At 69.4% G+C, this 115,343-nt stretch carries 84 protein-coding genes and 17 pseudogenes (1 of these 101 running past the window's edge); 61 read left to right on the top strand and 40 right to left on the bottom strand.

Annotated features, from left to right (window positions below):
• The 3 genes from ACZ418_RS36075 to ACZ418_RS36065 form a co-directional block, all read left to right on the top strand.
• Positions 1-2,635 carry the 3' portion of a M48 family metalloprotease gene (locus tag ACZ418_RS36075; protein ID WP_468371410.1) on the top strand. It extends 20 nt beyond the left edge of the window, so 2,635 of the gene's 2,655 nt are visible here — the last part of the coding sequence; its start codon lies beyond the left edge, outside the window; its stop codon occupies positions 2,633-2,635.
• 112 nt (positions 2,636-2,747) lie between these two features.
• Positions 2,748-3,605 carry a hypothetical protein gene (locus tag ACZ418_RS36070; RefSeq protein ID WP_468371408.1) on the top strand — a complete coding sequence of 286 codons (858 nt, stop codon included), beginning with the start codon at positions 2,748-2,750 and terminating at the stop codon, positions 3,603-3,605.
• A gap of 210 nt (positions 3,606-3,815) precedes the next feature.
• Complete coding sequence (locus ACZ418_RS36065; RefSeq protein ID WP_468371406.1) at positions 3,816-4,118, top strand: recombinase family protein; 303 nt, start codon at positions 3,816-3,818, stop codon at positions 4,116-4,118.
• On the opposite strand, the gene ACZ418_RS36060 is transcribed toward ACZ418_RS36065, so the two are convergent.
• Positions 4,093-4,809, bottom strand: coding sequence for a TetR/AcrR family transcriptional regulator C-terminal domain-containing protein (locus tag ACZ418_RS36060; protein WP_468371405.1), 717 nt, complete (start codon positions 4,807-4,809; stop codon positions 4,093-4,095). The two genes, ACZ418_RS36065 and ACZ418_RS36060, sit on opposite strands and share 26 nt — an antisense overlap.
• Positions 4,810-4,901: 92 nt before the next feature.
• Between ACZ418_RS36060 and ACZ418_RS36055 the strand changes: the two genes are divergently transcribed.
• Positions 4,902-6,611 carry a CocE/NonD family hydrolase gene (locus ACZ418_RS36055; protein ID WP_468371404.1) on the top strand — a complete coding sequence of 570 codons (1,710 nt, stop codon included), beginning with the start codon at positions 4,902-4,904 and terminating at the stop codon, positions 6,609-6,611.
• A gap of 208 nt (positions 6,612-6,819) precedes the next feature.
• On the opposite strand, the gene ACZ418_RS36050 is transcribed toward ACZ418_RS36055, so the two are convergent.
• Positions 6,820-7,611: a FadR/GntR family transcriptional regulator gene (locus ACZ418_RS36050; RefSeq protein ID WP_468371402.1), complete on the bottom strand. Its 792-nt coding sequence runs from the start codon at positions 7,609-7,611 to the stop codon at positions 6,820-6,822.
• 178 nt (positions 7,612-7,789) lie between these two features.
• On the opposite strand from ACZ418_RS36050, the gene ACZ418_RS36045 reads away from it, so the two are divergent.
• From ACZ418_RS36045 to ACZ418_RS36010, 8 genes are all read left to right on the top strand, one after another.
• Positions 7,790-9,505, top strand: a complete 1,716-nt coding sequence (locus tag ACZ418_RS36045) for an L-lactate permease (protein WP_468371401.1) — start codon at positions 7,790-7,792, stop codon at positions 9,503-9,505.
• A 20-nt stretch (positions 9,506-9,525) separates the two neighbouring features.
• Complete coding sequence (locus ACZ418_RS36040) at positions 9,526-10,299, top strand: (Fe-S)-binding protein (RefSeq protein ID WP_468371506.1); 774 nt, start codon at positions 9,526-9,528, stop codon at positions 10,297-10,299.
• Positions 10,300-10,319: 20 nt separating this feature from the next.
• Positions 10,320-11,753, top strand: coding sequence for a LutB/LldF family L-lactate oxidation iron-sulfur protein (locus tag ACZ418_RS36035; RefSeq protein WP_468371504.1), 1,434 nt, complete (start codon positions 10,320-10,322; stop codon positions 11,751-11,753).
• Complete coding sequence (locus ACZ418_RS36030) at positions 11,750-12,472, top strand: LutC/YkgG family protein (RefSeq protein ID WP_468371400.1); 723 nt, start codon at positions 11,750-11,752, stop codon at positions 12,470-12,472. The genes ACZ418_RS36035 and ACZ418_RS36030 overlap by 4 nt, the downstream gene beginning before the upstream one ends.
• 158 nt (positions 12,473-12,630) lie before the next feature.
• A complete protein-coding gene (locus tag ACZ418_RS36025; protein ID WP_468371399.1) occupies positions 12,631-13,014 on the top strand; it encodes an ATP-binding protein in 384 nt (127 codons plus the stop codon).
• 68 nt (positions 13,015-13,082) lie between these two features.
• On the top strand, positions 13,083-13,709 hold the full coding sequence (locus ACZ418_RS36020) for a helix-turn-helix domain-containing protein (protein WP_468371397.1): 627 nt from the start codon (positions 13,083-13,085) through the stop codon (positions 13,707-13,709).
• A gap of 376 nt (positions 13,710-14,085) precedes the next feature.
• On the top strand, positions 14,086-15,315 hold the full coding sequence (locus tag ACZ418_RS36015; protein ID WP_468371395.1) for a hypothetical protein: 1,230 nt from the start codon (positions 14,086-14,088) through the stop codon (positions 15,313-15,315).
• A complete protein-coding gene (locus ACZ418_RS36010; protein WP_468371393.1) occupies positions 15,299-16,069 on the top strand; it encodes an alpha-ketoglutarate-dependent dioxygenase AlkB in 771 nt (256 codons plus the stop codon). Before ACZ418_RS36015 ends, ACZ418_RS36010 begins: the two co-directional genes overlap by 17 nt.
• A gap of 272 nt (positions 16,070-16,341) precedes the next feature.
• On the opposite strand, the pseudogene ACZ418_RS36005 reads toward ACZ418_RS36010, so the two are convergent.
• A pseudogene (locus ACZ418_RS36005) lies at positions 16,342-17,142 on the bottom strand (IS5 family transposase).
• Between the two features lie 111 nt (positions 17,143-17,253).
• Here ACZ418_RS36005 and ACZ418_RS36000 point away from each other — a divergent pair.
• A complete protein-coding gene (locus ACZ418_RS36000) occupies positions 17,254-17,622 on the top strand; it encodes a VOC family protein (protein ID WP_468371392.1) in 369 nt (122 codons plus the stop codon).
• 475 nt (positions 17,623-18,097) lie between these two features.
• Here ACZ418_RS36000 and ACZ418_RS35995 read toward each other — a convergent pair whose 3' ends face one another.
• Both ACZ418_RS35995 and ACZ418_RS35990 read right to left on the bottom strand, forming a co-directional pair.
• The gene (locus tag ACZ418_RS35995; RefSeq protein WP_468371391.1) at positions 18,098-21,394 is read right to left on the bottom strand and encodes a WD40 repeat domain-containing protein; all 3,297 of its coding nucleotides are present in this window, start codon (positions 21,392-21,394) and stop codon (positions 18,098-18,100) included.
• A complete protein-coding gene (locus tag ACZ418_RS35990; protein WP_468371389.1) occupies positions 21,340-21,909 on the bottom strand; it encodes a helix-turn-helix domain-containing protein in 570 nt (189 codons plus the stop codon). Before ACZ418_RS35990 ends, ACZ418_RS35995 begins: the two co-directional genes overlap by 55 nt.
• A gap of 731 nt (positions 21,910-22,640) precedes the next feature.
• Here ACZ418_RS35990 and ACZ418_RS35985 point away from each other — a divergent pair.
• The 4 genes from ACZ418_RS35985 to ACZ418_RS35970 all read left to right on the top strand — a co-directional run bounded on the left by ACZ418_RS35985 (position 22,641) and on the right by ACZ418_RS35970 (position 25,074).
• On the top strand, positions 22,641-23,021 hold the full coding sequence (locus tag ACZ418_RS35985; protein ID WP_468371388.1) for a hypothetical protein: 381 nt from the start codon (positions 22,641-22,643) through the stop codon (positions 23,019-23,021).
• A gap of 189 nt (positions 23,022-23,210) precedes the next feature.
• Positions 23,211-23,774, top strand: coding sequence for a SigE family RNA polymerase sigma factor (locus ACZ418_RS35980; RefSeq protein ID WP_468371387.1), 564 nt, complete (start codon positions 23,211-23,213; stop codon positions 23,772-23,774).
• Positions 23,775-23,840: 66 nt separating this feature from the next.
• Positions 23,841-24,599, top strand: coding sequence for a hypothetical protein (locus ACZ418_RS35975; RefSeq protein WP_468371385.1), 759 nt, complete (start codon positions 23,841-23,843; stop codon positions 24,597-24,599).
• A gap of 16 nt (positions 24,600-24,615) precedes the next feature.
• A complete protein-coding gene (locus ACZ418_RS35970) occupies positions 24,616-25,074 on the top strand; it encodes a hypothetical protein (RefSeq protein WP_468371384.1) in 459 nt (152 codons plus the stop codon).
• A 379-nt stretch (positions 25,075-25,453) separates the two neighbouring features.
• Here ACZ418_RS35970 and ACZ418_RS35965 read toward each other — a convergent pair whose 3' ends face one another.
• Complete coding sequence (locus ACZ418_RS35965; RefSeq protein WP_468371383.1) at positions 25,454-26,017, bottom strand: hypothetical protein; 564 nt, start codon at positions 26,015-26,017, stop codon at positions 25,454-25,456.
• Positions 26,018-26,323: 306 nt separating this feature from the next.
• Complete coding sequence (locus ACZ418_RS35960; RefSeq protein WP_468371382.1) at positions 26,324-26,932, bottom strand: DUF6461 domain-containing protein; 609 nt, start codon at positions 26,930-26,932, stop codon at positions 26,324-26,326.
• A gap of 197 nt (positions 26,933-27,129) precedes the next feature.
• Between ACZ418_RS35960 and ACZ418_RS35955 the strand changes: the two genes are divergently transcribed.
• Entirely contained in the window at positions 27,130-28,368 is a 1,239-nt protein-coding gene (locus ACZ418_RS35955) for an IS701 family transposase (RefSeq protein ID WP_468371380.1), read from the top strand.
• A 478-nt stretch (positions 28,369-28,846) separates the two neighbouring features.
• Here ACZ418_RS35955 and ACZ418_RS35950 read toward each other — a convergent pair whose 3' ends face one another.
• From ACZ418_RS35950 to ACZ418_RS35915, 8 genes and pseudogenes are all read right to left on the bottom strand, one after another.
• Entirely contained in the window at positions 28,847-29,452 is a 606-nt protein-coding gene (locus ACZ418_RS35950) for a DinB family protein (RefSeq protein ID WP_468371378.1), read from the bottom strand.
• 89 nt (positions 29,453-29,541) lie between these two features.
• Positions 29,542-30,448, bottom strand: a pseudogene (locus ACZ418_RS35945) (IS701 family transposase); the annotation flags it as partial.
• 105 nt (positions 30,449-30,553) lie between these two features.
• A complete protein-coding gene (locus ACZ418_RS35940) occupies positions 30,554-31,006 on the bottom strand; it encodes a hypothetical protein (RefSeq protein WP_468371377.1) in 453 nt (150 codons plus the stop codon).
• 161 nt (positions 31,007-31,167) lie between these two features.
• The gene (locus ACZ418_RS35935) at positions 31,168-31,680 is read right to left on the bottom strand and encodes a hypothetical protein (protein ID WP_468371375.1); all 513 of its coding nucleotides are present in this window, start codon (positions 31,678-31,680) and stop codon (positions 31,168-31,170) included.
• Between the two features lie 354 nt (positions 31,681-32,034).
• Positions 32,035-34,341 carry a Hint domain-containing protein gene (locus tag ACZ418_RS35930; RefSeq protein ID WP_468371374.1) on the bottom strand — a complete coding sequence of 769 codons (2,307 nt, stop codon included), beginning with the start codon at positions 34,339-34,341 and terminating at the stop codon, positions 32,035-32,037.
• A 71-nt stretch (positions 34,342-34,412) separates the two neighbouring features.
• Positions 34,413-36,809 carry a phage tail family protein gene (locus tag ACZ418_RS35925; RefSeq protein ID WP_468371373.1) on the bottom strand — a complete coding sequence of 799 codons (2,397 nt, stop codon included), beginning with the start codon at positions 36,807-36,809 and terminating at the stop codon, positions 34,413-34,415.
• A 210-nt stretch (positions 36,810-37,019) separates the two neighbouring features.
• Positions 37,020-37,172 carry a hypothetical protein gene (locus tag ACZ418_RS35920; RefSeq protein WP_468371372.1) on the bottom strand — a complete coding sequence of 51 codons (153 nt, stop codon included), beginning with the start codon at positions 37,170-37,172 and terminating at the stop codon, positions 37,020-37,022.
• A gap of 275 nt (positions 37,173-37,447) precedes the next feature.
• Positions 37,448-38,047, bottom strand: a complete 600-nt coding sequence (locus ACZ418_RS35915) for a hypothetical protein (protein ID WP_468371371.1) — start codon at positions 38,045-38,047, stop codon at positions 37,448-37,450.
• A gap of 231 nt (positions 38,048-38,278) precedes the next feature.
• On the opposite strand from ACZ418_RS35915, the gene ACZ418_RS35910 reads away from it, so the two are divergent.
• The 4 genes and pseudogenes from ACZ418_RS35910 to ACZ418_RS35895 form a co-directional block, all read left to right on the top strand.
• A complete protein-coding gene (locus ACZ418_RS35910) occupies positions 38,279-38,527 on the top strand; it encodes an antitoxin MazE7 (protein WP_468371369.1) in 249 nt (82 codons plus the stop codon).
• A 15-nt stretch (positions 38,528-38,542) separates the two neighbouring features.
• Positions 38,543-38,914 carry a toxin Doc gene (locus ACZ418_RS35905; RefSeq protein ID WP_468371368.1) on the top strand — a complete coding sequence of 124 codons (372 nt, stop codon included), beginning with the start codon at positions 38,543-38,545 and terminating at the stop codon, positions 38,912-38,914.
• A gap of 411 nt (positions 38,915-39,325) precedes the next feature.
• A pseudogene (locus ACZ418_RS35900) lies at positions 39,326-39,541 on the top strand (glycerophosphodiester phosphodiesterase); the annotation flags it as partial.
• Between the two features lie 160 nt (positions 39,542-39,701).
• Positions 39,702-39,806 (top strand): annotated as a pseudogene (locus tag ACZ418_RS35895) (NADP-dependent oxidoreductase); the annotation flags it as partial.
• Positions 39,807-39,813: 7 nt separating this feature from the next.
• Here the strand turns inward: ACZ418_RS35895 and ACZ418_RS35890 are convergent.
• Positions 39,814-40,048: pseudogene (locus tag ACZ418_RS35890) on the bottom strand (transposase); the annotation flags it as partial.
• A 546-nt stretch (positions 40,049-40,594) separates the two neighbouring features.
• Here ACZ418_RS35890 and ACZ418_RS35885 point away from each other — a divergent pair.
• The 5 genes and pseudogenes from ACZ418_RS35885 to ACZ418_RS35865 all read left to right on the top strand — a co-directional run bounded on the left by ACZ418_RS35885 (position 40,595) and on the right by ACZ418_RS35865 (position 46,386).
• Positions 40,595-41,011: a hypothetical protein gene (locus ACZ418_RS35885; protein WP_468371366.1), complete on the top strand. Its 417-nt coding sequence runs from the start codon at positions 40,595-40,597 to the stop codon at positions 41,009-41,011.
• Between the two features lie 170 nt (positions 41,012-41,181).
• Positions 41,182-42,000, top strand: coding sequence for an alpha/beta hydrolase family protein (locus tag ACZ418_RS35880; protein WP_468371364.1), 819 nt, complete (start codon positions 41,182-41,184; stop codon positions 41,998-42,000).
• A gap of 124 nt (positions 42,001-42,124) precedes the next feature.
• Positions 42,125-42,445: pseudogene (locus ACZ418_RS35875) on the top strand (methyltransferase domain-containing protein); the annotation flags it as partial.
• 2,064 nt (positions 42,446-44,509) lie between these two features.
• Positions 44,510-44,992 (top strand): hypothetical protein, encoded by a 483-nt coding sequence (locus ACZ418_RS35870; RefSeq protein WP_468371362.1) that lies wholly within the window; start codon positions 44,510-44,512, stop codon positions 44,990-44,992.
• An 83-nt stretch (positions 44,993-45,075) separates the two neighbouring features.
• The gene (locus ACZ418_RS35865; protein ID WP_468371361.1) at positions 45,076-46,386 is read left to right on the top strand and encodes a hypothetical protein; all 1,311 of its coding nucleotides are present in this window, start codon (positions 45,076-45,078) and stop codon (positions 46,384-46,386) included.
• Here the strand turns inward: ACZ418_RS35865 and ACZ418_RS35860 are convergent.
• From ACZ418_RS35860 to ACZ418_RS35845, 4 genes are all read right to left on the bottom strand, one after another.
• Entirely contained in the window at positions 46,383-47,054 is a 672-nt protein-coding gene (locus tag ACZ418_RS35860; protein WP_468371360.1) for a v-SNARE N-terminal domain-containing protein, read from the bottom strand. The two genes, ACZ418_RS35865 and ACZ418_RS35860, sit on opposite strands and share 4 nt — an antisense overlap.
• Before the next feature lie 296 nt (positions 47,055-47,350).
• Positions 47,351-48,259, bottom strand: coding sequence for an IS5 family transposase (locus ACZ418_RS35855; protein ID WP_468371358.1), 909 nt, complete (start codon positions 48,257-48,259; stop codon positions 47,351-47,353).
• A 31-nt stretch (positions 48,260-48,290) separates the two neighbouring features.
• Positions 48,291-48,731, bottom strand: a complete 441-nt coding sequence (locus ACZ418_RS35850; RefSeq protein WP_468371357.1) for a RacP protein — start codon at positions 48,729-48,731, stop codon at positions 48,291-48,293.
• 2 nt (positions 48,732-48,733) lie between these two features.
• Positions 48,734-49,021, bottom strand: a complete 288-nt coding sequence (locus ACZ418_RS35845) for a DUF6192 family protein (RefSeq protein ID WP_468371355.1) — start codon at positions 49,019-49,021, stop codon at positions 48,734-48,736.
• 483 nt (positions 49,022-49,504) lie between these two features.
• Between ACZ418_RS35845 and ACZ418_RS35840 the strand changes: the two genes are divergently transcribed.
• The 7 genes from ACZ418_RS35840 (at position 49,505) to ACZ418_RS35810 (ending at position 70,216) form a co-directional block, all read left to right on the top strand.
• The gene (locus ACZ418_RS35840) at positions 49,505-51,076 is read left to right on the top strand and encodes a S53 family peptidase (protein WP_468371354.1); all 1,572 of its coding nucleotides are present in this window, start codon (positions 49,505-49,507) and stop codon (positions 51,074-51,076) included.
• Positions 51,077-51,586: 510 nt separating this feature from the next.
• Entirely contained in the window at positions 51,587-53,668 is a 2,082-nt protein-coding gene (locus ACZ418_RS35835) for a hypothetical protein (RefSeq protein WP_468371352.1), read from the top strand.
• A gap of 3 nt (positions 53,669-53,671) precedes the next feature.
• Entirely contained in the window at positions 53,672-54,163 is a 492-nt protein-coding gene (locus tag ACZ418_RS35830) for a hypothetical protein (RefSeq protein ID WP_468371351.1), read from the top strand.
• A complete protein-coding gene (locus tag ACZ418_RS35825) occupies positions 54,160-63,792 on the top strand; it encodes a DUF6603 domain-containing protein (RefSeq protein ID WP_468371349.1) in 9,633 nt (3,210 codons plus the stop codon). The genes ACZ418_RS35830 and ACZ418_RS35825 overlap by 4 nt, the downstream gene beginning before the upstream one ends.
• Positions 63,789-65,357, top strand: coding sequence for a hypothetical protein (locus ACZ418_RS35820; RefSeq protein WP_468371347.1), 1,569 nt, complete (start codon positions 63,789-63,791; stop codon positions 65,355-65,357). Before ACZ418_RS35825 ends, ACZ418_RS35820 begins: the two co-directional genes overlap by 4 nt.
• A complete protein-coding gene (locus ACZ418_RS35815; protein ID WP_468371346.1) occupies positions 65,354-66,487 on the top strand; it encodes a hypothetical protein in 1,134 nt (377 codons plus the stop codon). Before ACZ418_RS35820 ends, ACZ418_RS35815 begins: the two co-directional genes overlap by 4 nt.
• Positions 66,488-66,589: 102 nt before the next feature.
• Entirely contained in the window at positions 66,590-70,216 is a 3,627-nt protein-coding gene (locus ACZ418_RS35810; protein ID WP_468371344.1) for a DUF3892 domain-containing protein, read from the top strand.
• Between the two features lie 153 nt (positions 70,217-70,369).
• On the opposite strand, the pseudogene ACZ418_RS35805 reads toward ACZ418_RS35810, so the two are convergent.
• Positions 70,370-70,754: pseudogene (locus tag ACZ418_RS35805) on the bottom strand (transposase); the annotation flags it as partial.
• Positions 70,755-70,921: 167 nt separating this feature from the next.
• Positions 70,922-71,095 carry a hypothetical protein gene (locus ACZ418_RS35800; RefSeq protein WP_468371342.1) on the bottom strand — a complete coding sequence of 58 codons (174 nt, stop codon included), beginning with the start codon at positions 71,093-71,095 and terminating at the stop codon, positions 70,922-70,924.
• A 216-nt stretch (positions 71,096-71,311) separates the two neighbouring features.
• Between ACZ418_RS35800 and ACZ418_RS35795 the strand changes: the two genes are divergently transcribed.
• Together ACZ418_RS35795 and ACZ418_RS35790 are read left to right on the top strand one after the other, a co-directional pair.
• The gene (locus tag ACZ418_RS35795) at positions 71,312-71,509 is read left to right on the top strand and encodes a hypothetical protein (RefSeq protein WP_468371340.1); all 198 of its coding nucleotides are present in this window, start codon (positions 71,312-71,314) and stop codon (positions 71,507-71,509) included.
• Between the two features lie 532 nt (positions 71,510-72,041).
• Positions 72,042-72,998, top strand: a complete 957-nt coding sequence (locus tag ACZ418_RS35790; RefSeq protein WP_468371502.1) for an alpha/beta fold hydrolase — start codon at positions 72,042-72,044, stop codon at positions 72,996-72,998.
• A 97-nt stretch (positions 72,999-73,095) separates the two neighbouring features.
• On the opposite strand, the gene ACZ418_RS35785 is transcribed toward ACZ418_RS35790, so the two are convergent.
• Both ACZ418_RS35785 and ACZ418_RS35780 read right to left on the bottom strand, forming a co-directional pair.
• A complete protein-coding gene (locus tag ACZ418_RS35785) occupies positions 73,096-73,878 on the bottom strand; it encodes a class I SAM-dependent methyltransferase (protein WP_468371339.1) in 783 nt (260 codons plus the stop codon).
• 42 nt (positions 73,879-73,920) lie between these two features.
• A pseudogene (locus ACZ418_RS35780) lies at positions 73,921-74,609 on the bottom strand (transposase); the annotation flags it as partial.
• Between ACZ418_RS35780 and ACZ418_RS35775 the strand changes: the two are divergent.
• A complete protein-coding gene (locus tag ACZ418_RS35775; RefSeq protein WP_468371338.1) occupies positions 74,570-74,812 on the top strand; it encodes a hypothetical protein in 243 nt (80 codons plus the stop codon). The pseudogene ACZ418_RS35780 and the gene ACZ418_RS35775 overlap by 40 nt on opposite strands.
• Positions 74,813-75,065: 253 nt before the next feature.
• On the opposite strand, the gene ACZ418_RS35770 is transcribed toward ACZ418_RS35775, so the two are convergent.
• The 3 genes and pseudogenes from ACZ418_RS35770 to ACZ418_RS35760 form a co-directional block, all read right to left on the bottom strand.
• Positions 75,066-75,470 (bottom strand): DUF2690 domain-containing protein, encoded by a 405-nt coding sequence (locus tag ACZ418_RS35770; RefSeq protein WP_468371336.1) that lies wholly within the window; start codon positions 75,468-75,470, stop codon positions 75,066-75,068.
• Positions 75,471-75,504: 34 nt separating this feature from the next.
• Positions 75,505-76,012 (bottom strand): annotated as a pseudogene (locus tag ACZ418_RS35765) (hypothetical protein).
• Between the two features lie 97 nt (positions 76,013-76,109).
• Positions 76,110-77,159 (bottom strand): GH25 family lysozyme, encoded by a 1,050-nt coding sequence (locus ACZ418_RS35760; protein ID WP_468371335.1) that lies wholly within the window; start codon positions 77,157-77,159, stop codon positions 76,110-76,112.
• 474 nt (positions 77,160-77,633) lie between these two features.
• On the opposite strand from ACZ418_RS35760, the gene ACZ418_RS35755 reads away from it, so the two are divergent.
• From ACZ418_RS35755 to ACZ418_RS35735, 5 genes and pseudogenes are all read left to right on the top strand, one after another.
• Positions 77,634-81,416, top strand: coding sequence for an nSTAND1 domain-containing NTPase (locus tag ACZ418_RS35755; protein ID WP_468371334.1), 3,783 nt, complete (start codon positions 77,634-77,636; stop codon positions 81,414-81,416).
• 332 nt (positions 81,417-81,748) lie between these two features.
• On the top strand, positions 81,749-82,165 hold the full coding sequence (locus tag ACZ418_RS35750; RefSeq protein WP_468371332.1) for a hypothetical protein: 417 nt from the start codon (positions 81,749-81,751) through the stop codon (positions 82,163-82,165).
• Positions 82,166-82,224: 59 nt separating this feature from the next.
• Complete coding sequence (locus ACZ418_RS35745; RefSeq protein ID WP_468371331.1) at positions 82,225-82,575, top strand: peptidoglycan-binding domain-containing protein; 351 nt, start codon at positions 82,225-82,227, stop codon at positions 82,573-82,575.
• Positions 82,576-82,702: 127 nt separating this feature from the next.
• Positions 82,703-83,335, top strand: a pseudogene (locus tag ACZ418_RS35740) (helix-hairpin-helix domain-containing protein); the annotation flags it as partial.
• Between the two features lie 115 nt (positions 83,336-83,450).
• Positions 83,451-83,822, top strand: coding sequence for a hypothetical protein (locus tag ACZ418_RS35735; protein ID WP_468371517.1), 372 nt, complete (start codon positions 83,451-83,453; stop codon positions 83,820-83,822).
• Here the strand turns inward: ACZ418_RS35735 and ACZ418_RS35730 are convergent, their stop codons facing one another.
• Entirely contained in the window at positions 83,823-83,945 is a 123-nt protein-coding gene (locus ACZ418_RS35730; RefSeq protein ID WP_468371516.1) for a hypothetical protein, read from the bottom strand.
• A 273-nt stretch (positions 83,946-84,218) separates the two neighbouring features.
• On the opposite strand from ACZ418_RS35730, the gene ACZ418_RS35725 reads away from it, so the two are divergent.
• On the top strand, positions 84,219-84,530 hold the full coding sequence (locus ACZ418_RS35725; protein WP_468371329.1) for an EthD family reductase: 312 nt from the start codon (positions 84,219-84,221) through the stop codon (positions 84,528-84,530).
• 110 nt (positions 84,531-84,640) lie between these two features.
• Positions 84,641-85,522, top strand: a complete 882-nt coding sequence (locus ACZ418_RS35720) for a PhzF family phenazine biosynthesis protein (protein ID WP_468371328.1) — start codon at positions 84,641-84,643, stop codon at positions 85,520-85,522.
• 75 nt (positions 85,523-85,597) lie between these two features.
• Here ACZ418_RS35720 and ACZ418_RS35715 read toward each other — a convergent pair whose 3' ends face one another.
• From ACZ418_RS35715 to ACZ418_RS35705, 3 genes and pseudogenes are all read right to left on the bottom strand, one after another.
• Positions 85,598-85,990 carry a recombinase family protein gene (locus tag ACZ418_RS35715; RefSeq protein ID WP_468371326.1) on the bottom strand — a complete coding sequence of 131 codons (393 nt, stop codon included), beginning with the start codon at positions 85,988-85,990 and terminating at the stop codon, positions 85,598-85,600.
• 969 nt (positions 85,991-86,959) lie between these two features.
• Positions 86,960-89,110: a SpoIIE family protein phosphatase gene (locus ACZ418_RS35710; protein WP_468371324.1), complete on the bottom strand. Its 2,151-nt coding sequence runs from the start codon at positions 89,108-89,110 to the stop codon at positions 86,960-86,962.
• Positions 89,111-89,687: 577 nt separating this feature from the next.
• Positions 89,688-90,136: pseudogene (locus ACZ418_RS35705) on the bottom strand (carboxymuconolactone decarboxylase family protein).
• 84 nt (positions 90,137-90,220) lie between these two features.
• Here ACZ418_RS35705 and ACZ418_RS35700 point away from each other — a divergent pair.
• Positions 90,221-91,128, top strand: a pseudogene (locus ACZ418_RS35700) (sigma-70 family RNA polymerase sigma factor).
• 6 nt (positions 91,129-91,134) lie between these two features.
• On the opposite strand, the pseudogene ACZ418_RS35695 reads toward ACZ418_RS35700, so the two are convergent.
• A pseudogene (locus ACZ418_RS35695) lies at positions 91,135-91,431 on the bottom strand (transposase); the annotation flags it as partial.
• A gap of 211 nt (positions 91,432-91,642) precedes the next feature.
• Between ACZ418_RS35695 and ACZ418_RS35690 the strand changes: the two are divergent.
• The gene (locus ACZ418_RS35690; RefSeq protein ID WP_468371322.1) at positions 91,643-92,008 is read left to right on the top strand and encodes a hypothetical protein; all 366 of its coding nucleotides are present in this window, start codon (positions 91,643-91,645) and stop codon (positions 92,006-92,008) included.
• Positions 92,009-92,233: 225 nt separating this feature from the next.
• Here the strand turns inward: ACZ418_RS35690 and ACZ418_RS35685 are convergent, their stop codons facing one another.
• Entirely contained in the window at positions 92,234-92,731 is a 498-nt protein-coding gene (locus ACZ418_RS35685; RefSeq protein WP_468371320.1) for a DinB family protein, read from the bottom strand.
• Between the two features lie 711 nt (positions 92,732-93,442).
• On the opposite strand from ACZ418_RS35685, the gene ACZ418_RS35680 reads away from it, so the two are divergent.
• Positions 93,443-96,283, top strand: a complete 2,841-nt coding sequence (locus tag ACZ418_RS35680; protein ID WP_468371318.1) for an NACHT domain-containing protein — start codon at positions 93,443-93,445, stop codon at positions 96,281-96,283.
• 9 nt (positions 96,284-96,292) lie between these two features.
• Here the strand turns inward: ACZ418_RS35680 and ACZ418_RS35675 are convergent.
• A pseudogene (locus ACZ418_RS35675) lies at positions 96,293-97,085 on the bottom strand (IS5 family transposase).
• A gap of 153 nt (positions 97,086-97,238) precedes the next feature.
• Here ACZ418_RS35675 and ACZ418_RS35670 point away from each other — a divergent pair.
• From ACZ418_RS35670 to ACZ418_RS35655, 4 genes and pseudogenes are all read left to right on the top strand, one after another.
• Positions 97,239-97,574 carry a hypothetical protein gene (locus ACZ418_RS35670; protein ID WP_468371316.1) on the top strand — a complete coding sequence of 112 codons (336 nt, stop codon included), beginning with the start codon at positions 97,239-97,241 and terminating at the stop codon, positions 97,572-97,574.
• 43 nt (positions 97,575-97,617) lie between these two features.
• Positions 97,618-97,749 (top strand): annotated as a pseudogene (locus tag ACZ418_RS35665) (IS5/IS1182 family transposase); the annotation flags it as partial.
• A gap of 1,192 nt (positions 97,750-98,941) precedes the next feature.
• Entirely contained in the window at positions 98,942-99,460 is a 519-nt protein-coding gene (locus tag ACZ418_RS35660) for an allene oxide cyclase barrel-like domain-containing protein (protein WP_468371315.1), read from the top strand.
• Between the two features lie 277 nt (positions 99,461-99,737).
• The gene (locus ACZ418_RS35655; protein ID WP_468371314.1) at positions 99,738-100,136 is read left to right on the top strand and encodes a hypothetical protein; all 399 of its coding nucleotides are present in this window, start codon (positions 99,738-99,740) and stop codon (positions 100,134-100,136) included.
• Positions 100,137-100,407: 271 nt separating this feature from the next.
• Here ACZ418_RS35655 and ACZ418_RS35650 read toward each other — a convergent pair whose 3' ends face one another.
• Complete coding sequence (locus tag ACZ418_RS35650) at positions 100,408-100,977, bottom strand: TetR/AcrR family transcriptional regulator (protein ID WP_468371313.1); 570 nt, start codon at positions 100,975-100,977, stop codon at positions 100,408-100,410.
• A 280-nt stretch (positions 100,978-101,257) separates the two neighbouring features.
• Here ACZ418_RS35650 and ACZ418_RS35645 point away from each other — a divergent pair, with 280 nt between their 5' ends.
• From ACZ418_RS35645 to ACZ418_RS35615, 7 genes and pseudogenes are all read left to right on the top strand, one after another.
• Positions 101,258-101,839, top strand: a complete 582-nt coding sequence (locus tag ACZ418_RS35645; protein WP_351811287.1) for a (2Fe-2S)-binding protein — start codon at positions 101,258-101,260, stop codon at positions 101,837-101,839.
• Positions 101,836-102,825, top strand: a complete 990-nt coding sequence (locus tag ACZ418_RS35640; RefSeq protein WP_468371312.1) for an FAD binding domain-containing protein — start codon at positions 101,836-101,838, stop codon at positions 102,823-102,825. The genes ACZ418_RS35645 and ACZ418_RS35640 overlap by 4 nt, the downstream gene beginning before the upstream one ends.
• On the top strand, positions 102,822-104,960 hold the full coding sequence (locus tag ACZ418_RS35635) for a xanthine dehydrogenase family protein molybdopterin-binding subunit (protein WP_468371310.1): 2,139 nt from the start codon (positions 102,822-102,824) through the stop codon (positions 104,958-104,960). The genes ACZ418_RS35640 and ACZ418_RS35635 overlap by 4 nt, the downstream gene beginning before the upstream one ends.
• Positions 104,953-106,113, top strand: a complete 1,161-nt coding sequence (locus tag ACZ418_RS35630; protein ID WP_468371309.1) for an XdhC family protein — start codon at positions 104,953-104,955, stop codon at positions 106,111-106,113. The genes ACZ418_RS35635 and ACZ418_RS35630 overlap by 8 nt, the downstream gene beginning before the upstream one ends.
• Positions 106,114-106,298: 185 nt before the next feature.
• Positions 106,299-106,736 (top strand): annotated as a pseudogene (locus ACZ418_RS35625) (RNA-guided endonuclease TnpB family protein); the annotation flags it as partial.
• Between the two features lie 683 nt (positions 106,737-107,419).
• The gene (locus ACZ418_RS35620) at positions 107,420-108,502 is read left to right on the top strand and encodes a S1 family peptidase (RefSeq protein ID WP_468371308.1); all 1,083 of its coding nucleotides are present in this window, start codon (positions 107,420-107,422) and stop codon (positions 108,500-108,502) included.
• Between the two features lie 620 nt (positions 108,503-109,122).
• Positions 109,123-109,632, top strand: coding sequence for an NUDIX domain-containing protein (locus tag ACZ418_RS35615; RefSeq protein ID WP_468371501.1), 510 nt, complete (start codon positions 109,123-109,125; stop codon positions 109,630-109,632).
• On the opposite strand, the gene ACZ418_RS35610 is transcribed toward ACZ418_RS35615, so the two are convergent.
• The 5 genes and pseudogenes from ACZ418_RS35610 to ACZ418_RS35590 form a co-directional block, all read right to left on the bottom strand.
• Positions 109,550-109,930 (bottom strand): hypothetical protein, encoded by a 381-nt coding sequence (locus ACZ418_RS35610; protein ID WP_468371514.1) that lies wholly within the window; start codon positions 109,928-109,930, stop codon positions 109,550-109,552. The two genes, ACZ418_RS35615 and ACZ418_RS35610, sit on opposite strands and share 83 nt — an antisense overlap.
• A 227-nt stretch (positions 109,931-110,157) precedes the next feature.
• Positions 110,158-110,688, bottom strand: a complete 531-nt coding sequence (locus ACZ418_RS35605; protein ID WP_468371307.1) for a hypothetical protein — start codon at positions 110,686-110,688, stop codon at positions 110,158-110,160.
• A gap of 276 nt (positions 110,689-110,964) precedes the next feature.
• A complete protein-coding gene (locus ACZ418_RS35600; RefSeq protein WP_468371306.1) occupies positions 110,965-111,291 on the bottom strand; it encodes a hypothetical protein in 327 nt (108 codons plus the stop codon).
• Positions 111,292-111,392: 101 nt separating this feature from the next.
• Complete coding sequence (locus ACZ418_RS35595; protein ID WP_468371305.1) at positions 111,393-112,097, bottom strand: nucleotidyltransferase domain-containing protein; 705 nt, start codon at positions 112,095-112,097, stop codon at positions 111,393-111,395.
• A gap of 348 nt (positions 112,098-112,445) precedes the next feature.
• A pseudogene (locus ACZ418_RS35590) lies at positions 112,446-112,553 on the bottom strand (IMP dehydrogenase); the annotation flags it as partial.
• 162 nt (positions 112,554-112,715) lie between these two features.
• On the opposite strand from ACZ418_RS35590, the gene ACZ418_RS35585 reads away from it, so the two are divergent.
• From ACZ418_RS35585 to ACZ418_RS35575, 3 genes are all read left to right on the top strand, one after another.
• Complete coding sequence (locus ACZ418_RS35585; RefSeq protein WP_468371304.1) at positions 112,716-113,417, top strand: DUF6461 domain-containing protein; 702 nt, start codon at positions 112,716-112,718, stop codon at positions 113,415-113,417.
• Between the two features lie 89 nt (positions 113,418-113,506).
• Entirely contained in the window at positions 113,507-114,061 is a 555-nt protein-coding gene (locus tag ACZ418_RS35580) for a hypothetical protein (RefSeq protein WP_468371302.1), read from the top strand.
• Between the two features lie 1,137 nt (positions 114,062-115,198).
• Positions 115,199-115,343 (top strand): helix-turn-helix domain-containing protein (locus ACZ418_RS35575; protein ID WP_468371499.1); only part of this gene is annotated, 145 nt, incomplete at its 3' end.

Below are 115,343 nucleotides of genomic sequence, written 5' to 3'. Positions count from 1 at the left end.
TCCGACCGCGACCACGGGTCGCTTCCTGGTGATGGCCGTCGCTTCCCTGGGCAGTGCGTCCTTCGCTTATCAGGTGATTCTGACGGACAGTGACATCCCGCCTGCCCTGACGGGGCTGGTGGGAATGGCTCTGCTGCTCACGCCAACCGTCCTGATCTACCTTGTGCTACCGGCCTGGACCCGACGTAACCTTCACGAGCCTAACCTGGCCATCGACGAATCTCGCCGCGTTGTGGCACGAGTGGGCGAACTCGCCGCTGCCTCCGGACTGCACCGGCACCCAAGCGTCATGTTCATGTACAGCGACACCGCGCCCTACGCACAGGCCTTCGGCCGGTATCCGCGCTACTGCGTGTGGATCAACGAAAAGCGCCGGCAAAAGGACCCGGCGTTGTTCGATGGCGTGGTGCGCCATGAGCTCACGCACATCCGGCTGCGCGACGTCGACATCTGCCGTGTGGCTGTCGGCATGGCCTGGGCATTCGTCCCAGTGGTGGTGGTGCCTTACACCATCGTGGTGGGAGCCGACGACATCGGGCGATACCTGCGCGAGGACCTATGGCGCCTCCTCTCCCTCGGCGCCCTGGTCTACCTCATGTTCTGCTCCGTCAATCGGACACGTGAGCTTCACGCCGACGCCCATGCGCTGCCGCCCGAAACCGCCTGGGATTCCCACTCAGCCAAGAGGTTCTCGTGGCTCCGGTTCCACCCGAGTCCCGACCAGCGCAGGGATGCCGCGGCCAACCCGGCCCTGCTGGACCGGCTCAATCCCTGGCTGGGTGCGGCGACGGGCGTGGCGGCCGGGATCGCGGTCCTGCCCGTCGACCGCGCCATCGAGCTGATGCTGGCCGACCGTGCGAACACCGCAGTGGGAGCGGCCGTCGAAGGTCTCGTCATCGGTGCTGTCATTGCATCCGTCATCGGCCCGGCCATGTGGCGGCGCGCCGCGCACGGCGACCGTATCCGGGCAAGTCTCTGGCTCGAAGGCTTGACCGTCGGCGGCGGTGTCCTGGCCGGATCCCAGTTGTCAGTGCAAAGCCCGATGGCCCTGGAGGCCTTGGTGGGGGATCGCCTCTGGCTGACGGAGGCCGGCGTTGTCGCGCTCCTGGCTGGGCTGCAGGCACTGCTATGCCGATGGATCGCGGCCACCTCACCGGTGTGGCAGACCAGTGCACGTGCCGAGGCGAGTGCCCCCGGGAATCCAAAGAATCCCGGTATGCAGGCCCGGCCAGTACCTGTCCCGGATCTCCATCAGCAGGCATGCCGTCATCCCGCCTTCCAGGCCGTCATCGCCCCGCGCTTCCGCAGCAGGCTGCACCTTCTCGGCGCCCTGATCACGGTGGTGTTGCCCACTGCCGCGGTGTGGGTGTTTTTCCTGTGGTCCTATCGCATGCTCACCGGCTTCCCTCTCTTCTTCAACGACGTGATGCTGGGGCTGTTCGGGCATCAGGCGTCGTCCCCGCCGAGCCTGTTCGACCAGTTCGCGCTGTTCGGCGTCGCCGTCTACGACGCTTTGGTGACCGAGCCGATGAGGCTGTCCCCCATCTATGTCGTCGGCGTGGTGTGCATCTGCGTGCCGCTGGCTGTGGCCCCGCTGCGTGACGTGAACCTGTGGCGTCGCACCGTTGCAGCCATCGTCGTCGGAGCGGCGACTTTCCTGATCGCGCTCCCGTTCCTGGCCCGGCTCTTGGCCAGCGCTGTCTCCCGCAACACCCACCAAGGAACCAGGATGGCTGAGATCACGTGGCCTGTCCTCACCCTTTTGCAACTACCCATCGCGGTCGTCGGCATCGGGACCGCCGTGGCTGCCGCCGTCCTGGCGACACGGGTAGGACACTCCAGACCGGCGCTGTATGCCATGGCCGCGGCGGTCGTTTGCGGAGTGATCACGACTGTGGCCTCGACTGTGTACTGGTGGCCGATGCCGAGCGCGTTCACCAACGGGGTGGTCGCCGCAGCGCTGATCATCGCGCCGTTGCTCAGTCTCGCTGTCACCGGACGGCTGGGCCGCCTCCTCCACAGCCCGGCTGAAGCTCACCAGCGGCCACCCGTCCGGCTGCGGACCCGATGGCGCCTGATCACAGGAATCAGCATGGCAGGCGCCCTGGCGATCGTCGCGAGCTTCCTCGCGGCACCCTCCCTTGTGAAGGTCGCTGCCCCGCTTTCTGCCGACGAACAGACGGCTCGGTGCGTAACAGGGCGGTGGCAGGTGGAATCAGACGTCCAGACCATCTCCATTATGGGCAAGAAGGCTCCGGCCTCCGGTGGAGAGGGCATCACCTGGACCTTCCTCACCGACGGCCGCTACCGGAAGCAAAGCCGCTCCGCGGAGTTCGAGGTGCTCTGGCGTTCGCGGACCTGGCGCATGGTGTACGACGGCACCACGGAAGGCGCCTGGCGCATCGAGGACGGCAAGCTCGTGCTGGTCGACGTGACCCGGACCAACGAGATCCGCACGCTGTACTTCTCTCCCAACGAGCCGATGGGCGGCGCGCCGATGCGTCTCACCACCACCTCCCGGCCCGAGCGCCTCTCAGCAGCCTGCGCGAGCCCGCTCATGACCCTTGAACGCGACGGCCACCAAGAGGCGCTGAGCAAGATGCTCTCAGGAACCCGTAGCAGCGGACACGAGTGACCTGATCGACGAAGTCTCAACGTGCTTTGCGGAGCATCTGCACCAGTTTCTGGGCTGGGCACGCGATTCCAAGCCGTGCACCCGAGAGTCACGTCAATCCGAACGGAGTGCTATGGATCCCGAAGAACTGCACCGAAGCCTCAGCCACAGCCTCGTCAATCAATTGAGGGGGCGGGAGATGCGTGGGGTGGTCAGTGCGGCAATGGCGTTGGTGGGCGTGCTTGTCTCAGCCGGATGTCACGCTGCTTCCAGCGGCTCGGGCGGTGGCTCCGGCGGCGGTGGAGGGTTGATCACCGGTGGCCCGTCGGGCGGGACGTCCAGGAGCTCCGCCTCGACGGGCGGCTCCGGCACACCCGGCGGCTCCGGATCGCTTCCGACTGCCATGCTGGGCAACTGGCAGTCTTCAGACACGCGGTGGAAGTTCCAGGACGACGGCTCGTTCGAGGCGTCCACCACCTCCGACACCGGGGCGAGCGCCTGCACCGGCGAGGCGCGGGTGCGGGGAACCGAGCTGACCATGGTGTCCACCTGTGATTTCGATTTAACTGGCGTCTCCGGCACCTCCGGCCCGCAAGCTCACGTATACACCTGGCGCCTCGGTAGGGACCAGGTCGGCCAGCGAACGCTGACGTTGAGCAGTGCGGGCGGAAGCCCAACAGAGGTGCTCGTGGCCCAGAACTCACCGGACTCCGTCGTGGCGGAATGGGGCTCTCAGTCAGCTCAGGAGCCTGCCACGCTCCGCATCGAGACCGACGCCAGCTTCTCGCTGTACTTCAACAGCGACGATGCCCAGTGCCTGGAAATTCAGGGCACAGCCCGGCTGAACGGGAGCCAGGTCGTACTGACCCCGACGACCACCGGACCCGGCTGCAAACCCGTCGACCAAACCGGGCCCTTCGTCCTGACCCTGTCCCAAGACCGCTCCGCTCTACTGGACCGCGGAGGGGAGACCTTTCGGCGTCAGTCGTAAACGCGGGACGGCCTCGCCCCAGCCCTGCGGGTGCAACGCAGTTCGCGTTGCACCCGAGTCACAAGCACATTCCGAGCTTGTCGAGTACTGGTACGGCCGAAAGGGACAGTGGAGCCTCCCGGGAGCCGTTCGTAAGGGGATCCCCCAACGAACAGAAGTGATCTTGTCTGGCCAGAGTGGTCGACCAGGGCGGACGGCGTCTCATTCAGGGTGTCCGATGATCTGTACGGTCAGCCGGGGGATATCCGTACACTCCTCGGCTGTGACCGGACTCCTCACGGCTACGCCCGCTGCTCGACCGACGCCCAAGACCTCACTGCCCAGCGGGAGATCCTAGTCGGCCTCGGCGTCCCCGAAGACCGGATCTACCTCGACCGCGGACTGACCGGCACCCACCGCAACCGGCCCGGCCTGAACCAGGCCCTCGCCGCCGTCCGCGCCGGCGACACGGTTTGTGGGAACGGGCACGGTGGAAGGCGGCGTGGGATCAGCCGGTGTCGAGGCCGTCGATGAGGCGGTTGAGGAACCGGGTGAAGGTGGCTTCGGGGGTGACGGGGCGCCCGGGGGCGCAGAGGGCTTCGGCGAGTTCCGGGTGGTGGCCGTCCGCGGCGACGGCGGCGAGGTAGCGGGCTTCAGCTGCGGCTCGGTCGGGTGACTGCGAGGCCGCGGCCTGCGCAATCTCGTGGGCGACGTGTCCGGCTACGAATGCGGTGAGTTGGGCGAAGATCTCCAGCTTCGCCCTACCGTCCAGTCCGGTGGGCCGCAGTGCGGCGAGCGCGTGTTCCAGGAAGGCCAGGGTGTTGGGTCCGGGGATGCGGCGGGTGGCGAGCGCGGCGGGCAGCCAGGGGTGTCGCAGCATGAGGGCCCGCTGGAGGTGTGCGATGGCCTTCAGGTCGGCGCGCCAGTCGCCGCTGAGCGTGTTTGCGGTCGGCAGTTCGCCGCTGACGTGGTCGACCATCAGGTTCAGCAGCGTCTCCTTGTCGGGGGCGTAGCTGTAGAGCGACATGACACCGGCTCCGACCCGTGCGGCGACTTTCCGCATGGTGACCGCTTCGAGACCCTCTGTGTCCGCCAGGGCGACGGCCGCCGCAGTGATCGCCTCTCGGCTGTAGGCAGGCTTGCGACCTCGGCGGGGCTGGTCAGAGCTCAGCCAGAGCTGCTGAGGGTCGACGCCTGGGGCGCCGGCCGCTGCGTCACGGGGCACGGTCCGCGCTCCTTCCTTGATCGGCGGTCCTTGCGGGCCTCAGTCAAGCATGCTCTATTCTCGTACATCGTACGAAAATCAAGGAGGGGACGATGACGTCACGCACGCACGGTTCTGTGCCGAGGCCGGCCTGGGCACCGCCTTCCGGGAAACCGCCCCTTGCCTCACGGATGATGAGGGCGACGTGGCGCCGTCTCCCGGCCAAACGGCACGATGTCGGGTGGGAGCCGCGCCTGGTGGTGCCGGCCGCGGATGGCAGCCCGCTGATCACGGACCACTATTTCCCGCGCACCGAGGGCGACTTCCCCACCCTGCTGGTGCGCTCGCCGTACGGCAGGGGCCTGCCGTGGTCCCCCATGTACGGCTTGCTCTTCGCTGAACAGGGCTTTCACGTGGTCCTGCAGAGCTGCCGCGGCACCGGCGGTTCGGGGGGTACGTTCGATTTGTGGCGCAACGAGGTCGCCGACGGCCAGGCCACGGTGTCCTGGCTGCGCGAGCAACCCTGGTTCAGCGGAACACTCGGGACCGTCGGCCCCAGTTATCTCGGCTACGTGCAATGGGCCCTCGCCATGGACCCACCGCCGGAACTGAAGGCAATGGTGGTGCAGGTGGGCCTGCACGATCCCTACGCCCTGTTTCACGCGCACGGTGCGCTGCGTCTGGAGAACGCCCTCGCCGTCGGCGTGGGTATGACCTACCAGCACCAGGGCATGGCACCGTTCCTGAGGGCGACACTGCGCCTACAACGCCGTCTGCGGGGTGTCACCACCGCGCAGCCACTGCGCGGTGCCTGCGCGTCGGCCCTCGGGGGCGAAGTGCCCTGGCTGGACGACGTGATGACACACCAGGACGCCAAGGACACGTACTGGCGCGGCGCGTCGCTGGCAAAGGCGGCGGAACGGCTCAGCGTGCCCACGAACCTGATCACCGGATGGCACGACGCGCTGGTCGACCAGACCTTCGAGCAGTACGACCGGCTGCGTCAGGCTGGATGCGAGACCGCCCTGCTCGTCGGCCCCTGGACCCACACCTCCGCCCTGCAACAGGGATGGCCCGAGGTGTTCGCCGAGAGCCTCGCCTGGCTGCGCGCCCACCTGTACGCCGACCCCTCCGGACTGCGTCCCACAAGAGTGCGCGTGCACATCGGCGGCGAAAACGCCTGGCGGAACCTCGACGACTGGCCGCCGGCCACGGCCGTCAGCCCGTGGTTTCCCACCGCACAGGGGTATCTGACCCGACAGGCCCCCACGGACTCCGCACCACTGAGGTCCTTCCGCTACGACCCGGGCGACCCCACCCCGTCCCTTGGCGGCCCTCTGCTCTCCCGCACCGCCGGTCCACGCGACAACAGCAGCCTGGAGGCCCGGGAAGACGTACTGACGTTCACCGGCCCCCCGCTGACCGAACCCGTGGACATCGTCGGGCCGGTCTCCGCGCGGTTGAGCATCTCCACGGACACCGGTCACACCGACGTCTTCACCCGCCTGTGCGACGTGGACACACAAGGCCGCTCCGTCAACATCTGCGACGGGCTGGGCCGACTGCGGACGGACGGGCAGGAGCCGTCGCAGATCACCGTTGCGATGAGCTCAACCGCCCACCGCTTCGCCATCGGTCACCGCATTCGCTGGCAGATCAGCGCAGGCGCCCATCCGCGCTACGCTCGCAATCCCGGCAACGGGGAGTCGCCGGTGGACGCCACCACCTTCACACCTGTGCGCATCACGCTTCACACGGACTCGGTGCTGATGCTTTCGATGCAGGCCGACAGTTCGGGGTTCAGCCCTGTGGTGAATGGTTGACCGGCCGGACCCGACTTGTCCGGCTCACTCCTCGCCGCCGTCTTCTCGTCCAAGCCGACCGCCTCCGGGAACCGGCGGTGAGCGGTCGACTTCGAGATACCGAAACACGGCGGCAAGGCCCGCCATGACCACCGAACTCAGGGGGAGCAGTCAAAGTCCCCACCGGGACGCTGACCGTCGATGGTGCTGCTGACCCACGCGTTGTGGCTCATCGCTGCCGTGGGGGGCTGTCCCAGACCGCCGACTGGTCCAAGGCGCCTTCGGAGGACTGAAGGACCGTTCGCACCACGTCGTGGTGGAAGCGACGGATGTGGAACTCGACCAGGTCGCCGGCGCGTTCGGCGTCCCCGACCGCGATGGCGTCGTGGATGGCGTGGTGTTCCGCGCGCAGGCGGTCTCGTTCGTCCTCCCAGTCCTCCATCCGGTGGAAGGCCGTCAAGAGGGTGTGCCGCACCGCGTTGCGCACCGCGACGGTCAGATCGGTGACCAGGCGGTTGCCCCCGGCCTCGGCAATGGCGACATGGAAGCGGGTGTCGTGGTCGTTGAACTCCTCGCGGGAGACGTCGGGGGCGTCCATGTGCGCCAGGCATTCGGCCATTCGGGCCAGGTCCGCCTCGGTGGCCTGGTCGGCGGCGAGGCGGGCGCTCGACCGCTCCAGCGCGGCGCGGGCCTCCACGACGTCCTTGACGGGGAAGTTCGCCAGCGCGATGTGCAGCCGCAGCAGCTGGGTCAGGCCCGCGCTGGGCATGGCGGCGATGACGCTGCCGGAGTCGGGACCGGTGCCCACCCGGGCCCGCAGCACCCCCTGGGCCTCCAGTACTCGCAACGCCTCGCGGATCGCGGCGCGGCTGACCCCGAGCAGCTCGACGAGTTCGCGTTCGGGCGGCAACCGATCCCCGACGCGCAGCTTGCCGGCCAGGATCTGCTCCTCGATCCGCGCGAGGACCAGCTCGTAGGTGCGCGAGCGCGGCACAGGTTCCCAGATCGTCGGCTCAGCCATGAAAGCCCTTCTCGTCAAGGTGGGGGTTCGCCCGCCAGCTCGATAATAGCCCGATGTGTGCCCATTGCTTGGTCAGACCAAACAAGAAATTCGCGTCACGCTCTAGACCGGAGCCGATGGCGGACCTAACTTTGGAGTCGTCCAGGCTATGGTCTGACCAAGCTAATGAGGGTCCGCTATGTACCAGCCTCACCTCTCCCCGGTCGCAGGCAGCCTCGCGTTGTCCGCTCTCGTGGCCGCTCTTCCCTTGCTCACCTTGTTCGTGCTGCTCGGCGGCGCGCGGCTGCGCGCCCACTGGGCCGGGCTCGCCTCCCTCGCCGTGGCGGTCGTCGTCGCGGTCGCGGGCTACCACATGCCCGCCCGACTCGCGCTCCTGTCCGCCGGCGAGGGCGCCGCGTTCGGCCTCTTCCCGATTGTGTGGATCCTGGTCACCGCTATCTGGCTGTACCAGCTGACCGTCGTCACCGGGCGCTTCGAGGATCTGCGCCAGGCATTTCACCTGATCAGCGATGATCCTCGGGTCCAGGCGGTGATCATCGCCTTCTGCTTCGGCGGCCTGCTGGAGGCGCTCGCCGGGTTCGGCGCCCCGGTGGCGATCACCGGCGTGATGCTCATGGCCGTCGGCTTGGCGCCGTTCCGCGCCGCGGTCACCGTCCTGGTGGCCAACACCGCCCCCGTCGCCTTCGGCGCCATCGGCATACCGATCATCACCGCCGGCGGTCTGACGAAGATCCCCTACACCGAGATCGGCGCGTACGTGGGACGGCAGACACCGCTGCTCGCGCTTTTCGTGCCGCTGCTGCTGGTCGCGCTGGTCGACGGCCGGCGCGGCGTCCGCCAGACCTGGCCGGTGGCCCTGGTGTGCGGGGCGGTCTTCGCGCTGGCCCAGTTCACCAGCTCCAACTTCCTCTCGGTCGAACTCACCGACATCATCGCCTCACTCGCCGCCCTGGCCGCCGTCGTCGTCTTCCTGCGTCTGTGGCAGCCGCGCGGCGGCGAGCAGGCCCGCGCCGAACTGAGCGCCGCCCACCCGCAGGCTCCGGACGGTCCGGCAGGCTCCGCCCCAGCCCCCGGCCCCGCCGCCGCGGTGGGCACCCGGACCCGGCCGGCGGCGTCCAGCACCACGCAGGCGCCGCGCGAGGCGATCGCCGGCCCCCGCCTGTTCATGGCGTTCCTGCCGTACCTGGTGGTGATCGCCGTCTTCTCGGTCGCCAACCTGGTCAAGCCGGTGCAGCAGGCGCTGGCCGCAACGACCGCCGACATCCCTTGGCCCGGTCTCGACGGGCAGGTCCTCACGGTGGCCGGCAAGGTCAGCTCGACCACCGTCTACCACCTTTCCTGGCTGTCCTCCCCGGGCACCCTGCTGCTCCTGTCCGGCCTGCTCGTCACCGCCGCCTACCGCATCAGCCCGGCCACGGCCGCCCGCGAGTTCGGCGCCACGCTCGTCAAACTGCGCTGGGCCGTACTCACCATCGCCGCGGTGCTCGCCCTGGCCTACGTGATGAACCTCTCCGGCCAGACCATCACCATCGGATCCTGGATCGCCGGCACCGGCGCCGCCTTCGCGTTCTTCTCCCCGGTACTGGGCTGGCTGGGCACCGCCGTCACTGGGTCGGACACCTCCGCCAACGCGCTCTTCGCCACCCTGCAGCAGACTGCCGCAGCCAAGGCCGGCCTGTCGCCCACGCTATTGGTCGCCGCCAACACCTCCGGGGGCGTCCTCGGCAAGATGATCAGCCCGCAGAACCTCACCATCGCGGCCACCGCCGTGGGCCTGGCCGGCCGTGAGTCGGACCTGCTGCGCGGAGCGGTCAGATGGAGCCTGGGCCTGCTGCTGGCGCTGTGCACGCTGGTCTACCTGCAGTCCGGCGTCCTGGCGGGGATGCTCCCGTGAACTTCCGTACTGGAGAGACCATGCGCACCGCGTTGTTCGTCACCTGCTTCAACGACACCCTCTTCCCCGACACCGGCCGGGCGATGGTCAGGCTGCTGGAACGGCTGGGCTGCACCGTGGACTTCCCGCTGGGGCAGACCTGCTGCGGCCAGATGCACTTCAACACCGGCTACCAGCGCGAGTGCGTGCCGCTGGTCCGCCGCTTCACGGAGGTCTTCGACGGCTACGACGCCGTCGTGACCCCCTCCGGCTCGTGCGCCGCCATGGTCCGCGAGTACCACGGGCGGGTGGCCGAGGTGGCCGGCGACACCCGGCTGGCGGCTGCGGTGCGCCACACCCCACCGGTCTACGAGCTTTCTGAGTTCCTGGTCGACGTTCTCGGCGTGGTGGACGTCGGGGCTTACTTCCCTCACCGGGTCACCTACCACCCCACTTGCCACACGCTGCGGATGCTCAAGGCGGTCCGCCAACCTCTGGCGCTGCTGCGGGCCGTACGCGGCATCGACCTGGTGGAGCTGCCGTCGGCCACGGAGTGCTGCGGCTTCGGCGGCACCTTCGCGCTGAAGAATGCCGACACCTCGGTGGCCATGTGCGCGGACAAGGTCCGGCACGTCCTTGGCACCGGAGCCGAGGTGCTGTGCGCCACGGACAACTCCTGCCTGATGCACATCGGCGGCGCCCTGACCCGGCTGCGCACCGGTGTGCGCACCCTCCACCTCGCCGAGATCCTGGCGTCCACCGAGGACGAGCCGGCGTCCGCGCCCCGTACCGCAGAAGGGGTGGCCCACCGGTGAACGGCACGACGTTCCTCGGCATGCCGGCGTTCCCCCGGGCGGCGCGGGACGCCCTCGGCGACGCACAACTGCGCCACAACCTCGCCGAGGCGACCCGCACCATCCGCGACAAGCGCGACGAGGCGGTCGGCGAGCTGCCTGACTGGGAGGAGCTGCGCGAGGCCGGACGCGCACTCAAGGAGCACACCCTGCTCCACCTGGACCGCTACCTCCTGCAGTTCGAAGAGCAGGTCACCGCCGCGGGCGGCACGGTGCACTGGGCCCGCGACTCGGCGGAGGCCAACCGCATCGTGGCGGACCTGGTAAAGCGGACCGGCCGGAACGAGGTGGTCAAGGTCAAGTCGATGGCCACCCAGGAGACCGGCCTCAACACCGCGCTGGAGCAGGCCGGCATCCGGGCGTACGAGACGGACCTGGCCGAACTGATCGTGCAGCTCGGCCAGGACCGGCCCTCGCACATCCTGGTGCCCGCCATCCACCGCAACCGCGCGGAGATCCGGGAGATCTTCCGCCGCGAGATGGGCACGCACGCAGCCGGCGACGACCTTGGCGATGCCGGCATACTCGGCGACGACCCGCAGGAGCTCGCCGAGGCGGCCCGGCGGCATCTGCGGGAGAAATTCCTGCGCGCCGAGGTGGGCATCTGCGGCGCCAACTTCCTGGTCGCCGAGACCGGGACGGTCGTCGTGGCCGAGTCGGAGGGCAACGGGCGCATGTGCCTGAGCCTCCCGCAGACCCTGATCTGCCTGGCCGGCATCGAGAAGGTCGTTCCGCGCTGGCAGGACCTGGAGGTCTTCCTCCAGCTGCTGCCCCGCTCCTCCACGGGCGAGCGGATGAACCCCTACACCTCGACCTGGACCGGGACGGCCGACCAAGACGGGCCCCGGGAGTTCCACGTCGTCCTCCTCGACGGCGGGCGCACCGCAACCCTGGCCGACCCGATCGGCCGGCAGGCGCTCAACTGCATCCGCTGCTCGGCCTGCCTCAACGTCTGTCCGGTCTATGAGCGGGTGGGCGGTCACGCCTACGGGTCTGTCTACCCCGGCCCGATCGGCGCGATCCTCGGCCCCCAGCTGCGCGGCACCGCCTCCCCGGTGGACCGCTCGCTGCCCTACGCCTCGACGCTGTGCGGTGCCTGCTACGAGGTCTGCCCCGTCAAGATCAACATTCCCGAGGTCCTGGTCCACCTGCGCGCCCGCGTGGTGGACGGCCAGCGTCGGCGCCGGCTCCCGGGACCGGAACGGCTGGCGATGGCGGCGGCACGCTGGACGCTGTCCTCCCCCCGACGGCTGGCCGGGGCGCAGCGCATGGCGGCCGCCGCGGCCCGGCTGGTGCGCCACAACGGGCGGATCCGCCGACTGCCCGGGCCCCTCGCGGGGTGGACCGACGCGCGCGACCTGCCGGCTCCCGCCTCGGAGAGCTTTCGTACCTGGTGGAGGAGGACGCACCCGTGACGGCTTCATTTCCTTCGGCCGCGCGCGAGGAGGTACTGGCCCGCATCCAGCGCGCGGTAGGCGACTCGTCCGCGGTCGAGCAGAGGTACGCGCAGGTGCCGCGGGGCTACCGCAACGCGGGCGGCGCGCAACGCCCGGGGGAGGCCGGCTCCCCACAGACGGTCGCGCTCTTCCTGGAACGCCTCGCCGACTACGGCGCGTCGGCACGCCTGGTTGACGCAACCGCCGCGCCCTCCGCGATCGCCGAGGCGCTCACCGGGCGGGGCGCCGGCACGGTGGTGGTCCCGCACGGGTTCCCCGAGCCCTGGCGCGCCGGCCTGGCCGGGGTTCGGGTGCTCGGCGACGACCCGCCCGTCGACCTGGACGCGCTGGACGCCGTCGACGGTGTGCTCACCACCGCGGCCACCGGCGTCGCGGCCACCGGCACGTTTGTCCTCGACGGCGGCCCGGGCCAGGGACGCCGGGCGCTGACCCTGGTGCCCGACTACCACCTGTGCGTGATCCCGGCCGACCGGATCGTGCGCTCGGTGCCCGAGGCCATGGCCCTCCTCGATCCGGTCCGGCCGCTGACCTTCGTCTCCGGCCCGTCGGCCACCAGCGACATCGAGATGAAGCGGGTGGAGGGCGTACACGGCCCGCGCACCCTCGAGGTCCTGGTCGTCGCCACCGAACCGCCGCCCGCAGACCACCGGCCGATCGACGACCCTGCGGAGTCGTGATGTCCATCCGTCATCCTGTGCGTCACCTCGGACCGGTTGTGGCCCGGCCCGAGCCGATCTCACGAGCCGAGCCGGCCTCCCGGCCGGACCGGCCATCGCCCAGACAGCGACGCAGGTTCCGCGGCGATCCGCCCCCGGGCTGCGTGGCAGTGTGCGCGATGCGGGCCGAGTGCCGCGCGGCCGCGCTGGCCCGGTCGTTCACCACCGCCCAGCTCAGCCGGTGGCACGTGGGGGACGAGGTGGCCGACGCCGCCCGCATCGTGGTCTCCGAACTCGTCACCAACGCTGTGCTGCACAGCGGCGCGACCGGGGTGACCCTACGCCTGGACTGTACCGCGGAGAAGATCGTGATCCGTGTCCAGGACGACGGGATCTGGCGGGAGCGGACCACCGCATACCACTACGACCCGGCCGGGCAACTCGCCGAGAGCGGCCGAGGTCTGCACCTGGTGCATGCGCACGCCACCGACTGCGGCGTGCAGCGCACCCCAGTGGGCTCCTGCGCCTGGGCATGCCTGCCCCGGCCGGGGAGGGAGCGATGACCCCGCAGATGCCTGGCAGGCCCCCTTTCAACCCCGGCGCAGCGCACCGGGCGCGCTTACTGCTGCGCATGCATCCCGCACAGGTGGCAGCCGTGATGGGAGCCGCCTACGGCCTGCACGTGTCGCCGCTGACCGTGACGCGCTGGGAATCAGGCCGGGAGGCGCCGACCGAGGAGGAACTGACCGCCCTGGCAGGGGCACTGTGGTGTTCGATCGGCGATCTGATGGCCGCGCCACGCACCGCACGCGAGCACCGGCTGGCCGCCGGGAACCCAGCCGCTGACGTCGCGCTGCGGCTCGGCATCACGCCGGCGGCCTACGAGGAGATGGAACGAAGCGAGCGCTGGCAACTGACTCGGTCTCAGGCCGCCTTGCTCACCGAGATGCTGGCGCTGCCGCTTGCGGCCCACCTCGAAGTGACCGGTCAGGCCGGACGACTGGCCGAGCTGCTGCGCCGTGCGGTCACCACCCGCTGGCAGGGCTACGTGCGCCCGGTCCACCGCCTGGTGCCCCGCCCGCGCCCCCGCATCGAAGGCGCCCTTCACCACCTGCACGCCGACTACCAGTCCCTCACCGGCACCCTCGACTGGGGCGCCGGCACGATCACACTGAACCCCGGCGAGGAGGCCCGGGCCTTCTTGGAGGGGATCGTCGAGGTGTTCTGTCGAAGACTGGAGGCCCGGGGGACGGCGTAGGCGCCGTGGCAGAGCGGTCCACTGCCCTGCATCAATACCTTGGCCAGCCGCGGGGACGTTGGCGGAGGTCTTATAAGTAGCACGGTGGTTCCTGCTGGCGGGGTCAGAGCTCTGCGGAACTCGGCGGTGCGGCTGGGTAGTACCAGTGGCTGCCCGGCTGGTGGTGCCTCGTTGATGGCATGCAGCGCCTCGCCCGGACGACCTCGGGCCCACAATAAAGGTCGTTGCCCGCTGTCGAGGCCCGTGAGAGCATCAAGGTTCAATGGTCTGCCTGCTTTCTTTTGCGTTTCGCGACGTGAACGAAAGAGGGCGGGCCGTTGCCATGTCCACGGTGTTGAGCCATCCATCAAGGTCTGCGAATGACGGGTACCATTTGATGTACACAACAGAGCTGAGGGAAGCCTGTGTCGAGGATGCGAGCAGCGTTTTGGTGGCGTCTTTGGCGTTGCAGGACGATGACTTGGTCCGGGACTTCTTCGGATCGGTGATCACGCCGGAGGATCTTGCTTCTGGCGCGCTCGACCTGACACAGAAGACCGTCTATCTGTGTGGCGACATATCCGGGATCAGTAGCCGTCAACTGAACGAAGCTGCCCGGGTGTTCGTCGTCCGGGAGCTATCACACGACTATCACGAGGATGCTGGCCAGCCCTGGAATCCCGTCGATCTCGGCCGAGTTCCCGTCCGCGTGCACGGCGTCGGCGTGTACTACCGCCGCTTTTTCGAGATGGGTGCCGATCATTTCGGACGGATCCGTGCGGAGCACGCGTTCCAGTCCCTGACGGAGTCCACCAAGCCCGGAACGGCCCATCGCAGAGGGATCTACCTGACGCCCGTCACGCGGGAGGGTGACGAACTGCATTTCCGTCTGCTCAGGTGCTCCACGAATCTCTCTGGGCCGACCGAGAGCTTTGGGCCGACCGACACGCACATCGTCGAGGAGCTGAACCGCGAGGCCGATGCCGTTTTCCGGGATCAGGCACCGCTGAATCACGTTCTTGCCCAGATCTACCACAACACCCGTGCCACAGCCGAGCGCAAGCAGTCCAAGGCCAAGATCTCGGCCCATGCCGACAAGACCAAGGACATGCCTGTCAATGGCGTCATGGCCTTCTGCACCTTCTATGACCGGCTCGACGGTCTGCAGCCCCTGGCCGAAGACGCTTTCGACTACGGTGTGAGGGAGGTCAGCGGGCTGACCAGACTTCACTTCCGCCTCAAGGAGGCGACCGAAGAACGCGACGGGATGGTGCTTCCCCCGCAGTTCACCCTGACGCTCTATCCCGGCTCCGTGTTCTTCATGCCGTTGTCCACCAACCGCCTGTACACCCACGAGATCCGGCCCTCGGCGCTGGACGCCGACCTGCTCCCGACCCGCCTGGGGTACGTGGTGCGCTGTTCGAGCACCGAGGCCGTTCACAAGAACGGACACACGTTCCTCAAAGTGGCCGGAGACGTGGTGCGGCTGGAGCCGCCCACCCAGGCCGGCATGGACGAGCTGCGCAGGCTGTACGCCGAGGAGAACAGGACCTCGTCTTTCATAGATTACGGCGACGAATTCCTCTTCAGCATGAACACGGGAGACTACCTTGCCCCCCGAGCCTAGAATCCCGGACGAGATCCTTTCGTACGCTTTTCCGGCCGAGGAGAACTTCTTCGCCGAGCTGTCCGCTTCAGTTCGTTGGGAGGACGTAGGAAAAGGCCGCCGAGGCGCCGTGCTCACCAAGGTCGACGAGGCGGGTGGGGTGCCTCTCGTACGCACCACCACGCGATACGGCAGTCCGACACAGCGTTTCCGGACGGTGCACGAACGGCTGGCGCGGCAGATCCAAGAACACGTGGGGGTTTCGGTCGGCTTCAACAACGCCCTCATCGAGAGCTACACGAATGCCTACACCACCATGGGGAGCCATTCTGACCAGGCTCTCGATCTCGCCGATGAGTCGTTCATCGCCGTCTTCTCCTGCTATCAGCATCCCGAGGCGGGCCTGCCACGACAGCTGATCTTCGAATCAAAGGAGGGTGGTGGCGAGAAGTTCGAGATTCCCCTCGCCCATAACAGTGTCGTCGCGTTCTCCGTCGACTCGAACCGGCGGTTCAGACATAAGATCGTATTGGACGTGTCCGCCCGGGCGGCAGACAATCAATGGCTTGGTGTAACTTTTCGGACGTCGAAGACCTTGGTCCGTTTCCGCGACGGGCATGCACACCTCCCGCAGGGTGCGCGCCTCATGGCGGCCGACGAGGAGCAGAGACACGAGTTCTACCGGCTACGACGCCGTGAGAACGATGAGACGGACTTCGTCTACCCCCTGCTGACGTACACCATCAGCGAGAGCGATCTGATGCCGCCCGTCTGAGCTTGAGGTCATTCGAACGGCTCTCCAGGGTGCTTGAGTCGATGCAGACCACCAGAACGGATCCAATTTGGACCGTGTCCTACGTGGTGAGGCAGACGATTCGTTTGTAGCAGCACATGGCTGCAGTGAGCCCGAGAATGGCCAGACACCTCATGATGCTAAGAGTCAAGCTGCGGCGGCGAGTGGGACTGGGAAGGCCGTCTGCTCATCGAATAGTTTGTGCTGCTGCAGGCAGCGGTAGAGCTGGCCAATCATGCGGTTAAGACGTCGTCTCATTTGGCGAGTCTGCAGTAGCAGATGAGGCTGCAGGCGATGGCGGTGAAGGCGAGGTAGTGCTCGGTCTTGCGCTCGTAGCGGCGGTGCAGGCGGCGGCAGCCGGCGAGCCAGGATATCGTGCGCTCGATCGTCCAGCGGTGTCGGCCCAGTCGGGTGGAGGACTCGATGCCTCTGCGGGCGATGCGGTGCCGGATGCCTCACCTGCGGAGCCATCGACGCAGGTCGTCGTAGTCGTACCCCTTGTCGGCGTGCAGCTTGGCGGGCCGTCGTCTGCGCGGCCCGCGGCGCGAGCGGATCGGCGGGATGCCCCTGACGAGTGGCTTGAGTGCCTGGCTGTCGTGCAGGTTCGCGCCAGAGATGCCGATGGAAAGGGGTAAACCGGTTCGCTCGGTGATCAAGTGGATCTTTGAGCCCTTCTTGCCCCGGTCGGCAGGATTCGGACCTGTCAGTTCCCCCCTTTCAGGGCCCGCATGTTCACCGAGTCGATCGCGCAGCGCGACCAGTCCAGGTCCCCGCGTGACCCTGGTTCGTCGAGGATGACGCGGTGCAGCTTCGCCCAGACCCGGGCGGCGGTCCACTCGGTGAAGCGCCGGTGCGCGGTCGGCCCCGATGGACCGAAGACCGGCGGCAACTGCCGCCAGGTGCAGCCCGTTGTGGCCACAAAGATGATCGCCGCGCGGACCTCACGGTCACCGTACCGGCGTCGACCGACCCCCACCCTGCGGTCGAGACGGAGCGGGCGGCACAACCCGCTGGAACGGGTCGTACAGCTCGTCCGGCACCAAGCGTTCCACGATCAGCACGAGCCCAGACTACCGACGAGGCGAAATGAGACGACGTCTTAAGCGATGAGTTCACCGTCCTCGAACGGTCTACCCAGCGACACGACCGTTCTCGACAGGAGTGCCATGTCCACCATCCAGCCAGTGATCGTGACTGCCGACCTGGACGTTCTGCTCGACTTCTATACGAGGTTGTTCGGCGCTGAGGAGATCTTCCGGGTACCAGCGGAAGGCCCGGTCTTCTACCTCGGCTTGCGCATCGGCGACACCGACCTCGGGCTGGTGGCCAAGGCGAACCCGGGGACTGGGCAGGGGGCGCGGATCCTGCTCAGCATCGGTGTCGACGACGTCGACGAGACGCTCGGCCAGGTGGCGGCGCTGGGCGGCTCGGTCCGCGGTGGCCCCAACGACATGCCGTGGGGACAGCGCGTCGCGCACATCCAGGACCCCGACGGCAACCCGGTGAACCTCACTCAGCCGTTCCCGGCCCGGTGACGCTGTTCCGCGGTGCTTGTGCTGGTCGTGGGCTACCTGCGGTAGCGATCAATTGCCGGTAGTGGCCTCGATGTCCGTCAGCGAGCAGCGCGCGAAACAGGTGGGTGGCGCGGCGGGGTCCGTACGGAGGGCGTGTGAGCTGGGGTTGTGGCTTCTGTACTGAGAGGGGCCGGGCTCGTTTGAAGGTAGCTTCAGCACCCAATCGCCTGGTGTGTTTTTGCGCTGGTCAAGGCTGTTTGTGCTGCTGGGTGGGGTGGGTTGGCGGGTTCGTGTGCCGGGGGGGCGGTGGGTTTCGGCGAGGTGGTCGAGGCGGATGGCTTCGAGTGATGCCTTGCTGACTTTTTCGGTGCCGTCGCAGATGGCGGCTTTGAACGCCGCTTTGAGGCCCGGCTCAGGTAGTTGACCGACAGCGTCGGTGTCCGATCGTGGCCTACTGGTCCTCGCGGGCCCACTCCACTCCTACCGATCCTCCCGTTCAGCAGGAGGCGGTGTACGGCACGTTGCGCACGTAGGTCCGCCATTCGGACAGTGACAGGCCGGTGCCTGTCCGCCGACAGACCTCGAATGCCACCCGGTCGGGAGCGATCTCGTAGCGTTCCAGGGGTACATGTTGGCTCGAGACGTACAAGGTACGGTCGTCCTTGTGGAATGCCAGCGCCATGACGGGGCCTCCTGAGCTGTAGAGAGCCGCGCCGATCGCCAGTCTAGTCGTGACGTCCCACAGCTGAACGCGGCCGTCAGCCGTTCCCACGGCCAGAGTCCTGCCGTCATGGGAGAAGGCCATCGCTGAGATCCCCTCGGAGCCGTCGCCGTCCGACGACACAGCGGAGCCGATGGGCAACTCACCCAGTCGCCGCCAGGTACGGCGGTCCCAGAGTGTGACCCAGCCGGAATCGTCACCGGCTGCCAACCGCTCGCCGTCGTGGCTGAGGGCCACCGCTGTGGGTTCTCCTTGAGTAAGGCTGCGATGCGTGGCCTTGCCCGATGTGAAGTCGATGACTTTCCCGTCCGGGGTCACCAGCAGCCGACCGTCATCGGGCGTGGCGAGGGATTCCCCGTAGACGTGTGGCCATCGGCCCGTTCTGACATGACGGCGTATGTCCCATCTCTCGATCCGATCACTGGACAGTGACAGCAGCGCGGTCCGCCTGTCACCCAATGCCAGCGCGTCGATGTCCGCCACTGCGCCGGTTGGTGCCGGGACGCGGAAAGTGGTCCGCGCTGTGGGATGGCGGGTGTCGACGACATGCAGCGTCAGTTCGTCGTCGTCTTCCTCCCAGGCGCCGGAGAAGTAGACGAGGGCCCGGCCGTCGGGAGAGAACGCCGTCCTGTCCGTGCAGCCCGGCTCCTCTTGGTCTTCAAGGGGGCAAGCCGCCGTGGGTAGATGATCGGCGAGCACCGTGTCGTGTACGACGTCAATCAGCCGCAGGCGATGCTGGCCGCCCGACTGCCGTGCAACGGCAAGCAGCCCCCCGTCCGGGCTGAAGGCGGCGCTCGTCGTCACGTCCTCGCGGTAGCCCGGCCGCAGGGCGTGGCCGAGCGAAAGCGACCACACTGTGGTGCTCGCGCCACTCGACACGTACCGGATCAGACCGTCGCGCCGGTCGAGCTGCAGTTCTGTGGAGACCGGAGCCGTCACAGCGGCCCGGAACAAGGGCGTCTGCGGTGCGTCGAGCCTCCACAGGGCCATCTCCCTGTTGTCGGAGGCGATGGCCAGCCGGCCGTCCGACGTGTACGCCGCCGTCTGAAGACCGCGGTGTTCGATGCGGGTGCGCGCTTTTCCCGAAGGCACGTCCCAGATGCGGATGCCACTGTCGGTGGCGATCGCCAGTTCGTCGCCGCCCGGAACGAAACGGATGCCCGCGGATGGGCACTGATCGCTGTGCAGCGCCGTCCATGGGCCCGGCGACCGACGGTGCGTCTCGACGTTCCAGACCTCGATTCTGTTGTCGGAGCAGAGTGCGAGGAATCGGTCGTCGGCACTGACGTCCGCGTCGCCGGGGAGCATGGCGGCCACGGCGACGGCTTCGTCGCTGCCGCCGGCGGGGTCGTTCAGCCCTCCTGCGCTGGGCGCCTTGCCAGCCTGGAACAGCAACTTGTGGCGGCGTACGTCCCACAGTCGCGCCACGGAGGCAGTCCCGGTTCCGGTGGCGGACAGCAGCAGGGTGCGCCCGCTGGGGCCGAAGGAGGGCGATGCCACTTCGACGTCCGGCAGCCGCCCGGTGCGTCGGCCCGTGCGCACGTCGTACAGGTTCACGTACCGACCGGTGGCAGCCGCCAGGGTCCGTCTGTCCGGTGAAAGAGCGCTCCTCATGGGGGTCGGCCCGTCAGCCACCGGGATGGGGAAGGAAGAGAGCCGGCGATGTGCGCGCACGTCCCATCGCGTGACTTGGCCGCTCCGGACGGACACGGCGAAGCGTCCGCCATCACTGAGGTAGGTCGCGTCGGTGTCGGAAGACCCCGGTATCCGGAAGGCGTCCTCGTTTCCCTGGGCCATGGATGCCAACAGTGCCGAACGAGTCTCCGGAAGGTTGGCTATTTTCCAGGCCGCGAGGCTGAGCCGCATTGCGATGGTGGGCTCGGACGAACGCAGGCTTTCCGCGACGGCCGCGACCCGGCGGGCTTCGTCCTGGACGCGTTGGCGCTGACCGGCTTGGTTCTGCTGCCAGGCAACCAGGCTGGCTGTCAGCGCCAGGACGACCAAGCACGACAGGGTCACGACGAACGTACGCAGCCGCCTGGTGGAACGTGCTGCCGACTGTTTCTCCTGGTCGCGAGCCGCGAAACCGGCGGACAGGAATGACTGTTCCAGTGGGGTGAGGTGAGCGTGCCGCTCTGGTGCCGCGAACGCCTCCTGGGCGATGGCCAGCCGAGTACCTCGGTAGAGGGCGCCCGGGTCGCGGTCGAGGTCCTGCCAGGCTCGTGCGGCCTCGGTCAGCTGGCGGTGGGTTCGTATGCGGTCGCGTTCGGCGTCGATCCATCCGCTCAGCCTGGGCCACGCGCTGATCAGGGTCTCGTGGGCGAGGTCCACCGTTTCGTCGTCCAGGATGATCAGCCTGGCGTGGGCCCATCGTTCCAGGACCACATCGGCATCGGCTTGTGCGCCGTTCGGTGCGCTGCTGACGAGCTCGCCGCGATCGGTGGGCCGTCGGGTGTCGGGCGTGCCGTCTCCAGGGGTGATCAGCCGCAGCAGCATGTGCCGGGCAAGGTCGGCCTGCGCGGGGGTGAGCTTGCCGAAAGTGTCTTCGGCGGTGCGGGCGATGGCGCCTTGCAGGCCGCCGGCCGCTTCATACGCCGCTTCGGTGAGGGCACGGCCATTGCGGCGGTACCAAGTCTCCAGGAGGGCGTGGGACAACAGCGGGAGCGCACCGGGTTCGCCGGAGACCTCTTCGATCAGCCGCGCTGTCAAAGAGCGTTCGACGATCATCCCCGCGGCCTGGGCGGGTTTGGTGATGGCCTCGCGTAACTCGTCGCGGCTCATGGGGCCGGCCAGCACGGTCGCGTCCTGTAACGCGGCGGTCAGGGCGGGGTGTTCGGCGCAGCGGCCAAGGAAGTCGGCCCGGACGGCGATGACGACGCGTAGTCTGCTCCCGGGATCGATGGCGTTCAGGAGGCGGTCGATGAACTGGTCGCGCTCGGCGGGGTCGCGGCAGAGGGTGTAGAGCTCTTCGAACTGGTCCACGATCAGCCACGTGTCCCCGTCGCCGTCCTTCGGGGTCAGCCGCTGTTCATGGGTGCGCAGGGGGTGCTCGCCAGGAGTGAGGACGCGCAACGCGGCCGGCTGTGGGCCGGCCGGGTCGGGGCACGGAGGCGGGGGATGAGGCCGGCACGCAGCAGAGAGGACTTGCCGCTGCCCGACGGACCGAACACCGCAGTGAACCGACGGGAACGCGTCAGCTCGACGAGACGGCCGGTGAGTTCGTCGCGGCCGAAGAACAGATTGGCGTCGCCCGGCTCGAAGCGGGCCAGTCCTCGATACGGTGGCGCAGCATCCTCATTCTCGGTACGCGGCTCGGCCGCCGCCTCCGCAGCCGCCTCACGCCACCGCGCCTCCCAATCTTCCGGGTTCCCACCGCAGGCCTGGACGTAGGCGAGGACTACCGGGAAGGTCGGCAACCGTTCGCCGCCAGCAGCCTGGGACAAAGTGCTGGCGCCCTGGCCCGTGCGCTTCGCCATCGACCGGTACGTCGGGCTGCCGGCTTCCGCCCGCAGCTTGCGTAACTCGGCAGCGAACCGTTCAACCGGCCCAGCGCTTGGGTCCAACGGGCTTTCCGGACGTCCCGCCATGGACAACTCACCTCCCGCGTCCCGCTTCCCCCGTGGACGCGGCACGACCGCTCGCACGCTACGCACGCCCGCGACGGAAGTGCAAACGTGATGCGCCTTCTTTGGTCAGCGCTACAGCCATGCCCGTGACCTGCGACGCGGCCATTGATCAGGGTGGCTGAACCGGCTGCCCATTCAATTCCTGGGCCGCTGAACTCGGTGGTGCAAGCCGACGGCATGGGCTACCGCTCACCGCCTTCATCGACCGCACAGGAGCGGAACATCCACCTCATGAACGCTCGCCCAGCGCATTGTTCTCGCCGTCTCCACGGCCGTCCTCGGAAGCGGGCTCGCATTCGGCGGTGCCAGCGGCGCTGCCGCAGTCCCGCACGCGGCTGCGGGGACCGCCGCTCAGCCGCACCAGGGCAAGGCCAACACGGCCGCTACTGCCAGGTGTGGTTCTAGGAGGACTGACACCGCAATGACCGCTTCTACCCGCTGAACCGCAACACCGGCTGGAAGTACATCAGCTCCAGGCACCTGCCGACCATGAGTTCGGCCAAGTGGTGCTGATCACTCTCCGAGTGCGCGGCAATGGCCCGACCTCCCACGGGGGAGAGGCCGGACCAGCATCACACCCCGCCCACACACAGCACCCGTTGTCGCGTTCGACACCGGCACAAACGACAAGCGAAACCTGAACGGCACAGCTCATCCACGCGCTGTCCCCACGCCTCGTTGGGAGAGGTGGCATGTCCTTGCGTACCTTCTATCGCGCCGCTGTCGCAGTGACGGCAGTGAGTGTCCTGTCGCTGTGCGAGATCGGCACCGCGTCCGCAACCGGCAAGGCATCGGCCTGGTACATGGGCGCTGAAGCTGGGCGGGTGAACTACTGGAGCAGCACGGACGACTTCCGGCTCTCCGACACACTGTGCGATGGCCACTCCGTATACGCGCAGTACCAGAGGGCGGGGGCCAGTACGCGGACCCTGCGCAACGACAAGGGCTGTCACACCCATGTCGACTTCAACCGCAGCTTCACCAACGGGCAGACGATCAAGTACCGGGTCTGTGTGAACGTCCCCTTCGAACGCGACAACTGCAGCAACTGGAAGTGGGACACCACCGGCTAAAACGGATTCACTGCCGGACAGGCCGGCTGAGCCGCCGGCCAAGCCCTGAGAGCGCCAGGCGCTCATGCGACATCCCATTCCCCGGCGCCCGGCGTCAACTCGAACTGGCGATGCTGTGCCCGTGCGGTCCGCCGCAGGGGCGCACAGCCCGTCCCAGCCCCGCACGCCCATGGACAAAGGAATCCAGACATGAACCCATACAAGCGCCCTGATGAGATGCTGGAATTCGACGAATACGTCCGCACGCGGCACGACGCTCTGCTGCGCAGCGCCCAACGCCTTGTTGCCGACCCCCTAGACGCCCAGGACCTGCTGCAGACCGCCCTCTTACGCACGTACCTCCGGTGGCAGGGCATAGCGGACAAGCAGCTCGCGGACGCCTACCTGCGCCGCGTCATGATCAACACACGCACCGAGTGGTGGCGCTCCCGCAGGCTCAAGGAGCTCCCCACCGAACACCTCCCGGACACATCCATCACCGACTGCGCCGAGCAGCACGCGGACCGCGTCGAGCTAATGGACGCCCTCAAGGTGCTCACGCCTGTGCAGCGCAGCGTCGTCGTACTGCGGCATTGGGAGCAGATGTCCACCGACGAGACGGCCACCGCCCTCGGCATGGCGCCCGGAACGGTCAAGAGCACTCTGCACCGGGCACTCGCCCGGCTCCGTCAGGAGCTTCAGCGCCGCGACCCCGACTCTGCTGCGGCGACCGCTGGCCGTGGATGCCCGCCGGCCAATCGCCGGGCTCGATGATGCGCGGGATGCACCGCATCCCCGGCGCCAACGATGTCAGGCGTTTGGCGTGGTCAGCCGCCGTTGTTGGCGCGATGGCCTCATGGAGAAATACGAGGACAGCGAAACGACGTCTGCACGCTGCACGTCCCGGTCCTGGCCATCATCGACAGCGATCACCCCGCGCTCCTCGGTCTCCTCGACGCCTACGTCCTGGTCACACTCGCACCGACGCAGGACCCCTCCAAGGTCCAGGTGACCGTAGCGGAGCGCGACTTCGGCGCGATCGGCTCGGCATACCTGCGGCCCGACCTGCTGCACGCCCGCTTCCTCGACGCCGGAGCCGCACCCCTCGACCACACCCACAGCCCGACGCCCTCGCCGGCCACCGGCGGCACGGCCGCTCTGGAACTGGCCGAAGCCGCTCTTCCCTACACGTCCGGCGGACACCAGGGGATTCCCGCCGCCCTCACCCACGAACTGGCGGCATGGCGCACCGCAGTCGCGGGCGGCGACCAGGAAGCCCTGAAGGTGATTTTGCCGTCGTTGCTCCAGGCTGCCGCGGCGGTCTCCCGGATGCCGGACACCGCTGAGGGACACCGCCTAGCCGCCGCGCTGCAGGCCTACAGCACACCCGTGTCCGTCGACACCGCCGCAAGTGCTGCTGGGCAGGCAGCTGCTGCCGGTGCCGCAGTCCACGCCCCGGCAGACCGCGGGCAGGTCGAGGACGACGTGGCGGAGGACGAGGAAGACGGCCAGAACAACCTGGCGCCGGGGGACGAGGAGGACGAGCCCAAGGACCACGTCTTCCCCGCACTGAGGATCCTCAAGCCGCGGGGCCCGTGAGGTGGCGGCGGCACTCATGCTCCTTCGCGCGAAGGAGTACCTGGCGGAGGGCGAGGTCCCGGCGGCCCGCGAGGTGCTCGAACAGGCGATGACGCAGCTCCGCGCCCTCGCCGACGACGCCCCGGATTCCAACGAGCCCAGACTGTTGGAGGCCCTCTACTACGCCTCGCTCACCGCGGCGAAGCAACAGGACACAGGGCCGGCCCTGGCGTACAGCGCGGAGGCGACCGCGATCGCACGACGACTCACCCGGGCCGACCCGGACAGCCTGCCGGGCCTGGCCCATGTCCTCCTCGCAAACGCCGCCGTCCGAACTGAGGTCGAGGCCGAGCCAGCCATCGCAGTCGAGTCGGCCCGAGAGGCGCTGGCCATCTTCCAACAGCTCGCGAAGCGCTCCCCGGTCTCCTACGGGGAGGACGTGGAAACCGCGTCCCAGATCCTCAGCGACGTGCTGCGCACTCTAGGCGATCGCTGAACGGCAGGTAGAGTACCGGGGCCGGGAGCTACTGATACGAGCGGGATGCGGCGACCTGGAACGACGAGACCGACCAGTGTGCAGCTGACGCTGGCGACTATTCGCCAAACCCCTCATGGTGACCTGCGGGCGTGGCCCCGACGCGATGAGGCCCTCGCCCCTTCTCCTTCCCGACCATGCCCGGTCAACGCTGATACAGCGTCCAGGATGTGCTCGGACCGTCCAACGTCTCTCTGAACTTCCAAATTCACTATCCACTGGGAGCTCGAACCGTCGCATTGAGTAACCGACTTCGACGGCATTCAGCGTGTGGGAATATTGCTCGCCGTCAGCACCCTGGGCGCTCCGAGCCGCAGGCGGTAATTCGGCCGCCCAATACTTAGCTAGCTTTCGCTCGACTCTTAGCGTGCTTTTGCGTGAACCGATCTTCTGTAGCCTTCGCCCATCCGCGGAATGCAAGACTGATTGCGCTTCCTACCGCGAGGTAGATAATGACGTCGGAGTACGAGAGCGCATCCGGTCCATTTTTGGATTTGACGATGTCCACGACTTCAATGATTATTGTTAGGTTGAGTGAGAACAGGTATAGCCAGAAGAGCAGGCGGGCGAACCGTGCCATGCGTGACTTTAGCGGATCCAGCAAGAGGAACCGGTGCAGATACATGGCCTTTTTTCGTTGAGCGGCGATCATCTGCCGTTCGGCTGATTTAAGGCATTTATCCAGCCAGTCAAGGGCTCCTTGGGTGTCGCTCGGCTGTCCAAGAATCTGTCGGGTCTTCACCCAGTCATTGATAAATTGCACCTGTGCTGCGGCGTGCCGCAGTTGCTGATCGGCGCTCTTAGCATTCCGGGAGTCCTTGATTGCGAGGCTAATACCGCCGACCATCGCTGAGCCGACTGGTACCGCAAGTGCTGAGAGGAGGATTTCCCACCACTTGGTCATCAGGTTGACTCTCCTTCGCGGTGAACATCGACGGCGCCCTATGCAGACAATATCCACGTCAGCCATGTCGCCACTATGACGGATGTCGAGAGGACACGCGGCTGTGACACTGCGTGGCGATCGGGGGACGTTGCGGGGAGGCCGTCGGTCACCGCGATCCCGGGGTCGCTGTGCTCGGTCATGAACGGCTCGATCTCCGGGAGGGTGTCGGGTGTGAAGTCCGCCTGGTAGCCGGAGCTGTTCAGGGCGCGGGCGATCCAGGCCGCGCTCGTGGGCACGTCGTGCGGAAGCGAGGCCACCGCTGGGTCACCTGATCTTTGTGCTGCCGCAGGTGAAGGTCGTTTCTTGAAGGAGTTCTGGTGTGATGCGCACGCTGGTCAGAAGCTCGGCCAGCGCGAACGCTGCTGGTGCGGATAGGTTCTCCGCGGTGTCGGAGGTCTCCTCCCAGAACTGGAAGCCGATGTCGTGCATGGCCTTCAGCAGTTCGTCGGGGGTCGTTCCCCATCGGCTGTCGGGGAATCCGGGCTCGAAGGCCAGGCGGTTCGTCGTGTCCTCGGCCCAGAGAAACGAGTCGACGCCGTTGACGGTGACGAAGTGCGAGACCCAACTGTTGCCGGCGGATGCCGGCAGGGCTTTCTCTTCGGTGACGCCGAGATAGCCATTGGGCTCGATCAGCAGCGTCCAGTCTTCGATGGTCGTCATGGCGATCAGCTGCCGGGTGTCGTCGGATTTGAGGAGGTTGAAGGCCGCCTCTACTATCTGCTCTGCCCCGGTCTGCGGAGGCTCCTCACGCCCCTGGAGGCGGCGGAGAACCTCTGAAGGCGGCAGGCTGTGCACCAGCGTGAAGCAATATGCCTCTGCGAGCTCGGGGAAGCGCTCCTCGAACCACACGTAGTCGGCAGCAGTCGAAGTCATGCCCGATATCCTCGCTGATGCCACTGACATCGGTGGCTAATACTCCAGCTGGAGGTAGTGATCTTGCTGGTCGGGGCCGGTGCGGAGACGGGTGCGACCACCGTTGATCATCGTGAGTTGTGTGGACTAACGACGAGACGGTGGCCGCGGGTCACAGCATAGATCCCGCCCGTTGGCGGGAGGCGTTCGAGGTGGCCATGGGCCAGATCGCGGGCCGGTTCGCCCGAGTCGAACCACGGCTGCGGGCCAGACGGTTGGTTTTGGGCTTGCTGTCGGACTTGCCTCGCAAGAACTGCTGGACGATCGCGGAGTGGGCCGGGGAGGGCAGCCCGCACGGCATGCAGCATCTGCTGTGCCGTGCCGTCTGGGATGCCGATGCCGTCCGCGACGATGTGCGCGAATACGTCGTTGAGTACCTCTACGACGAGGCCGCGGTGCTGGTCGTCGACGAGACCGGCGATGTGAAGAAGGGCACTCACACCGTTGCCGTCCAGCGCCAGTACTCCGGCACGGCCGGGCGGGTCGAGAACTCGCAGGTCGCGGTCCACCTTGTCTACACGGGAGCCCGGGGCCACACGGCGGTCGACCGGGAGCTGTACATCCCGCGCTCCTGGACGTGCGACTCGGATCGCTGCCAAGCGGCAAGACTGGGCAAGGACACCGTCTTCGCGACCAAGCCGGACCTGGCCCGCACGATGATCGAGCGGTTCCTTGACGCCGGACACCGCGTCGACTGGGTGACCGGAGACGAGGTCTACGGCGGCGACCCGAAACGGCGGACGGCGCTGGAGGAACGCGGCATCGGCTGTGTCCTCGGCGTGGCCTGCTCGGCCGAAATGACCACCGGTGCAGGCGCGTTCCGCGCCGACGTCCTGGCCCAGAAGGTGCCGAAGAGTGCCTGGCGGAAGCTCTCGGCCGGACGCGGCGCAAAGGGGCAGCGCTTCTACGACTGGGCCGTCATCGACCTCGTCGAGCCGGCCCCGGGCCGACGTCAGTCGCTGATCCGCCGCAACCGCACCACCGGCGAACTCGCCTGCTACCGCTGCCATTCCACCGAGCCCACACCCCTGGCTGTCTTGGTCAAGGTCGCAGGCTCCCGGTGGCGTGTGGAAGAGACCTTCCAGGCCGGCAAGGGGCTGGTGGGGCTCGACGAGCACCAGGTCCGCCGCTATCCCTCCTGGACCCGCTGGGTCGCCCTCGCGATGCTCGCCCACGCCTTCCTCGCGGTCCTCCGCGCCGAGGAGCACGCACGCAACCCTGCTCCGGAGGTCCTGGTCCCGCTGTCCTGCAACGAGATCCAGCGCCTGTTCATCACGGTCACCGTCCGGCCCGTCCACGACGTGGCCCACCGGCTCGGCTGGTCTGACTGGCGGCGCCGCCACCAGCAGCGATCACGGGCCAGCCATTACCGGCGACAAGCCGCATCCCGGACATGAAGATCACAACAGTATTGGACGGCGAAAACCCGAACGGCTACGGCGGGGCTGGGCGGAACGGGGGAGCAAGCTAAATGAACCTCTCGGGGCGAACTGGGGAGCGTCGCGCCCAACTGGCATCGCGCCGGTCGAAGACTGATCGGCGCGCGCTACCCTCTCGGCCATGTCAGAGACCAGGCGGAGACTGGTGCGGGCCTTTTGGGCCGTGGACCGCCTCCTTGGCGGTGAGCGCCCACCAACACGCACACAGAAGTTCGCGGCCCGGCATCCGGTCGTCATGTCACTTCTGACGGGAGCAGTGTGGGCTACCTACTTCCTGTTGCTCCCAGACGTGCAGCCGTCGGACTACGTCATCGCGCCAATCGGCAGCCTTCTGCTCGGCGGGATCTTCGGGCTCACGGCGCTGTACGAGAGGCGTCGGCAGCGTCGTCTGCGACGGCTGGGGCTGTGGGACGGCTCATGAGAGAGCCATCCAAGGTCACGATCTACAGCTGGAGTACCAAGCCTTTATTGGTGCGGCCGACCTGGCGGCCTGCTCGATCTTTGCGCAGTAGGCTGCACGGGCTTCCTCGTCGATCTGCTTCTCGTGTTCGGGGCGCATCCCGGTCCGGCCGTCGAGGCCCTCGCGCAGGATATCGGCGTGCCCGGCATGCCGGTTGGACTCGCCCAGGACATGGACCATGACGGCGAACAGGTTCGTGTTGGGATAAGGCTCCGGCCACCACGGCACGTGGCCGGGGGCGTCGAGGGGAAGCTCATTGATCGTCGCGTCCGAGTGTTCCCACGTGTGCCGGTAGAACCCGATGATCTGATCGCGGGTCTCGTCCTCGGTCGCCCACAGATCGCTGCCGTTGTAGTCCTGCCACCGGGGCAGCGGTTCCGGGGAAGGGCGGTCGAAGACCTCGCCGAAGTACCTGGCCTCGACGGTGGCCACGTGTTTGATCAGGCCGAGGAGGTTGGTCCCGGTCGCTGTCAAAGGTCGGCGGGCGTCGTATTCCGACAAGCGGTCGAGTTTCCAGAGCAGCGCCTTGCGGTCCCGCCGCAGTCTCCCGTGCAGGTTGTCTTTCGCGAATTCATCGATCATGCGGCATGAGCCTGCCATGGGCTGCTTGTGGTCTCAAGATCCCGTACGTGGTCCTCAACGACCGGCAGAGCCGAGGCCTGGCCATGGCCGCCGCCCTGATCTGCTAGCTCGGACAGCGGCACCGGACGGGGGGGGGAGAAGCAGCGGTAGAAGGCGAGTTCGCCGCTTCGCCGGTTGCGGCGGATGAGCAGCCACCAGTGTCCAGGCCGTCCCTCGGGTCCGGTGATGTCGAGTTGGGCCCAGTCGTAGTACCGCTCACCTTTGGCGCCTGCTCCGGCCGACATTCGCTGCCAAGCCTGCCGAGGGATCCGCGGAACCAGGGTTCTGGCCTGGAACTTTCCTGCGCGCCTGGTGACTTGGTGAGTGCTGGAGACGGCCAGCACGTAGCCGATCGGTCAAGCTTCCAGAGCTGAGCGAAGATGCGGGTTGTCGCCGTAGACCTCGTCGCCCGCGACCCACCGGGCGGGCAGTTCCCGCGTCCAACGCCCGCAGGATCATTTTGGCGGCGAGCTGGGGTTTGGTCGTGAAGGAGAGGTCGGTCGGGGATGCCTGCGGCCCGGCAGCGATCAGGGTCGTCGGTCCACGAGTTTGGAACGTAAAGGGCCCGGTCTACAGCGGCGTGACCGTATGCTGCTGAGTAGACCAGGTAGACGGCGACCTGGGCGTTCTCGATCCGGCCGGCGGTGCCGGTGTACTGGCGCTGCACGCCGACTGTTGCGGCGCCCTTCTTCAGGTCACCGGTCTCGTCGACCACGAGCACGGCCTCGTCGTCGCGAAGGTGCTCGACCACATAGGCACGCAGGTCGTCACGATCGCATCGGCGTCCCGCTTCGCGCGGTGAAGCAGGTGCTGCATGCCGTCCGGGCTGGCATCCCCCGCGTGCTCGGCCAGGGTCCAGCAGTTCTTGCGCGGCAGGTCCGACAGCAGCCCGAGTACCAACCGCCTTACCCGGTGCCGCGGTTCGACCCTGGCGAACCGGCCTGATATCCGGCTCATCAGGCCCTCGAACGCTTCCTGCCATCGGGCAGGTACTACGCTGACGGCCGAGGCCACCGCGTGACCATTGGATGTCCACACAACACCTAATGATCATTGGCGGCCTCACCTGCTTGGACGCCACCGGAACCAGTAGTTGAGCCCCTCAACCTGGTAGCGGGCACCGGCGGTGAACCGCGTCTCGCCCACAAGCCGACGCGCGTCGTCCGGCACCTGGCGGTGCGGGGCCAGCAGCAGTGTCAGTTCGTCGTAGCGGGCGTCGATTCCCCCATGGCCCGGATGGCTCTCAGGCGTGACCGTCCCGGCCTCACAGCGCTGGTTCCACCGGGCGAAGATTGCCCACTGCTCGCGCTCCAGCTGCACCGCGGCCTCGCTGGCGGGCCAGACACGGTACTCATCAGCCTGGTCGCCGAGGTATTGGCCATAGCCATCGAAGTAGTGGGGTATCCCGCCGATGTCAGCAAGGCCAATGCGCGGTCCGTCGTACCACTCCAACTCGACGTACACGCGCTCGAAACCGTCCGCGATCAGCCGCGCTTCGTCCCAGGTCTCAACCACACGCGAAGAGTACCGACGAGCGACCTTCACACCCATGATCACGATCTACGGCTGGAGTATTAGGGGACGCGTGAGCGAACCTGGCGGGGAGGCTCTGTCCCAACTCCCCTACGCACGCTGGGCATTGGCCTCGGTCGTTGCGCTGACCGTGCCTCAGGTGGCTAGTCCCGGATCCCCAGGTCCTCCCGCATCAATGTCCGCATCGCCACCAGCCGGGGCTCCGCCTGCTTGACCTCGGCGAGCAGGCGCTCGACACTCTCCCCGTCACGCGCGAGGCCGCGGTCGATGCGCTTGGCCGCCGCGTCTACCTCCGCGAGGACCTTGTTGAGTTCCCGCGACGCCTCCATGATCCGCAGCGGGACGATCATTTGGGCGGCCGCGTAGCGGTCGCGATACTCCCTGCGGGAATCCTCGAGACGGGTGCGGTCCTCCTCGATGTAGACGCCGTCGCGAATGCGGTGCAGGGCGTCCTTGAGCAGCGTGTGGAACTGTTCGGAGGCGCGGTTCATGGCCGTGTACGCCTCTCGGCGTTCCTCGAACGACCGTCTACGATCGGCGAGTTCGACCTCGATGGCGCGTTCGCGGGCGTTGAAGCGTTGCGGGAGCACCGCGCCGAGGAGAGCCCCGCCGAGGCCCGCCGCCGCGGTGATCGCGGTCGCTATCGCGTCTGACATGCGCGGACCTTATCGTGATCCTCCCGCCTCGTTGCCCGTCGCCGGAGGCGGGAACTACCGCATGATGTTCAACCGCGCCAACGAACTCCTTGGATCCAACTGGACCCTCCACGACCTGCGGCACACGGCAACGTTCCAGATGCTCGACGACCCGGACATGCCGCCGGCCTACGTCCAGCACATCCTCGGCCACAAGTACTGCGGGCGCACCGACGATGCTGTTGGGCCGCCCGGTCCAGGTGTATTGACCGGCGGCGTTGTGTGCACGGCCGACCAGGATCGGCCTCCGAGTGCCGGCCGGCCCCGCGGCAGGCACGAGTCGCCCACGGCCGGTCGCGGTCATCGAAGGCAGGGTCAGTACTGCGGTGACGGCTCGGAGTTGCGGTGGATCTCCCGCAACCCCGACAGGGTGGGTTCGACCATGGCGACGCCGAGGGCGTTGGCGTATGCCTCGATCGCGTCCTCGGTCCACAGGCCGCTGTTGCCGAGCTCCTGGGAGGCGGCATCCTGACCCAGCCGTCGGGTGTCGAAGCGGATGGCGCCCACCACCGTCCCGGACGAGTCGCGCAGCTGCGCCGACCGGAACGTGTGTGCGGCATCACCCAACGAGTCGGGCACGTGTGCGAACAAGGTCGGTACGGTGGCGCCGTCCATGCTGACGGCGAAAGACAGGTCGTCGGGCCTGTCCGTACCGGTCACGTCCAGGTGGACGAGCTGGTCGAAGTAGTGGTGGAAGCGGGTGTTGCCCCGGCCGCGTCGGTCCCACATGCGGATGCTTTTGGCCGCGTTCCGTCCCGTTGCGGTGACGGCCAGCTCGATCGTGGCATCGGCACGGACGGGATTGCCGGGTGTCAGGGCGATGTCGAATACTGTGAGCGCGAGCGTCTCACCCCCGAGCAGCATGCAGGTCCGCCAGCCGAGCGCGACGACCGACGCCAGCCACTGGCCGCCCGACGCCAGCAGCCCGTCGAACAGGCTTGCCATCACCGCAGCGGTCTCCGGCGTGGTGTCGGCGAGACCGCGGTAGAGACGGTCGATGCGCTCGTCGAGCGAGTCGGGGGGCTCCGGGGCACCGAAGGAGGACGTCGTGGCGAGTGCCTGCATCAGGGCGCCATGAAAGATGCCGGGGCCGAACCGGCTGACTCCGTCGTTGATCCATGACGGCCACCCCGACTTGTCCGGCCCACCGGACGCGACCAGTCCCTCCATGAGGGCGACCACCGTCGTAGCCGCCGCACCCGCTTCGTCGAGAATCGGATACTCGGGTGACACCAGAAAGAATCTCTCGCCGTCGCCCGCCCAGAATTCCTGCCGTGCCCCGGACCGGGTGGCGAGTCGCAGGTCGTACAGATGGGTGTCCTCAGGGGGCTCGGGCACGGGTTCCAGCCCGGACACCGACACGGTGACCGGATCCTGTTCCGGGCCCGGGCCGCGGCACAGCAGCAGACTTCCGGTCTCCAGGATGCCGATGCCGTCCTCACTGAGCGTCGGGACCTGCCACGCGAGGGCTTCCGGCTCCACCGCCAACACTTTCGGGGGAAAGCCGAAGGGGTTCACCGGCGCCGCGTTCAGAAACGGATGGGTGGTGGTGAACACGGGGCTGCCGCCGCCCGTCAGCCGGTAGAGCGGACGACCGGAGCGCAGGGGCCGGGCAACGTACGCCACTGTGGAGACGCCGTCCCGGGTCAGTACGGTGTCTCCGCGCTTCACGTCCCGCAACGGGACGGCGCGGCCGGCTTCGTTCAGCACCTGGGTGTCGCCGGTGAAACAGGAGCCTCCCGGCGGTCGGCGGTAGCGCGTACCTGGCTGACTGTTCGCGGTGAACTCGTAGCAATTGCCGTTGGGCATCGAGGCGGCCATGCCGCCGCCCGTCGGGATGTACGTCGTCTGGGCGATCGGGCCCGCGCACTCGTTCCGGATGTCGGCGAGATCGACGTTCGGCTTGTCCCGCAGCTCTTCCGCATACGTGCGCCAGCCCTGCCGGTTGACCGTGGCGGGAATCGGCAGCCCCGCGGCCGCGAGCTCATCGATCAATGTGTCCACCTCGGCGTCCGACGCGCCCAGGGCGATGTACTTGGCGTACTGGTTGAACATCTCCCAGTCCGGGCTGGTCCACATACCCGCCTGGTACCACAGCTGCCGGTTGAGCACGTTGCTCAGCAACGAGTCGTGGAACTGCTGCTTGGCGGTGTCGGGGTTCACCTGTTGCAGCAGGGTGGTGAGGGGTGTGTACGCGACCGCCAGGACCTTCGCATAGGCGCGCGAGGAGCGTGCGCGCAGGTCGGCGTTGAAGGACGCGACATCGCCGTTGATCTTGTCGGTCAGCATCTGGCCGCGGATGTCGCTGCCCAACTCGGCGATGGCCTGGCACAGTACCGCGACCGAGAAATCAATCCACCATGACGGGCCAAGGCCCGTGTCGGTCACCAGCGACAGCAGCGAGTCGGGCTGCCAATTGGGGAAGAACACGCTTCGGAACGCCGGGCCGGTACCGAACATCTGCGAGTAGTTCCCGGGCAGAGCGCTCTGCGTCTTGTTGACGTAGAGGGTGTGCAGACGCCGACCGGCGCTGTAGTCGGGCATCAGGTTGACGATGGATTCGATGACCGGGTCAACGGCTCCCGACAGTGTGACGGCCGGAGGTGATACGGCGATGAACATCAGACGGCTCTCCCTGCGCTTCTTGTCCGACAGCGGGGTCGAGCCGGCCGGAGCCGGCTCGACCGGTACGCTCAGCCCGCCGTGGCGAAGCCCTTGGCCACCATGGGACCGTCCACGAACTCTGTGATCGGATCCGGCGCCGGCTGCGGCGGATCGATCAGGTTCCAGATGAACTGGACCAGCGTGATGATGATGCCGACGACGGCCAGTGCCAGACCGGCAGGCCCTGCCCAGGCGAAGCTCATCAGCTCGAACCCGATCAGGGCGACAGTCATCAGACCGACGAAGGCGTTCAGCGCTTCGAACACGATGTTCCGTACGTCGCCCGACTTGATGGCGTCGTACAGCATGAACGCCGACAGCACCAGGCCGCAGACGGCCATGGCGGGGCCGATGCGCCGGGCCATGAACTCCGCCGAGTTCTCGCCGAAGATGGCCACGAAGGCCTTGCCGACCGGGCCTTCGGGCACGACCTTTCCACCCTCCTTGAACCAGGAGGCGAGGTCACCGGCGAAGGTGCGGAACGCGCCACCGTGACCGCCCAGGGAGAAGTTCTCCAGAAAACGGCCCACGCCCAGGGACATCATCTTCTCGATGCCCTTCACGAGGATCGCCAGGGCGAGGACGCCCAGGTTGACCTCTGTCGTGATCTGTTTGGGCGTCTGCGGGTTCTTGCTGTCCTGGGCGATCGTGTAGATGAGGTAACCCGCCGTTGCGCCGTAGAACATCATGCTCAGCAGGCCGCCGACCTTTCCCTTGGTCGTCAGGTCACTCCACGCTTCGTACTGGGCTCCCTGGAGCTGCTGGCCGATGAGGGCCTGCGCCTGCGGGTCCTGTGCGAGCTGCTGCAGCGGCTTGTTCAGCTGGTAGGCGCTCATGGCCGCCGCGATGCCGTCCACCAGGAGTGCGATCTGGTCGGCGGTGGTGACCAGGGTGCTCATGAGCTCCTGGTTCTCCTTGGCAGCCTGCTGCTGGACCTCGTCCATGATCGTCGGGTCGACCTTGCCCGCGATGGCGTTCTCGATCAGCGCCTGGAGATACGGTTTGAGGTCGTCCGACCACCGGGACTTCGAGTAGGTCACCCCGAGCAGCGCCGCGTAGGCGATGGTCATGAAGCGTTGGCCGTAGTCCTTGTCCGGCGCGAGAACCTGGAGCTTGACGTACCACTCGTACATGCGGGACTTGACGTTGTCGAACTCCTTGCTCGCGACCTGGATCTGCCAGGTGAGCAGATTGGCGTCGTCGGACAGCCAGTTGAAGTAGTCCAAGGCCCATTTCTCGGGGTCGTCCTGCAGATACGCCTGCATCTGCGGGACTCCGTCGCGATAGCCCTGGATGTACAGGGCGTTGCTCGCCTCCTGGTACGCAGGGCCGGCCGTCTGGCTCTTGCCCATGTCCTGCCAGACGGTCTGCATGGTCTGGGGCTGGATCCTCTTGATCAGATCCCTGTACTGCGGGTTGGTGCCCAGGTTGTCGTAGAGCATCTGCCCCGTTCCGAGGACGGCATAGTCCTTGAAGTACTGCGTGGAGTTCGCGAACACCTGCTGCACGCCGGGAGGCAGATAGTACGGGTGGCCGTAGATACCATCGACCCACTTCTGGTCCAGGGCATTGACCAGGCACTTGTTGAAGTAGCCGCCGCAGGTGGTCTGGGCGAAGTCGACCGTGAACTGTTTGCCCTTGTCATCGGTGACGACCTGGATCGACGAGATGTTGTCCAGGTCCTGCAATGACATCGTGGTCGAGGGCATGGCTTCGGCAAAGGCCGACGGCCGGCTCTCGTGAGCGGCGCGGAACACGGCGGCGCGGGGCTCGGGCAGCTCCGGCGCCGTGGCGCCGCGCCAGTCGTAGTCGTTGCCGTCGTCATCGGTCAGGGTGCCGGAGAACGTCTGGGACCCCGAGACCAGGACGATGCTGAACGCGTTCTGACGGAAGGGCGGCTGGAACTGCGCGACCATCTCCAGCCACGTTTCACCCTTGGCGCGATCGACCTTGGTCACGCGCGTGCGATCGCTGACGTTGTCGGAGCCGAGCAGGTAGGTGATCTTGAGCTCGCCGCTCACCCATTCGGACTTGATGGTGAAGTCCTCCCAGGGGAGGAACGGTGCCGCCGGGTCGGCCTTGAGGTGTCGCTGTGTGTGGTACACCTGCTCCAACGCCGCACCACGCAGGGCCTGAGGCTTCCCGCCGCCCGTGGACATCGTGCCGACGAACGCGTTCCCGCACTCCGTCAGGTTGAGCCGCGCCTGGAACGTGGGATCGCCGACTTTGCCCCGCATCAGCAGCGCGTGGTTGGGGCCGTGGTAATCCACTGTGTGGATGTGGTTCCCGTCATGGGTGATCATGTCCCGCATCACGGCGAGTCGGCCGTGGGGCACCCACTCCTCACCGTCGTACACCTCGGTGTCGTAGATGCGGCCATGAGCGACGCGGCAGTCACTCAGATCGTAGGTTATGGGGCGACTCAAGGGCATGGCTGACCGCCTTAGTGGTCGTCGGCAGCGCAGGAGCGCGCGGATCGTACCGGCGCAAGCGCAGCCCCAGCCCACGAGAGGACCGTGCACGACGCACTTGGCCAACACGTACTTGCGTTCAGTTTTGGGCGATCGCAGCCGGCCGGGCAAAAGGTGGGCGCCCACTCGGGTGAACACCTGGAGTCGGTACTTCGACAAGACCACTCAGCGACACTCCGCCGAGCGCCCTTCCAGCAGCTCCCGCCCCCGTTCGTTGTGGGCGAGCGAGGCGGCGCGCTCGAACTCGGCGCAGGCCTCGGCCGTGCGTCCCAGGCGGGCCAGCAGGTCGCCGCGGAACACATCTGCAGGTGTTGTCATGGCCGTCATCCTGCCTGCCACCACTGACATTGCCCGATGCTGCGGGACGGAAGAACGACCGGGAAGAAGACGGGGGGCGGGGCGGAGGCCGCGCAGCGCCCAGCCGCACATCTCAGCGCGAGCAAGCGCACGTAGCACCCTGGACGCGATCTTTCGGTGACGCCCGTGAGCGGGCGCATGTGACTGAGCGCCCCAGTTGGCACTGCTCGCCAAGTACGTTGCTCAGTTCGGCGAGAAGACGGGCGACGTACACGTCGCCGGAGCGGTCGGGCCCATCAGGAGTGGCTCCAGGCGTCTGCGTCCCAGTAGCCGTCGTGGCGGACGCAGCCGCCGTCGGCGACGACCAGTCCCTCGCCGGTACGTCGGCCGGGGCTCAGCGACAGCGCGACGCCGTGGTCGTCGGTGGTGTGGATCTCTTGCAGGCCGGTCGCCTTGTCGGTGACCGGGTCGGTCCCCGGCTCCGTCGTCACCTTCCATCCCCGCTCGGACCACCGCCTGCGAAGGTCGGCGACCGCCGCGCGATACCCGGCGTCGCCGTCCTTGAAATCCGGGGCCCAGGAGACGGACGGCTGGTCCCGGTGGGTGTCATCCCGGTCGACACCGAGGTCGTCCACGCATGATGCGCTGTCCGTGGACTTTCCCAGGATCACGGAGTCCGGATCCGAGCCCAGGAAGAGAACCGTGTCCTCGCCGGCGGCCTGCGTGTCGTGTACGTGCTCCAGGAACTGCGCCTCGGAACGGACTGGACCACCCGCCACGGCGTTGCAGCCCACGAGCAGGGACACCGCAACGGGCCCGGCAACGGACAGCCCCAGGACCCTGACCCGGCGGCGGAAAGCGGACGCCGCGGGAGCGGCGGAAGGAGTCGGCGTCATGAAGCCATCCGAACACCGCCACCCAGGCCGACGACACCGTCGCCCTACTCAGTCCCGTACTCACTCTTACTCAGAAGGGCCAGGGTGCCCGGAGAGCCCTCATGGCCTCTCTGAGGCTCTGAGCACCTATCTGGCGAACGGTGCCAACTTGGGCGCTAGTCGCAGCGCAGCGGCGAGCACTCGCAAGCAAGTAGGTAGCGCGGCGCGTATACCGTGCGGGATACTACGGGCATGGCTGAAACCACTGTCAAGGTCGACACGAGCACCAGGGACATCCTGCAAGGCCTCGCCGCCGCCGAAGGTCTGTCTGTAAAGGCCTACCTCGCCAAGCTGGCGGGGGAGAAAGAGCAGGAGCGGGCACTGCAGACGGCGACCGCCGCTTTCCGCCGGGTGATCAGCGAGCCCGGCGTCATGGACGCCTTCGATGCCGAGTTCGGTGGGCTGCCGTCCGCCGCGCACGACACCTCGCGGGCGGCCTGACCTGTGCCTCCCATCGTGCACGTCGACTACCGGTGGTTCCTCGAGCGCCAGGAGGAGATCCTCCGGGACGACCTGACCGTCAACGACTTCTCGGTCCTCGTCGGCATGGCCCAGCGCCAATGGGTCGACCCGCCCCGGCATGATCAGCACCATCCCGACGCCTTCTGGCGGGCTGCAGTCCTGCTGGAGGAGTGCGTGCTGCTGCGCCCACTCCCGGCCCGCAATGAGGTGTACGGATACGGCGTCGCCATCGCCTACCTCGAGGCCTCCGGAGAACGCGTGGACACGAAGTTTGAGCTCTGGCGGGAACTGATCTACGACATCCGGGGGCTGCGGCTGGACTCGTACGGCATCGCCGAGAGGCTGCGTTCCTGGCGCCAGGCCTGACCCTGAACAGCGCTGCGCATTTCACGGAGGATCGACGGTTGCTCGCTCGGCGGACCGGGATGCCGTCGAGCCGGCCGGAGCCGAGCCGTCGCCGTACTCCCGCCGCCGCGGACGCGGGGTGCGAGGAGACCGTTCCGCCCGGGGGTGGCCGAGGGGGAGCAGCAGCTGCCGCGATGCGGCTGAGCCCGTCGTTGGCGCTCCGCTCAGCGCTCCACCGCATTGGTGGCCCGTCCGGCGAAGTCGCTGGCACCCCGCCGGGGAGCGCCCGAACGGGGTCTCGAAATTGCCATGGGCCCTGGGTGCTCGACTCGCTGGGCCATTCACCGGACACCCACCTGGGCTGCGCCCAAAGAGAGTGGTTGATCACCAGCAGCAGCCACCGAGGCACGATCTGGTCCGCACGACGAGACCCTGGACCGCACGACGGACGGCTCCGGTCCGATCGCCGACCAGAAGCTGGGGGAGCTCAAGGAGCTCGACGCCGGCCTCGGCGAGCGCATCCCCACGTTCGGGGAGGTGCTGGACGCCGTCGGGCCGACGCTGCCGATCCAGGCGGAGATCAAGGATGTGGCCGCCGCCCGGTCGCTGGCCAAGGTGCTCACCGACCAGGACCTGCTGGACCGGGTCTCGGTGCTGTCGTTCCACGACGCGGCGCTGATCGAGATCCACCACGTGCTGCCGCGGGCCCGCACCGTGCTGGTGGCGGGGCCCAGTGCGCACCGCGACACCTTCGTCGGCCGTGCCCAGAAGGTCGGTTTCACCCTGGTCAGCGTGGAGCTGTGCCAGCTCCATCCAGGTCGGCCAGACCTTCCTCTTGACCGAGGTGGCCCACGCGCACCGCGTCGGCGAAGCCGGGACTGTGCGCGGCAAACTCGTGCTACTCGTGGACTGACCGGTCTTCACGATGGAAGGGGCAGTTGTAGCCTGAATGCGCCGGTCTCGAGCAGTGACCGTGCACTGTAGTTGGGCAGGTTGCGGAATCGAGCGCGGATCCACGGAGGTGTTCGAGGCGGCCGTTGACCGCCTGCGTGGGACCGTTGGACGTACCGGGACGGTCGAAGTAGGCCAGCACATCGGCGGCTCGCTTCTTCAGGCCTGGCCGAGCGGAACGATCTCGGCCAGGGCGCGAACGCCGCGGCCGATGGACGCGTTGAGGGTGGCCTTGATGGCGATTCTTGAAAACGGCTCTGGCCGCAGTTCCGTGATCCGGCTTGATCGTCAAGACCTGAAGGGCGGCTCCGTCCAGGGATGCCCTTCTGGTGAGCTGCTTGTTGGCCGTCCGGCCATCACGTAGTCGTGATACTCGTCCTGGACCACACCGGCGTTCACCCACCTTCCGCGTACTGCTCCGGTGACGTCTTCGGCGGCTGTGAGGCCGGCGCCGTCAGGCGGGTGAGCGGTTGGAAACCGTTCCGTTGCCCTCCCAGACGTTCGTGTTTCTCGCCTCCGTGGGCATTGCCCAACTCTCACCGACTGCCGCCATGTACTCCTGGGCCGCTGCTGTGCCGCTGTCCGTTGCAGCGGACCGTCTTGCCCACCGGTGGGGCAGTTGAAGCCCCTGGCCGCACCTACCTGCTGCTCCTGCTGCTCCGGGGCGACAGCTGGGGGCATCGGCTATTGGGGGCAACTGCGGGCGTCGTGCGGCGGGCCGAGTGGAGCTCGGGCATACATTGGGCAGGCATGAGCCACGTTCCGTCAGATCAGGTCCTCGGCCCAGGACGGCGCGGCGCCCTCTCCGGGCTCGTCGGCGTGGCGGGGGCCGCGCTGCTGGCCGCGGGCTGCACCGGCACGGAGGCCTCCTCCGAGCAGGTTCCCGCCTCGGGGACGGCCTCCCCCTCGGCAGGCGGGCCCACGCCGGGGGCGATGACCCTGTTCAGTAACCCGGAGCTCAACTTCAACGGCCTCCTGGCGCTCGGCGGGTCCGACCAGGGCAGCGGCGACGTGGGCGAGGTGCTCACGGCTGTGAACGCGATCAACAAGGCCGGTCCGTCAGCACAGGTGTACGTCGAGACCTTCAGGAAGCTCGGCGACCGTCTGATGAAAGCGCCCGAGGGGGCGGGAAACCCGACAGGGAGACCGCACGCTTCCGGGCGCTGAGAGCTTCGCAGTACTACTCCCAGGCGCTCTTCTTCGTCCTCGGCTCCAAGGACCCGGGCAGCGAGGAGCAGCTGTACAAGGCCTGCCGTGCCGCCTGGGACACCTTCTGCAAGCTGTGCGACCCGGCACCGGTGACAGCAAGTGTTCCGTACGGGAGGACTCCGCTGCCCGTGTGGCTGTTCCGCCCCGACGCATCAGGACACCGGCGCCCCACCGTCATCCTTACCAACGGCAGCGATGGACAGAACGTCGACATGTGGACGTACGGTGTCTCCGCCGCGCTGGCCCGGGACTGGAATGCCCTCGTCTACGAGGGGCCTGGCCAGGGACAGATGATCTTCCTGGACCAGGTGGTGTTCAGCGCTCGCTGGGAGACGGTTGTGACGCCGCTCGTCGACTGGCTGACCGCCCGTTCTGACGTGGACGCGGACAAAATCGCTCTCACCGGGCTGAGCATGGGGGGCGACTTGGCTCCCCGGGCCGCGGCCTTCGAACAGCGGATCGCAGCAGTGGTCGCGATGCCCGGCTGCCTGGATCCGTGGCTGGGCTTCGGGGAGCTCCGGAAGATTCTCACTCCCGACAAACAAGAGACCAACAACGTCTGGAACAAGGAGGTTGCCCCACATCTGTCGTCCGCTGAGGCGGCGACCGTGAAGAAACGCTTCGAACCCTTCTCCGCGCCGGCGATGCTCGCCGCTCGCCAAGGCAGACTGTTCACCGATTTCTACACTCCCGCCAAGCTCATCAAGTCGCTGGACATCACAGACGTCGTGGGTCGCATCAAGGCACCCACGCTGGTCCTCGACTACGACTTCGAACAGTTCTACCCAGGCCAGCCGCACGAGATGTTCGACAAGCTGACGGCCCCGAAGGAATACGTGAAGCTCACCGCAGCGACCGGCGCGCAGCTGCACTGCTCGCCGATGGCGCCCAGGCAGCACTGCGAGGTGGTCTTCGACTGGCTGCAGCAGACACTTCAGGGCGGCTGACCCACTGCTACTCCAGCCTGACCTCTGTATCTGACTACATCGCCGAGCATGCCGACGACTTCGTGCAGCGCTGGCAGGCAACTGGCCCGCCACCATGCAAAGGGACGGCAGTGAGGGCGCGCAGCGGATGGAGGCCCTCCCCGTTGAGGACGGCGCGCTCGGCGGAGTGCTGGCCCACTACTCGATGATCCACACCCCTCCTGGGGAACTCCCCGCGCTGCTTGCCGAGTAAGCGCGTGTGCTGGCACCAGGGGGCCTGCTCCTGGTCTCGTTCTTCGCGACCGTCTCGCCCGAGCCGGTCTGCTTCGACCACAAGGTGACGCCCGCCTATAGCCGGCCGGCGGACCGGTTCGCCGACCTGCTGGCCGGGGCTGGGCTCGTAAGATCCGCCCGGCTGCACGACCCGGCATCCGAGCGGGGCTTCCTCGACGCCCACTTGGAGGCCGTTTCTTATGGTGCCAACGGGACCTTGAGTGGTTCGTGGGAGACCTGGTTGACCGGTTGGTTCCAGACGAGTTGTGGATGCTGTTCCGGCGCGTGGTGCCACCTTGCTGTCGGCGACGGCTGAAAAGTGATCCAGAACCTGAAAAGTGGACCAGTAGCGACGATCACGCGAATCCACCTTAGAACCCAAGCGTCGGCAGTGGCTCACAATTCAGCCGTCGCCGACAGCCTTGCAATGGGGGACTCCACGACCGGTAGCGGCTGGGCCCGAACCGCCCTGGCCGCGTGGCGATCGGCTCGAACGGGGAGCCTTCTCGCCCTTTTCTGCCAGGTCCGCCCAGGAGAGCGGCGCAGCGTGGACACCTCGACGAGGACACGGTGCACGGCGTCTGAGCGGGGCCGCACTGCTTGCCAGAACCGGGACCTGCCGGATCGCGGCTATTCGTGTGGGCCGATGACACCGAGGGTCTGTGCGCATCCGCCGAGCCGTGGGCCGGCCTGCTGCGCGACTGCCGCAGGCGCGGCATGCGCGACCCCGCAGGTCGGCATGGCTCGGGCAGTTCGGAGCCAGCCGCGGGACGTGGCAGCGCAAGGCCGGGGAGGGAGTCGGCCGCGACCGGCGTCGCCACCCTCCGCCAGGTCTCCCGCGGCTACTGCCCGGCCTGCAGGCGCGGTGGCGCCGCCCACCCCAGTCGTTGAGGACGGGGAGCGGGAACGCAAGCACGGGAGGGCCGAGGCAGACCTCGAGGACGTCCTCGCCGGGTTCGCCGGGTTCGCCGGGTTCGGCAACGGGCCTGCCCCTCACCGGGGCAACCGCCGACGACCGCCGCTGTTCAGGCGACGAGAAGGCAGGCGAACAATCTCAGCTCAAGCCGGGCGGCGCCGCCTTGCCACGGCCGTTGTCCGGCTCTGCACCCGCCGGGCGAACCGTTTCTTCCACTCCCCGCCGCGGCGACTTCTTCCCCACAGCCATCGCAGCAGCCGCACGAGCCAGCTGCGCTTGCACCTGCTCGAACGCCCGCGACGCTGACCGCTTCCGCTTATGACTTCCGCTCATACACGTTCAACGCCCCACCGCCCGGTTCGTAACCGCAATACCCCCAAATGGAGCACGCAACTACGGCCCCAGCAGCGTCATGCGACGCCCACCGAAGGACGAACCCACCTGAACCGGGGCCGAGCCTGTGATGATCGGACGGCGGCGTCACCCTGGTAGAGCGTTTGTTCTTGGCGGAGTAGGCGCCTGCCCTGGTTTGCGTTTGTTCGGATGTTTCCTCGGCCGGGCGTGGATGGCTGTGGGGCTGCTTCTGGGTGTCGGGCTTGGCGGCTTTTTCGTCGGGAGGAGGGCCGCTTTGTCGAACTCGCGCTGTTGGAAAGCCGTGATGAGGGCTTGCAAGTCTTGGCCGGTGATGGACTGGCCGCTGGCGCCGGGGTACGGCTCGTCGCGGCTCCGACGTTGTCAGTGCGGTGGGTAACCGTTGCAGGTGTCGCCGCGGTGTTAGCCGTCGTCCAGGTGGTCGCCGCTGTGGTCTATACCCGTCTGCGGAAACGAGGCTGGGACGCTTGAGCGTAACCGAGGACGCGACGGGCTGTTGTCGCAGGTAGGCCACGGGGGTATGGCGGGCAGGTCATCGTGTTGATGTTCTCCCTGACCCCACTGGCCAGCGAAACCGACGTGACGTCTCCGTCCGGCTCGCTGAAGACGTGGGCCGAGAGGTTGCGCCCGGGGACGGTCAGGCATCAGCCGCGGGGAACCCGGCCGATGACTGACACTCGCTGACTCTGGAGGCCGACGCCCTCGCGAACGGCTCACTAGCGGGGGATTTTCGAGGTGCGCTCGGGGTGGGCGGCGGTGATGTAGCGCATGGCGGTGCTGTCGCTGGTGCCGAAGACACGCATGAGACGGAGGGGGTCTGTGGTCTCCCGGGCCTCAAAGAGGATGCGGTCCTGGCGGACCTGCTGCAGCGTCAGTGCCTGTTTGCGATCCCGGCTAGGCAGGAGCCGCAGTACCCTAGTCCACACCGGGATGGGGCTTGCGTCCCCTTCCAGGGTGCCGGGGGGCAGAATGCTTGATCAGGCATTGATGGCACTGGCTTCGGCGGCCGGGGTGGCCGTGGCGCAGGCGGCCGGGACGGACGCTTGGCAGAGCGTACGAGAGCGGGTGACCCGTCTCTTCGGCCGTGATCCCGCTTCAAGCGCTGCCGAGCAAGCGACTCGGGAGCGGCTGGACCGGACAGCGGCCCAACTGGAAGGTGCTACGCCCGAGGCAGTTGAGCGTGTCCGCAACGCAGCCGCCGCTGCATGGGAAACACGCTTCCAGGACCTTCTGGAAGAGTTGGACGAGGCCGACCGCAACCGGACGGCCACCCGGCTGCGAGAGCTGGTGGCCTTTACTCAGCGCTCCGTCAGCGGCGTTGCGACCGGTGACGAGGGCATCGCCATTGGCGGCAATGCGCACGTCCAAGCCGAGAACCAGTCGGTGGCTGCTTTGAAGATGGGCGATGTAACCATCGGAAACCCTCCGATGCCGGGTCCGGACAAGGACTGACCGCACCCGGCACATCTCCCACTGCTCATGTCAAGGCACACACGGCGATCGTTGCGCAGCAGCACGGGGTCGCGGTGGGGCAGATGAACATCGGCAAGGTGGAGCAACACCTGACCCAGCGGCCGCCGGTGACGTGGCCTCACCGCACCGGGGACCTGATGCCGCAGCAGGCTGACCATTTCCAGCCCCGCGTGTTGTCGGAGGACTTGGCCGCAGCGGCCGTCGGAGGCCAGACCGTCGTACTTGCCGATGCCCCTGGCAGCAAGGCCTGGGAGGACTTGGCACAGGAGGCCGAGAGGAAGCTGGACTCTGTCTTTTACGAGAGTACTGACGTCACTGCCTGGAGAGTCGCCGCGAAGGATGGGGTGGGCAAGACGCAGCTGGCCGCTCACCACGCCCGCGCTGCATTACGGGATGGCAGCGTGGACCTCCTGATGTGGGTGTCTGCTGGCAGACTCACGTTCACGGGGGAGATGGGGCGGGGCGGGCTCACTGCCCTTGAGCGGAAGATTGCCAGGTTCTACAGCCAGGCCGGCGTAGAGCTAGTCGGCGCCGATCCGGCATATCCCACCCGCGCGCTTGAGCGATTCCTGCTCTGGGCAGAGACCACCGACCGGCGATGGCTCCTGGTCCTGGACGACGTCGCTCTCCCATCCGACGTCGTTGGTTGGTTGCCTCCGCACAATCCGCACGGCTCCACGATCATCACGGCCCGGCGCTGGGACAATGCGCTTGGCCCGGGCCAACTCCGAATCGACGTCGGCGGCTACACCCCTGACGAAGCAGCGTCATACCTGACCAACGTGCTCAACGCCCACAACCGTCAGGACGATCCCACCGACATCATGCAACTCGGCGCCGATCTGGAGTACCGCCCGGTTGCACTGGCGCGGGCCGCCGCCTACCTCGTCGAGAAACATGTGGACTGCGCCGCCTACTGTGCCAAGTTGAAGAGGCTCACCCTGCCCGAACGGCTCTTGGGCCCGGATCACGAGACCGCCATCAACACGCGGATATACCGTCTGGATATGAAACGGCGTTCCACCAGTCTCCGCTTGGCTTTCGACTTGACTTCGAACGATGTCACCTCGGGCAAGGCCACACACTATCGCGAAAAGGCCACGCACTCCTACCGCGAAATCACGGCTACCTACGCGGACCTGCTCTCCGACGTTCTGATCAAGTATGGGCCCGACCATCCCACCATGCTCACCGCGCGGCGTGACTTTGCGCGGGCTCTCGATGATGTAGGAAAGACAGCCGGCGCCGAACGGATCCTCGAGGAACTGGTACCTCAGTTGGAAGAGCTGGACGAACCGGGCGGCTTCTGCGCCGCCCAGGCCCGCCAACTGCTAGCGCGAATTCGAGGAGGGGAGCCTCCGTCTGCATATTAGGGAACTGGCGAGATCGTTCCGCTGATGGTCACAGTGCCTGTTGCCCCACCAAGCACGCCGCCTTGGAAGATTCCACTTCCTGCAAGGGTGACAGCTCCATTAGCTGACACCGGTGAACCGGGCGTGTCGGTGCTGAGGGCAAGAGGGAGATCGGAATCTTCGTCGAAGAGAGGAAGGTCGATGCTGTGGTCGAAGTGGAGCGTGATGGGGATCTTTATGCTGCCGTTTGCGTAAAGGCCAGATCCACCACCGATCTTCGTTACGGTAGTCACGTTCTTCCCGATCGGCGTATCGAACGGCGGGGTAGCGATCGCCGGGAAGGAGGTAATGGCTATGAAGGTGCGCTGCCCGTTGAGGACTAAGCCAAGTACGATGCCAGCCCCATAGGGGCCAGGTGCTCTACTGTCTGTCGTGGTGATCGTGGCGGTACCGGTGAAGGTCGCTTCGAGGGGTGGCGGTGGAGGAGGCGGCGGCGGATTGTCTCGTAGACAATCGACAAGACGATTGCGCGCCGCCAGAATCTGCCGGTTCAGTGCTTTGATCTGTGCTGCCAGCGTAGCCTTCTCGCTGGTCGGCGCGTTACGAAGCTCCTCTTGGAGGTCGTTCCGCTCCTGCTCCATTTCCGCGATGCTCTCAGCCAAGGGTTGACAGACGACAGGTATACCCATAGGGGCCCTCCCTAGCGCTATTACTCACGTCAGGCGCCAACCGTAGGAATCCTCAGCGGAGCGCTTGTCTCCCCTGGAGGGGTGATCCGAAGCATCTAACCATCAACTTCCCCGTCACATAAGAGAAGTTGTGTGATTTTTACAATGGAGGAACTCGGTTCCGCATTTCGGAGGCTGGGGTGAAAAGGTGGGAATGAGGTGACGGCAGCGGTGACGGCCGTTGGATCGTCAGAGCCCGTCGGGGACACGTCTTCTGGAACTGGATTGAATGCGGTTATAGGAAAATGATCTACCCCTCAGTGGAACCGCGTACTACGCTCAGCATCGCTGACGGTTCCGCAGGCTGCGGCCTGACGCGGATCCGCAGCCGGCTCCGGCGGGGGGATTTGGAGAGCCGAACGCGTCGGCTGGGTCAGACGGCGAGACATCAGGGTGATCGCCGCCCAGGTGATCAGAGCCTCGCTGTGCTGTGGGAGGCGCTCATAGTCGCGGACCAGCCGACGCGCGTGCCTGATCCATCCCAGGCTCCGCTCCACAACCCAACGCCGGGGAAGGACGACGAACCCGGTCGCGTCCTTCGGCCGGGACACCGTGCGGACGGTGAGGTGCAGGAAGTCCTTCGCCCAGTCGACCAGCTGGTCGGCGTAGGCCGAATCTGCCCAGACCGCGGTGAGTTCGGGGTGCATCAGCCGCAGACGGAAGAGGACCTCGCGTCCGGCGTCGCGGTCCTGGACGTCCGCCGGGGTGACCATGACCAGCAGCGGCAACCCCTTCGTATCCACGACCAGGTGTCTCTTCCTCCCGTTGATCTTTTTGCCTGCGTCGTAGCCGCGGCTGTTTCGGCCGACGGTCTCCGCGGCCTTCACGGACTGGGAGTCGATGACGATCGCGACGGCGTGCGGAGCGCGGCCCATGCCTTGGCGGATCTTCCGGCGCAGTTGGTCGCGGATGACGTTCAGGACGCCGGCGGCGCCCCACTTGGCCAGGATTCCGTAGACCGTGCGCCATGGCGGGAAGTCACGTGGCAAGGCCCGGTATTTGCAGCCCGAGTCGACCAGGTGGCGGATGGCGTCCACGATGTCGCGGCGCGGCCACTTCTCCGGCCGGCCGCCCTGCGGGGTCCGGCAGGCCGGTGTGGGCAGCAGGGGTTCGAGCAGGGCCCATTCAGCGACGGTGGTGTCGGAGGGGTAGGTGCGTCGGCGCACGGTTTCACCTTGAGTTCGATCACGAAGGGTTTCAGGCGGCGGCCAGCAGGTCGAGTGTCGATTCGACGGCGGCGAGCTGGGTGACCACGTAGGCGATCCACTTGTCTGTGGGGTGCAGGGCCGCGTGCGGGGCGATGGTGCCGGTCATGAGCTGGCGTACCTCGACGAGTTTTTCGTGGATCTCGGCGATCCCGTACTTGCGCAGCACTTCGGGGTCGCCGCTGAAGCGGTAGCCGTCGGCCAGTGTCCATACGGTCGGTGGCCAGCCCTTTTCTGCAGCCTGGTCGCGCAGCATTGCCAGCCCGGCGCGGACTTGGCCATGGGTCAGCTCGGTGGCCCGCATCAACTGCGGCAGTGTCAGGCCGACGCCCTGGGCCTCGAAGAGCACCGTGCGGATGCGGTCGGCGTGGGAACGGGCCGCATCGCCCTTCCGCCGCGGTCGGCTCTTGCGGCGCTTGGCTTTGCGGGTCACGGCTACTGGCCCCTGATCAGCCGCTCAAGCTCGGCGTCCAGGTCCACCTGGCCGGTGTCCACGGCCTGCTCCACCCACTCCAGCGTCGCCTTCACCCTGCCCACATTCTCGTGCACAACCGCACGTTCCTCCTCCGACAACTGCCGGTCCCGCAGGCGCGGGACGACCCGGCCGACCGTCGCGACGAACGCGCTACCGGCCCTGACCGATGTCTCCGTCCGCATCGCGCACACCCGTTGCAGGACGGTCGGCCAACAGTCCGTCAGTGCCCAGGCAGTCGTGGCGGTCACGGAGGCCGCACTTGACGTGGGAGAGCACCTGGAACCAACCGTCACCGCCGTAGGACACACAGTGAGGTTGAAGCATCAACCGGGGCTCCGGAGAAGGTGCATGCCACGTTGGGCGGCACGGCCGTCCACCGGCGTACTCAGCACGCCGGTGGACGGCCAACCGGGGCCGTGGGGTGTCGGAGGTGATACTGGCCTTGACGGGACGCTCACCTCAGGTGCGGTCCCATGAGCTGGCATGCGAGCGAGCGTGTACTCCGTTACGGTGAAACAGGAAACCGAGAGGGACACACCAGATCGTTCCCGGTTCCATCATCCGTCCGCAGTGTTCAGGGCGTGGGGCAGCCGCCGATACCGGCCGAAGGGCGCATGCCCGTCACCACGAGCGGGAATCGCGGGGCCTTCTTCACAGACACCCCAGTCAAGGCGAGAACTGGCGATGGCCCATGCACGTGCGGGCAAGCACGGCACGAAAGGAGTGTCAGCATGGTTGTGACGGACCCCCACGTACCCGTTCCGGGCAGCGAACGCAAGCCGGCCCCCGACGCCCGACGTCTGGGCCCCGTCAATCCAGCCGAGCAGGTCATGGTGAGCGTGCAGGTTCGGCGGAAGGCCGGCGCGCCGCTGACCAACCTGGCGCAACTCGGCGCCACCCGGCCGCGGGACCGACAGCGTCCGAACCGCGCCGCTCAGGCCGACGAGCATGCAGCCGAGCCCGCCGACCTCAGGCTGGTCGAGCAGTTCGCCAAGCGGTACGGGCTGAAGAAGGTGGGTTTTGTTCCGCCCCGGACGCTCCAGTTCTCCGGCACAGCCGCGCAGATGAGTGAAGCGTTCGGCACGCAGCTGAACATGTACGAGCACGAGGGTGGCACCTACCGCGGTCGGGAAGGCCACGTCAGCGTTCCGCGTCACCTGGTAGGTGTGGTGGAACGGGTGTCCGGCCTGACTACCCGTCGACTGGCCCGACCGCTGCTCCGCCAGCGGCTGAGGGATGCCACGAGCTTCCAGCCGAACAAGATCGCCCAGCTGTACGACTTCCCCTCCGGTTCCGACGGCAGTGGCGTGTGCATCGGCATCATCGAACTGGGCGGCGGACACAACCAGCAGGACCGCGACACGTTCTTCCAGGGAATCGGGCTGCCCACTCCGACCGTCGTCGACGTCTCGGTCGACGGAGCAACGAACGACTACGGCGCGGACCCGCGGGCCGACACCGAGGTAGCGCTCGACATCCAGATCCCCGGCGCCGTGGCCCCAGGCGCCACCATCGCCGTCTACTTCGCGCCCAACACCGAGCAGGGCTTCATCGACGCGATCAACACCGCGGTCTTCGACACCGACAACCATCCGTCGGTACTCTCCATCAGCTGGGGAGCGGCCGAGGACGCGGTCTGGACCGCGGCCGGCCTCAACGGCCTCGACGCGGCGTTCACCAATGCCGCCACGGCAGCCGTCTCGGTGCTCGCGGCGGCCGGCGACAACGGCAGCAACGACAGTGTTAGCGACCGGCTCGCGCACTGCGACTTCCCGGCCAGCGACCCGTTCGTGATCGCCTGTGGCGGAACCACACTGGAGACCGACTCGGTGGGACAGCCGAGCGAGGTCGTCTGGAACGACGGCTTCGGCGACGCCACCGGCGGCGGAATCAGCCTGGTATTCCCCATGCCGTCCTGGCAGACGGATGCGGGCCTGCCTGCCAACATCAACGACGGTACGACCTACGGCCGGGGCCTCCCGGACATCACCGGCGATGCCGACCCCAACACCGGCTATGACGTGGTCGTGCACGGCGACTGGACCGTGGTCGGCGGCACCAGCGCCGTCGCACCGCTGTACGCCGGTCTCTTCGCCCGCATCATCGGCCAGGTCGGCTATCCCCTCGGCTTCATCACGCCCTACCTGTACTCCGTCGGGGCCAACGGTTCGAACGTCTTCTACGACGTCACGACGGGCGACAACTCCGCAAGCCCAGCACCCGGTTATGCCGCCGGCGCGGGCTGGGACGCCTGCAGCGGCCTCGGCCGGATCGATGGGGCGCAATTGCTCAGCGTCGTCTGAGACACGACGTCGCCTTAGACACCGCAACCGTGCCGAGGCCGGGCTCCGTGAGCCCTGGCCTCGGCGCGCCCGTTCGCCCCGTGCGGCCGTCGTGCACGCCGCGGTCGAGGCGGTGATCCCCGCGGCGTTCCCACTGCGGGACCAACTGCCATGGCGGTCGGGTCCGTCGAGGGATGATGCGCTGCTGTGACGGGCGTTCGGCTGGTTCGAGCGCGGCTGGTACGGCGTCCGTCCCACTGAAGCCGGAGGGTATGCGGAGCCCGTCGAGAGGCTCAGTGATGTCCTGGCTGGTCGGGGGACGCCTGGATGCCATACCAGGAAATCTACGCATCTGGCGGGCCTGGCGCGCAGCTTGGCGATGCATCACAGTGTGGAGCCGGCCGGCGGCCCGCGGTCGTGACGACCGCGGTTGCCGGGCCTGTGGAGCAGACCTAGCGTGAAGGGGTGCGGTATTCCTGGTGATTTGCTCCATATGAAGAGACCGCATGCCTGTGACCGGTGGAGCTTCCCATGACCGCCCTCCTCACTGATCTCCTGCAGACTCTCGGACTGCTCGCCGTGCCCCCGCAGCCCGCGTCCGTGGACCTCCCGGCGGCGTCGGTGCTGCAATGGCCGATGGGCGGCGGCTCGCTCGACGAGGGCCAAGTCCGCTCCACCGACGGCTCGTTCGACCGTACGGCGGCGCCGAGGCCCCGCCTGTGCCTGTTTGCCGGACCGCGCACGACCCTCCGGCAGCTCGGTGCGCAGGCGCACGTCCTGCTCAGCACCATCTCCGCTCCCAGCCGCCCCGTGCCCGACGCGACGACCGTGACCCGTGGCCTGATCGCCTACCACGCCGACGACCTCGGCTTGGCCCATGTGCTGTCAGCCGCAGCCACCCCCGCGGACGCCGAGGCCTTCGCGAGCTGGGCTGTGGGACGCTGTCTACCCCTGCCCGTCGAGCTCGACACGGACGGCCCCACACCCCGGCTCGTCACCGACCTCGCTCTGTGGGGACAGCTCTCCCAGCAGTACGACGGGGCCTGGGACGCCCTTCTCGACTGGACGGTACGGCCCCTGCGCGTGCCCGTACCGGAGCAGGACGCGGAGTGGGCGCGGTCCCTGCTTTCGGCGGGCGCCGCCCTCACGGATGCCGCTGCCACCCTGCGGACCCGGTGGCTCACCAACCCGTCCGCCGAGGTCTACCGCGCGCTCGCCTTCCTCGCCCTGGCCGACCAGGCCCCGGCCGCCGAACGGGCCGACCTCGCCACGATGTTGGTGTCCTCCGCCTTTTCCTCGGACGAACTGGCCATGCTGGCCACGACGACGCCCGGTGCCGTCGTCCTGCGGGCGCTGTACCGGCGGCTCGCCGCCACGGCCGCCGACGGCACGCTCGACGAGGCGCGCCGTACGGCCGCGGGCGCCTCCGCCACGACACTCAACAAGGCGTTCGGCCTCAGCAGCAGCGGACCGGTCGACCTCACCCTGCAGTCACCGGCCGTCGTACCGCGCGAGCTGCCGGTCGCCGCAGCCTGGAAGGTGCGCCCCACACAGGCACACCCGGCCCGCGACGACAACGGCGAACCCGTCGGCGGCCGGCACGAACTGGTGCTGGGACGCGACTACGCGCTGGGCCGCTGGGTCACGGAGCCGATCAAGGGAACGAACTGGACCGGCCCCGACTACGTCGGCACGCCCGCGCTGAAGCACCCCCGCACCCCGTCCCTGAAGGCCGACGCGTTCCTCGCCGACCACCACGGCGAGCTCTTCGACACCGCCGACGACACCACCCGGGCCCGGCTCGAGGTGGTCGTGGCCATCGCTGACAACGAGGGGTACCTCGACGCGTCCCGGCTGCGCGACAGGGGCCTGCTCTCCTTCGGTATCCAGCAGTGGACGATGCACGTCGACAACGAACTCACCGTCCTGCTGTACGACCTCGCCCAGGAGTACCCGGACGACTACGACGCCCACTTCGGCCTGTACGGCCTCGTCGTCACCCGCACCCACGCCGCCGACACCGGGGCGACGCTCTCCGCCACCGCCGCGGAGGCCGTCCCCGGCGCGGCTCCCTCCCCGATGCCGCAGGAGGACAGCGATCACCGGCTCAGGTTCTTCGGCGGCTACCGCACCTCGGCCACCGACGTCCAGTTCCTCGACCCCGCCGACCCGACGGCGCACACCCCCTGGGCCGGACGCGGCCGTGCCGCCGGGCGCTGCTCGCTCGCCATCCGCCTGGCCCAGTACCGGACCGCCGCCCGGCGCTTCGACCGCATCAAGGCCGAGACACGCACCGTCGCCTTCAAGGTCGAGAAACGGACCCACACCATCGACCAGCTCTTCACCTCCGTGAAGGGCGCGGCCCTCCTGCTCGACGAGCACATCAACGCTCCCGGCGACATGCCCGGATTCGTGAGCGCGGCGATCGACAAGGTCACCAAGGCCAAGGTCACCCCCGCACACGACGCGCAGGGGGAGCTCACCCCGGAATGGTGCCGCGCCTTCGAGCTGGCCTATCCGACCGTGACCCACTACTGGGACCACGACCCGCGCATCGGGCGCATCGAGAAGAGGAACCTCGATGCCACGCCCGGCTCCTTCCACGGATGGTGACCCATGGACACACCCCGCACCACCGCCCTCGACGGGGCCGAACTGACCGACGGACTGCGCAGGCTGATCGCGGGCGGTCACCCCGAGGCCGTCTGGTCCGACACCGGCGACGAGGTCGTGGTCCACGCCGCCGACACGCAGGTGTCGCTCCGGGACGGGGCGCTCGTCGTCACCGTGCCGCTGGAGTGCGACGAGACCGGCCGGGGCGACGTGGTCGTCCTGCTCGCACTCGCCGGCCACGCCGAGCGGCCGGCCCTGGTCGCCGCAACCGAGGAACTCCCCACCGGAACACCGCTCCTCGTCGGCCGGTGGGGCACCGCCGTACAGGACGCGGTCTGGTCGGCCGTCCTGAGGCTCACGGCCGAACCCGTCACCGGGCTGGCCGTCACCGCCGACGGTCTCACCCTGCTCCATGACGCCGTGCTCCATGACGGCCCCTCCGACGGCATGCACGTCGCCCGCAGCACCTCCGCACCGCCCCAGGACCCCTCGTGATCACCGTCAGCGGGCTCGACCGCGAAGTCCTGGCCGTCGCGGGGGCGATCGGCCTGGTGCGCTCCGGGCAACTGGACGAGGGCTTCTTCGCCGACCCGCTCGCTCGTCTGCGGACGCTGCTCAGCGACCCCGACCAGCGGGCCGCGCTGCTGACCGCCCTCGACACGCTGCTCGAGCCCCGTCCCGAGGCAGGCCTTCCGCCTGGCATGACCCGCCATCCCCTCGTCACCGGATCGCACGGCACCATCTCCCTGTCCGTCACCCGCTCCGGACCGGCCGGATCGCCCACCGTCGTCCTCGGGCTGCACGCCACCGCCCGGCACGAGGGCACACAGGCGACGGTCGAGGTGGAGGTGCCGCTCGTCCGCGCCGAAAGCGGGGTCGACGTGGTGCTCGGCACCCCCGGGCATCCCGTGGCCGTGGGGGCGGGACTGCCCGTCGGCTGGCAGCGCCCCGACAAGCCGATCGGCCTCGACCGCATCGACCTGGCGGCGCTGATCGTGGCCGACGCGCCCGAGAACAGCCGGTTCGCCGTCACCCTCGCCGGTCTCGACGTCGGTAGCGGGCAGCCCGGCGACCTCGTGCTCGACACGGGGCAGCTCGCCGAGAGCGCCGCCCGAGCCGTCGTGGCGCTGCTGCAGGCCGCGCTCGCCCTGATCGGGCCGGGACCGGACGACGCCGTGGCCCGCCTCGTCGCGTGGCTTCCCGGCGTCCTGGGGCTCGCCGACGGCCTGACGCCGCTGCCCTTCTCCGACCTCGCCGGCGATCCGGCCGCCTTCCGCCGCTGGCTCGCCGGACTGGCCGCCACCACCACCCCGAGCGGCACGAACGGCCTCGGCACCTGGCTCGACTCCGTCGCCCAGCTCCTCGGCGGCGCCACGGTGACTCCCGCCGCGACGCCGCCCGACCGCGACCACCCCGTGGTCCTCCGGCTCGTGGACCCGACGGCCTCACCCGCCGGCCTCGGCGTCGCCGCGGAGGTGTGGCTGGAGACGCCCGCCCGGACCACCGAAGCCGAGCTGCACGCCGCCCTCGCCGTCACACTGCCCGGCCCCTTGGCGGTCATCGCCGCCCGCGCCGAACTCCTCGTCGTCCCGCTGGCCGGCACATCGCCCGCCCGGGTGCTCGGCACGGCCGAGATCGTCGTGGAGTCCACCGGTCCGCTGTGGCCGCGCACCGGCGACGACCAGGAACTGCGCGTCGGCAAGGCCCGTGCCGGCCTGCGCTACGACGGAATCCGCGTCCAGCCCGTCGTCGAACTCGACGACGTCCATCTGACGCTGCCCCATCTCGTGCAGACGCCCACCGACTTCCCGCTGCTCGATCTCACGCAGGCCCGGACCCTGGCCGCCGTCGCCCGGGACACCGTCCACACCTTCCTCACCGAGAAGGTCGGCGACGGCCCGTTCGCCGACGCCGTCATGACATTGCTCGGCCTCACCGGCACGCCCCTGCCCGACGACCTGCTCGGCGCCTTCGCCAACGACCCGGTGGGCGCCGTGCGCACCGCCCACCGCGCGGCCCTGGACGACGGCCGCTACCCCGACATGGTCCGCGCCCTGGCGACCCTGCTCGGCGCCACCGGCGACGCCGGACCCGTCCAGGTGACCGGCTCCGGAACGGCGGACGAACCCTGGCGGGTGGCCCTCACCGGTCTACCGGTGGTCAAGGACACCGAACTGACCATCGCGTTCGTGGCCTGGGACGTACCCGGCGGCGCGGACCACGAGCTCCACCTCGCACTGGCCCTCGGCGCACCGCCGGGGCCGGCCCGGCCCACCTGGTCCCTCGATGTGCGGATCGACCTCGCCGTCTTCCGTCTGCCGGCCAACGGCCCGGCCTCCACCGGCTTCCTGGGCGCCGTACGCTGCGCCACCGAACTGCTCCTGCCGCAGCCGCCGGACGCCGACGTCACCGCCGACACCCTGACCCTCGTCGCGACCTGGCGGGCCGGGGCGCCCCTGCACGTCGCCGGCCGGATCACCGGCGTGACCGTGACCGTCGACGGTACGCCGGTGGACCTGGGCACCCTGCCCTTCCCCGACGGACCCACCCCACCCGACGCCGCCGACGCATGGTGGAGCGCCGTACGCGCCCTGCTCACCCGTGCCGCCGACGCCTGGGGCGGGCCCGCCGCTTCCGCCGTCGCACGCCTGACCGGCCTGACCGGCCGCGGCTACGGCCTCCCCGGCACCTGGCCGGTCCTGAACCTGCCCACCGCCGGAGACCTCGGCTCGCTGCTGAGCAACCCCATCGGCGCCCTGCGCGCCTGGCTGGCCGCCCTTGCCGTGGCCCCGCCCGACGACGCCGGACGGGTGCCCCTGCCGACCGCCCTCGACCTGCTGCGCGACACGCTCGCCGGCACCCTGTCCACCACGCCGGACGCGCCACCGCTTCCCATGGGGCCACAGGTCGGCGGCACCGGCACCTACGACACCCCCTGGTCCGTACCGCTCACCGACGCCGCCACGCCATTGCTCGATCAGCCCGCCGACCTGCTCGTCTGGCTCGAACCCGGACCACCCGCCTCCTGGCGCGAAGCGGCCCTGGCCGCCCTGGACGACCTCCCCGGCGGAGCCCAGGCCGCCGAGGCCCTCACCGGAGCCATCCAGGGGCTCGCCGCCCACCTCGTCCCCGTACGGGAAACGCTCACCGGTCTCGATCCCGACGACCTCACCGGCGCGCTGAGCTCCCTCGCCGGCCGCCTCGAGGACACCGACGGGCTGGTACCCGCCGCCATAGACGACCTGGTCCCGCCGGGCACGGCCGTGACGGACGCCGTACGGGCCGCCCATCACCTGCTGCCCAAGCACCCGGACGCGGCAGCCGCCGTGACCGCGCACCTGACCGCTCACGCCCCGGGCGACGTGCCCGTACTGCTCCTCGCCCCGTCCTTCGCTCCCCAGGACGTCTGGTCGCAGCTGCTGACCGGTGTCCCGGCCGACCGCCAGGTGCCCGTCTCTCTGAGCGTGCCCGGCGCCAGTCCCGACACCCGAGACCTGGGCGGCGTGACCGCGGGCAGCCACTACCTGGTCGATCTGGCGGACGACGGCGCCCCCGTGCTGGACACCCTCGTCGCCCGGCTCGACCGTGTCGTCACCCGCGTCCTGACCGTCACCGCAGCGCCCGCCGTCGCGCTCGTCGCGCACTCGGTCGAAGGGCTCACCGCCCTGGCCTACTGCGCCGCCCACCCCGAGCGCTGCCGCGCCGTGGCCACCCTCGGCACCCCCTTCGCCCCCATCCCGGAGGCAGACCTGCTGAGCCCCGCCGCCGACGGTGTCCGTGCGGTGCGCACCCTGCTGCCCGACGGCCTCGGCCAGGCACCGGACGTCGACGCCGCACTCGGCCATCTCGCCACCGCGCTCGACGGCTACCGCGGTACGGCCCCGGCGCCGTACCCGGCCCAGGCCTTCGGCCGCTCCCTGCCCTCCGACCTGGATCTGCACGGAGTACCCGCGCTGGCCGTGGCCGGACGACTCGGCACACCCGTGCTCACCGCCGTCGCCCAGGCCCTCGCCGACACGGCCCGGGCCCCGGCCGCCGCCCCGCAGGACCCCACCCACCTGGGCTGGGGGCTGCGCGGCCGCCTGGACCTGGCCCAGGGCACACCGGATCCGGCCGGGGTGGAGGCGGAGCTCCACGCCCGGATCGACCTCGGCCGCGTCCCCCTGCAGCCCGGCGCCGCCGACCCGTCGCACCCGCCGCGCCGCCTCGCCGTCCGGGCCACACTGCGCCGGCCGCACGGCTGGCTGGTCGGCGGTCCCGGCGACGGCACACCGCTGGACGTCCGCATCCGTGCGGCGACGCTGCTGCTGGACAGCAGCCCGGAGGCCACCGACTTCGACGTCCGTCTCCTCGACGCCGCCGTGCGTGGCGACGGCCTGCCCTCCCTCGGCCTGGACGACCCCCGCGCGGAGCCGGCGCTGGCGGCGCTCGTCGACCGCCTCGCCGATCAGGCCACACCAGGCGCCCAGGCGGACGCGCTACTGCGGCTGCTGGCCGGCCTGGAGATCATCGGCTACGACCGCGCGAGCGCGCAGCACGCGGTCCGCGCGGACGCCGTCGCCGCCCTGCGCTTCGACCCCGCCTCCTTCCTCGCGCCCCGGCTGACCGCCCTGCTGAGCACCGACCCGGCCGTCCTGGGGCTCACGGCCGACCCACCCACCGCCGGCGCCCCACGGACCTGGCGCCGACGCCTCGGTAGCCTGCCGGCCGAGGTCGCCGTCACCGCCACACCGTGGACGGTCGCCCTGCGCACCACCGGCGACGGGCTGCCCCTCGACGGCGCTGGAGCACTGAGCCTGTCCACCGCCTACGCCCTCGGCACCGGGGAGGGCCGGGTCGAGGCGGTCGTGCGGGCTGCCGGCGTCGAGGTCGCCTGCCACGGACCGGCCGGAACGCTCGACGTACGAGCCCCGGGCGTGCTCGACCCCGTCCGGCTGCTGCCTGCCGGTGATCCGGATGCGACGAAGGACGCGCTGCTGACCGCCCTGCGCCGCACCGGCGTGGCCGCCGCCGTGTCCACGGCCCTCGCGGACGCCCTGGGCGGGCGGCTGCCCCTCACCTCGCCCGCCGGGCTGCTGACCAACCCGGGGGAGTGGCTGGCGGCCGCCGGACGGCTCGGCACCGGCGACGGCACCCTGTCCGCGGCTGCCACAGCCCGGCTGCTCGCAGCGGTCGCGCGGGCGCTGTCCCTGCCCGTCGAGCCGGACGGCGCGGTGCCGATCGCCGACGGCCTGCTCCTGTCCGCCACCGACGCACCGGGCGGCGGACTCGTCCTCGCCCTGCAGGCCGCCGGACTCTTCCTCGAAGGCGCCGCCGGGCCCACCCTCGGCGGCGAACTCACCCTCGACGTCACCGGCGCCACACGCACCGTGCGCCCCGGCGGCGCCCTCACCCTCACCGTCCCGCTCGCCTCCGACCGTCCTGCGCTGGGCATCACCGTCGGCATCGCCGCGGACGGCGCGATGCGGCTGTCGGCCGGCTTCGGCGACAGCACCCCCATCGAGCTGCTGCCGCACTTCGCCGGACTGTGGGACCTCATCGGCGGCGGCGTGCAGGCACTGCTGCCCGGCGTCCTGGACGCCCTCACCGCCCGGCTCACCGCCACCCCACCGGCCACCCCCCTCGTCACGGCAGTCCTCGACGTCGCCGACGACCTGGGCCTCTACGACCCGGCCACGCACCACTTCTCCAGCGACGCCCTGGCCACGCTGCAGAACACGGCACAGAGCGGCACACTGCACGCCCCGCCCGCCCTGGCGACCGCCGTCCGGGACCTCCTCCAGACGGTCCTGCCCGCCGCGGGCCCCGCCACCGTCACCGCGGAAGACGGCGGCGTCGCCGTCACCCTGGACCCCCTGCCGACCGGCGGACGGCTGCGCCTCGGCGCCACCCTGCCCGCCACCGGAGTCACGCCCTCCCTCGCCCTGGAACTCGCCGGAGCCCGGCTGGGCGCGCTCACCGCCGACCTGGCCGTCGCCCGGGACACGGCGGCCGACGCCCTCACCGTCGCGCTCACCGCCACCGCGGACCTGGGGGACACGCTCGGCTTCCCCTTCGTACCCACGCTCACGGCGGGCGGGCCGCCCCTGACCGTACGGCTCCAGCCGCTCGGCAAGGACGAGCCCCTCACGGTCGAACTGGCCCCCGCGCCCGGCATCACGCCCGACCCCGCCGCGCTCGGCGGACTGGTCATCGCCTGGACCGTGCCCACGGCCGCGGCCCTGGTCCTCGACGCGGCCGGAACGGCCCTGGACGCCTTCCACCTGTGGAACGGCGGCCCCACACCCCACGAGCTCCTGCGCGGTGCCGGCCTCGTCACCGACGGCCCGGACGGACGCCCCCGGCCGAAGACCGTCATGCCGTCTCCGCTGGACATCGCCCATGGCCTGCTCACCACCCTCGGACAGGCCCGCATCCCCGTCGCCGCCGCCGTGGAGCTGGGCGTGCTGACCGACGGCGACCGGATCGGCCTGCTGCTCGCGGGCACGGTGGACGTGCCGGTCGGCGACCTCACCCTGACCCTCGACCTCGGCAGGGCTCTGCTGCCCTCGTGGACGAACCCGGGGGTCGGCGTCCTGCTGCTGCGCCTGGACGGTGCCGGCCCGAGCGTCGCTCCCGGCGTGCGGCTCGGCGGCATCGGCGCACGGCTGGGCAAATCAGGCGGGCCCCTCGTGGCCGGCGGCGCACTGCGCATCGGCGCCGTCAGCGGCTACGTCCAGGCCGTGCTGGACCTCACCGCAGACCGGCCGGCGGTGGCCGAACTACACGGCGGCGTGGACATCGAGCAGATCGGACTGCCCATCGCCGGCCCGGCCGATCCCCCCAACCCCGTCGCCGCGTCCCTGCTCAAGGGCGACGACGGCGACACCCAGCCCGTGAACCCGCCGGTGGACCTGCTCGTCGCCACCGACGGCAGCGGCGCCCTCCAGGTCCTGATCCAGGGCAGGGCCGCCGAACAACCAATCATGATCGACATCCACAAGACGTACGGCCCGCTCCACATCGACCGCCTCGGACTGCGGCACACCACGTTGCCGGGGGGCGACGCCGTCGGCGCCCTCATCGACGGCGGCGTGTCCATCGCGGGACTCACCGTCCAGGCCCAGGGCCTGGAGCTGGACATCCCGCTGCGCCAGGCGGCCTCGCTGGACCAGTGGCGACTGGACCTCGCGGGGCTCGCCCTGGCCTTCTCCACCGGTCCCGTCACCATCGCCGGCGGGCTGCTGAAGGTGGTCCGCCCCGACGGCACCGTCGAGTACGACGGCGAACTGACCGTCCACGTGACGGCGTTCGGCCTGACCGCGCTCGGCGCCTACTCCAGGCCCATGGAGCCCGGCCGCGACCCGTTCACCTCGCTGTTCGCCTTCGTCGTCATCGACACGCCGCTGGGCGGCCCGCCGTACCTGTTCGTCACCGGGCTGGCCGGCGGCGCCGGCTACAACCGGCAGCTCGTGGTGCCCGCCGACCCGGCGCAGATCGCCTCCTTCCCGCTCATGGCCGCACTGCGGGACGGCGTCGGCAACGACCCGATGAGCACCCTGCACGCCATGTCCGCGGCGATGCCCGCCCGGCGCGGCAGCTACTGGATCGCGGCCGGCGTCAAGTTCACCACCTTCGAGCTGCTGCACACCGAGGCCCTGGCCTACGCGGCCCTGGACCGCGGGTTCGAGATCGGCCTCATCGGCTTGATGACGATGGCGCTGCCGGCCCCGGACACCGCCCTGGTCAACGTCGAACTCGCGCTCGCCGCCCGCTACTCCAGCAGCGAGCAGCTCCTCGCCATCCGGGCACAGCTGACCAACAACTCCTGGCTGATCTCCCGCGACTGCCAGCTCACCGGGGGCTTCGCGTTCTATGCCTGGTTCGGCGAACGCCCCCAGGTCGTGCTGACCATCGGCGGCTTCGGCCCCCTGTGGCGGCCGGCACCGGGCGATCCGCACCCGTACCCGGTGGTGCCGCCCGTGGGCTTCCACTGGTCGGTCGGCGGCGGCATCGTCGTCAAGGGCGAAACCTACTTCGCGCTCACCTCCAGCGCGCTGGCTTTCGGCGGCCGACTGGAGGCGGCCTACGAACTCGGGCCGATCCGGCTGTGGTTCATGGCCTGGCTGGACGCGCTGCTGGCCTGGGACCCGCCCCACTACGCACTCGACATCGGCGTGTCCATAGGCGTCACCTTCCAGATCACCATCGACCTGCTGTTCTGCTCGATCACCATCAGCATCAGCATCTCGCTCGGCGCCGCGCTGCTCCTCGAGGGCCCTCCGTTGCACGGCCGGGTCACGGTCGACCTCGCCATCGCCACGGTGTCCGTCGCCTTCGGTGAGCAACCGGTGGCGCCCAACTTCCTGAGCTGGGGTGACTTCGCCGTCAAGTACCTGACGAGCGGAGAGGCCCCAGAGCGAGGTGCCGGCACCAGCATCACCACCGTGGCCTCCGGGCAGCTCGCCCCGGCCGGCGGCACCTCGCCCAGCACAGGCCCGCGGCCCGACGGCAGCAGGACCGACCCCTGGCTGGTGCTGCCCGAGTTCGCGGTCGGCGCTTCCGCGAAGGCGCCGCTGGCCGTCGTCACCGTCTCGGGCCGGCCGGCAGGGCCCTTCGACGGCACGGCATACGCCGTGGCACCGGTCGGGCCGCAGGCCGGTGTCGTCCGGGCCCAGATGGACCTGCTGGTCGAGCGGCTCGCCGACACCGGTCCCGGCGGGGACACATGGGTAGCGGTGGACACCGCCGGTGCGCTCGCCTCCGTCGACACCGGGTCGTTCCCCCAGGCGGTGTGGCGCCTGCCCGGCGACGACCGCCAGCCCAAGGACATGGTCCGCGCCCAGAGCGGCGTCACCGTCACCTTCCCGGTCACACCCGCCGAGGCCACCGGCACCCTGGGTACGGTCACCGACATCCCCGTTTCGACGCTGGTGGAGGAGTCCGACCTGGTCAAGCCCCTGCCCCTGCCGGCCGCCGGGAGCCCGGCGCCGGTCACGGCGTCTCGCACGGCACCGCGCGCGCCCGCCTCCGCAGCAGGCGACACCACGCCCACCGAGAGGCCCCGGCTGCACGCCGTCGTCCCCGCGGCCCTGCCCGCACGGCCCGGGCCGGAGTTCGCCGCAGCCACCCGCGTGACGAAGCCCGGCCTGCCCCGCATCCCCCTTCCGGGCCCCGTCCCTGTACCCGGAGCACGGCTGGTGCGGCTGCCCGGCAGCGGCCGCGCCGCCACGGGTCCCAGCGCGGCCGCGGTGCGCGGGCACGCCACCGGCACCCGCCACCACACCGCGCTGCATACCGCCCCGTCCGCCACGGGCGCCCGGCAACCCGTCACCCTGGCACCCGGTGAGTTCCACGTGTGGACCGGCCCGGCCCGGGTCGACGGCACCGGCGAGGACGCGATCCGTGTGGTGTGCCTGTCGGCCACGGGCGCCGTCCTCGACGACCGCGAGGCCGCAGCAGGCGACCTCGCCTTCGACACCCCCCGGGGAACCCACCGGATCGTGCTCGGCGGCCTGGGCGTCCTCCCCGTCCCGGAGCGCGGTGCCGCACCGGGGGCGGCAGCCCTGGCAGCTGCCCCGCCGGGCGTCCGGCCCGTGGCGGGCTGGTCCGAGACGTCCACGCTCACGCAGGTCGGCGAGGCGACCGCGCTCGGCCGGGGCTGCACCGTCCTGCTGCCCCGGCCGGTACCGCCGGCCGCGCCCGCCCCCGTCGAGCGGCAGGTGACAGCGCACCGGTTGCTGGCCGGCCTGCCCGGCGTCGAGACCCTGTTGCCCGCGAGCGTGGACGTCGTGATCGTGCTGGTGGACCGCAGGGACCACGCGGGCCCCGACGACCTCGTGGTGTCCGTGCGAGAAGGCGCCCTCGGCGCACCCACCGACGTGGCCATGGACGGCCGGCTGGCCCGCGTCCACCCAGTCGTCCGCCGCCCGCACGGCGGTCACCTGGCCGTCTCCGTGGCGTCGGCGCACGCCTGGCAGGTGGCAGGCGTGGCCGCGGCCGCGGGAACGGTCCGTGCCTGGACCGAGCGGCTGGCCGCCGACCCGTACGCCCCCCTGATCGCCGCAGGCCCTCTGCCGACCTGCGACAGGGCGGCGTACGTCCTCACGGCACCCACGCGGCCCCGAGCACCGGAGGAAACATGAGCGACATCCCCCCGCCCGGCTCGATGCAGCTCCACGACCAGGTGGCCCCCGTCGTGCAGGGCGGAGTGCACCGGATCACCACCACGGTGTCCTTCCAGGGGGCCCCCGGCGGCGGCCCTCTGACACACCACGACTTCTTCGAGGTCGGCGGCAGCGCCGTCGCCCTGTCGGCCACCGAAGTCCTCGCCACCCACCCGCCGCGCGACGCGACCGGACACTTCGCCGACGAACTGCCGCACATCGTGCTGTCCCGGCGCACCCTGCCGTGGGAGCGCGCCATCCTGCCCGGACTCGACGAACCCTTCGCCCAGCCTCCGGAGGACGACCCACAGCGCGCGCCCTGGCTGGCGCTGGCGGTCTTCCGCGCGGACGAGGCCGTCCTGGAAAGCGGCGTGCGGCTCGCCGAGGCCGTGGGGGAGGAGGCGGCCGAGGCGTTCGCGGCCGACGGGGCCGCGGTGGGCGCGACCGTCGACGCCATCCGCGTCCACGACCCCGAGCTGCTGCGGCGCATCCTGCCCACGGCACGTGAGGCGCGGCTGCTCGCCCACGTACGCCGGGTCAACACCGCCGACAGCACCCTGGACATGGCCGACGACGACGGATGGCTCGCGGTGGTCGTGGCCAATCGGCTGCCGCGCCCCGATGCCGGCGGGCCGGTGCGTTACCTGGCCTGCCTGGTGTCACTCGAGCACCGAGCCGACATCTACGGTCACGGCACCCCCTTCCCCGGACTGCTGTGCCTGTATTCCTGGGCCTTCACCACAGACGTCGGCGGCGACTTCGCCACCCTCGCCCGCGAGCTCGACACGGGCCTGCTGGGCGGCGAGCCCCAGGCCGACGCCTCGGGCCGCGTCACCCTGCAACGCACCGACCGGGCAGGGCAGTCGCGCCAGGTCACCTACCGCGGACCGCTCGCCCCCGTGGCAGGCGCGGTGCCGGAGGAGGCGGGCGACATCTCGTACGCGGCTGCCCGCGACCTGGGGCGGCTGCTGGGGGCCGCGGACCCCACGGTCACCCGGGAGCTCGTGGAGTGGCACCGGTCGGCAGCGCTGAGCCGTACGCAGGAGATCCAGCACGCCCCGGTGCGTGAGGCCCTGGCATCGGCGCGCGGCGCGTGTCCCTTGGTGGCGCCCGAATCCCCGGCCATCCCGGAGGGCTCCGCCGCGGCCGCGCCGCCTGCGCATGCGCGGATCGCGCTGAGCACGGTCGAGGTGCTGCTCGAGCGCCTGAACCCGCCCGCTCCGGCGCGTCCCCGAGCCATGGCCGTGTCCGTGCCGGCCGTCGGTGCCGCACCAGGTGCGGGCTTTGCGCATGACGGATCCGGCGCGGCGTCGACCAGCGGGACTGCGCCCCGGGACGCGGACGGCGCGGACGTGACGGGGGCGCGCGACAGTGGCGTCCCCGAGGAGGACGCGAGGCCCACGGCGCAGCCGGAGCGCACGCGCGGCACGGCCGGGCCGGAGGCGGCCGGGGCGACCGCGCCGGACGACGCGGACCTCGGGGCACGCCTTGCCCGGCTGGCGACCGGACGCCGGGCTGCCGTCGTCGAGGAGGAGACGTCATGAGCGGACCCCTGCTGGCCCAGCACGGCGCCGACCTGCTGAAGGCCCTGCTTCCCCCGGATAATCCGGCGAATCCCGTGGAACGGGCGGTCCCGACAACCGCGAAGCGGGGCGCCCCGCCGACCGGGGCCCCGCATGCCGCCGACGTGCCGCCCGACCCGCCCCTGCCGGTGCACGTCGCCGACTTCCTCGTCCAGTTGCGTCTGCTGCACGGGCTGCCATTCGGCTACCTCGTCCCCGACGAGCAACTGCTGCCCCCGGAATCGATACGCTACTTTCTCGTCGACGAGGCATGGCTCGACGCCGCCGCCGAGGGGGTGCTCGCGGTTGGCGCCTCCGGGAGCCGCGACACCGTGCGAGTCAGCGTCCTGATGCCGCGGCTGCACCAGGCCGTACGGTCCGCGGTGCCGTTGGCCGCCCAGGTGCGCCGGCGCACCCTGGACCGCGGGGATCTGGCGGCCGCCGTCCGCGAGGCGCTCGGCCATGTCCCCGCCATGAAGTCCCCGGGCAACGGCTCCTCCGAGGCAGACGCCGAGGCCCTGGCGAGCGATGCCCCGAGTCGGAACGCCGCCGCCGCACACGGCTCCGGCGCGGACGCCCTCGCCGACGGCGCGCCGGACGCTGCCGTGCCGCCCCGGTGCGGCTTCCTTCTGCGCAGCGCCCTCGTGTCGGGCTGGCCCGGGCTGTCGGTGCGGGCGTTCACCCGCGCGGACCTCCCCGACCAGACCGACCCCTCGAACGTGCCTGCCGACCAGGTGGTGCCGGTGCTGCGCATGGAACAGCTCTCGCCCTCGGTGCTGCTCGTCCTGTTCGCGGCGCCGCCCGCGCTCGTCTGGCTGGAGGAGCCGCACCACGGCATCCAGCTCGGCATCGACCCCGGCGGGCACGTCAGCGTGGTGGGGCCCGACGGCCGCGAGATCCCCGGCCCGGGTGGCCAGGGAGTGGTGACCGCCGACGTGCCGATGCGGAGCGGTTCGGCGGACCTGGGAGTCGTGGACGTGGCGCATCTGGTCGACAACCTGGCGGGCGCCGCAGACGCGCATCCGGACGCGGCGCCCCAGGGCGGATCCGCCGCCCTGGCCCTGCAGTTGCTGCGCCCGCCGTTCCGCCAGCGCTTCGCCCAGGTCCATTAGGTCCTGTCGTCGCGCTCCCGCCTGCCACAGACGGGAGCGCGACGACAGGACCTGGCTCCGGGCCGCGTCCAGAACCGTTCACCCGCTCGGGAAGGGAACGCCGTGACCGCACTGCTCGTCCCCATCGCCCTTGATGTGCTGCTGGTCCGCGGCCCCGGTGCGGCGTTCGCGCCGACCCAGCTGGCCACTCCGGTGGCCGCAGCCCACAACGCCCGCCGCCAGCAGCTCGCACCCGACCCGTTCGGGCCGGACCAGAACCGGGCCCCGGGCGCGTACCTGCACTGGGCGCTGCCCGACGGCTTGAGCCACGCGACGCACGAGGGCACGGACAACGCCGTCTTCCCGGCGATGCCGGAGCGCTGGCTGGTGCTGCGCCTGACCGGCGACGCGACGACCGGCCCTCGTACCGTCACGGCCTGGCTGATCCCCGATGTCAACACCCCCGACGGAAAACCACCCGCCGTGGTGCCGGACGCGCTCGCCGCCGCACCCGTACCGGTGGGGCCGCCGCCCAAGCCCGGCACGGCACTCACCGTCATGGGCACAGGCGACCTTGCGTGGGCGGCGTACTACGACAACGCACAGAACCGGCTGGGCCTGTACGACCCCCTGACCGGGGTCGGCGGCGCGGTGTCGTACCTGGTCTGTGGCTGGTACATCCACCCCGCGGCCGAGCCGCTGTCCGGCGTCGAGCCGACCGCGGTCGGCGACTTCCTGCACGACCGCCGCTGGTCACTGCCCGCGGACGCCGACCCCAAGGCCACCCCGCCCACCGTCACGCTCTGCCACGGCGCCGCGCTCGGCCTGGGCTGGCCCGAGCCGGGCTGGCCGGGCGACGCGGGTGTCCTCGGCGCGGAGACGGGCGGTCCGCCGGCCGCCGAGGCCGTCACGGTCGCGGTGGCCGAGACGATGGCCGAGGCGGCGGCCGTCCTCACCAGCGAACCCGGGGACCCACCACAGCTGACGAGGCTGATGGAGGCCATGGTCGCGGGGGCCCTGGGCACTCTGGCGCATCCGGACGGACCGGCACAGCTGGACACCGACCTGCACCTGTCCCGGTTCCTGGCGCTGCCCAGCGACTCGGGCAGCGAGACCATCTGGCAGCCCGCGATCCCGCAGCCCCCGAGCCCCGGCGAGCGACCGGACCCCGGCCCGCCTGCGCCGGACCGTGCGCAGCCGCGGGACCTGCCGGGCGCCGTCGCCGAGAGCCGCCGCCTGGCAGGGCTCACCCCGGGCGGCGCACCCGGGGCCGCGGAGGCTGCGGCGGGCGGGCCGGCGGACTTCGGCGACCTGGTGACCGCCGGGCGCAGCACCCCCCGGGTGTTCCAGCCGTACGACCCGGTCCTCACCGTCAAGGGAGCGGGCCGCAGCTTCCGCCACGGCGGCGACGGCAGGTACGCGCCCGACGGCACCCTGCTGTGCAGGCTCTCGGGGGACGGCGCCACGCTCACCTGGTTCGGCGCGCCGGGGACACCCGCCGGGCACGCCGCCGACGCCCTGTCGCCTGGCACGCAGGACGCGCTCGCCGCGATCCAGGCGCCCCGAGAGGTCTGGGGGCTGCTCGTCGAGGCCACGGCGCTGGACCCCTCGAGTGCTCCGGATCTCGCCGCCTCGACACCGGGCGTCCCCGCGCCGCACGCCGCGGCCCGCGCCGCGTGGCTCGCCGAGCCGATCACCGCGCCCCAGGCGGTGTTCACCGGCACACTGCCGAGCCCGGTCGCTGCGGTGCCCGCCGTGCGGCCGTGGACACCGGTGCATCTGGAGTGGCGGGTGACCTGGGAGAAGGCCGTGGACGGCGCCCACGGCTTCCAGCTCGGTGCCGTCGACTTCGACCTGCCCGCCGCAGACGAGCTGCCGGCCACCGAGCCACCGCAGGTCATCGACGGCCGCAGTCTGCTCAGCTCCGCCCCTGCCCGGGCCGCGGCGGGCGGCACGGCACAGGCCCTGCACCTGGCACGCACCACCGGCACCCTCGAGGACGAGGCCGCCGACCGCCTGCACGCACGGGTGCGCGCCGCCCGTGCCGACCGCCCCGACGGCACCCCCGGCGCAGCCCCCGGTGTGGAGGGAGTCGTCGCCGACCAGGACCTGCTCGGCGGATCCCTGGAGGGCTTCCTCGCCGGCCTGCGCGGCATGGCCACCGATCCCGTCGTACGTCCCCCGGACAGCACCGCCGATGTCTCCCCGGCGCCGCCCGCGAGCCCTGACGCCGTCCGTGCCGGATTCCTGCGACTGCAGCGGCTGAGGGTGGTCGACGGTTTCGGCCAGTACGTCGACCTGCTCGGCTCGTCCGCCACCGCCTCCGCCGACCAGAACCGCGTCAGGGTGGGGGCGGGCCTCGCCGTCGAGGGCGCGCCGGGGCTCGCCGCCCTGGTGCCCCGTCTGTACGCGCCGTCCCGCCTGCTGCTGCGCTATACGGCGGCCTCGGGGGACCGGCGCGACGCGGACACGGCAATCAGCCCGCTGTGCGGCTTCGTCGTGCCGAGCCCGATCGACGGCTCGCTGGAGTTCTTCGACGCCGACGGTACGGCCCTCGGGCGGCTGCGGGACGACGAGGACCGGGGCACGGTCTGGGAGGAGGACCCGGGCCAGCCCGCCTCGTACGGGAAGCCGCCGAGCACCGCCATTCCCAACCCACACCTCGGCCGCTTCGCCGACGGCCTGCTCGCCGCCGACCTGGCGGCCGCCGCCCGGGCCCACGCGGACGGCTCCCCGCGCCCGCAGACCGCGCTCGCCGCACTGAACCAGCTCATCGACACCACCCGCTGGACCGTCGACCTCACCGGAGGCTCCGGCAACGAGCACACTGCGCTGCTGCTGGGGCATCCGGTGGCCGTCCTGCGCGCCGCAGTACGGCTGGAGGTGCAGGACCGGCGGGCCGTCAGCACGGTGCCTACCACCGCGGTGCCGGCCAAGCTCGGCATCCTCGCCCACACCAAGGACGGCCTCCTCGCCTACACCGTCGCCGACGACTACACCGAGGTCCGCGCAGTCGACGCCGCCGTCGGCGCCGTCGTTCCCCCCGGTGGCGAGGCGATCACCTCTCCGTACGTCAATCTCGAACCGGCGTTCTCCGTGCAGGCCGGGCAGCCCGTTCCGCTCACCCTGCTGGTCGTGCCCGGCACGGAGGTGCACGCCACCACCGGGCTGCTGCCGCAGAAGAGCGTCGGCATGCGCCGCGACTGGCTTGACACCGGACTGGCCAAGCTGACGCCGAACTGGCGCTACGGCCCGCTGCTGCTCGACCGCAAGTCTCCGCGGGTACCCGTCGCCACCGACGTGCACGGCCTGTGGACGTGGCACCACCGCCGGGACCCCGACTCCTGGGCCAGCGAGGTCGTCGTCAACGCCACGGACACCGCACTGCTGCCGGACGACCCGATGCGCGCCGTGGACGGCTGGCTGCAGGTGCGTGTCCTGCCCGACCCGGACTTCCGCGGCATACCGATCCGTGTGTCGTGCATCACCAAGCCGCACATGGACCCGCACCACCGGATCCAGGGCATCGGCGGGCTCAACGGGGACGGCACGCCGTGGTGGATGACCCTGGACAACGCGATCGCCATGGTCGAGAGCGGCCGCTTCTTCTTCCACATCCAGGCGGGCGACGAGCAGGTGCCCCTGGAGGTCGCGGTCTCGGACTCAGGGCGCAAGTTTCTGCGCAGCGTCTTCAACGGCGTCCCCACGGACAACCTGCTGAGCTTGCCCCAGTGCCCCGGACGCCCCTGACGGCGCCGTTCCACCGGACCGCCGGCTACTGAACACCAGGCGATGCGTCAGCCGGGTCCCGGCCGCCACGGCAGCGGCAGGTGGCGCGCCGGATCCGGCTCACGGCCCGGCCCTGCCGGGGTACTGCGCCGGCCGGGCCGGTGCCGGAGGTGGTCGGCGCGAGGAGCGCCGGGCCTGCGGACAGTTGCAGGCCAGCAGCTCCACCGCCCAGCGGTGACGTCCCAGCCGGGCGGAGGACTCGACGCCCTTGCGGGCGATTCGGTGGCGGATGCCCCGGCTGCGGAGCCATCGGCGCAGGTGGACGTACTCGTATCCCCTGTCACCGTAGAGCTTGCCGGGCCGGTGCCGACGGGGTCCCTGGCGGGAGCGTATGGGAGGGATGCCCTTCACCAGCGGGCTCAGGGCCTGGCTGTCGGGGAGGCCCAGCGACAACGGCAGTCCGGTGCGGTCGGTGATCAAGTGGATCTTCGATCCGCTCTTGCCTCGGTCGGTCGGTCGGATTCGGTCCGGTCAATGGCCCCCTTATCTGTTGGAAGGACCGGGTCAAGTCCCGCGGGGCATGGACGGTCTGGTGCGTGGCCGGCCCAGCCTCATCTCGGTGCGCAGACACCTTGGTGGTTGTCTGGCGACATGATGACCGATGGGGTCGGGCTCACGGGGTGCGGCCGCTCGGGGTCGTGTCCCTTCTTGTGCAACGCCGTTGCGTCAGCCGTCAGGCCCGGCGTCGATGTCTCCGTCCTTGACCATCTTGAAGTCCAGCGTGTACGCCTGCACGGTCCGCGGATGTTGGTCCCGCTGGAACTGGTACTTGCTGGCTGTCTTGCGGTAGCGGGCCTTCAGGCGCTGGCGGCGCTGTTCGGGGAGGAGGCTGGCCAGCACGGCCCGGCCGATAGCCCCGATCAACGACGGCGTACTGCCCCGGACAGACCCCGGAGCGACGACACCGCGACGCCCTTGTCGAGCACGGTCTGCTGAGCCCCGGACACAGCACGATTCTCAGGAGGCCGCGCTACCGCCTGAACTCGCCCGTCCGCGATGCGCTGATCTGCCACATGCAGGCCGTCGGCCACGGCGAAGAGTCCGCTGGATGCGCACATGCTGTTCCTGCTCGCCGTCGTGAAGGGAGACCTGCTGAGCGGGGAGTTCGGCCTCAGCTGGAGCCGGCTACGAAAGCTGGGCGTGGTCGACGGTGTGGGGCCGGCGGCTCATCTCCCCGAAGACCTGCGGGACACGAGTATCGTCCTCGGCGCCTTGGAACCGACTCGGGAGAACAGCGGACCGGGCCCCGCGTAAGTGAGTACATGGGTGTCGCATCCCTTGCCGGTTGGAGCGGGCAGGTCATGCGCAGCTGGACCCGCGACCCGGCCCAGGCCGTGCACCGACCGCAAGCATCCTGGCTGGCGGACCAGTTGACGGCTAACCATCCGATGACAGGCGGTCGAGCCACTCGCGCATAGCCTGGAAGATGCCGACGCGGAGCATGGCGCAGAGCGCGTCGGCTTGTCTGCCCGGGAACTGCTGGTTTCGCCGCCGGCAGGATGCTCTGCCGTCTACGGGGGACCTCCAGGCTTCTGGAAGTGCTGCGGCTTTGGGTGTCGGCGCCGTGGCGTACCTCACGTCGAGAGGGGGCGCGGCCGCCTGCGGGCTGTGCGAAGTCCCAGGTCGCAGCGGCGTTTGGGGGATCCTTCGTGCCGCCCTCGCCGGCGCGGTCTGTGACGTAGCCCACTCCAGAAAATCGACTTGTCGATTTAGATTCCCCCAGCACGTGAGCGTTACGAGCACGTTAACCGCCGAGGGGCCGTCTGCCGGCCCTGGAGAGGAGCTGCTGGTGGCAAGCTTTCCTCCGCAGCGTCGCGAGTCCGCGCGGTTGCGTGCGGTCCACAAGCCCCCCGCACGCCGGTACCAGGTGATCCACGGCCACCGCTGGGCCTTCCGGATGGCGGGCAAGGGTCCGGTCCTGCTGCTGATCCACGGCATCGGGGACTCGTCGGACACCTGGGCCGAACTGATCCCCGAGCTGGCCCGGCACCACACGGTCATCGCCCCCGACCTACTGGGCCACGGTTGCTCCGACAAGCCGCGCGGCGACTACTCGGTGCCCGCGTACGCCAACGGCATACGGGACCTACTGGGAGTGCTGGACGTCGACCGGGCGACGCTGGTCGGACACTCCCTCGGCGGCGGTGTGGCCATGCAGTTCGCGTACCAGTTCCCGGACCGGACCGAGCGGCTGGCACTGGTGAGCACGGGCGGCGTGGGACGCGATGTCACTCCGGCGCTGCGCCTGGCCTCGCTGCCCGGGGCCCAGCTGGCTCTGGCCGCGTTGCGGCTTCCGACGGTACGGACGCAGACTGCCATCGCGATTCGGCTGCTGCAGCTGTCTGGCACGGGTCTCGGCGTGGACGCGCCGGATCTCTTGCGTGTGGTGGATGCCCTGCCCGATACGGCCTCCCGCGAGGCGTTCATTCGTACGCTGCGCGCTGTGGTCGACTGGCGCGGTCAAGTAGTGACCATGCTCGACCGCTGTCACCTCACCGCAGGTATGCCGACCCTGCTGGTGTGGGGCTCGCGCGACCAGGTCCTGCCCGCCCTGCACGCCAAGGTGGCACATGCCGCCATGCCCGGCAGCCGTCTGGAGATCTTCGAGGGCGCGGGGCACTTCCCGTTCCACACAGATCCGCAACGCTTCCTTTCCGTTCTGGAGAACTTCGTCGCCACGACGGAGCCGGCCAGCGACCGCACGGAGCAATGGCGAGAGCGGCCGCGCTCGCAGGGGCGCTGACACGGACAAGACGCCGGCATCCGATAGCGCTCCGCGAACGTTCACAGGTTTGCCATGGATGAACGGAAAGCGAGGCAGGGCGGAACCGATGTCTGGACTACTGCGCTGAGGGAGCGGGCCGTGCGGTGAGCACGGGCTGGTAGTACCCGCTGGAGGCCGGAGTGTGCCAGGTGATGTTGGTGAAGCCGGCTTCAGTCACGAACTCTGTCAGCTGCGGGGGCGTCAGCGCCCAGTAGGTGGTCCGGCGGACTCGGACATGCCAGGTGTTCTCCGCGGGGGTGAGCTGGAAGTGCTCCAGGTCGTAACGCTCGCCGTCTTCATGCCAGTGCCACAGCTGGAAGGTGATCACTTGGCCGTCGCGTGTTTCCGAGACCTGGGGAGGCGTCGCCGTGGGTCTGGTCTGGCGCGTCTCGTCGTAGGCCCGGACAGTGATCACCAACAGTCCGTCGTTTCGGAGCACCCGTCTCATGCCGAGGAGTGCCGCCCGGAGATCTTGCCCGGAGAGCAGGTGCGGGAGCGAGTTGTCCGCGCAGAGGATGACATCGAATGACGTCTCTTTGAACGGCAGTTGGCGCATGTCAGCCGCAGCGACCGGAAGCCGGCTGCCCCGGGCCGCCGCCTCGGCGGCGGCGCGTGCGGCGGCGACCGGGCTCAGGTCGCTGCCGACGACCTGGTGCCCGGCCAGGGCCAGCCCGATGGCCTGGGTGCCGATCCCGCACGAGCAGTCCAGGACGGTGTGCGGTCCCGCGCCGAGAGATTGGCGGACGAGCCCGCCCAATACCTCGGCCTGGTAGGCCATGCTCGCGTCCCAGTCCCGGAACATCAGGTGGTAGTCGTGGGCCAACGCGTCGTAGAAGTCCCGCACGGAGAGCTCGGACATGTATCCCACCGTAGTGCGTGGCCGCCAGGGAGGACGGGCAGTTCAGGCAGCTGCTGCCTGACTTCGGCCGCCCCAGCGGATGTCCTTCTCGCTGCGGATACGGGCGCGTTCGCGGCGTTGGGCGGCCAGCACGTCGGGGTGGCGGGTGTTCGCGTTCCGCCGGCGGAGGTAGGCGTGGAGGGCTCGGGTCTGTGCGGTGTGGTTGCGTGGTTGGAGTTGGCGTTGGTGAACTGCCGCAATGGTCCGAAGTGGGCCTCGATCGGGTTGGCCCAGCACGCGTACGTCGAGGTGAAGCACAGCTCGACCCGATTCTTCTTCGCCCAGCGTCGGATCTGTTCGCCCTTGTGGGCGGAGAGGTTGTCCAGGATGACGTAGATCGGGGCACCGTCCGGGCGGGCCGCGCGGATCGACTTCAGGGCGGCCAGGGTATTCGCGGCGCCCTTCTGCCAGCGGTTGACGCCCCACAGGGTGTCGTCGCCGACGGAGTTGCAGCCGTGGAAGTACCGGACGCCGTGGGTGCGGTGGTAGGTCGCGGGATCGCGTTCGGGGTGGCCGGCGCGGACCCAGCCGGCTCCGGCGGCGGGGCGGATGCCGAGCGGGCCGAACTCGTCGAACGCAAACACCCGGTCCGGGAAGTGCTCCAGCACGTGCTCGATCCGGTCGAGCTTGGCGTCGCGCTCGGGGTCGGGGGATGCTGGCCGACGGCGGCGCGGCACCGAGCGGCGGGCCATCGGCGGCGGCGAGGCCGGGCGACCCCCGCCGGCCCAGCCCCGACAGCGCGAGATTCCGCAACTCAGCCCGCCACCGCTACGGCTGGCAGGATCTCGGCGCGAACAACGTGCTCTACCTGCTCGACGCTGAGGGCACTACCCTGGCCCGCACCGAGTACGACGGCCCCGTGCACATCCCCGGCGCCCGGGACGCCGACGCGTAGTAGCGCACGAAAGGCCGTCTGCGCCGGTGACGTCAGCCTCGACGACGCGCAGAACGCCATCATGACCGACTGGACGACCGCGCTCTGCGGCCTCGGCCTGAGCTGAGCGCCCACTCCGCCACGAGGGCCGATGCCTTCCCCCGGGAGGCACCGGCCCTTGCGCCCTGCGCCGTCCCGGTGCCCGTCTTTGAGCCGGGCCGGCGGCGGCAAGGCCAACGGCCCCGGGAGGACGAACCCGGGGCCGGGGCGAGCATCAGTAGCTATGGGTGCAGTCGACGTTCCCGCTCCACGTACCGCACGCCCACGCCTTCACGTCCTTGTCGTTGACCATGACACTGAAGAAGTGGCCGCTGCCGTACGTGGTGTACTGCTTGCCCTGGTCGTTCTTGATCTGGATCTTGGAGCCGGACGGGGCGCTGATCACGAAGCGGCCCCAGGCGGCGCGGCACGAGGGGCTGTAGCGCAGCTCCATGGCCGTGATCGGGCCGCTGCCCTCGGCCACCGTGCGGGCGTCGTTGGCGCAGGTCGTACTGGCGGGGTTCAGGCCGTTGCAGGAGGAGCCGTAGCAACTGGTGGTGGCGGAGGCGGAGGGCGCGGCGACCAGGCCACTGGCCAGCAGCGCTCCGGTGCCCAGGAGGACGGCTGCGAGGTGCTTCATGGGATGCCTTTCCGGTTCGGGTCGGGTCGGAGGGTCAGGAGCTGGCGGCGGAGGTGCAGGCGGAGCTGCCGCCGCAGTAGGTGATGTCCCAGTGGTTGCTTTCGCGGGCGTAGACGTTGCCCGCCGAGGAGCGGTAGCGCACCGCGCCGTCACCCCGGTTGGAGATGTGGGTGAAGCTGCTGGTGATGTAGTTGCTTACGCACGTATTCGGGGTGATGGTCGGCCTTGTAGCCGTTGTGGTGGCTGTACGTGCCCGAGGCATGCCCCACCTCGGTGCCGCCCGTGACGTTGATCGCACAGCCACTGGCCCTCTTGAGGGTCACGAGACCGTCGACGGTGGCTTGGTTGATCTGCTCGAACGACGTGCAGGCGGAGTTGGAGCGGGTGGTGCAGTTGCCACTGGAGGACCACGTGACCCCGACCGCGCGCAGCTGGGAGGCGGCGGCCGACTGCGAGAGCTTGGTGACGGCGAACGCGTGGCCGGGCAGGGCAAACACGGTGGCGGCACCGAGGGCCCCGGCGACGAGGCCGAGACGGCGCATGCTGCGGATGTGGGGCACGGCGAATTCTCCCTTGTCGGTGGTGCCGGTGCGAGGGCTGCGGTTCGCGGACCGGCAGTGTCTTTGGGCCGCGGCGCGGTCAGTTGACCAGCGCCAGCCATGTGTTGGGGCCGACGATGCCGTCCGGGGTCAGGTGGCTGCGGGTTTGGAAGGCGACCACGGCGTCATGCGTCGCCGCCCCGAAGGAGCCGTCGATCGACAGCGCCGCGCCACGGGCTTTCAGTTCGGCCTGCACCGCGCTGACGGCCGGGCCGTGATCGCCTTCCTTGACAGTGGTGATGAGGGCTTGCCAGGTCTTGGGGCCGACGACGCCGTCGGGGGTGAGCTGGTTGCGGGTTTGGAAGGCGATCACGGCGTCATGCGTCGCCGCCCCGAAGGAGCCGTCGATCGACAGCGCCGCGCCATGGGCGTTGAGCAGGTACTGGACCGTGGTCACCTGCCGGCCGTTGTAGCCCTGCTGGACGACCGGCCATGCTCCGGCCGGTGGCGGCGGCGGTGGCGTGTAGGTTCCGTTGGCGGCGAGGTCCCGCAGGGCCTGCTCGGTGCCGTTGAACACGTCCTGGTCGCCGGGAAACGTGCCGGAGTCGGAGGTCTGCCAGAACGCGTACGTGGACCAACTGTTGGGCAGGGGATGCGGAGTACCGGTGTAGCTGCCCACCCAGAGCAGATTGGTGGCGGCGAAGGCAGTGGAATTGCCGGTGCACTGCGACCACCACGAGGCGTTCGTGTTGATCACCGGATGGCGGCCTGTGCGGCGCCGGTACTCGTCGTCGAACGAGGCGATCCAGCGGACCGTCGCAGCCGGGCTGACGCCGTAGCAGGCGGGCAGGCCCGGCGTGGCCTCCACATCGAGGACGCCGGGCAGAGTCCTGCCGTCCGGCTGCCAGGCGCCTCCGTGGTCGACGAAGTAGTCCGCCTGGGCGCTGCCGGAGGACTTTTCCGGCCTGGCGAAGTGATAGGCGCCGCGGATCAGCCCGACCGCCGCTGCACCGTCGTACTGCTGGGAGAAGCGGGAGCTGATGTAGGAGGTGCCCTCGGTCGCCTTGACGTAAGCGAAGGAGGCTCCGCCGGCGGCGACCGCGGACCAGTCCACAGTCTCCTGGTAGGCGCTGACGTCGAGCCCTTGCACGGCAGCGTCCGTCGCCTGCCGCGACCGCGTGCCCTGGGCCGTCGCCGATGCTGCGACCGGTGCGGCAAACAGTGCCGCCGTGACGGTCGCCACGGTCAGCGTGCCAAGTAACCCAGCCCACGCACCGCGTCCGAGAGGGGGTGATGCCCCCTGGCAGTGCCGAGGAGTTCGAAAAAGAAGCGTCATCCATGGATTCCTTTCGTTGGTCCGCGCCCTTCGTCTCCGGTCACGGGCCTCGCCTCCCCGGCCCGGCCGTGGAGGGCAGCAGCCGCTGTCGGCCTGACGGCTGCCGACCCGGTACATGCTTCTGGGCCGACCCGTTGTTGCGCACCCTGCATCGCCGCGTGCAACAAAACGTCGCGGCAGGCCGGCCGTAGGCGTCGGTCGGCTGAATGACGCTGTTCAGGGATGCGGCGGTGACGAAGCCGGTGCGACTGTTGTCCCTCACTGTTCGCGTTGACCATGGGGGACAGGATGGGGCGTCGTGAGGGACCGCTGGATCCGGCGGACGGGCCGGTCCAGCGCTTCGCGTTCGACTTACGGAAACTGCGTCAGGAGGCCGGAGGCCTGACCTACCGGGCCATGGCTCAGCAGACGGGCTATTCGGTCGCCACCTTGTCGCGGGCGGCCGCAGGTGGCCAACTGCCCTCGCTGGAGGTGGCCCTGGCTTATGTGCGGGCATGCGGTGCGGATCCCGGGGAATGGGAGCAGCGCTGGCAGGCGGCGGCTCGGGAGGTGGCAGCCGAGCCGGAGGACACCGAAGACACGGAGGCCCCGTACCGAGGGCTGGCCCGCTTCGAACCCGGCGACCGGGACCTGTTCTTCGGACGTGACCAGCTCGTGGCCCAGCTTGCCGAGCGGGTGAGGGCCCGCCGCATGATCGCGGTGGTGGGCGCCTCCGGCTGTGGCAAGTCCTCCCTCCTGCGCGCGGGCCTCCTGCCCTCCCTCCAAGCCCAGCAGTCATCGGGTTGCCGACTGGCAGCCATCAGGATCCTCACCCCGGGGCCGCGCCCCTCGTCCGTCCACGCCCATGTGTTGACGGCGAGTCACGAAGCCGGTGACACGGTGGTCGTGGTCGACCAGTTCGAGGAGATCTTCACGCTGTGCACGGACCCGGCTGAGCGTGCGACATTCCTCGACCTGCTGGTGAGGGCGGTGGAACCGGAGAGCAGGCTGCGGGTGGTGATCGCGGTACGGGCCGACTTCCTCGGCCGCTGCGCCGAGCATCGTCCGCTGGCCACGGCCCTCACCGACGCCACCTTCCTCCTCGGCCCCATGGGACCGGACGAACTGCGCGACGCGATCGTCAAACCCGCCGCGGCCGCAGGCCTGATCGTGGAGCGCGCGTTGACGGCGAGGATCGTCGAGGACGTGGCCGAGGAGCCCGGCGGACTGCCACTCATGTCCCACGCTCTGCTGGAGACCTGGCGCCGCCGCAAAGGCCGCACCCTCACTCTGGCGGCCTACGAGGCCGCAGGTGGTGTCCATGGCGCTCTCACCCGCACCGCCGAAGAGCTGTACACCCGCCTCTCACCGGAGCAGGCCGAGGCCGCCCGGCGTATCCTGCTGCGACTGATCACGCCCGGGGAAGGAGCCCAGGACACCAGCCGTCCCGCCGAGCACGCCGAACTGCGGGCGCTGAGCGCCACCGGCCGGCCGAGCAAGGCGGCTTCGGTACTGGAACAACTGGCCCGCGCGCGGCTGGTCACACTCGACGGCGACATGGTGCACCTGGCCCACGAAGCGTTGATCACGGCATGGCCGCGGCTGCAGTCCTGGATCGACGGCGCCCGTGAACGTCTGCGGGTCCACCACCAACTCATCGAGGCCGCCCGCGCCTGGGACGCTCTCGACCAGGACACCGGGGCCCTGTACCGCGGCACCCGCCTCGCCAGGGCCGAGGAGCTTCTCACCGGGTATCGCGCGGACCTCACCCCGGCCGAGGCGGCGTTCCTCGACGCCAGCATCGCCGCCCGCGAGCAGGAGCAGCGGGCGGCGGCCCGCACCGCCCGGCGCATCCGGGTGCTGCTGGCCGCGGTGTCCGCCCTTCTCCTGCTCGCGTCGACGGCCGCTGTCATCGCCTTCCAGCAGCGCTCGCTGGCCCGCGCCGGCCGTGACCTCGCAGTGGCCGAGCAGGTGGTGGCCGAGGCCGGCCAGCTGAATGCGACCGATCCCTCACTGGCGGCGCGGATGTACGTGGCGGCGCACCGGCTGCGGTCGGACCGCGAAGCCGCCGCCGGCCTGCTGGACACGCAGAACATCGCGCTGTCCTCCGTACTGTCCGGACACTCCCAGGCGGTATACGCGGTGGCGTTCTCACCGGACGGGCGGATTCTGGCGACGGGCGCCGGGGACCGCACCATCCGACTGTGGAGCCTGGCCGACCCCGCGCACCCCGTCCCGCTCGGCAAGCCGCTGACCGGGCACACCGACTGGGTGTACTGGCTGCAGTTCTCCCCGGACGGTCACACCCTGGCCAGCGCGAGCCGGGATCGTACGGCACGACTGTGGGACGTCCGCGACCCTCGACACCCGAGGGCCCTCGGAAGGCCGCTTACCGGGCACCGCGATTTCGTCTTCTCCGTGTCGTTCAGCCACGACGGGCACATCCTGGCCACCGCCAGCCAAGACCACACCGTGCGGCTGTGGGACGTCTCCGAGCCGGCCCGCGCCAAGGCACTGGGCCACCCGCTCACCGGGTCCAGTGAGGCCGTCGCCTCGGCCGCTTTCAGCCCGGACGGCCGCACGGTGGCGGCCCCCGGCCACGATCACCTGATCCGACTGTGGAACGTCACGGACCCGACCCGGCCGCAACTGTGGCGGAAGCCGCTGAGCACCCCCGACGTCGTCTACGCGGTCGCCTTCCGCCGAGACAGCAAACTCATGGCCAGCGTGGGCAACGACGACAAGGTGCGACTATGGGACGTGTCCGACCCGGCGCGCGCCGAGCCGCTGGGCCAGCCGCTGACCGGTCACACCGACACCCTGCTCGCGGTGGCGTTCTCACCGGACGGCCGGACACTTGCCACAGCCGGCGCGGACCATGCCATCCGGCTGTGGGACGTCTCCGACCCGCGGCATCCGGCCGCCCTCGGGCAGCCGTTGATCGGCCACACCGGATTCGTCAACTGGCTGGCCTTCAGCCCCGATGGGCGGTCGCTGGCCAGCGCCAGCGACGACCACGCCGTACGTCTGTGGCATCTGCCGCGTGCCTTCCTGGCCGGCCATCTCGGCAGCGTCACCGGCATCGCGTACAGCAGGGACGGCCGTGTACTGGCCGGCGCGAGCGGCGGAAGGGTACGGCTCTGGGACGTCCGTGATCCGGCGGGCGGCAGGCAGGTGAGCGAGCTGCCGGGTCAGCACCTCGCCCTCCGGGTGATGTTCCAGCCGCGGGGCCGGCTGCTCGCGAGCGCCGACGCCGACGGCACCGTGCGGCTGTGGGACGTCTCCGCCCCGGACCGCCCCCGGCAGGCCGGCCTGATCCGCACCGGCGGCGCCGACCAGGCCGATGGCGTGCTGGCCTTCACACCCGACGGGAATGTACTGATCACAGGCGGGCCCAGGTACGGCATCCGGCTGTGGAACGTCACCGATCCCGCACGCCCCGCCGCCCTGGGCAGCGCGCTGACCGGCCACATCAGCTTCGTCCACTGGGTGGGCGTCAGCCCGGACGGCCATACCCTGGCCAGCACGAGCGAGGACGACAAGGTCCGCCTGTGGGACATCCGCGACCGGGTCCGTCCCAGGCGCCTGCCGGACATCCGCACAGGCGACACAGGGGGCACGTTGTGGGGCGCCTTCAGCCCTGACGGACGGCTGCTGGCCACCGCCGGTGTCGGCCACGATGTACGCCTGTGGAACCTCAGCGACCCCGCGCACGCCTCGGCCACCGGCAACTCGCTGACCGGGCACACCGGCCGGGTGACCTGGGTGGGTTTCAGTGCGGACGGTCACACGCTGGCCTCCGCCGGCGAGGACCGGAGCGTCTTGCTGTGGGACCTGACCGACCCGGCTCGCCCCGCTCCCTGGGGCAGGGCGCTCACAGCCGGTCATACCGGAGCCATCGAGACGGCCGCGTACCGCCCGGACGGACAACTTCTGGCCACAGCGGGACCGGACGGCATGATCGAGTTCACGCCCCTCGGGCTCGGCCCGGCGATCCGGCGGATCTGCGCCGGCACCGCGGGTCTGCTCACCCCGGCGCAATGGCGGGACTACGTACGGGACCTTCCCTACTCTCAGCCATGCCGCGCCTGACGCGGGGTCTCCCTCACACTGTCGTCGCCCTTGCCCCGCATTCCCCGGCGCCGGGGCGACGGCTGGTCGCCCGACACAGGTAAGCCAACCCTCGCCAGCGACCCGTCCGTGAGTGTTTGTTTCACGCTGCGACAGGGGCCTGTGCAACAACCGGTCGGCCCGCAACCTGGTGTTCGGCGGGCACCCGACGGCCTCTCGGCAGGCGACGTCGGTCAGTGGTGCGGCGGCGTCCAGCACGGCCAGTTCGGTCAGTTCGGCCGGCGGCTCGCGTCCTCGGCCACCGCCTGCCGTCCCACTCCCGTGCCTGTCTCTCTCGCATCCAAGGAGGCATCATGCCCACTGCAATGCCGCTCCACCGCGTCGCCCGCGGGCTCGGCGCATTCTTCGGCGCCGCAGTCCTCTGCGCCACCGCCGCCACCGCCCAGGCAGGAGCGGTCCCGGCCGACCAGCCCACCACGAAGGCATCAGAGGCCTCGGTGGCTCCGGTCGCCTGCGGAAATCACACCGACTACTTCCGGGTCTGGACCAAATACCACGGTTTCCCCGCGTGCTTCCACAACACGGGCTTCAAGTCCTTCTCGCCGACGTGGACCTCGTACGGAATCTGTGCCGGCGCCTACTCCGGGTACGTCAACTACATCGTCGACGGTGTGGAGATCGGCGACCAGTTCACCGCCGGCAACTGCATCGACTGGTCGCGGGCCTACGGAACGGTCGAGGTCGTCGGCTTCAAGCTCACCCGCAGCTGAGCCGCCACTCGTCCGGTCAACGACAGCCACGTCCGTCCTCGACCGATCGGAGTATCTCCATGCGACCGGCACGAAAACACCCACGCGCACTGCACATGCTCGTGGCCGCAGTTCTGGCCGGCGCCGCGCAGTTCGCCGGGGCTGGCGCGGCCGACGCAGTCACGCCGCCGTCCTCCGCGGCGCCGGGGTGCCACTGGGCCCACGGCCTGCCCACCGAAGTCCTGGAGTTGGGCAGCACCGGCGGCTGCGTGCAGTACCTGCAGGACAAACTCGCCGTCACAGTCGACGGGGTCTTCGGCCGTAGAACGTACAACGCGGTCGTGGCCACGCAGGAACACTGCAACCTGCACGTTGACGGCATCGTCGGCCCCAAGACCTGGGACGCCATCCTGTACTGGTGCCGCGAATGACAACGGCCGGCACGATGAGCCGAGCTGTCGGTGGGTGATGCGGTCGGTGGGCGATGCGGCAGCGGCCAGGCCAAGGTGCGCTCGATCGCCCACCGGCAGGTGGCCGGCCCGGTGCCGTGTCGTGTTCTCCAAGGTCACCCACACCGTCGAACCCGCTCCCGACGGCACCTGGGCGGTCCGCCTCGCCCTCTCCGGCGTCCGCGGCATCCACACCGACGAGGCCGAGCGCATCACCGCCGGCCAGCCCTACGCCTCACTGTCCGACCTGTGGCAGCGCGCCCGCCCCAACAGGGCCACGGCCGAACGCCTCGCCCAGGCCGGCGTCCTCGACAGCCTGCGTGGCAACCTGACCGGCCGCGACCTGCTGCTGCAGATCACCGAACTGCACCGCCAGTACCGCGGCCGCCCCCTCGGCGACGGACAACTCCCCATCACCCTCACCGACCAGCACACCGCCACACCGTCCGGGCTGCCCGAGATGACCAGCCGCGAAGCCCTCACCGAAGAACTGCACATCCTCGGCGTCGACGTCAGCCGCCACCTGATGGACCACCACCATCAGCTGCTGCACGAACTCGGCGCCACCGACGCCGCCCCCCTGAAGCGACTGCGCCCCGACCGGCAGGTCCTCGTCGCCGGCGTCCGCGCCTCCACCCAGACCCCGCCCATCCGCTCGGGAAAACGCATCATCTTCGTCATCTTCGTCACCCTCGAAGACGGCTCAGGCCTCGTCGACCTGGCCTTCTTCGAATTTTCCAACTGCTTGGTGAGTGTCCGTTTCCCTCGTTTGAGTGCTCCTCATGGCCATGCCGTGCTGATTTACCGACTACTTGGGTTGTCGTCGGTACGTAGGGAGTTTGGTTGGGGAGGCAGGGGTGGCACGAAGTCGAGTTGTCCTCGGGGACTTGCGCGTCCAGGTGCTCGAGCGGGCTGGTGGTGGCCGGTCGTACACGATTGTGTGGCCGGACGGGTCGGTGGACGAGGAGGCCGACTGCTTCCTCCGCCAGTTCGAGGGCTCGGGCACGCAGAAGACCTATGCGTACAGCCTGGTGGATCACTTGCGGTGGCGGATCCGGGAGGGGCTGACCACCGAGACGATCACGCTTCTCGATGTAAAGCGGTGCATGGGGGCGGCCGGCGCCAACCGGTTCGGGGTCTACGCCACCGACGAAATCACCGTCACCCCGGAGCAGTACGACGCGCACCTGCCCGACATCGACCTCACCGTCCGGGAGCCGGTGTCCTGATCAGCCCTGGTGGCCGTCGCCGCGCAGGTCGCGCATCAACGGGTCGCCGTTGACCAGCGGCGCCCGGCGGACCGCGCCGAGGACTATCTCGGGGGGCCTCGACGAGGCACGTGGAACGGGCATGGATCGGGTGCTGGCAACCTGCGCCGTCGACAACGCCGCCTCAGTGAAGACGATCGAGCGGTGCGGGGGAGCCTTCCAAGCCATCAGCGACCGCGGTACCGGCCCTCTGCGGCGTTACTGGTTCCAGCTCTAGCAACACGGGTCCCTTCCGGAGCCGATGACAGTGCATCGGATCTTGAGGCGATCCGAACCGTTCCGTGTCGTCCCTGGTTCTTAGCAGGAGCTCCCAGGTCACCCGGAGAGTTATGGTCTCGTCTCTGGACGGAGGTCGTCATGCATAAGTTGGTGGTCCTGTATTCCAAGCCCGCCGACCCTGACCACTTCCGCGACTACTACGTGACCAACCACCTTCCACTGGTCATGAATCTGCCCGGCCTGCTCGCGTGGCGCTACAGCTTCGACGTGGCGGCGACCAAGGGAGAAGCGCCGTATTTCGCGGTCTTCGAAGGCGACTTCGCTGACGCCGCCGCCATGGCCGCGGCGCGGGCGTCGCCGCACGGCCGGCGGGTGGCCGCCGATGTCGCCAACTACGCCACCGGCGGTGCGGTCGTCATCCACTATCCGGTGCAGGACGGCACCGGCTGAGGCAGGACGGTACGCTCCGGGACGCGTTCGGTCGGCCGTTGCGGCCAGGTCCGGCCATCGGCGGAACGCCGTTCGCGGTTGCCGGTTCGTTGAGCGTCAAAGGGGGGCCGATGTCCTGGCCGGATGTCACGGTGGTCGATGCGTGCGTGCGGCGCGACGGCCGGGGCGGCAGCCCCACGTCCGTCACCGACGACGACCCGGCGGCGACGGACGCGGACCGGCGTGCGGTCGCTGCTGCGGCCGGCACCTCGCACGCGGCGTTCCTCGGCCCGGGGCGGACGCCGGACGGTGGCTGGCCGGTCCGGTTCTTCACCGCCACCGCCGAACTGTCCGGCTGCGGCCACGGCACCGTTGCCGCGCAGGCCGTCCGGTTGACCCGCACCGCGCTGGGCGAGCTGAACGACCGCCAGCACACCGGCGGGCGCACGTTCGACACCGTCGCGATCCGCCGCCCCGCCGGCATCGAGGTGTGGTTCGACCAGGGCCTCGTGGCGCTGCGTCACCCGGCACCGGACGAGCGCGCCGCGATCGTCGCCGCGCTCGGGCTCACCGCGGACGACCTGCATCCGACCGACGCGCCACGGATCGCCGCGCCCGGCGCACCACGCATGCTGGTACCGGTCCACGACCGGTCGGCGCTGCTCCGAGTCCACCCACACCTCGGCAGGCTGACAGCGGTGTGCCGGCGGTACGGGCTCCTCGGCTGTTTCGTGTACGTACCGCCGGTGGGCGACCGACCGGGTGCGGCGCGGATGTTCGCGCCGGCGATCGGTGTCGACGAGGACGTCGCCAACGCCAACAGCACCGGCTGCCTGGCCGCCCACCTGCTCGACACGACAGGGGCACAGACGGTCGCGATCGAGGTGGAGCAGGGTGACGCCCTCGGTCGACCGGCCAGCGTGCTCGCTTCGGCCCGACGCGGGCCGGCGGGCATCACGACCCGGGTCGGCGGGTTAGCGGTGGTCCGCGACGGACACCGAGGCGACAACTAGACCGTCCTCTTCTGCGATCCACGCATGGGGCTGGGCTGTCCGCTGCGGTCAAGCGTTGGCACCCGGTGGCGGCCGTCAGCGGGACGCGGTGTCGAGGGCGCGGCTGAGTGTCCATCGGGAGACGCGCAGCTTGGCGGCGACGGCGGTTCGGGTTTGTCCGGCGCCGAGCAGGATGCGGGCGTCGGCGAACTGTTCGGAGGTCAGGGCGCGAGGACGGCCGCCGACGCGGCCTCCGGCGCAGGCGGCGTCGAGGCCTTCGCGGGTGCCTTTGACGATCTGCTGACGTTGGAACTTGGCGATGGCGGCGAACACGGTGAAGATCAGTTCGCCGCAGATGTCGTCGCTGGCGTCGAGCACGATGCCGTCGAGGGTGCGGAAGTGGCGGCCGTTGGCGTGCAGGTCCTCTTCGACGATGGGCCGGCAAGAACAAGGGCAAGCCGCCGTCCGTCGCCTCGCTCTACCAGGCATTTGCCGAAGCCGAGGCGGCAGCCGAACAGGCCGCCGCGAACGACCGCGCGACACGCGTTGCGTACGGCCCGGGACGTTCAGGAAGAGGGCGGTGGGCATGGACAGGCTGCCCGAAGCCGAGACCACACTCAGGTGGCCTGTCGGCCGCTGGTGACCGCGTCGACGGCGTACGAGGGAAGCCCCGCCGGCATCGCCAGCCTGATGGGTGACTCAAGGCTGTTGTTGGCGCGGGCGTCTCGGCCCTTGGGAAGCCGGCGGATAGGTTGAGCGGGATCCGGCCGCTGAAAGCGGTGCCAACGAGGCCGTATCTATCTCCGGCCCCCGCAGCCCAGTCGGAGCAGGGAGTGCCGACATGGACGTTCTCTTCATCACGAGCGTGGCGGTGGTCGTCGCCGACCCGTCGCTGAGCCGCAAGCTGTTCATCGAGGTTCTTGGCCTCCCTCTGGAGGGGAAGGCAACGGCTACTACTCCAGCGGGAGCGTCCCTGGCAGTAAGCACTTCGGCCTGTGGCCGCTCTCGCAAGCAGCCGAGGCATGCTTCGGCACACCCCAGTGGCCCGCCGACCGGGTGGTCCCGCAGGCTTCGATCGAGTTCGAGGTGGCGAACGCGGAAGCCGTCGCAGCCGCCAGTGCCGAGCTTCAGCGCGCGGGTTTCGCGTTGGTGCACCAGGCCCGAACCGAGCCGTGGGGTCAGACGGTGGCCAGACTTCTCACGGCGGACGGCTTGATCGTCGGGATCTCCTACGCCCCCTCCTTGCACGACGTGCAGGACGACCAGGACTCCTGCTGAGCCCGGCCTGAGACGGGTGAAGGCGTCGTAGATCCCTGACGTACTCCGGCCCCGGGGATCAATGGAACCGTGGGTGGTGCCGAGATTGATCACACCCTGTGAGGAGCTCCGCAGACCGGCCATCGGCTCCGTCCGCCAGGGTCCGGGGCTTCACGCTTCACGGGGTTGAAGTGCCGCGTTTCAGATCGCCTGGTGGGGTGCTGTTGCCTGGATGAGGAGCAGGGCGATGTCGTCCTGGTGTGGGGTCGGGGGGCAGTGGTTGACGAGGGTCTTGGCGAGGGCGCCGATGGTCCGGTCTGGCGCCTGTGCGAGACAGGTGACGAGGTCGGCGGTGGCGTCGTCGATGTCGGTGCCGGGGGTTTCGATCAGGCCGTCGGTGTACAGGGCGAGGAGAGTGCCGGGAGGGAGCGGAATCTCGGTGGTGGGGTAGGTGGCGTCGGGGTCGATGCCCAGGAGCAGGCCGGGGGGCAGGTGGAGGATTTCGGTGTGGCCGTCGGGGTGGCGGATCAGGGGTGGGGGGTGTCCGGCGGTGGCGAGGCGGGCGCGGTGGTGTGCGAGGTCGAGGTGGGCGTACAGGCAGCTGGTGAACAGCCCCGGGTCGAGGTCGATGAGGAGACGGTTGGTCCGGGCGAGGACTTCGCCGGGGGGTGTGCCGGCGGTGGCGTGGGCGTGGACGGCGATGCGGACTTGTCCCATCAGGGCCGCGGCGGTGATGTTGTGGCCCTGCACGTCGCCGATCGCCGCGGCTGCGGATGCTTCGCCGCAGGGGATGAGGTCGTAGAAGTCGCCGCCGATGTCGATGCCGTGGCTGGCGGGCTGGTAGCGGGCGGCGGCGTCCAGGCCGGGGATCGTGGGCAGGGTGTGGGGCAGCAGGCCGGTTTGCAGGGTGTGGGCGAGCTGGTGCTTGATGTCGTAGAGGCGGGCGCGGTCCAGGGCCTGGGCGATCAGGCCGGCCAGGGAAGCCAGGATGGCGCGTTCCGGCCCGGGGAAGGGGCGGGGCCGGTCGTAGCCGAGGATGAGCGTGCCGACGGTGCGGCCGGAGGCGATCAGGGGCAAGGTTGCGCAGGCGGGCAGCTCGTCTTTGTGAACCGCTGGAGGGTAGGCGCGTTTTAGGTCGGCGAAAGTGGCGTAGAAGCCTGGGTCGCCCGTGAGCAGGGCCCGGACGGCAGGGGTGTCGGAGGCCAGGCGCTGGGAGTCGAAGATCTCGGTGAGTTCGGCGCTGAAGCCGCAGGTGCCGATGACGCGCAGCCGGCCTTCCTCCGCGGTCAATAGGGCGAGGGCTTGGGGGCCGAAGGCGGGGACGATCTGGTCACAGGCCAGCTCGACCACATCGTCCGCCCCGACAGCCTGCGTGAGGCCGGCCGCCAGGTGGGTGAGGTGGTACAGGGCTGTCGCCCCGACCTCTGGCGCCGGTGGGCTGTGCTGCCACGGCATGGTGGGCTTGGCGTGCTCGGCCGGGACCGGAGTGATCTGGATGCTGATGCCGCTGTCGTCCGGGTGGAGCTGGAAGTACAGCCACTGGTCCGGCGGGCGCAGGATGGTGAAGGAGGTGGGCCAACGGCTGACCACCGCTGCCCGGTACCGGTCCTCGAAGAGAGGGTTGTGCAGCCACGGCAGGCTCTCCCAGGGACGGCTGCCCAGCAAGACGCCGACCCCCGCGCCGAGGAGGTCGCCGGCCGCAGTGTTGATGAAAGTGACCCGCCCGTCCAGATCGAGTGCGCAGCAGCCCTGCGGCAGCCGTTCAGCGAAGTCGAATGCAGCAGGTGCCTCGCCCGACACCATGCGGCCGGAACGCACGGGGGCCAAAACCCGCGGCTGGTCGGTGGGCAACAACGGCTGCCCTTGGCCGGCAGCCTGCTGCAGGCGCACACCCTCGCACTCGCAGCACGTGCCCAGCGCATCCCGTTCACGTGAGCTCAGCTGCGGCGGGCGCCAGATAGGCCACAGCAGTACCAGGGCACCCCACACAGTGGTGCCACAGCTGACCGGGGCAGCAGCCAACATGAATTCGTAGGGCAGCACGAGCGCCAGCTGAGGATAGCGGCGTGCCACCTCCTCCTGGCTGCTCAGCCACACCATGCGCCGTTGTCGTACGGCGTCCGCCGCCGGCAGGGGGGCGCTCACCGTGACCCGCGCCCACGGGGCTGCAATCTGCTGGGATACCCCGGATATCACCGTCAGCTGCAGTACCCGCTCACCGGGCGGCAGCAGATACAGCAAGCCCACCGAGGCACCGGTGACCCGCATGACGTCTGCCAGGGGAGCATCGAGCTGCTCCAGGCCAGAGCCGGAGCCAGGGGCGAAGTCGGCAAGCTGCTGCACGTCCCTCACCTCCTGCGGACGCCGGAAGGAGCAGCACGCGTGCGCCCGAAGCGAACGCGAGCGACCTGGCCACAGATCCCAAGTACGGCACCGATCTGCGCCCAGCCGGTGCCGGCCTCCCGGTCGGCCCTCACCGCCGCTCGTACCAGCTGCCGGGCCAGGTCCGGCACCCGCGTCACCACGGCGCTGTGCCAACCCGCCACTCCTCCGGTCGGAGGCGACTGCCGGACCGCCCGCAGAGTGACGGCGTGCCCCCGGAGACGCAGCTCAGCACCGGCCGCCGTCATCGTTCCCCACGCCTGAGCAGCCCGCTGCCACCTGCGACGTGCACGCCTGACCGCCTGCCGACGCGCAGGCCGGCAGCGCAGACGGTCATGCCCCATCGGCTCCTGCGGCGCAGCCCCATACCAGCCGCACAGAGCGTCACTCATACCCGGACACTACGCCCACATCCGGCGACGGTCGCGCGGCGAGACGAAAGGCGAGCAGATCCACGCAGCGCGTGAGCGCGCGGAGCGCGCGGCCCGGCGGCCTGTGGGGCGTCATCAGCCCGGGCAGGCTCCGGGCTGATGACGCCCCGCCCGGGTCACCAGGTCTTGCCGGCCTGCTCCCGGATGGTGCGATTGATCCGGTTGAAGAAGTTGGTCATCGCGATCTCCAGGATGATCGCGTTCAAGTGTTCCTCGCTGACGTGTTCAGCGGCGGCGTCCCAGATCTCGTCGGTCACGCCCGGTGCGCCGTCCTGGAGCCGGGTGGCAGCCTCGGTCAGGGCGAGGGCCGCGCGCTCCTCCTCGGTGTAGAAGGGGGTTTCGCGCCAGGCGACCACGTTGTGCAGCCGCTCGTCCGTCTCACCGGCCGCCCGCGCCGAATGGGTCGAGGCGAAGACGCATGGGCTGCAGCCGTTGATCTGGCTGGCGCGCAGATGGACCAGCGACAACAGCCGCTTGTCGGCGCCCCCGGCGTGATCGCCTTGTGGAGGTGCTGGATTGCTGTCATGACATCGGGATTGGCCTGGCTCTTCACACGTGCTTCCATCGTGCGTTGCTCCTTCATCGGTTACCTGAGCCCTTCCGGGCCCGTCATCACCCATGACGGAGCGGATCCGAGGAAGGTAACAACATGTCCGACAGCAACCCGGCGGACCCGGTGGCCGAGGCGTTCGAGGCCCAGCGCGACCGGCTGCGCGCGGTCGCCTACCGCGTGCTCGGATCACACGCCGACGCCGAGACGCGGTCCAGGAGGCCTGGCTGCAGCTGGCCCGCCAGGACCCGGCGACGATCGACAACCTTTCCGGCTGGCTGACCACCGTGGTCGGCCGGATCAGCCTCGACGTCCTGCGCTCACGCCGGACCCGCCCCGCGTCGCCCTACGACGACCGTCAGCCGGAGCTCGTGGTGACGGTCGACGACGGCCCTGTCCCCGAGGACGACGCGGTGCTCGCCGACTCGGTAGGCCTCGCGCTCCTGGTCGTCCTCGACTCGCTCGGCCCGAGCGAGCGGCTGGCGTTCGTGCTGCACGACCTGTTCGCGGTGCCGTTCGACGAGATCGCCCGGACCCTCGGCAAGTCCACCGCCACCAAGATGCTCGCCGGCCGCGCTCGCAGGAAGATCCCGGCGGCCGACCGGCCGGCGGGTGGCATACGGGAGCAGCGAGAAGTGGTCCAGGCCTTCCTGGCGGCGGCGCGGCGCGGCGACTTCGAGGGGTTGCTACGCGTACTCGACCCCGAAGTGAAGCTGGCCGTCGACACTCCCGACGGCGTGGTCGTCATCCTCGGCGCCACCCAGGTCGCCGCCGGTGCCGGCACGCGGCTGTCCGCCGGCGGAGCCGCACAGGGACGACCGGCGCTCGTGGGCGGTCGCCCCGGTTTCGTCTCCTGGCGCGACGACGGCACCCCGCTCTCGGTCCTGGCGTTCACCATCGTCGACGACCGAATCACTGAGATCACGGTCGTAATCGACCCGGCCAAGTCTGCACGGATGGACCTGCCGGCCCCGGCGTGTGATCGGCCAAGGTCTGTGGATCATTGACCTGCTTCAGGCTGCGCGGGCTTCACGGCGTTCGACGAGGTGGCCGCGCTCGAAGCGGGCTCCGGCGCGAACGAGGGCGACGAGGTGGGGGGCCACGGCCCGCCAGCGGACCTGGGCGGACTCGACGAGCTTGAAGACCATCGCGAGGGCCGCGGCCGGGCTGCCTGCGCCCTTGGTGACCTTGGTCCGCAGCCGGACCGCAGCGAAGGTCGACTCGATGGGGTTCGTGGTCCGCAGGTGGATCCAGTGCTCGGCGGGGAAGTCGTAGAACGCCAGCAGCTCGTCCACGTCATCGATGATCTTCTTCGAGCCTCCCGCCTTCGCCGGGTCGGTGGCTCCCCATCACCCGACCGTCCGGGCCCCGTCAGGGGCCTGGCCTTTGCCTTTGTCGAAGGCCCCGGGGCAGGGGGATTCCCCATGCCGGCCAGCGGCCGGCCCCGTGTGCGTGGAGTGTCTTGGCTGGTGTTGTGGTTGGGCGGGCAGGGTCTCGGTGGCGGGCGCGATGATGCGGCGTATGAGAGATGACACTGGGCGTGATCAGATCCGGTACCTGCGTGAGTGCATCAAGGTTGAAGAGGCGCTTGCTCTGGTTGCTGGGGAGGGTTGGCCTGGGCTCACGGACGAGGTGGTCAGTGCGTTGAGGGCCGGTGGATTCATGGGTGAGCAGGTTCGCCTGATCTTCAATTGGGGGCCCGGTCGGGCAGGTGCTTATGCCTATCTTCTGCAGCGCATTCTTGACCAGTTGGAATCGCTCAGTTTCGTCAGGCGGCCGGCTCATAAGGTGGCCGTGTGGCGCGGCATCCGCTCACTGCTGCGTCTGTACCGGAACGCGCCGGGCTGGGAACCGACATGGGGCCGGACTTCCCGTATGCGCGCCTGAGCATGGTGACCAAGGAGCGAGCTGTCGGGGTACTTGCTGACGCCGAACAACGGACGGCAGCAGGCCGCATATTGACGGACCGGTCACGCCCGTAGTCGCTCTCCAAGTGAGGCTTCAGCCGCGCTCCCACCACGTGCGGTGCGGGGCGTGCACGCGCGCCAGCAGCGGCCGGAGCCGGATGTTCCCGAGGGCGGTACTGACGGGGGACCGGCTCCCGGCCGTCCACTACTGTTCGGCGATTTTGTCGATGCGCTCGCGGAGGAGGTCGGCGTGGCCGTTGTGCCGCGCGTACTCCTCGATCATGTGGGTGAGGATGTAGCGGAGAGAGAAGACGTCGTCTCCGTACCGCCCGGTGACGTCGGGGGACTGGGCGGCATCCACGATGTCGCGGGATCGGGCGCACTCCTCGTGCCAGATCGCGAACGCCTCGGACGGGTCTGCGGTGTCGACGGCGAAAGCGCCGCCGTCGCTTCGCGGCCAGTGCACATCGCTGTGCTCGCCGTTCAACACGTTCCGGAACCAGGTCCGCTCGACATCAGCCATGTGCCGGACAAGGCCGAGCAGCGACAAGCCCGAGGGCCGCACGGCCTTTTCCCTGAGCTGCTCGGCTGTGAGCCCCGCACATGCCATGGCCAGCGTGTCACGCTGGCGCTGCAGGAAGCCGGTCAGCGTGGCGTGCTCATCGGCCACCCGCGGAGGTTCGGTCCTCTCCCGGTTGTCCATCGGGCCATCATGACAGCGAGGGGCGCACGACAGTCGGATCTCTGCGGCTGACCTGCGCCGCAGATGACCGGCTGCCGCTCGGCGGTTCGGCTCGAGCCTTCGGAGTGTGGGGCCGGCCTTGGCACGCGTCCGGTGGTGGCTCCGCCCCTCGCCTCACCGTCGGCCGACGCCGTGGTGCACGTCCCGCAGGTGAGCCGCTCGCTGCGGAGGGCGCCGCTTACGTCGACTCCGCGTTCCACCCAACAACGCAGGCCAGATACCGGAAACGAGCAAGGTGTGTCCACGCCGGGCTCGGCGCGTGCCTGCTAGCGGCCGGCTCGTTCGCGCCGGCCGCGCGCTGCCGTACGGCCGGGCCGCTTGTGTCGATCGGCCAACCGGACCGCACGCGGCCATCCCATTGGGTGTAGTGGCAGGTGTGGTGTTTCCGTACTGATCCCGGTGTTCATAAATGCAGCGCGAGAGGTGTTCCGGAGACGCAGCCGACCAGTCTGCACTGGAGGTGCTCCCTAAAATGCAGACGATGCGAGATCTACTAAATCGGGTGCAACGGGACGCCGATTTCGCCGATACTCACCACGCCTCGCCACCTACTTGCGGCGTGTTCCCGCCTGGCGCTCAATCACACAACGTACTGTCTCGTGGGCGGACTGCGATCTTGGGGATGCTTTAATGCGCTATGGGCGGCAGATAATCTGGGCCGCAGCAGTAGCGGTGACCGGTGCGTTGTTCGCTGTGGCGTGGCTCAATCACAAGATTGAGGATGTCTCGACGCTGACATCGGTTCTTGGGTTCGCCGTATCCGTGATCGGCCTCAGCGCCAGTCTGACCCGCGGCGCCAATGACGCAGCGCCCCCCTCTGGCGACCGGCTCAACCGCTACAGCGATCAGTTGGCATCCGCTGTCGCGGAACAGTGGCGAGCTGAATGGCGACTTCGGCGACTCCAGGATCCGGATCCCCTGCAGGTGGCCTGGGTGGTCGCCGAACCTTGGCTGACGGACAGGCACGACAACACGGATGAGCCGCCCGGGCTGGGCGACAGGCTGGAGCATATCGTCGAGGTCTTCGACCGAGTACCGTCGAAACGGCTGGTCGTCCTGGGGGCTCCCGGCAGCGGCAAGACCGTGCTAGCTGTGCGTTTCACACTCGATCTGCTGCAGCGCCGACAGCCCGGCAGCCCCGTCCCGGTGGTCTTCTCACTCGCCAGTTGGCGGCCAGACCGACAGAGCCTGCGCACCTGGATGGCTGCCTCACTGGCAGCAACCTACCCTGGAGCCACCTGGGCCGGAGAACTGCTCGCCTCAGGGCGCGTGCTGCCCGTACTCGATGGCCTGGACGAGATCCCCGAACCCCTTCAGGCTCAGGCCGTGACCCGGCTCAACGCGGAACTTGATTCAGGAGACCCGGTCCTCCTCACCTGCCGCACCCAGGTATATGCGGCGCAAGTGGAGACTGGGGATGTCATCACCTCTGCCGCAGCAGTCGAACTCCAACCCGTGTCGTTCGAAGACGCCAGCGCTTACCTCATCCGCACAGCCCGCCCCGCACGCGGCGCTGGCGGACAACGCACCACCCGCTGGGACCCTGTATTCGCCTACCTCTCCGCCCACCCCGACGCACCGGCCAGCCGGACGCTGCACCAGGTCCTGCAGACGCCGCTGATGGTCGCAATGGCCCGCACCGTCTACGGGGACGGTGGCTCGGACCCCACCGAGCTCCTCGACCCACGCTTCAGCTCCCCCGTCACTCTCGAACACCACCTTCTGGAGGCTTTCGTCCCCGCAGCCTTCAAAGATCGGCCCAGCGCGGTAGACGCCCAACGCTGGCTCAGATTCCTCGCCACACACTTGGAACGACAACACACCCGCGACCTGGCCTGGTGGAACCTGCGGCTGGCTCTACCGCAGCCGCTCCGCGCCCTCGGACCGATCCTGTTTCTGGGAGGTGTGGCCTTGGCATTCAGCCTGGCCGGGGTACCGCACCCAGGCACTGGGCCGAGCGTCGCAGTAGCCGCGTTCCTCACGGCTGTCTGTACCAGCTACTGGATCCTGTCGCATGACCCCCACCTGGCCGCCCCCCGCTCCTCAACGCGCGACAAAATTGGGCTCCGCGAAACATTCCCGTCTCTGACAGCCGCAGCTTTTCTAGGTGTAATTGTCGGCATTGCTGGAACTCTGGACTTCAAATGGGAATATGTCGAACTCGCCAACGGTTGGGTCAGTGACGCGTCCCTGGCCGCAGCTGCGGGTCTAGTGAATGTGGCGATCCTCGCCATCATGGGTATCACCGGTAACCCCCTACCTTCCACCTCTTCTATTGGACGGAAGGGCCCCAGTCATTCACCTCTACGTCGCTTTCTTACCACAGCTTCCCTCGTATTCTTCGGCGCTGGCACAGTTCTTATCGCCGTGTCCACACCGGCCTTCGATATCCAGACTGGCGAGGTTTCCCTCTACTTGTTCTGCGCCGGAGCTGTTCTCGGCATCCTGACACTTCTGCTGACCGCCCTGGCGAGGCGGAACACTCGTGGCCCGGAACGACGTGCCCTCGCCCCCTCGCGGCGCCGTCGGCGTGAGCTAGCTCGAACAGTCAGCCGTGGAACGGCCATGGGCCTGCTCACAGGATTCTGCTTGAGCATCACCTTCGGTCTGGCCTGGGCCACTACACTGGCCGTCAGGGCCGAATGGCAAGCTGCCTTTCCCGCCGGTTCAGTAGTGCACACCCTCTCAGACGGAACCCGATACGGTGTCACCCCAGACGGCTGGCGCTTCGCCCGCATGCCCGACGGAAGCAAGTACGTCCGCTTCCCTAAGGCCGTGACCGGAATCGTGGTCCGAAACCCCAACGGTACCCAATACGCGGGTACAGCGTCAGCAGCCAACCTGTGCACGAATGGAGCACGGTGTACGTCCTTCACCGGCCCCATCGAAATCCATCTGCCGCGCGGTGAATACAATTTTGCCAAGGTGAAACTTCCAGACGGCACAACCGTGGAGGACTTTGACTTTGCAAACGAGCTCTCCGTGCAGGCCGAAGAATGGCTCTTCCAGGGCAGTCCCGGCCGGCTTTTCGTTAATGCCGCAGCATTTGGCTTGCGTGTCGGTCTCGTCATCGGCCTGATCGCTGGCATTTCGGCTGGGGTGCACCGCTGGCTGATCGTACCCATCGATGCCACGCGCTCCCTGAGCCCGCTTACCAGCTTGTACAGCGATCGCACGACGGCGATCGCTCGCAGCGTCATCATTACCTTCTTCGGTATCGCCGGTACTGCCTTGATCATCCAACTGCTGAACATGCCTGCGCCACTGATCTACCAAGCGATGGTCATCTGGGCGCCCACCGGTCCCCTCGCCCTCATGCTCAGCGCCTGGGGCTGGCTACTCACCACTCGCCTCTGGCTCTGCGCCACGGGGCAACTGCCCTGGCGCCTCATGGCCTTTCTTGAAGAGGCCCACACACGAGGCGCACTACGCCAGGTCGGTGCCCTATATCAGTTCCGGCACGCCCGACTTCAGGAACAGCTCTCCATCACTAATGGGACAGCACCTAGCTAAGACGGTGTCCTATGTGGTGAGGCGGAGCAGTCGCTTGTAGCAGCACAGTGCTGCAGCGAAGCCAAGAAAGGCGAGGTAGTTGCGGGGGTGGCGTTCATAGCGGGGGCTGAGTCGGCGGTAGCCGGAGAGCCAGGAGACCGTCCGCTCGATCACCGACCTTCGGCGCCCCAGCCGTTCGCTGGACTCGATGCCTTTACGGGCGATGCGCACGCCGATGCGCTTGCCGCGTAACCATTTTCGCAGGTGGGGGATACCATCGCCATGTCGGCATGCAGGCGCTGAGGCTTGAAGTGGCGGCCGCGGTGGGGGTCGTGTCTCGTTTAGTGACCCTCGACCATGGGCTTCAGCGCCTCGCTGTCGTGGGTGTTGGCGGCCGAGACGCCGACGAGGAGGGGCAGTCCGTTCGCGTCCGACAGGTCGTGCATCTTGGAACCCGGCTTGCCCCGGTCCACGGGGCTCGGACCTGTGAGTTCGCCCCCCCTTTTAGCTCGCACGTGAGCGGAGTCGAGGACCACGCGAGAGACGTCGATGAGGCCGGCGTCATCGAGTCGGTGCAGCACCGCCTCATGCAGCCGGCCCCACAGCCCGGTTCGCGACCAGATCAGGAACCGGCGGTGCGCGGTCGACTTCGATATCCCGAAACACGGCGGCAGAGCCCGCCAGGCACAACCGCTGACCAGCACATAGATGATCGCCGCAAACAGCGTCTCATCAGGTGTGTCCTGCGTGCCGCCGCCCTGCGGCCGCACCCTCGACGGCGGGATCAGCGGCTCGGCGATCTCCACAGCCCGTCCGGAACAATCCAACTTCATGTCCCCCGCCCTATAGACAGCCCAACGAGCGATCACCACATAGGACACGGTCTGAGGCCTGTCCCGCAAAGTCTTCCCGGAGACCCGACGTGTCGCCCGGGTGAGGGCTCTGCCATGATCGCCTGTCGACGAGAGGGGCTGTGATGGCCATCGACGAGCGACCTGACCCGGTGCAGATCATCGCGAGAGTGGGGACGGGCTTCTCCGCAGAGCAGCCCGAGCGAGCGATCCAGGTGTGGATGTATCTCGCCGCGAAGGCCGGTTGGGATGTCAGCCGCGTCGACGAGGCTTCCGTCGACCTGGACGCTGGCGAGTGCGGGATCGTCGACGTAGAAGGCCTGCGATACCTGGTGCGTCGGGGCCGAAGGGTGCGTCGGACTCTCTATGACGACAGCGGGGGAAGGCTTACTCAGCGACCGATCTTCGGCTTCGCTGCGTGGGCGGAACCCGTGCTTTCCGCGGACAGCATCATCCCCTGAGGCCGTCACAAGGGTCTCATGCTGCGGCTGGGATGATCTTCCTGTGGCTGGTGTGATCTCAGCGTCGGAACCCTCCTGGATAGCCCCGTTCACCGGGCTGAGCCCGCAAGCATTCGGAAAGCTGCTCACCCAGCTGCGACGCGAGGGGGCCGATGCGGCACGTCCTGGGCGGCCGTAGTCGCTGCCGCTTGAGGGACGTCCGCCAGCAGGCGGGCGTGCAGCGCGGGGAGTCTCACGCAGCCGCCGTACCCGGGCGAGCGCGCCGTCGGGCGGGCGGCCGGGCGGCCGAAATGCCAGCGAGAGCCCCCAGCTCCGGGATGCCTCTTCCCACACGTCGCAGACCGTGGTCGACACCAGGCCGCGCAGCGTGGGCCATAGCTGCAGGAGGGTGTCGCGGTCCAGCAGGCTGCACAGGTCCTCGCGCATGCCTTCGGCGAGGACGGTACGGTACAGGCTCATGCGCTGGCGTTCGTTGCCGAGGTCGAAGGCGCGCAGTCCGGACCAGACAACGGTGGCCGACGGCTCGACGATCCCGTCGGCGGGACCCCGCAGTTCCGCCAGCGAGGCCGGCAGACGGCGCCGGAACTTCTCCCGGTACAACGCAAGGTCCTGGGCGTCGACACCCGAGAGGTCCGTCGGCACAGCTTCGGCGTGCTCTGGGCTGGAAGGCATGCCTCAAAGCCTTCAGCCGGCATCTCGCGTTCCGGACTGCGCAGTCCTGACCTTGCCCGCCTTTGCTTGCAATGAGCGCGGTAGACGCAAGAATGATGCGAATCTGACCCCAGTTGTCGTGCTCAGCGGTCCAGAAACCTCCTGGTCAGGGTGCCGGGTTGACGACGACTAGCTCGCTCCGTCTCAATCACGGAACTGCGGACGGAGCCTTGATAACGGCCAGGGATGCTCTTCGTTCCCCACTCGGTTGAGTGATCAATGAAGGGCCGGGGCGGCCCGCTTGTCGAGTATCCGGGCCGTGTCGAGCGGTCAAGGGCGCCTTCGGAGTCACTACGCGATGAGCTGCGCTCACTCTGGACAGCGCGCCCCGCCCCTGATCCTGGTTATCGGGCGGCCCCTCCCGAGTGGCACCCGTCCGCAGGTCGGCGCGCTGGTTTTGTTGGTGGGACCTGACAGCGGTTGTCCGTCAGCGGCGACAACACCCGGTGTTGCCGCGAGTCAGGAGCCAATGTGCTGCGCCAGCGTCAACCCGCCCGCGCGACTCATCCGGTCGGGCGGGTCGTCTCTCGTCCCGGGTTGGTCCGATTGGTCGGATATACCGGTGGGTCACGCCGGGACGTTCCGGGCGGCGGCAGAGCCGAGGTTATGAATGCGTCACCTGACCATCCATGAGCATCAACCTCAGGAGCCACACGATGCGCCCCATCAGAGCAGCTTGTCTCGGCACGGCCGCTGCGCTGGTCGCCCTTCTCGCCTGCGCCCCTGTCGAGGCCGCCGCGACGGACACCGGTTCCGCCCACACCAAGGGCGGAGACCGGATCATCACACTCATCGGCGTGCTCAAGGAGCAGACGCGCTTCCCCGTCAACCCAGGCGGCATCCCCGCCGCCCAGGGTGATCGGACCGTCGTCCGCTCGGACCTCCTCGACCAGAACCGCAAGAAGGTCGGCGAGACCGGCGGCGCCTGCACCACCACCCGGGCCGTCGACGGCGGAGCGGAGGAGTGCGTCGTGACCTACACCCTCCCGGGCGGCCAGCTCTCCGTGCAGGGGATGATCTTCGGCATCCTCACCCAGGGCCGCCCGACGACCCCTCCCCCTCCGTTCGACAACGCGATCACCGGCGGCACCGGGAGATTCGACCGGGCTCGTGGCCAAGTCCACGCCGAAACGATCGCTCCGAACACGAGGCGTTTCACGATCGACCTCGACTGACTCACCCTGCCCCCGCCGGTGAGAAGGCTGGCGGGGCTCCTTTGCGTGACGCAACTCTCAGCAGTCCGATCTCAGACGTCGCCGCGTACGGCACGGCCGGCCTGAAGTTCCCCCTTCGGCGTGGACAGCGGGTGTTTACCCTGCGGGGGCGAGGTCTTCGCCGGTTCGGCCGTTCTGCTCCCTCCTGATGCCTGGTCTGATTTCGCACCCGCATCAATCGGACTGTGGAGTCTGCGGCCTGACGCGCAAGGCGTTCGGCTCCCTTCCCGTAGCCGTCTTGCTCGCGCATCTGCGCCAGTTCCCAAAGGACGGATGGGTCTTCGGCGTCTGCGGCCTGTCGGGCGATGCCCTCAGCTCCCTCTCGGTCCCCGGCTTTCTCGCGCATCCGCGCCAGTCCCCCGAGGACGAATGGGTCTCCGGCTTCTGCGGCTTGACGGGCGAGGCGATCGGCTCCATCTCGGTCGCCAGCCTTCTCGTGCAGGCGCGCCAAGTCCCCGAGGGCGATGCAGTCTCCGAGATCCGCGGCTGCACGGTACAAGTGTTCGGCTTCCTTCCGATCGCCAGTTCTCTCCCGCATCCATGCCAACTGGCGCAAGGCGAAGCTGTCTCCGGCATACACCGCGACCATGGGGGAGCGGTGGCCCGCCAGGCGACCATGCTTGGGCGGTCTGCATGAGCAGGTCCAGGGTCGGCACGATGACGAGGTCCGTCCGTGGGGGAAACACTCCAGCGCGCACGCGGCAGCGATGATCGTCTTGCCCGAGCCGGTCGCGGACACAATCGTGCCCCGCATCCCCTGGATGACACTCGGGGCTCGGCGACAGCCGCGTCGCGAGCCTCTCCCCGCTCCAGTTGCCCAAGGGTATGGTGCCGCTTGGGCTGGAGGCGGTCGTGTAGGCGATCACGGTCTTGGCGATCGCGCCCGTCGGTGGTCGGCGGTGCGGTGCTCACCGGCCGGGCGCTCCCGTGCGCAGGCCGTCCATGACGAGGTCGAGGAGCCTGGTGGCGCGGGGCCGCCAGTCGTCGCGGGGGTCGAGCTGCCACAGGCCCGCGATAGCAAGGAGGAAATCGTCCCCAGTGACGCCGGAACGGACGGTGCCGGCTTGCTCGTTGGCTCGGAGCAGCAGGTTCGCCGCGTCGATCACCGGCGTGGGGGCGGGCTTCGCCGGACTGCCTGGCGCGCTGGTGACCTGCCGGATCGCGTCTGCCAGGCCGGCCTTGGTCATCGCGAACTCCGAAAGCCGGTCCATCCAGGCGCGCAGGGCCTGCGCGGGCGGCCGGGTCCGGAGCAGGTGGGCGGCACTGTCGGCGACCTGCTGCATCTCGTGCCGGTAGATCTCCAGGACGAGTGCCTCGCGGTTGGGGAAGTTGCGGTAGAAGGTGGCCTGGCCGACGCCGGCCTTCTTGGCGATCGCGCTCAGCGGCGTGTCCGTGCAGCGGGACAACTCGGCGAGTGCCACCTCCAGGATGCGTTCGCGGTTGCGCTGGGCGTCCGAGCGCCGGGGTGCGTCGTTCATCTGCGGCACTCATCCTCCCTGAGGGTTCGTGGCCGAACCTCACCCTTGCTAACCGGACAGCTGTCCGTTACGTTTTCCAGTTAACGGACAGCTGTCCGGTTGTTGTCCACGATAGCTGCGGACGCGCCCCTGTGGCAGTCCGCGGTCCCCTTCGGTTCCAGCACCACGCATCGCGGCCCCACCTCTGCTGCACAGTGCCGCACCACAAACCCTGCGCACCCGCCCGGTACCCCGGTTGCTGAACGCCCCATCTGCCCTGGAAATGCGAAAGAAGCTGCTCATGGCCTCATCGACGTCCAGTGTCATCACCCTGAACATCAACGGCGAGAAGTACACACTGCCCGTCGACCACCGCACCACCCTGCTCGACGCACTGCGCGAGCGCCTCGCGCTGACCGGCTCAAAAAAGGGCTGTGACCAGGGACAGTGCGGCGCCTGTACGGTCCTGCTGGACGGCCGCCGGGCCGTGTCCTGCCTGCAACTGGCCGTGGCGGCCGAGGGCCGGGAGATCACCACCATCGAAGGCGTCGCCGAGGGCGATCAGCTGCATCCCGTGCAGCAGGCGTTCCTCGACCTGGACGGTTTCCAGTGCGGCTACTGCACTCCGGGACAGATCTGCTCGGCGATCGGTGTGATCCAGGAGCACGCGGCGGGCTGGCCCAGCGCCGTCACCGACGACATCCGGCCCGAGGCCGGACCACCGCCGCTGACCGCCGAAGAGATCCGCGAGCGCATGAGCGGCAATCTGTGCCGGTGCAGCGCCTACGTCTCGATCGTCGAAGCCGTGGCCCAGGCGGCCGAGGCGCAGCCGGACGCGGGGCGCGCGGGCCTCGGGACGGAGCCGAAGGAGGCCGTGGCATGAGGGAGTTCGACTATCAGCGGGCGTCCGACGTCGCCGCCGCCGTCGCACTGCTCGGCGCCGATCCGGACACCCGCTTCCTCGGCGGCGGCACCAACCTCGTCGACCTCATGAAGTCCGGCGTCGAACGCCCCACCCGGCTCGTCGACATCCGCGAACTTCCGTTGGACCAGATCGAGCCGACGCCGGAAGGCCTGCGCATTGGCGCCACCGTCACCAACGGCGACCTGGCCGCGCACCCTGAGGTCCGCCGCCGCTACCCGGCGCTGGCCCAGGCGGTGCTGGCCGGCGCCTCCGGACAGCTGCGCAACATGGCCACGGTCGGCGGGAACCTGCTCCAGCGCACCCGCTGCGGCTACTTCACCGACGTCACCAAGCCCTGCAACAAGCGTGTCCCGGGCAGCGGTTGCCCCGCCGTCGAGGGCGAGCACCGCAACCACGCGATCCTGGGCGCGTCGGAGAGCTGCGTCGCCGTACACCCCTCCGACATGGCCGTCGCGCTCGCCGCCTTCGACGCGGTCGTCCACTTCGAGACCGCGGACGGGCCGGGCGAGGTGGCCCTGGCGGACTTCTACCTGCCCGTCGGCGACACCCCGCACCGCGAGACCGCCCTGCCGCCGGGCGCCCTGATCACCGGCGTCATCCTGCCGCCCGTCCCGGTCGCCGCCAACTCCCGCTACCGCAAGGTGCGCGAGCGCGCCTCGTACGCGTTCGCCATCGGCTCGCTCGCGGCCGCACTCGACGTGCGGGACGGCGTCGTACGCGACGCGCGCCTGGCCTTCGGCGCCGTCGCCTCCCGGCCCTGGCGGGCCCTCGCCGCCGAACGCGTCCTGATCGGCGCCACGGCCGACGCCGAGACCTACGCCGCCGCGGCGGACGCCGAACTGGCGGCGGCACGGCCACTGCCCCAGAACGGATACAAGGTGACCCTCATGCGCAACCTCGTCGTGGCCGAGCTCACCCGACTCGCACAGGAGGCCGCCCGATGACCACCGCCCCCACCGCGACACACACGCAGGCGCCGTCTGTCGGCACCGCCCACACCCGCGTCGAGGGCAGGGACAAGGTCACCGGCGTGGCCCGATACGCCGGAGAGATCCCCTTCGCCGACCTCGCGCACGGCTGGCTGGTGCTCTCCACGGTCGCCCGTGGCCGCATCCGCGCCATCGACAGCGACCCCGTCCTCGCCATGCCGGGCGTCCTCGCCGTCCTGGACCACCGCAACGCCCTGCGGGTGAACACCGACTACACCGGTCTGATGGGGATGAAGCCGGACCCGACCTGTGCCGTCTTCCAGCACGACCGGGTGCCGCACCTGGGCTGGCCGGTGGCGCTGGTCGTGGCCGAGACGTCCGAGCAGGCCAGGGAGGCCGCCGAGGCGCTCGTGGTGACTTACGAACAGGAGCCCCACGACATCGACTTCACGGCGGGCCACCCGGGCGCCTACCCGGCGGACGGGCACATGCCGGCCGTGACGGAGAAGGGGGACCTGGACGCTGAACTGGCCGCGTCGGCCGTCGTCGTGGACGCCGAGTACCGCACCCCCGAAGAGCACCACAACCCGATGGAGCCGCATGCGGCGACCGCCCACTGGGACGGCGGCCGGCTCGAGGTGGTCGACTCCAACCAGGGTGCCACCTGGGTCATCGGCGAACTCGCGAACCTCTTCTCGCTCGACCCGGCGTCGGTGCGGGTGCGCTCGGAGCACGTCGGCGGCGGGTTCGGCAGCAAGGGCGTACGGGCCCACCAGGTGGCCGCCGTCATGGCCGCGACCGTCCTGCAGCGCCCCGTGCGAGTTGTCCTGACCCGCCGTCAGATGTTCTCGCTGGCCGGCTACCGCAGCCCCACCATCCAGCGAGTCAGGCTCGGCGCCGACGCCGAGGGCCGGCTGCGCGCGCTGGAGCACAGCTCCCTCAGCCTCACCTCCACCGTGCACGAATTCGTCGAGTCGAGCGCCGGGGTGGCACGGGTGATGTACGACGCCGACGCCCACCACACCGCCAACCATGTGGTCCGGCTCGACGTGCCCACCCCGACGTTCATGCGGGCCCCGGGTGAGGCGCCGGGCTCCTTCGCACTGGAGGCGGCGCTCGACGAACTCGCCGAGAAGGGCGGCATCGACCCGGTCGAGCTGCGGCTGCGCAACGACCCCGAGCGGGGGCCGGTGTCCGGCCTGCCGTTCGCCGGCCGCAACGTGGCCGCCTGCTTCCGGGAGGGCGCCCGCAGGTTCGGCTGGGCGGACCGGGACCCGCGCCCCGGCCTGCGCCGGGACGGCCGCTGGCTGCTCGGCACCGGCACCGCGGCGGCGTCCTTCCCCGCGGGCGCGGCGCCCTCCACGGCGACCATGACCGCGCACCCGGACGGCGGCTTCACCGTGCGGATCGCCGCGGCCGACATCGGCACCGGCGCCCGTACCGCGCTCACCCTGGTCGCCGCCGACGCGCTGGGCGTGCCCCCGGAGAGGGTCCGCGTCCGCATCGGTGACAGCGACTTCGGACCGGCGATGATCGCCGGCGGTTCCATGGGCACCCGCTCCTGGTCCTGGGCGGTCGCGGCCGCGGCCGAGGAACTGCGCGACAGGCTGGGCCTGGGCGCCGACATCCCCCCGGAGGGCATCACGGTGCGGTCGGACACCACCGAGGCCATCGGCTCGCTCGCGCCCGCCGAGCGCCACTCCTTCGGAGCCCAGTTCGCCGAGGTCGCCGTGGACGTCACCACCGGCGAGGTGCGCGTGCGGCGCATGCTCGGGATCTTCGCCGCGGGCCGGATCGTCAACCCGCTCACCGCGCGCAGCCAACTCGTGGGCGGCATGATCTGGGGCATCTCCATGGCGCTACACGAGGAGGCCGTACGGGACCGCGCCTCGGGCGGCCACGTCGGCGCCGACCTCGCGGGCTACCACGTGGCCACCCACGCCGACGTCCCGCACATCGAGGCCGACTGGATCGACGACACCGACCCGAACGACCCGGTCGGCATCAAGGGCATCGGCGAGGTCGGCATCGTGGGCGCCGCGGCCGCCGTCGCCAACGCGGTCTGGCACGCGACCGGCGTACGCCACCGCGCCCTGCCCATCCGGCCGGACCGGGTCCTGACCGCGGCAGCCGGAGCGCTTGATGCTTGACCTGGCCGAGGAGCTGGACCGGTGGATCGAGGAGGGCCGGGAGTTCGCCGTCGCCACCGTAGTGGCCGTCGGCGGCAGCGCACCGCGCGGTCCCGGCGCCGCCCTCGCCGTGGACGGTGCGGGCACCGTCATCGGCTCCGTCTCCGGCGGCTGCGTCGAGGGCGCGGTGTACGACCTGTGCCTGGAGGCGCTGCGCACCGGGGAGAGCGTGCTCGAACGGTTCGGCTACAGCGACGAGGACGCCTTCGCCGTCGGACTGACCTGCGGCGGCACGATCGAGGTGCTGGTCACGCCGGTGTCCGGCCGGGCGCCCGCCCGGGCGGTCATCGCGGCGGCCGTGGCGGCCGCCGCTCAGGGCCGGCCGGCGGCCCTGGCCCGGGTGGCCCGCGGCCCGGCCGAACTCCTCGGCCGGGCCCTGCTGGTGCGGCCCGACGGCACGCACGAGGGCGCTTTCGGTAGCCACCCGGAGCTGCACCGTACGGCGGCGGCCGAGGCCCGTGCCCTGCTGGAGGCGGGCCGCACCGGCACGGTGGAGATCCCGGCGGACGGCTCGCACTGCCCCGGCGGTCTCACCCTGCTGGTCGAGTCGAACGTGCCGCCACCGCGCATGATCATCTTCGGCGCGGTGGACTTCGCCTCGGCGCTGGCGAGGGCCGGCAAGTTCCTCGGCTACCACGTGACCGTGTGCGACGCCCGGCCGGTCTTCGCCACCCGGGCCCGCTTCCCCGACGCCGACGAGGTCGTCGTCGACTGGCCGCACCGCTACCTGCGGCGCACCGGAACCGACGCCCGCACGGTCCTGTGCGTCCTCACCCACGACGCGAAGTTCGACGTGCCCCTGCTCAAGCTGGCCCTCGGCATGCCGGTGGCGTTCGTCGGCGCGATGGGCTCGCGCCGCACCCACGAGGACCGCAACCGGCGTCTGCGGGCCGAAGGCGTGGGCGCGCGGGAGTTGGCCAAACTGCGCTCTCCGATCGGCCTCGACCTCGGCGCCCGTACGCCCGAGGAGACCGCCCTGTCGATCGCGGCGGAGATCGTCGCCGCCAGACGGGGCGGCACCGGCGTGCCGCTCACCAACTCCCGGACACCGATCCACCGCGACCTTCAGACCGCCGGAGCGGGGGATAAACTCCGTCGACCGATGAATTGCTAGGCTCACTGGGTTCCTCCCAGGATGCCCCGGCCTTCAGGCCGGGGAGGAATCGGACTCCTGCGGAGCAGGGCAGGGATAGCCGGATCGCCGTCAGGGCGATCCAGCGTCCACCCCGCATGGCGGTGATGTCGCCCGCAATGATCAAGAGCTCTCAACTGTCAGTCCTCGCGGGTAAGTTCGGATGCATGACGACAGAGGCGACCACGAAGGACGCCGGGCATGCCCGGTACACCTGCCGTGTGCGCCTGTCGGCCACCGCGCGGCGGGCACTTGAAGCGGAGTGGGCGCGCTGCCGGTGGATCTGGAACGAGTGCGTCGCGAAGTCCCAGCAGGTGCACGCGCAGAGCCGGGCGAGCGGCGAGAAGTTGACCTGTGGTCCGGGGCAGTTGGACAAGATGCTGACCGAGGCACGCAGGGTGACGCCGTGGCTGGCTGAGGGCGCAAGCGTGCCGCAGCAGCAGGTGATTCGGGACTTCGCCAGGTCGAGGGCGAAAGCGCTGAAGGACATCAAGGACCGGTTGCCGATGCACCGGCGGGCCGGGATGCCCCACACGCCCGTACGAGCGGGCCTGCCTCGCCGCTGGCGCGCTGACCGCCCGGGGCCACGCGGTACGCTGCGCGGACCGCCTGGGATCCCGGACCCGGCCGCACACCGTCGCCGTGCCGCCGCCCCGAAGCCCCGCCCACGGCCCTCCCGTACGGACTGGAAGGCGAGCCGCCGCCAGGAGCAGACGACCGACGTCGCCACGATGGAGCAGACCCGCCGGACGTTCGAGGCCACTGCCAAGATGGCCGCCAAGCTCCAGGACGGCATCCGGGACCGTGCCATCACCCACGGCCCCCGACCACAGCCCACCCCGGCGACGGCCCCGCCGCCGGATCGGCTAGGTCATCCAACAGGTCGGTCTCTGCCCGTACCTCGGCCGGAAGGCCGGCTGGGGGACAGGTCATCAGTGACCCAAGAGTGCTCCAAGTAAAGGACGGTGACTCCGGATTCCGGACGCCATGGTCGGGTATCGGCCAGTCCTGGGTGAACCGAGCGTGAGCCGGCAGCGGGGCAGATCACCACTGTGCGTGAACGTTGGGTGCCGGGGCAGTGTTCGGGTGCGGGCACGGCAACCGCTCCCGCCGGTCTGTCGTCGCGGACACCCGGCCGGAACCCTTCCTTGTTGTGGCGCGAAAGCCTCACCATACTCGTCGGCGCTTGGCATGGGCACGATCGTGTGACCGCCGGGACGTCCCGTGCCCCTCATCCCTCCGGCCCCGCCCGACGAGTGGGCGGGGCAACCCCCACTGGAGGCTCCACATGACGCAACGCCGAACAGGCTTGACCACCCGCGCGCTCACCGGAGCGAGCGTCGCCGTCCTCACCGCCGGCGCGGCCCTGCTCCCCGGGGCCGGCTCGGCCGCGGCGGCCCCCGTGGGCGCGCAGGCGACCCCGGCCGCCGCCCGCGCCGCGTCCGCAGCGGTCCTCGTCGCACGGTTGGGCAACCGTGCCGCCGGTTCCTACTACGACGCCGCGGCTCACCGCTTCGTCGTGAACATCACCGACCCGTCCGCGGCCGGCTCGGTCCGCGCCACCGGCGCCGCACCGAGAACCGTGCGCTACTCCACCCCCCAACTCCGAGGAGCCATCGGCACGCTGACCCAGCGGGCCCGGATCGCGGGCACCGCCTGGTCGATCGACCCCCGTCAGGACAAGGTGGTCGTGACCGTCGACCCCACGGTCACCGGGGCCGAGCGCGCCCGGCTGAACACCGTGGTCGGCTCGCTCGGTGACAAGGTGGTCGTACGCCGGGCCGCCTCCGCGTTCAAGCCGTTCCTCGCGGGCGGCGACGCCATCTGGGGCAGCGGTGTGCGCTGCTCCCTCGGATTCAACGTGACTGTGAACGGCGCGCCGTACTTCCTCACCGCCGGACACTGCGGCAACGCCTCCTCGACGTGGTCCGACTCGCAGGGCGGCGGGGAGGTCGGCCAGACCGTCGACTCGCAGTTCCCCGTCACCGACTACGCTCTGGTCCAGTACGACGACGCCGGCAGCGACCACCCCAGCGCCGTCGACCTCTACGACGGAAGCAGTCAGCAGATCACGCACGCCGCCGACGCGTATGTGGGTGAGTCGGTCACGCGCAGCGGCAGCACCTCAGGGGTCCACAGCGGGACGGTCAACGGGCTGGACGCGACGGTCAACTACCAGGAGGGCTCCGTCTCCGGGCTCATCGACACCGATGTGTGCGCCGAGCCCGGCGACAGCGGCGGCGCGCTCTTCGACTCCGACGCGGCGATCGGTCTGACCTCGGGCGGCAGCGGTGACTGCACGTCCGGCGGTGAGACCTTCTTTCAGCCCGTGCCCGCGGCGCTGAGCGCGGAGGGAGCCACCCTGCCGTAGCCAGCGGCAGACCGCACGCCGTGCCGGTCCGGGAACGCTGCACGCTCGTAGCGCTGATCAGCTATGCGATCACATGCGAACGGTAAGGTCTGACACGGGTTCTGCCCACCTGGGCGGGGACGCATGAGCATGGAGATGGAATCCCGCGCCCAGTCTTGCTCCGCGTGGCCGGTGTCGGCGGGTGGTGGGTGTGCTGATCGTGGTCACGCCCTGGTGCCGGTGGGCTGCGCGGGGCAGCCGGGTCAGGCCCGGTGGTGCGTGTCCCTCTGGACGCTGGGCCGGACGGGCCGGTGAGTCTGGCTGGGGAGGGAACCTCACGTCGCCTGGGCGTGAGGCGGTTGGTTCGCGGCCGGGTGGGGCCGGTCTTCGACCGGTCCGTCCGGCTGGTCTTCGGGACGGCGGTGAGGACGGCCTTGGCCTCCATTGTGGGCGAGGCCGCGTGCGGCGATCCGCTGCCAGGCGCCCTGGTCACGGCAAGTTATTGAGAATTGAGACAGGGTAGTGATCCTTCGTTCGGTGGGGTGAAGTCGGTCTGAGGGGGGTGGCTGGCTGTGTGACGGTCCGGTCATTCCGGGCGGGTGTCAGTGGTGCCTGCGATCGTGTGCGGCGTGGATGAACTCGTGGAACGTGTTGACGCTCAGGACCGTGTGCTGGGGGTAGTCAGTCGGCGGGACGCTGTTCAGGAGGGCTGGCTGCACCGGGTTGGCGTGGTGGTGTGCCGCGATAGGCAAGGCCGTTTTCTCGTCCATCGGCGGGCCGAGCACCTGTCCCGTTTCCCTGGGCACTACGAACTCGGGGTCGGGGGTGCTGCGGGAGTCGGCGAGTCCTATGAGCAGGCAGCTGCCCGCGAGCTCAGCGAGGAGCTGGGAGTGCGGGCGACAGCGTGCCTTCGGTTCAAGTTCCTCAACCGGGGCGGGCTCAGCCCTCACTGGCTTGCGGTCTGTGACGCTGTGCTTCCGGAGACAGTCGCCCCTGATCCGGAAGAGGTGGCCTGGCACGGGTGGCTGACTGAGTCCGAGCTGCGGCGGGCTCTGCAGCAGTGGACCTTCACTCCTGATAGCCAGGCGGTTTTCGACCGATATCTCGCTTGTCGCGCTGCCCCGGCTTCTGCGCAGGAAGGGTGCTCATGAGCTGGGTCAGTGAGACGAAGGCGCCGGTCGTTCCGAAGTCCCTGGGAGTGGGGCCGGCGGGGGTTGGGGTGTCCGCAAGACGTTCGGTAAGGGCAGTGACCGGTTCGCGGTCTCCTTCGAGGGCCTCGCGCTCGTCATCTGTGAGGTCGAGTTGTTCGAGCATCTGGTCAATGCCATCCCTAACGGCCAGTAGCTGACCGCGGGCGGAGTCTTTGGGGACGTAGAACGGGCAGCGTGCGCAGGCCAGCCGGTGGGGGCACTTGGCGAAGAAGTCGTAGCTGCAGTAGCCCTCGCCCAAGTCGTAGTACTTCCAGGGCTGTTCGCCGTCGGCGGCGGCTCCGGTGTGGATCGACTCGCGGTCGATGAGGACCTGGATGGTGCGGACGTTCCGGGCGAAGTAGTCGGCGCGCTTGTAGGCCGCAGATAGAGTCCGCTGGAGGATCTTGGCGTAGTAACGGGTGCTGGACGGGTGCTTGTGTCCCAGCCATTGCTGCAGGTCAGCGAGGGACAGGGAGTCCTTGGCGTTCAGTAGTTGGGTGGCGATCGTGGCGCGGCCCGGTGGCTCGTGAGTGCGCCGCGGGAGTCGGACTCGGGGATGCCGGCCTTCGTGCAGAGAATCGGGATCAGCTTGTCGTTGAGATAGGCGGAGCCGATGAGCTGGGCCCGATAGCAGAACAGATGCTGGCGTCGCTGTCCGGTCTTGCGATCGGTGATGTCCGGCTGAGTAGGGCGAACGCTCTTCCAGGCATCGATGAGCTCACCGACGATGGGGTCGACCGGTTTGGAGAAGGCTGCTGTCGTCTTGTTCGCCGGAATGTGCAGCAGGCAGACGCGGTAGGTCTCGCCGCTGTCGGGGTCGGTGGCCTGGTCCCAGCGGACGCATTCGAGTTCGAGTCGGCGAATCTCGTCCATCCGAAGCCCGCCGAACAACCAAACCCCGACCAGGGTGCGGATGATTTCGATCGGGTAGTAGTTCGCGTGCCATCCAGCGGCCTTCGCCCGCGGTGTCCCGTATGCGCGTAAGTCGTCGGTGGTCAGCGTCAGTCCAGCGGCCATGAGCTTGGGCCCAGGCGGCATCGTCGATGATCCGGGGGTCTGGGTCGCGGCCGGCCCGGACCGACAGCGGCAGAGCCAGGACGCGGCGGGGATCGAATCTGGGGTTGATCCATTCCCATTCGATCAGGTCGCAGAAGAAGCTGCGTATGGTGTCAACCCGTCCGGCCTTCCCGCTGGCGCTTAAGGGCTCGCCCCAGCCGGTCCGGTTGCGATTGTGACCGGCCCATTGGCCGCTGAACCGCGGTCACGGTGTCCGCGATGTACTCCGCGGCGACGTCACGCGTCCAGGCTTGTGGGCTCGTCGCCTCCGGGTGCCGTTCGGCCGCCCCAGCGCCCGGCCACCAGCAGCAAGGGGAACTTGGTGCGGACGGTGCCGGGTTCGTCGGTGCTGAACTTCCGCCAGCGCAGGACGGTCTCCAACCACTCCGGCGGGACCGAGGCCACGGTCTCTGGACGCGTTCCGCGCTGCTGGTGCCCGTTGACCAGCGGCTCGGGGATGTAGCCGTTCGCCGCCAGGACCCGGGGCATCTTGAAGAACCCGCGGCGCCGTGCGCTGGATGCCGGATGGTCGGCGACCAGGTCCTGCAGCAGTGCCAGAGTCACGTCCCTACACGATCTTGCGCATCGGTACTGATCTTGAGGTTGCTCTTCGCTGAGATGGGAACTCGCAAGGCATCCCGGCCGATGGCGGCTGCCGCCCAGTCTCATCTGCGGCTGTATCCAGCCCACCGGGGGCCGCCGGCCAACTTCAGGACTTCTTTCACTGCTTCTGTGAAGTGGCCTGTTCCGTAGACCGTATTGGACATCGCTGCAGCCGCGCCTGCTGTCAGGCGACTGTGCAATTCGGGTTCGGCTGCAGCGAGTCGCCGTGAGAGCCACTTGCCGCCGCCGAGCCAGTGCCCGCCCGTCAGCAGGGCCAGTTCTGAGGCGCGCTGCAGCAGGTCGGCCACGATGTATGTCCGTTCCAGCGGGTCGGTACAGCCGCGAAGATCGTCCAAGGTGTCGGTGAGCGCGTACCGCCGGTCTTCCAATTCTGTCGCTGATGCGGGAGGGGGCCCTGCCGCCAACCGTTCCCGGGATTCTGCCTGCAGTGCAGCTCCGAGCCCGTCCGCGTCGGCCAGCAACATGCCTTCCGCGCACATGGCCAGCAGCGGGGATTTGCGGGCCGCTGTCTCCCGCTCGGCGAAGAGACGCCAGTCGGCCTCAGTCTGGACGAACAGTTCCACCGGCCAACCTTCATGCACCAGGCTCTCTCGGAAGGGAGCAGGAGGGCCGGCCAGCAGCACCACGATGTCCAGGTCGGAGGTGTGTGTGCGGCGGTGTGTCAGTACGCTGCCAGCCAGGAAGGCGGCCCGAGCCTCAGGGAAACGGTTGCGTACCAGTTCCCTGGCGATCTTCACTTGATCCATTGTGACAGTGTGGCGCTATCAGTAGCTACAGGGCGCTGGGATTCCTCACCTGCTGCTGGCGGTGTCCGTCTGCCGGCCACCCCCACGCCGTCCTCAAGACGCCTACCACTACCTTCACCGGGTGCGGCTTTTGAGGCGTCTCCAGCGGATGAGGCCGCAGGCCAGGGAGACGAAGGCGTCGTGCAGATCGAGACGTCTTTCCCAACGGACGGCCATGCGCTTGAAGTGGTGCAGCAGCGAGAAGGTCTGCTCGACGACGTAACGAAGCTTGCCGAGACCCTTGATGTTCGGGGCGCCCCTGTGAGCGATCACCGGCAAGATCCGGCGCTCACGCAGCTCTCGACGGTCGTGTCCGCCGACGCGGGTGGAGCGGATGGCCTGCATCATCGATTCCTGGGTGCCAACGGCCTCGATCACGCAGTGGGCGCCGTATCCGCCGGTGAGCGGTCGACCCCTTCACCCTCGAGCCGGACGAGCTGGCCCTACTCGATCTACTTGGACCTCCGCTGCTGGTGTCCACCCTGCGTGCGACCCGGACTGTGGACCATCAGCTCGCAAGCCAGTCCGCCCCGATCTCGAAGGGCCCTCTGTCACTGGCGCCTGGCAGTATGGCCGCCCATGAACGCTGAATCGTCCGCTCGTTCCTGGCTCCGGGACTTCCATGGCGGCTTATTACTCGAGGGCTACACCCTGACATTGGTTCGCGGGCTCTCGCCGCGCGAGTACCTCGACCGCATCGGCGCAGAGTCGCAGGAAGACGCCAGCGGTTTCGGTGCCTTCGTCGCCCGAGACCGCGAGTTTCAGGATGATCAGGTTGATTGGGGTGACAACATGTTCGTCGGCGCCACCCTCGTCCATGGCGAAGACGCCGACTGGGTCCTGGCTCTGGAGATCAACGGCGGCATCGAGATACAAACTGACGCCATGAAGCACGCCACCCTCGGGACCCGAGGTGTCTCCCATTTCCGCAGCCCAAACGCCATGTCCCTGTTCTCCTGGTGGGAGGACGGCGAGCTGCGCACCCGATTCGAAGGCCCGCTTCACCGAGAAGGCAGCACCCCCGACGGACTCGTCGATCTCATGCACCAAGTGGGGTTCGACTTCGAGAACGGCAGCTGCGGCCTTGAGGACTACATCGCACTCGCCGAAGCGCTCACCGGCATCCACCTGACGCCGGACATCCTCGAAGACGGCACCTACTCCACTGGCATCGTCGAGATTCCCACCGAGGATTGGTCCAGGGTCGTTGTCGACATCACCGACGCCCACGGCACCCGCACCTACGTCGAGCTCCCCAATCCCTCCCACCCACAGCAATAGCAGCGCTGGGCACTGAAGTAGTTCAGAGAAACTTCGTCCTCTACGCCGAGGCGCGCCTCGGTATCGCCTCGACGTCGCTGAATGCCGAGGTGTCCATCGAGGCGACCCAGACCCAGACACCCCACTTTCAGGAGTGGCTGAGCAGGCTGGTACGCTGCGAGCCGAACGCGATGCACTGCACGCTGGTGGAGCCGTCGAAGATCCCGGCCCTGTTCCACCCCTGCGTCACGGAGGACAAGAACAGCCCGTCGGTCATCTCCGGCTCGGGCTGTGTGTGCCGCCGGACCTTCTACGATCCCGAGTTCGGGCTGCCCGTCGTCGGTGAGCATTTCAAGCACGTAGGCGAGGGAGGCACGGACCAGTGGAGCTATAAGACGTACGCCCCGCTCGACCTGCGTCCTGACGACACCTTCAGCCGTTTCATCACCGGCCGAGGCCTGTTCTGGGCCCGGACGGAGAAGGGGCTCCTGTCGATCCTGCCGCAGCGCAATGCCTCCGGTTACAACATCGGCTACACCGGCGGCGGCCCGCACGCCCTGGCCGCCTACCTCACCCAGGTCGCCAACACCGACGGGCAGAACACGGCGGCCGGCACCCCGTACGAGACTCCGTCTCGCCGCACCGTGCACCGTCACCGTGCATAGGGCGGTGTTCGGTGCGCAGAGTGCCGTGCACTCCCGCGTCACGGTGCGCACCACCGGGTGGGAGTGCACGACATCGTGGGCACCGGCCGGGGGAGTGGACGCCACCTGGTGCGCACCGGGTGCGCAGTGGAGTCCACTCGGTGCGCACCCGCGCGCCGCTGTCCTCGATGGTCGGTGTGCGTGGCGCGCGACGGTCACCAGGCGTCGGCTCCACGATCCGCGCGTGGGACAGACCCCGGCACAGAAGGCGGCCAAGGCGGCACGTGGGCAGCAGCTCGGCAAGGCCCAGCGCGAGGCGCTCAAGAAGGCCCAGGCTGCCGCCAAGAAGAAGGCGGCAGCGAAGAAGAAGGGGTTGGCCAAGAAGGCCGCGGCGAAGAAGACGCCGGCGAAGAAGGCGGTGCGGGCGCCGCGTGGGTCGGTGCGGGCCGCGTACCCGGGCGCCTGCCCGGCCTGTTTCAAGGATTACGGCAAGGGCGAGGTCATCACGAAGGTGACCGACGGCTGGGGGCACCCCGGCTGCGCGCCCGGCAGATGTCGGCGGCCGAGCGGGAGTTCGCCAGGAACAAGGCCAGGATCGAGAGCGGCGAGACATTCCGCGGCCACAAGCCCTCGGACTGGCGGCGCGGAGCCCCGCCGTCCAGCACCCGCCCTGCCCACTGACCCATGCCGGGCGATGTGGTTCCCCGCTCAATCCGGCCCAGTCCAGGGCCGGTCAAGGCGAAAACGGACCCCGTCGGCGGTGACCGTCAGACCGCGGACAAGGGGTGCTTCCTCACGGTGGCCCCGGCCCGTGCGCAGATCCGCGCGCGGGCCGGATGACCGCCGACCGGGCCCGCAGGCCGGAGAAAGCCGAGGACACTGTGTACGCCGACCACATCCCCGATGCTGCCCGAGAGCTGCACTCCACCGCCGACCGGACGTCTGCCGACGACGTGGACCAGGCCCCGCAGGTCCCCTCCACGGGCCCCTCCATCACCCCCTCCACGGCCACTTCGCCCGCTGAAGCGGTTCGTGCAGGTCAGCTCCAGCGGTCTAGGTGTATTGATCACGAGCGTTGTTAACGCTGGCCGGTCTTGATCGTGGCGAAGGCCCCCGTGAGTGGTGGAGGTGTCGAATCTTCACCGCACGGAGGCCTTCGTGTCCCACCGTAATGCCCGGCTGACCGTTCACGGCAGGCGACTGCTCGGCGAACGTGTCCGCTCCGGCCGTCCCGTCGCCCACGTCGCCGCAGAGATGGGCATCTCCCGTCCCACAGCCCACAAGTGGATCCGGCGCTGGCGTT

It is taken from the genome of Streptomyces sp. NPDC030820 (genome assembly GCF_055572075.1).
Note: the sequence above shows the minus strand (reverse complement) of the source record. Positions and strands in the feature narration are given on the sequence as shown.

Coding starts and splice junctions, on each gene's coding strand:
- ACZ418_RS36070 (WP_468371408.1), top strand. CDS start 2,748: ATGGATCCCGAAGAACTGCACCGAAGCCTCAGCCACAGCCTCGTCAAT.
- ACZ418_RS36055 (WP_468371404.1), top strand. CDS start 4,902: ATGACGTCACGCACGCACGGTTCTGTGCCGAGGCCGGCCTGGGCACCG.
- ACZ418_RS36050 (WP_468371402.1), bottom strand. CDS start 7,611: ATGGCTGAGCCGACGATCTGGGAACCTGTGCCGCGCTCGCGCACCTAC.
- ACZ418_RS36045 (WP_468371401.1), top strand. CDS start 7,790: ATGTACCAGCCTCACCTCTCCCCGGTCGCAGGCAGCCTCGCGTTGTCC.
- ACZ418_RS36040 (WP_468371506.1), top strand. CDS start 9,526: ATGCGCACCGCGTTGTTCGTCACCTGCTTCAACGACACCCTCTTCCCC.
- ACZ418_RS36035 (WP_468371504.1), top strand. CDS start 10,320: ATGCCGGCGTTCCCCCGGGCGGCGCGGGACGCCCTCGGCGACGCACAA.
- ACZ418_RS36025 (WP_468371399.1), top strand. CDS start 12,631: ATGCGGGCCGAGTGCCGCGCGGCCGCGCTGGCCCGGTCGTTCACCACC.
- ACZ418_RS36020 (WP_468371397.1), top strand. CDS start 13,083: ATGCATCCCGCACAGGTGGCAGCCGTGATGGGAGCCGCCTACGGCCTG.
- ACZ418_RS36015 (WP_468371395.1), top strand. CDS start 14,086: ATGTACACAACAGAGCTGAGGGAAGCCTGTGTCGAGGATGCGAGCAGC.
- ACZ418_RS36000 (WP_468371392.1), top strand. CDS start 17,254: ATGTCCACCATCCAGCCAGTGATCGTGACTGCCGACCTGGACGTTCTG.
- ACZ418_RS35990 (WP_468371389.1), bottom strand. CDS start 21,909: ATGGCGGGACGTCCGGAAAGCCCGTTGGACCCAAGCGCTGGGCCGGTT.
- ACZ418_RS35985 (WP_468371388.1), top strand. CDS start 22,641: ATGTCCTTGCGTACCTTCTATCGCGCCGCTGTCGCAGTGACGGCAGTG.
- ACZ418_RS35980 (WP_468371387.1), top strand. CDS start 23,211: ATGAACCCATACAAGCGCCCTGATGAGATGCTGGAATTCGACGAATAC.
- ACZ418_RS35970 (WP_468371384.1), top strand. CDS start 24,616: ATGCTCCTTCGCGCGAAGGAGTACCTGGCGGAGGGCGAGGTCCCGGCG.
- ACZ418_RS35965 (WP_468371383.1), bottom strand. CDS start 26,017: ATGACCAAGTGGTGGGAAATCCTCCTCTCAGCACTTGCGGTACCAGTC.
- ACZ418_RS35960 (WP_468371382.1), bottom strand. CDS start 26,932: ATGACTTCGACTGCTGCCGACTACGTGTGGTTCGAGGAGCGCTTCCCC.
- ACZ418_RS35955 (WP_468371380.1), top strand. CDS start 27,130: ATGGGCCAGATCGCGGGCCGGTTCGCCCGAGTCGAACCACGGCTGCGG.
- ACZ418_RS35950 (WP_468371378.1), bottom strand. CDS start 29,452: ATGATCGATGAATTCGCGAAAGACAACCTGCACGGGAGACTGCGGCGG.
- ACZ418_RS35935 (WP_468371375.1), bottom strand. CDS start 31,680: ATGTCAGACGCGATAGCGACCGCGATCACCGCGGCGGCGGGCCTCGGC.
- ACZ418_RS35930 (WP_468371374.1), bottom strand. CDS start 34,341: ATGTTCATCGCCGTATCACCTCCGGCCGTCACACTGTCGGGAGCCGTT.
- ACZ418_RS35920 (WP_468371372.1), bottom strand. CDS start 37,172: ATGACAACACCTGCAGATGTGTTCCGCGGCGACCTGCTGGCCCGCCTG.
- ACZ418_RS35915 (WP_468371371.1), bottom strand. CDS start 38,047: ATGACGCCGACTCCTTCCGCCGCTCCCGCGGCGTCCGCTTTCCGCCGC.
- ACZ418_RS35910 (WP_468371369.1), top strand. CDS start 38,279: ATGGCTGAAACCACTGTCAAGGTCGACACGAGCACCAGGGACATCCTG.
- ACZ418_RS35885 (WP_468371366.1), top strand. CDS start 40,595: ATGAGCCACGTTCCGTCAGATCAGGTCCTCGGCCCAGGACGGCGCGGC.
- ACZ418_RS35870 (WP_468371362.1), top strand. CDS start 44,510: ATGCTTGATCAGGCATTGATGGCACTGGCTTCGGCGGCCGGGGTGGCC.
- ACZ418_RS35865 (WP_468371361.1), top strand. CDS start 45,076: ATGAACATCGGCAAGGTGGAGCAACACCTGACCCAGCGGCCGCCGGTG.
- ACZ418_RS35860 (WP_468371360.1), bottom strand. CDS start 47,054: ATGGGTATACCTGTCGTCTGTCAACCCTTGGCTGAGAGCATCGCGGAA.
- ACZ418_RS35840 (WP_468371354.1), top strand. CDS start 49,505: ATGGTTGTGACGGACCCCCACGTACCCGTTCCGGGCAGCGAACGCAAG.
- ACZ418_RS35835 (WP_468371352.1), top strand. CDS start 51,587: ATGACCGCCCTCCTCACTGATCTCCTGCAGACTCTCGGACTGCTCGCC.
- ACZ418_RS35830 (WP_468371351.1), top strand. CDS start 53,672: ATGGACACACCCCGCACCACCGCCCTCGACGGGGCCGAACTGACCGAC.
- ACZ418_RS35820 (WP_468371347.1), top strand. CDS start 63,789: ATGAGCGACATCCCCCCGCCCGGCTCGATGCAGCTCCACGACCAGGTG.
- ACZ418_RS35815 (WP_468371346.1), top strand. CDS start 65,354: ATGAGCGGACCCCTGCTGGCCCAGCACGGCGCCGACCTGCTGAAGGCC.
- ACZ418_RS35795 (WP_468371340.1), top strand. CDS start 71,312: ATGCTGTTCCTGCTCGCCGTCGTGAAGGGAGACCTGCTGAGCGGGGAG.
- ACZ418_RS35785 (WP_468371339.1), bottom strand. CDS start 73,878: ATGTCCGAGCTCTCCGTGCGGGACTTCTACGACGCGTTGGCCCACGAC.
- ACZ418_RS35775 (WP_468371338.1), top strand. CDS start 74,570: ATGCTGGCCGACGGCGGCGCGGCACCGAGCGGCGGGCCATCGGCGGCG.
- ACZ418_RS35770 (WP_468371336.1), bottom strand. CDS start 75,470: ATGAAGCACCTCGCAGCCGTCCTCCTGGGCACCGGAGCGCTGCTGGCC.
- ACZ418_RS35755 (WP_468371334.1), top strand. CDS start 77,634: ATGGGGCGTCGTGAGGGACCGCTGGATCCGGCGGACGGGCCGGTCCAG.
- ACZ418_RS35750 (WP_468371332.1), top strand. CDS start 81,749: ATGCCCACTGCAATGCCGCTCCACCGCGTCGCCCGCGGGCTCGGCGCA.
- ACZ418_RS35745 (WP_468371331.1), top strand. CDS start 82,225: ATGCGACCGGCACGAAAACACCCACGCGCACTGCACATGCTCGTGGCC.
- ACZ418_RS35730 (WP_468371516.1), bottom strand. CDS start 83,945: ATGCCCGTTCCACGTGCCTCGTCGAGGCCCCCCGAGATAGTCCTCGGC.
- ACZ418_RS35725 (WP_468371329.1), top strand. CDS start 84,219: ATGCATAAGTTGGTGGTCCTGTATTCCAAGCCCGCCGACCCTGACCAC.
- ACZ418_RS35720 (WP_468371328.1), top strand. CDS start 84,641: ATGTCCTGGCCGGATGTCACGGTGGTCGATGCGTGCGTGCGGCGCGAC.
- ACZ418_RS35715 (WP_468371326.1), bottom strand. CDS start 85,990: ATGCCTGGTAGAGCGAGGCGACGGACGGCGGCTTGCCCTTGTTCTTGC.
- ACZ418_RS35690 (WP_468371322.1), top strand. CDS start 91,643: ATGAGAGATGACACTGGGCGTGATCAGATCCGGTACCTGCGTGAGTGC.
- ACZ418_RS35685 (WP_468371320.1), bottom strand. CDS start 92,731: ATGGACAACCGGGAGAGGACCGAACCTCCGCGGGTGGCCGATGAGCAC.
- ACZ418_RS35670 (WP_468371316.1), top strand. CDS start 97,239: ATGGCCATCGACGAGCGACCTGACCCGGTGCAGATCATCGCGAGAGTG.
- ACZ418_RS35660 (WP_468371315.1), top strand. CDS start 98,942: ATGCGCCCCATCAGAGCAGCTTGTCTCGGCACGGCCGCTGCGCTGGTC.
- ACZ418_RS35650 (WP_468371313.1), bottom strand. CDS start 100,977: ATGAACGACGCACCCCGGCGCTCGGACGCCCAGCGCAACCGCGAACGC.
- ACZ418_RS35645 (WP_351811287.1), top strand. CDS start 101,258: ATGGCCTCATCGACGTCCAGTGTCATCACCCTGAACATCAACGGCGAG.
- ACZ418_RS35640 (WP_468371312.1), top strand. CDS start 101,836: ATGAGGGAGTTCGACTATCAGCGGGCGTCCGACGTCGCCGCCGCCGTC.
- ACZ418_RS35635 (WP_468371310.1), top strand. CDS start 102,822: ATGACCACCGCCCCCACCGCGACACACACGCAGGCGCCGTCTGTCGGC.
- ACZ418_RS35630 (WP_468371309.1), top strand. CDS start 104,953: ATGCTTGACCTGGCCGAGGAGCTGGACCGGTGGATCGAGGAGGGCCGG.
- ACZ418_RS35620 (WP_468371308.1), top strand. CDS start 107,420: ATGACGCAACGCCGAACAGGCTTGACCACCCGCGCGCTCACCGGAGCG.
- ACZ418_RS35605 (WP_468371307.1), bottom strand. CDS start 110,688: ATGGCCGCTGGACTGACGCTGACCACCGACGACTTACGCGCATACGGG.
- ACZ418_RS35595 (WP_468371305.1), bottom strand. CDS start 112,097: ATGGATCAAGTGAAGATCGCCAGGGAACTGGTACGCAACCGTTTCCCT.
- ACZ418_RS35585 (WP_468371304.1), top strand. CDS start 112,716: ATGAACGCTGAATCGTCCGCTCGTTCCTGGCTCCGGGACTTCCATGGC.